The organism is Wolbachia endosymbiont (group B) of Protocalliphora azurea, assembly GCF_947251865.1.
Lineage (GTDB): Bacteria > Pseudomonadota > Alphaproteobacteria > Rickettsiales > Anaplasmataceae > Wolbachia.
The window spans coordinates 1,268,771-1,384,113 of the sequence record NZ_OX366394.1; the positions used below are offsets into that span (position 1 = coordinate 1,268,771).

109 protein-coding genes, 3 tRNA genes and 5 pseudogenes (2 of these 117 running past the window's edge) are annotated in these 115,343 nt (G+C 34.0%); 69 read left to right on the plus strand and 48 right to left on the minus strand.

Annotated features, from left to right (window positions below; all coding sequences use genetic code 11):
• From mutL to OPR35_RS06020, 6 genes are all read left to right on the plus strand, one after another.
• Positions 1–1,662, plus strand: partial view of a DNA mismatch repair endonuclease MutL gene (gene mutL, locus OPR35_RS05995; RefSeq protein ID WP_265024797.1) — the 3' portion only. Its footprint begins 168 nt before the window's first position; the window shows 1,662 of its 1,830 coding nt (coding positions 169–1,830); its start codon lies beyond the left edge, outside the window; it ends in the stop codon at positions 1,660–1,662.
• Positions 1,663–2,076: 414 nt separating this feature from the next.
• Positions 2,077–3,102: an FtsH protease activity modulator HflK gene (gene hflK, locus OPR35_RS06000; RefSeq protein ID WP_019236880.1), complete on the plus strand. Its 1,026-nt coding sequence runs from the start codon at positions 2,077–2,079 to the stop codon at positions 3,100–3,102.
• 2 nt (positions 3,103–3,104) lie between these two features.
• Entirely contained in the window at positions 3,105–3,977 is an 873-nt protein-coding gene (hflC, locus tag OPR35_RS06005) for a protease modulator HflC (RefSeq protein ID WP_007302430.1), read from the plus strand.
• A 3-nt stretch (positions 3,978–3,980) separates the two neighbouring features.
• Complete coding sequence (locus OPR35_RS06010) at positions 3,981–5,444, plus strand: DegQ family serine endoprotease (RefSeq protein WP_264684857.1); 1,464 nt, start codon at positions 3,981–3,983, stop codon at positions 5,442–5,444.
• Positions 5,445–5,816: 372 nt separating this feature from the next.
• Complete coding sequence (locus OPR35_RS06015; RefSeq protein ID WP_265024798.1) at positions 5,817–10,157, plus strand: collagen-like protein; 4,341 nt, start codon at positions 5,817–5,819, stop codon at positions 10,155–10,157.
• Positions 10,158–10,178: 21 nt separating this feature from the next.
• A complete protein-coding gene (locus OPR35_RS06020; RefSeq protein ID WP_265024688.1) occupies positions 10,179–11,411 on the plus strand; it encodes an IS256 family transposase in 1,233 nt (410 codons plus the stop codon).
• Here the strand turns inward: OPR35_RS06020 and OPR35_RS06025 are convergent.
• The gene (locus OPR35_RS06025) at positions 11,356–11,607 is read right to left on the minus strand and encodes a hypothetical protein (protein WP_265024799.1); all 252 of its coding nucleotides are present in this window, start codon (positions 11,605–11,607) and stop codon (positions 11,356–11,358) included. The genes OPR35_RS06020 and OPR35_RS06025 overlap by 56 nt on opposite strands.
• Before the next feature lie 22 nt (positions 11,608–11,629).
• On the minus strand, positions 11,630–12,862 hold the full coding sequence (locus OPR35_RS06030; RefSeq protein ID WP_265024688.1) for an IS256 family transposase: 1,233 nt from the start codon (positions 12,860–12,862) through the stop codon (positions 11,630–11,632).
• Between the two features lie 140 nt (positions 12,863–13,002).
• Between OPR35_RS06030 and OPR35_RS06035 the strand changes: the two genes are divergently transcribed.
• The 4 genes from OPR35_RS06035 (at position 13,003) to OPR35_RS06050 (ending at position 17,170) form a co-directional block, all read left to right on the plus strand.
• Positions 13,003–13,242 (plus strand): hypothetical protein, encoded by a 240-nt coding sequence (locus OPR35_RS06035; RefSeq protein WP_265024800.1) that lies wholly within the window; start codon positions 13,003–13,005, stop codon positions 13,240–13,242.
• A gap of 4 nt (positions 13,243–13,246) precedes the next feature.
• On the plus strand, positions 13,247–14,563 hold the full coding sequence (locus OPR35_RS06040; RefSeq protein WP_262986218.1) for a hypothetical protein: 1,317 nt from the start codon (positions 13,247–13,249) through the stop codon (positions 14,561–14,563).
• A gap of 239 nt (positions 14,564–14,802) precedes the next feature.
• The gene (locus OPR35_RS06045; RefSeq protein WP_264376519.1) at positions 14,803–15,795 is read left to right on the plus strand and encodes an AAA family ATPase; all 993 of its coding nucleotides are present in this window, start codon (positions 14,803–14,805) and stop codon (positions 15,793–15,795) included.
• A 372-nt stretch (positions 15,796–16,167) separates the two neighbouring features.
• A protein-coding gene (locus OPR35_RS06050; RefSeq protein WP_230608967.1) for an IS630 family transposase occupies positions 16,168–17,170 on the plus strand; the annotation gives its coding sequence in 2 pieces (ribosomal slippage) (positions 16,168–16,677 and positions 16,679–17,170; 1,002 coding nt in all).
• A gap of 416 nt (positions 17,171–17,586) precedes the next feature.
• Here the strand turns inward: OPR35_RS06050 and OPR35_RS06055 are convergent.
• Complete coding sequence (locus tag OPR35_RS06055; RefSeq protein ID WP_052264664.1) at positions 17,587–18,684, minus strand: alpha/beta hydrolase family protein; 1,098 nt, start codon at positions 18,682–18,684, stop codon at positions 17,587–17,589.
• A gap of 61 nt (positions 18,685–18,745) precedes the next feature.
• On the opposite strand from OPR35_RS06055, the pseudogene OPR35_RS06060 reads away from it, so the two are divergent.
• A pseudogene (locus tag OPR35_RS06060) lies at positions 18,746–19,336 on the plus strand (phage terminase large subunit); the annotation flags it as partial.
• A gap of 268 nt (positions 19,337–19,604) precedes the next feature.
• Positions 19,605–20,969: an IS110 family RNA-guided transposase gene (locus OPR35_RS06065; RefSeq protein WP_265024801.1), complete on the plus strand. Its 1,365-nt coding sequence runs from the start codon at positions 19,605–19,607 to the stop codon at positions 20,967–20,969.
• Here the strand turns inward: OPR35_RS06065 and OPR35_RS06070 are convergent.
• Positions 20,966–21,968 (minus strand): IS630 family transposase gene (locus tag OPR35_RS06070; RefSeq protein ID WP_230608967.1). Its coding sequence is split into 2 segments (ribosomal slippage): positions 20,966–21,457 and positions 21,459–21,968, totalling 1,002 coding nucleotides; the frame shifts between segments, so codons are not numbered across the junction. The two genes, OPR35_RS06065 and OPR35_RS06070, sit on opposite strands and share 4 nt — an antisense overlap.
• A gap of 88 nt (positions 21,969–22,056) precedes the next feature.
• On the opposite strand from OPR35_RS06070, the pseudogene terL reads away from it, so the two are divergent.
• Together terL and OPR35_RS06080 are read left to right on the plus strand one after the other, a co-directional pair.
• Positions 22,057–22,863: pseudogene (gene terL, locus OPR35_RS06075) on the plus strand (phage terminase large subunit); the annotation flags it as partial.
• A 122-nt stretch (positions 22,864–22,985) separates the two neighbouring features.
• Positions 22,986–23,507, plus strand: coding sequence for a pyrimidine dimer DNA glycosylase/endonuclease V (locus tag OPR35_RS06080; RefSeq protein ID WP_007302421.1), 522 nt, complete (start codon positions 22,986–22,988; stop codon positions 23,505–23,507).
• Positions 23,508–23,715: 208 nt separating this feature from the next.
• Here the strand turns inward: OPR35_RS06080 and trmB are convergent, their stop codons facing one another.
• Positions 23,716–24,360, minus strand: a complete 645-nt coding sequence (gene trmB, locus OPR35_RS06085; protein WP_265024803.1) for a tRNA (guanosine(46)-N7)-methyltransferase TrmB — start codon at positions 24,358–24,360, stop codon at positions 23,716–23,718.
• Between the two features lie 103 nt (positions 24,361–24,463).
• Between trmB and OPR35_RS06090 the strand changes: the two genes are divergently transcribed.
• Genes OPR35_RS06090 through OPR35_RS06100 form a run of 3 tightly spaced genes read left to right on the plus strand, consistent with a single transcriptional unit; the run spans position 24,464 to position 26,775 of the window.
• Positions 24,464–26,116, plus strand: coding sequence for a 30S ribosomal protein S1 (locus OPR35_RS06090; protein WP_265024804.1), 1,653 nt, complete (start codon positions 24,464–24,466; stop codon positions 26,114–26,116).
• Positions 26,117–26,135: 19 nt separating this feature from the next.
• Positions 26,136–26,414, plus strand: a complete 279-nt coding sequence (locus tag OPR35_RS06095) for an HU family DNA-binding protein (RefSeq protein WP_007302418.1) — start codon at positions 26,136–26,138, stop codon at positions 26,412–26,414.
• Positions 26,415–26,457: 43 nt separating this feature from the next.
• Positions 26,458–26,775, plus strand: a complete 318-nt coding sequence (locus OPR35_RS06100) for a cell division protein ZapA (RefSeq protein WP_007302417.1) — start codon at positions 26,458–26,460, stop codon at positions 26,773–26,775.
• Here the strand turns inward: OPR35_RS06100 and OPR35_RS06105 are convergent.
• On the minus strand, positions 26,753–27,019 hold the full coding sequence (locus tag OPR35_RS06105) for a succinate dehydrogenase assembly factor 2 (RefSeq protein WP_019236875.1): 267 nt from the start codon (positions 27,017–27,019) through the stop codon (positions 26,753–26,755). The genes OPR35_RS06100 and OPR35_RS06105 overlap by 23 nt on opposite strands.
• 99 nt (positions 27,020–27,118) lie before the next feature.
• On the opposite strand from OPR35_RS06105, the gene rseP reads away from it, so the two are divergent.
• The 7 genes from rseP to ffh all read left to right on the plus strand — a co-directional run bounded on the left by rseP (position 27,119) and on the right by ffh (position 37,877).
• Positions 27,119–28,234 (plus strand): RIP metalloprotease RseP, encoded by a 1,116-nt coding sequence (rseP, locus tag OPR35_RS06110; RefSeq protein WP_007302416.1) that lies wholly within the window; start codon positions 27,119–27,121, stop codon positions 28,232–28,234.
• Positions 28,235–28,241: 7 nt separating this feature from the next.
• Positions 28,242–30,575 (plus strand): outer membrane protein assembly factor BamA, encoded by a 2,334-nt coding sequence (gene bamA, locus OPR35_RS06115; protein WP_052265000.1) that lies wholly within the window; start codon positions 28,242–28,244, stop codon positions 30,573–30,575.
• Entirely contained in the window at positions 30,576–31,136 is a 561-nt protein-coding gene (locus OPR35_RS06120; RefSeq protein WP_007302414.1) for an OmpH family outer membrane protein, read from the plus strand. It begins immediately after the preceding gene.
• Positions 31,137–31,140: 4 nt separating this feature from the next.
• A complete protein-coding gene (gene fabZ / locus OPR35_RS06125) occupies positions 31,141–31,572 on the plus strand; it encodes a 3-hydroxyacyl-ACP dehydratase FabZ (RefSeq protein ID WP_006014455.1) in 432 nt (143 codons plus the stop codon).
• Between the two features lie 45 nt (positions 31,573–31,617).
• Positions 31,618–34,686, plus strand: a complete 3,069-nt coding sequence (locus tag OPR35_RS06130) for a WPE palindromic element domain-containing protein (protein WP_262986222.1) — start codon at positions 31,618–31,620, stop codon at positions 34,684–34,686.
• Positions 34,687–34,989: 303 nt separating this feature from the next.
• Positions 34,990–36,549: a proton-conducting transporter transmembrane domain-containing protein gene (locus OPR35_RS06135; RefSeq protein WP_265024805.1), complete on the plus strand. Its 1,560-nt coding sequence runs from the start codon at positions 34,990–34,992 to the stop codon at positions 36,547–36,549.
• A complete protein-coding gene (gene ffh, locus OPR35_RS06140) occupies positions 36,534–37,877 on the plus strand; it encodes a signal recognition particle protein (RefSeq protein ID WP_265024806.1) in 1,344 nt (447 codons plus the stop codon). The genes OPR35_RS06135 and ffh overlap by 16 nt, the downstream gene beginning before the upstream one ends.
• A 279-nt stretch (positions 37,878–38,156) precedes the next feature.
• Here the strand turns inward: ffh and OPR35_RS06145 are convergent, their stop codons facing one another.
• Together OPR35_RS06145 and OPR35_RS06150 are read right to left on the minus strand one after the other, a co-directional pair.
• Positions 38,157–38,858 carry an ABC transporter ATP-binding protein gene (locus tag OPR35_RS06145; RefSeq protein ID WP_012481975.1) on the minus strand — a complete coding sequence of 234 codons (702 nt, stop codon included), beginning with the start codon at positions 38,856–38,858 and terminating at the stop codon, positions 38,157–38,159.
• A complete protein-coding gene (locus tag OPR35_RS06150) occupies positions 38,851–39,633 on the minus strand; it encodes an MlaE family ABC transporter permease (protein WP_012481974.1) in 783 nt (260 codons plus the stop codon). The genes OPR35_RS06145 and OPR35_RS06150 overlap by 8 nt, the downstream gene beginning before the upstream one ends.
• A gap of 231 nt (positions 39,634–39,864) precedes the next feature.
• On the opposite strand from OPR35_RS06150, the gene rpmF reads away from it, so the two are divergent.
• From rpmF to OPR35_RS06170, 4 genes are all read left to right on the plus strand, one after another.
• A complete protein-coding gene (gene rpmF, locus OPR35_RS06155) occupies positions 39,865–40,047 on the plus strand; it encodes a 50S ribosomal protein L32 (RefSeq protein WP_006014434.1) in 183 nt (60 codons plus the stop codon).
• 8 nt (positions 40,048–40,055) lie between these two features.
• Positions 40,056–41,093, plus strand: coding sequence for a phosphate acyltransferase PlsX (gene plsX, locus OPR35_RS06160; RefSeq protein ID WP_006014431.1), 1,038 nt, complete (start codon positions 40,056–40,058; stop codon positions 41,091–41,093).
• Positions 41,086–42,042, plus strand: a complete 957-nt coding sequence (locus OPR35_RS06165; protein WP_213863884.1) for a beta-ketoacyl-ACP synthase III — start codon at positions 41,086–41,088, stop codon at positions 42,040–42,042. The genes plsX and OPR35_RS06165 overlap by 8 nt, the downstream gene beginning before the upstream one ends.
• 142 nt (positions 42,043–42,184) lie before the next feature.
• Positions 42,185–42,258 (plus strand) — tRNA-Arg (locus tag OPR35_RS06170).
• 8 nt (positions 42,259–42,266) lie between these two features.
• Here the strand turns inward: OPR35_RS06170 and OPR35_RS06175 are convergent.
• Both OPR35_RS06175 and OPR35_RS06180 read right to left on the minus strand, forming a co-directional pair.
• Positions 42,267–43,217 carry a complex I NDUFA9 subunit family protein gene (locus tag OPR35_RS06175; RefSeq protein WP_213863883.1) on the minus strand — a complete coding sequence of 317 codons (951 nt, stop codon included), beginning with the start codon at positions 43,215–43,217 and terminating at the stop codon, positions 42,267–42,269.
• 48 nt (positions 43,218–43,265) lie between these two features.
• Positions 43,266–44,642 (minus strand): UDP-N-acetylmuramoyl-tripeptide--D-alanyl-D-alanine ligase, encoded by a 1,377-nt coding sequence (locus OPR35_RS06180; RefSeq protein ID WP_019078639.1) that lies wholly within the window; start codon positions 44,640–44,642, stop codon positions 43,266–43,268.
• Between the two features lie 184 nt (positions 44,643–44,826).
• Here OPR35_RS06180 and OPR35_RS06185 point away from each other — a divergent pair, with 184 nt between their 5' ends.
• From OPR35_RS06185 to mdh, 7 genes are read left to right on the plus strand one after another with little or no spacing between them, the layout of a single operon-like run.
• Positions 44,827–45,561, plus strand: coding sequence for a hypothetical protein (locus OPR35_RS06185; RefSeq protein ID WP_264684865.1), 735 nt, complete (start codon positions 44,827–44,829; stop codon positions 45,559–45,561).
• Positions 45,562–45,564: 3 nt separating this feature from the next.
• Positions 45,565–45,849, plus strand: a complete 285-nt coding sequence (locus OPR35_RS06190) for a hypothetical protein (protein ID WP_019236871.1) — start codon at positions 45,565–45,567, stop codon at positions 45,847–45,849.
• 6 nt (positions 45,850–45,855) lie between these two features.
• The gene (locus OPR35_RS06195) at positions 45,856–46,224 is read left to right on the plus strand and encodes an HIT domain-containing protein (protein ID WP_006014413.1); all 369 of its coding nucleotides are present in this window, start codon (positions 45,856–45,858) and stop codon (positions 46,222–46,224) included.
• Positions 46,225–46,241: 17 nt separating this feature from the next.
• Entirely contained in the window at positions 46,242–46,595 is a 354-nt protein-coding gene (locus OPR35_RS06200; RefSeq protein WP_012481929.1) for an NADH-quinone oxidoreductase subunit A, read from the plus strand.
• Positions 46,586–47,089 (plus strand): NuoB/complex I 20 kDa subunit family protein, encoded by a 504-nt coding sequence (locus OPR35_RS06205; protein ID WP_007302257.1) that lies wholly within the window; start codon positions 46,586–46,588, stop codon positions 47,087–47,089. The genes OPR35_RS06200 and OPR35_RS06205 overlap by 10 nt, the downstream gene beginning before the upstream one ends.
• A gap of 1 nt (position 47,090) precedes the next feature.
• Complete coding sequence (locus OPR35_RS06210; protein WP_007302258.1) at positions 47,091–47,666, plus strand: NADH-quinone oxidoreductase subunit C; 576 nt, start codon at positions 47,091–47,093, stop codon at positions 47,664–47,666.
• Positions 47,667–47,669: 3 nt separating this feature from the next.
• Positions 47,670–48,614 (plus strand): malate dehydrogenase, encoded by a 945-nt coding sequence (mdh, locus tag OPR35_RS06215; protein WP_007302259.1) that lies wholly within the window; start codon positions 47,670–47,672, stop codon positions 48,612–48,614.
• Between the two features lie 5 nt (positions 48,615–48,619).
• Here mdh and OPR35_RS06220 read toward each other — a convergent pair whose 3' ends face one another.
• Genes OPR35_RS06220 through OPR35_RS06230 form a run of 3 tightly spaced genes read right to left on the minus strand, consistent with a single transcriptional unit; the run spans position 48,620 to position 50,478 of the window.
• Positions 48,620–49,408 (minus strand): TatD family hydrolase, encoded by a 789-nt coding sequence (locus OPR35_RS06220; protein ID WP_007302260.1) that lies wholly within the window; start codon positions 49,406–49,408, stop codon positions 48,620–48,622.
• The gene (locus tag OPR35_RS06225; RefSeq protein WP_007302261.1) at positions 49,398–49,886 is read right to left on the minus strand and encodes an RNA pyrophosphohydrolase; all 489 of its coding nucleotides are present in this window, start codon (positions 49,884–49,886) and stop codon (positions 49,398–49,400) included. The genes OPR35_RS06220 and OPR35_RS06225 overlap by 11 nt, the downstream gene beginning before the upstream one ends.
• Positions 49,879–50,478, minus strand: coding sequence for an AAA family ATPase (locus tag OPR35_RS06230; protein ID WP_052264674.1), 600 nt, complete (start codon positions 50,476–50,478; stop codon positions 49,879–49,881). The genes OPR35_RS06225 and OPR35_RS06230 overlap by 8 nt, the downstream gene beginning before the upstream one ends.
• Positions 50,479–50,606: 128 nt before the next feature.
• Here OPR35_RS06230 and rsfS point away from each other — a divergent pair, with 128 nt between their 5' ends.
• Positions 50,607–50,924 (plus strand): ribosome silencing factor, encoded by a 318-nt coding sequence (gene rsfS, locus OPR35_RS06235; protein ID WP_007302263.1) that lies wholly within the window; start codon positions 50,607–50,609, stop codon positions 50,922–50,924.
• 228 nt (positions 50,925–51,152) lie between these two features.
• On the plus strand, positions 51,153–52,415 hold the full coding sequence (gene tyrS, locus OPR35_RS06240; protein WP_052264675.1) for a tyrosine--tRNA ligase: 1,263 nt from the start codon (positions 51,153–51,155) through the stop codon (positions 52,413–52,415).
• A gap of 102 nt (positions 52,416–52,517) precedes the next feature.
• Here the strand turns inward: tyrS and OPR35_RS06245 are convergent, their stop codons facing one another.
• Positions 52,518–53,270: an ankyrin repeat domain-containing protein gene (locus OPR35_RS06245; protein ID WP_007302265.1), complete on the minus strand. Its 753-nt coding sequence runs from the start codon at positions 53,268–53,270 to the stop codon at positions 52,518–52,520.
• Positions 53,271–53,779: 509 nt separating this feature from the next.
• Here OPR35_RS06245 and OPR35_RS06250 point away from each other — a divergent pair.
• Positions 53,780–54,160: pseudogene (locus tag OPR35_RS06250) on the plus strand (IS4-like element ISWosp8 family transposase); the annotation flags it as partial.
• Positions 54,161–54,239: 79 nt separating this feature from the next.
• Here the strand turns inward: OPR35_RS06250 and OPR35_RS06255 are convergent.
• Positions 54,240–54,791, minus strand: coding sequence for a WD_0033/WD_0034 family tandem repeat-containing protein (locus tag OPR35_RS06255; RefSeq protein WP_007302267.1), 552 nt, complete (start codon positions 54,789–54,791; stop codon positions 54,240–54,242).
• Positions 54,792–55,180: 389 nt separating this feature from the next.
• Between OPR35_RS06255 and OPR35_RS06260 the strand changes: the two genes are divergently transcribed.
• Complete coding sequence (locus tag OPR35_RS06260) at positions 55,181–56,200, plus strand: Mrp/NBP35 family ATP-binding protein (protein ID WP_019236868.1); 1,020 nt, start codon at positions 55,181–55,183, stop codon at positions 56,198–56,200.
• Between the two features lie 148 nt (positions 56,201–56,348).
• Positions 56,349–56,576, plus strand: a pseudogene (locus tag OPR35_RS06265) (helix-turn-helix domain-containing protein); the annotation flags it as partial.
• A gap of 213 nt (positions 56,577–56,789) precedes the next feature.
• On the opposite strand, the gene OPR35_RS06270 reads toward OPR35_RS06265, so the two are convergent.
• Together OPR35_RS06270 and OPR35_RS06275 are read right to left on the minus strand one after the other, a co-directional pair.
• The gene (locus tag OPR35_RS06270; protein ID WP_012481934.1) at positions 56,790–57,341 is read right to left on the minus strand and encodes a DNA-3-methyladenine glycosylase; all 552 of its coding nucleotides are present in this window, start codon (positions 57,339–57,341) and stop codon (positions 56,790–56,792) included.
• Positions 57,342–57,401: 60 nt separating this feature from the next.
• Entirely contained in the window at positions 57,402–58,385 is a 984-nt protein-coding gene (locus tag OPR35_RS06275) for a hypothetical protein (RefSeq protein WP_265024807.1), read from the minus strand.
• A gap of 157 nt (positions 58,386–58,542) precedes the next feature.
• Here OPR35_RS06275 and mraY point away from each other — a divergent pair, with 157 nt between their 5' ends.
• Together mraY and OPR35_RS06285 are read left to right on the plus strand one after the other, a co-directional pair.
• Positions 58,543–59,523, plus strand: a complete 981-nt coding sequence (gene mraY / locus OPR35_RS06280) for a phospho-N-acetylmuramoyl-pentapeptide-transferase (RefSeq protein WP_264376692.1) — start codon at positions 58,543–58,545, stop codon at positions 59,521–59,523.
• Between the two features lie 5 nt (positions 59,524–59,528).
• Entirely contained in the window at positions 59,529–60,122 is a 594-nt protein-coding gene (locus OPR35_RS06285) for a ribonuclease HII (RefSeq protein WP_213863879.1), read from the plus strand.
• Positions 60,123–60,129: 7 nt separating this feature from the next.
• Here OPR35_RS06285 and virB9 read toward each other — a convergent pair whose 3' ends face one another.
• The 3 genes from virB9 to OPR35_RS06300 all read right to left on the minus strand — a co-directional run bounded on the left by virB9 (position 60,130) and on the right by OPR35_RS06300 (position 61,869).
• A complete protein-coding gene (virB9, locus tag OPR35_RS06290; protein WP_007302273.1) occupies positions 60,130–60,915 on the minus strand; it encodes a P-type conjugative transfer protein VirB9 in 786 nt (261 codons plus the stop codon).
• 328 nt (positions 60,916–61,243) lie between these two features.
• Complete coding sequence (locus OPR35_RS06295) at positions 61,244–61,609, minus strand: histidine phosphotransferase family protein (RefSeq protein WP_125855783.1); 366 nt, start codon at positions 61,607–61,609, stop codon at positions 61,244–61,246.
• Positions 61,594–61,869, minus strand: a complete 276-nt coding sequence (locus tag OPR35_RS06300; protein WP_012481935.1) for a hypothetical protein — start codon at positions 61,867–61,869, stop codon at positions 61,594–61,596. The genes OPR35_RS06295 and OPR35_RS06300 overlap by 16 nt, the downstream gene beginning before the upstream one ends.
• 137 nt (positions 61,870–62,006) lie before the next feature.
• Between OPR35_RS06300 and purM the strand changes: the two genes are divergently transcribed.
• On the plus strand, positions 62,007–63,044 hold the full coding sequence (purM, locus tag OPR35_RS06305) for a phosphoribosylformylglycinamidine cyclo-ligase (protein ID WP_007302275.1): 1,038 nt from the start codon (positions 62,007–62,009) through the stop codon (positions 63,042–63,044).
• On the opposite strand, the gene purC is transcribed toward purM, so the two are convergent.
• On the minus strand, positions 63,041–63,763 hold the full coding sequence (purC, locus tag OPR35_RS06310; protein ID WP_007302276.1) for a phosphoribosylaminoimidazolesuccinocarboxamide synthase: 723 nt from the start codon (positions 63,761–63,763) through the stop codon (positions 63,041–63,043). The two genes, purM and purC, sit on opposite strands and share 4 nt — an antisense overlap.
• A 65-nt stretch (positions 63,764–63,828) precedes the next feature.
• On the opposite strand from purC, the gene trmD reads away from it, so the two are divergent.
• The 4 genes from trmD to OPR35_RS06330 all read left to right on the plus strand — a co-directional run bounded on the left by trmD (position 63,829) and on the right by OPR35_RS06330 (position 67,201).
• A complete protein-coding gene (trmD, locus tag OPR35_RS06315) occupies positions 63,829–64,527 on the plus strand; it encodes a tRNA (guanosine(37)-N1)-methyltransferase TrmD (RefSeq protein ID WP_012481936.1) in 699 nt (232 codons plus the stop codon).
• Positions 64,524–64,901, plus strand: a complete 378-nt coding sequence (rplS, locus tag OPR35_RS06320) for a 50S ribosomal protein L19 (protein ID WP_007302278.1) — start codon at positions 64,524–64,526, stop codon at positions 64,899–64,901. The genes trmD and rplS overlap by 4 nt, the downstream gene beginning before the upstream one ends.
• A 252-nt stretch (positions 64,902–65,153) precedes the next feature.
• The gene (locus tag OPR35_RS06325; protein WP_265024808.1) at positions 65,154–66,407 is read left to right on the plus strand and encodes a PstA family ABC transporter permease; all 1,254 of its coding nucleotides are present in this window, start codon (positions 65,154–65,156) and stop codon (positions 66,405–66,407) included.
• Entirely contained in the window at positions 66,404–67,201 is a 798-nt protein-coding gene (locus OPR35_RS06330) for a phosphoribosylformylglycinamidine synthase subunit PurQ (protein WP_019236865.1), read from the plus strand. Before OPR35_RS06325 ends, OPR35_RS06330 begins: the two co-directional genes overlap by 4 nt.
• Before the next feature lie 106 nt (positions 67,202–67,307).
• Here the strand turns inward: OPR35_RS06330 and pdxH are convergent, their stop codons facing one another.
• Genes pdxH through OPR35_RS06345 form a run of 3 tightly spaced genes read right to left on the minus strand, consistent with a single transcriptional unit; the run spans position 67,308 to position 68,971 of the window.
• Entirely contained in the window at positions 67,308–67,901 is a 594-nt protein-coding gene (gene pdxH / locus OPR35_RS06335) for a pyridoxamine 5'-phosphate oxidase (protein ID WP_264376694.1), read from the minus strand.
• Between the two features lie 15 nt (positions 67,902–67,916).
• Positions 67,917–68,732 carry a bifunctional DNA-formamidopyrimidine glycosylase/DNA-(apurinic or apyrimidinic site) lyase gene (gene mutM / locus OPR35_RS06340; protein WP_019236864.1) on the minus strand — a complete coding sequence of 272 codons (816 nt, stop codon included), beginning with the start codon at positions 68,730–68,732 and terminating at the stop codon, positions 67,917–67,919.
• Positions 68,733–68,749: 17 nt separating this feature from the next.
• A complete protein-coding gene (locus OPR35_RS06345) occupies positions 68,750–68,971 on the minus strand; it encodes a hypothetical protein (RefSeq protein WP_230609012.1) in 222 nt (73 codons plus the stop codon).
• A 19-nt stretch (positions 68,972–68,990) separates the two neighbouring features.
• On the opposite strand from OPR35_RS06345, the gene OPR35_RS06350 reads away from it, so the two are divergent.
• Positions 68,991–69,063, plus strand: a tRNA-Thr gene (locus tag OPR35_RS06350).
• Between the two features lie 141 nt (positions 69,064–69,204).
• Here OPR35_RS06350 and OPR35_RS06355 read toward each other — a convergent pair.
• The 5 genes from OPR35_RS06355 to OPR35_RS06375 all read right to left on the minus strand — a co-directional run bounded on the left by OPR35_RS06355 (position 69,205) and on the right by OPR35_RS06375 (position 74,296).
• Positions 69,205–69,378: a hypothetical protein gene (locus OPR35_RS06355; protein WP_179943622.1), complete on the minus strand. Its 174-nt coding sequence runs from the start codon at positions 69,376–69,378 to the stop codon at positions 69,205–69,207.
• A 223-nt stretch (positions 69,379–69,601) separates the two neighbouring features.
• A complete protein-coding gene (locus OPR35_RS06360) occupies positions 69,602–69,856 on the minus strand; it encodes a hypothetical protein (RefSeq protein ID WP_019236861.1) in 255 nt (84 codons plus the stop codon).
• A gap of 65 nt (positions 69,857–69,921) precedes the next feature.
• Entirely contained in the window at positions 69,922–71,148 is a 1,227-nt protein-coding gene (locus OPR35_RS06365; RefSeq protein ID WP_265013668.1) for a M61 family metallopeptidase, read from the minus strand.
• A gap of 672 nt (positions 71,149–71,820) precedes the next feature.
• Positions 71,821–73,347, minus strand: coding sequence for an acyl-CoA carboxylase subunit beta (locus OPR35_RS06370; RefSeq protein WP_007302285.1), 1,527 nt, complete (start codon positions 73,345–73,347; stop codon positions 71,821–71,823).
• A 124-nt stretch (positions 73,348–73,471) separates the two neighbouring features.
• The gene (locus tag OPR35_RS06375; protein WP_019236859.1) at positions 73,472–74,296 is read right to left on the minus strand and encodes a hypothetical protein; all 825 of its coding nucleotides are present in this window, start codon (positions 74,294–74,296) and stop codon (positions 73,472–73,474) included.
• A 135-nt stretch (positions 74,297–74,431) separates the two neighbouring features.
• Here OPR35_RS06375 and der point away from each other — a divergent pair, with 135 nt between their 5' ends.
• From der to lpdA, 6 genes are all read left to right on the plus strand, one after another.
• Positions 74,432–75,757 (plus strand): ribosome biogenesis GTPase Der, encoded by a 1,326-nt coding sequence (der, locus tag OPR35_RS06380; RefSeq protein WP_007302288.1) that lies wholly within the window; start codon positions 74,432–74,434, stop codon positions 75,755–75,757.
• Positions 75,758–76,006: 249 nt separating this feature from the next.
• A complete protein-coding gene (locus OPR35_RS06385; RefSeq protein ID WP_012481941.1) occupies positions 76,007–76,315 on the plus strand; it encodes a hypothetical protein in 309 nt (102 codons plus the stop codon).
• Positions 76,316–76,356: 41 nt separating this feature from the next.
• Positions 76,357–76,914: a hypothetical protein gene (locus tag OPR35_RS06390; RefSeq protein WP_230440386.1), complete on the plus strand. Its 558-nt coding sequence runs from the start codon at positions 76,357–76,359 to the stop codon at positions 76,912–76,914.
• A 98-nt stretch (positions 76,915–77,012) separates the two neighbouring features.
• Complete coding sequence (locus OPR35_RS06395; RefSeq protein WP_012481943.1) at positions 77,013–77,504, plus strand: disulfide bond formation protein B; 492 nt, start codon at positions 77,013–77,015, stop codon at positions 77,502–77,504.
• Complete coding sequence (locus tag OPR35_RS06400) at positions 77,492–78,370, plus strand: aminoglycoside phosphotransferase family protein (RefSeq protein ID WP_019078632.1); 879 nt, start codon at positions 77,492–77,494, stop codon at positions 78,368–78,370. The genes OPR35_RS06395 and OPR35_RS06400 overlap by 13 nt, the downstream gene beginning before the upstream one ends.
• Before the next feature lie 639 nt (positions 78,371–79,009).
• Positions 79,010–80,395: a dihydrolipoyl dehydrogenase gene (lpdA, locus tag OPR35_RS06405; protein ID WP_264684870.1), complete on the plus strand. Its 1,386-nt coding sequence runs from the start codon at positions 79,010–79,012 to the stop codon at positions 80,393–80,395.
• Position 80,396: 1 nt separating this feature from the next.
• On the opposite strand, the gene OPR35_RS06410 is transcribed toward lpdA, so the two are convergent.
• A complete protein-coding gene (locus OPR35_RS06410; protein ID WP_012481944.1) occupies positions 80,397–80,756 on the minus strand; it encodes a hypothetical protein in 360 nt (119 codons plus the stop codon).
• Positions 80,757–80,829: 73 nt separating this feature from the next.
• Between OPR35_RS06410 and OPR35_RS06415 the strand changes: the two genes are divergently transcribed.
• Positions 80,830–81,852, plus strand: coding sequence for a UDP-N-acetylglucosamine--N-acetylmuramyl-(pentapeptide) pyrophosphoryl-undecaprenol N-acetylglucosamine transferase (locus OPR35_RS06415; protein ID WP_007302295.1), 1,023 nt, complete (start codon positions 80,830–80,832; stop codon positions 81,850–81,852).
• Here the strand turns inward: OPR35_RS06415 and gshB are convergent.
• Positions 81,837–82,763 carry a glutathione synthase gene (gene gshB / locus OPR35_RS06420; protein WP_007302296.1) on the minus strand — a complete coding sequence of 309 codons (927 nt, stop codon included), beginning with the start codon at positions 82,761–82,763 and terminating at the stop codon, positions 81,837–81,839. The two genes, OPR35_RS06415 and gshB, sit on opposite strands and share 16 nt — an antisense overlap.
• A 63-nt stretch (positions 82,764–82,826) precedes the next feature.
• On the opposite strand from gshB, the gene bcp reads away from it, so the two are divergent.
• Positions 82,827–83,294 (plus strand): thioredoxin-dependent thiol peroxidase, encoded by a 468-nt coding sequence (bcp, locus tag OPR35_RS06425; RefSeq protein WP_007302297.1) that lies wholly within the window; start codon positions 82,827–82,829, stop codon positions 83,292–83,294.
• A gap of 8 nt (positions 83,295–83,302) precedes the next feature.
• A complete protein-coding gene (gene recF, locus OPR35_RS06430) occupies positions 83,303–84,382 on the plus strand; it encodes a DNA replication/repair protein RecF (RefSeq protein ID WP_007302298.1) in 1,080 nt (359 codons plus the stop codon).
• 15 nt (positions 84,383–84,397) lie between these two features.
• On the opposite strand, the gene OPR35_RS06435 is transcribed toward recF, so the two are convergent.
• The 3 genes from OPR35_RS06435 to OPR35_RS06445 all read right to left on the minus strand — a co-directional run bounded on the left by OPR35_RS06435 (position 84,398) and on the right by OPR35_RS06445 (position 87,944).
• The gene (locus OPR35_RS06435) at positions 84,398–85,558 is read right to left on the minus strand and encodes an aspartate kinase (RefSeq protein ID WP_007302299.1); all 1,161 of its coding nucleotides are present in this window, start codon (positions 85,556–85,558) and stop codon (positions 84,398–84,400) included.
• Between the two features lie 89 nt (positions 85,559–85,647).
• Positions 85,648–87,366 carry a monovalent cation:proton antiporter-2 (CPA2) family protein gene (locus OPR35_RS06440; protein WP_007302300.1) on the minus strand — a complete coding sequence of 573 codons (1,719 nt, stop codon included), beginning with the start codon at positions 87,364–87,366 and terminating at the stop codon, positions 85,648–85,650.
• A gap of 5 nt (positions 87,367–87,371) precedes the next feature.
• Entirely contained in the window at positions 87,372–87,944 is a 573-nt protein-coding gene (locus OPR35_RS06445) for a thioredoxin family protein (protein ID WP_012481946.1), read from the minus strand.
• 106 nt (positions 87,945–88,050) lie between these two features.
• Between OPR35_RS06445 and tmk the strand changes: the two genes are divergently transcribed.
• On the plus strand, positions 88,051–88,668 hold the full coding sequence (gene tmk, locus OPR35_RS06450) for a dTMP kinase (RefSeq protein WP_007302302.1): 618 nt from the start codon (positions 88,051–88,053) through the stop codon (positions 88,666–88,668).
• Positions 88,669–88,799: 131 nt separating this feature from the next.
• Here the strand turns inward: tmk and OPR35_RS06455 are convergent.
• Positions 88,800–88,876, minus strand: a tRNA-Met gene (locus OPR35_RS06455).
• Between the two features lie 96 nt (positions 88,877–88,972).
• Here OPR35_RS06455 and OPR35_RS06460 point away from each other — a divergent pair.
• From OPR35_RS06460 to OPR35_RS06480, 5 genes are read left to right on the plus strand one after another with little or no spacing between them, the layout of a single operon-like run.
• On the plus strand, positions 88,973–90,997 hold the full coding sequence (locus OPR35_RS06460) for a ComEC/Rec2 family competence protein (protein WP_026097260.1): 2,025 nt from the start codon (positions 88,973–88,975) through the stop codon (positions 90,995–90,997).
• 41 nt (positions 90,998–91,038) lie between these two features.
• Complete coding sequence (locus OPR35_RS06465; protein WP_265024809.1) at positions 91,039–91,647, plus strand: hypothetical protein; 609 nt, start codon at positions 91,039–91,041, stop codon at positions 91,645–91,647.
• 47 nt (positions 91,648–91,694) lie between these two features.
• A complete protein-coding gene (locus tag OPR35_RS06470) occupies positions 91,695–93,107 on the plus strand; it encodes an IS4-like element ISWosp2 family transposase (protein WP_264686125.1) in 1,413 nt (470 codons plus the stop codon).
• The gene (locus OPR35_RS06475) at positions 93,100–94,359 is read left to right on the plus strand and encodes a coiled-coil domain-containing protein (RefSeq protein ID WP_262986257.1); all 1,260 of its coding nucleotides are present in this window, start codon (positions 93,100–93,102) and stop codon (positions 94,357–94,359) included. Before OPR35_RS06470 ends, OPR35_RS06475 begins: the two co-directional genes overlap by 8 nt.
• Positions 94,344–95,291: an RluA family pseudouridine synthase gene (locus tag OPR35_RS06480; RefSeq protein ID WP_007302305.1), complete on the plus strand. Its 948-nt coding sequence runs from the start codon at positions 94,344–94,346 to the stop codon at positions 95,289–95,291. The genes OPR35_RS06475 and OPR35_RS06480 overlap by 16 nt, the downstream gene beginning before the upstream one ends.
• A gap of 6 nt (positions 95,292–95,297) precedes the next feature.
• Here OPR35_RS06480 and OPR35_RS06485 read toward each other — a convergent pair whose 3' ends face one another.
• From OPR35_RS06485 to OPR35_RS06515, 7 genes and pseudogenes are all read right to left on the minus strand, one after another.
• Positions 95,298–95,489, minus strand: coding sequence for a diacylglycerol kinase (locus tag OPR35_RS06485; RefSeq protein ID WP_265024810.1), 192 nt, complete (start codon positions 95,487–95,489; stop codon positions 95,298–95,300).
• 2 nt (positions 95,490–95,491) lie between these two features.
• A protein-coding gene (locus tag OPR35_RS06490) for an IS630 family transposase (protein ID WP_230608967.1) occupies positions 95,492–96,494 on the minus strand; the annotation gives its coding sequence in 2 pieces (ribosomal slippage) (positions 95,492–95,983 and positions 95,985–96,494; 1,002 coding nt in all).
• Between the two features lie 44 nt (positions 96,495–96,538).
• Entirely contained in the window at positions 96,539–96,748 is a 210-nt protein-coding gene (locus OPR35_RS06495; protein ID WP_265024811.1) for a diacylglycerol kinase, read from the minus strand.
• A 197-nt stretch (positions 96,749–96,945) separates the two neighbouring features.
• A pseudogene (locus OPR35_RS06500) lies at positions 96,946–97,774 on the minus strand (IS630 family transposase).
• A 165-nt stretch (positions 97,775–97,939) separates the two neighbouring features.
• On the minus strand, positions 97,940–101,158 hold the full coding sequence (gene carB / locus OPR35_RS06505; protein ID WP_052264966.1) for a carbamoyl-phosphate synthase large subunit: 3,219 nt from the start codon (positions 101,156–101,158) through the stop codon (positions 97,940–97,942).
• 116 nt (positions 101,159–101,274) lie between these two features.
• A complete protein-coding gene (locus OPR35_RS06510; RefSeq protein ID WP_007302308.1) occupies positions 101,275–102,039 on the minus strand; it encodes an SDR family oxidoreductase in 765 nt (254 codons plus the stop codon).
• A complete protein-coding gene (locus tag OPR35_RS06515) occupies positions 102,026–102,841 on the minus strand; it encodes a YihY/virulence factor BrkB family protein (RefSeq protein WP_007302309.1) in 816 nt (271 codons plus the stop codon). The genes OPR35_RS06510 and OPR35_RS06515 overlap by 14 nt, the downstream gene beginning before the upstream one ends.
• Positions 102,842–102,969: 128 nt before the next feature.
• Here OPR35_RS06515 and OPR35_RS06520 point away from each other — a divergent pair, with 128 nt between their 5' ends.
• Positions 102,970–103,323 (plus strand): TrbC/VirB2 family protein, encoded by a 354-nt coding sequence (locus OPR35_RS06520; protein WP_214303143.1) that lies wholly within the window; start codon positions 102,970–102,972, stop codon positions 103,321–103,323.
• Between the two features lie 735 nt (positions 103,324–104,058).
• Here the strand turns inward: OPR35_RS06520 and purF are convergent.
• Positions 104,059–105,444: an amidophosphoribosyltransferase gene (purF, locus tag OPR35_RS06525; protein WP_264684880.1), complete on the minus strand. Its 1,386-nt coding sequence runs from the start codon at positions 105,442–105,444 to the stop codon at positions 104,059–104,061.
• A 249-nt stretch (positions 105,445–105,693) separates the two neighbouring features.
• Here purF and OPR35_RS06530 point away from each other — a divergent pair, with 249 nt between their 5' ends.
• A complete protein-coding gene (locus tag OPR35_RS06530) occupies positions 105,694–106,926 on the plus strand; it encodes a hypothetical protein (RefSeq protein WP_052265010.1) in 1,233 nt (410 codons plus the stop codon).
• 131 nt (positions 106,927–107,057) lie between these two features.
• Here OPR35_RS06530 and OPR35_RS06535 read toward each other — a convergent pair whose 3' ends face one another.
• The 3 genes from OPR35_RS06535 to def all read right to left on the minus strand — a co-directional run bounded on the left by OPR35_RS06535 (position 107,058) and on the right by def (position 109,398).
• Complete coding sequence (locus OPR35_RS06535; protein ID WP_179943898.1) at positions 107,058–107,597, minus strand: demethoxyubiquinone hydroxylase family protein; 540 nt, start codon at positions 107,595–107,597, stop codon at positions 107,058–107,060.
• Positions 107,598–108,095: 498 nt separating this feature from the next.
• Positions 108,096–108,869, minus strand: a complete 774-nt coding sequence (locus OPR35_RS06540) for a uracil-DNA glycosylase (protein ID WP_010403847.1) — start codon at positions 108,867–108,869, stop codon at positions 108,096–108,098.
• Complete coding sequence (def, locus tag OPR35_RS06545; protein WP_007302315.1) at positions 108,859–109,398, minus strand: peptide deformylase; 540 nt, start codon at positions 109,396–109,398, stop codon at positions 108,859–108,861. Before def ends, OPR35_RS06540 begins: the two co-directional genes overlap by 11 nt.
• A 137-nt stretch (positions 109,399–109,535) precedes the next feature.
• On the opposite strand from def, the gene ftsA reads away from it, so the two are divergent.
• Entirely contained in the window at positions 109,536–110,774 is a 1,239-nt protein-coding gene (gene ftsA, locus OPR35_RS06550; protein WP_007302316.1) for a cell division protein FtsA, read from the plus strand.
• A gap of 117 nt (positions 110,775–110,891) precedes the next feature.
• Positions 110,892–111,674, plus strand: coding sequence for a type I methionyl aminopeptidase (map, locus tag OPR35_RS06555; protein WP_007302317.1), 783 nt, complete (start codon positions 110,892–110,894; stop codon positions 111,672–111,674).
• 30 nt (positions 111,675–111,704) lie between these two features.
• On the opposite strand, the gene OPR35_RS06560 is transcribed toward map, so the two are convergent.
• Positions 111,705–112,916 (minus strand): MFS transporter, encoded by a 1,212-nt coding sequence (locus OPR35_RS06560; protein ID WP_012481950.1) that lies wholly within the window; start codon positions 112,914–112,916, stop codon positions 111,705–111,707.
• A 205-nt stretch (positions 112,917–113,121) separates the two neighbouring features.
• Between OPR35_RS06560 and rsmH the strand changes: the two genes are divergently transcribed.
• Entirely contained in the window at positions 113,122–114,006 is an 885-nt protein-coding gene (gene rsmH, locus OPR35_RS06565) for a 16S rRNA (cytosine(1402)-N(4))-methyltransferase RsmH (protein WP_265024812.1), read from the plus strand.
• Positions 114,007–114,328: 322 nt separating this feature from the next.
• Here rsmH and OPR35_RS06570 read toward each other — a convergent pair whose 3' ends face one another.
• Positions 114,329–114,628, minus strand: a complete 300-nt coding sequence (locus OPR35_RS06570) for an ETC complex I subunit (protein ID WP_064085624.1) — start codon at positions 114,626–114,628, stop codon at positions 114,329–114,331.
• 142 nt (positions 114,629–114,770) lie between these two features.
• Between OPR35_RS06570 and OPR35_RS06575 the strand changes: the two genes are divergently transcribed.
• Positions 114,771–115,343, plus strand: partial view of a 50S ribosomal protein L25/general stress protein Ctc gene (locus OPR35_RS06575; protein WP_265024813.1) — the 5' portion only. The gene runs 39 nt beyond the window's last position; 573 of the gene's 612 nt are visible here — the first part of the coding sequence; its start codon is at positions 114,771–114,773; its stop codon lies beyond the right edge, outside the window.

Genomic DNA, 115,343 nt, shown 5'->3' on the forward strand with positions numbered 1-115,343 from the left:
ATCGATGATGGTAGCGGAGTAAAAAAGGATGATTTAGAACTTGCGTTTATGCGCCATGCTACTTCAAAATTGAGTGACAGTGAATTGATAGAGATCAAGCATCTTGGCTTTAGAGGAGAAGCTTTGCCTTCAATTGCAGCAGTAAGCAGAATAAAATTATCATCTAAGGCAAGCAAAGCAGATCAAGCATGGTCTATAAGGTATGAGGGGGGAGAAAAAATAGGAGAGCTTGTTCCTTATCCTTTATCGATAGGAACATATATTGAAGTACGAGATTTATTTTTTGCCACACCAAATAGACTAAAATTTCTCAAAACCGAAAGGGCAGAAACACAAAGCATTGTTGATATTGTAAACAACTTAGCAATGATCAATTATGGAATTGAGTTTACTCTTATCTCCGATAATAAGAAGCTTCTTAAGTATGCTAAGCAGAACTCATTATTTAGCAGGCTATGCGAAGTAGAAGAAGAATTTCATGAAAACTCTTTGCAAATTAGTGAAGAAGAAGATGGCATTAGACTTACAGGATACATCTGTAAACCTACTGTCAATCGTAGCAATTCAACTCAGATCTATACATTTGTTAATGGTAGACCAATTAAAGATAATCTACTTATTGGTGCAATTCGTTATGCGTATCACGACCTTATTCCAAGCAATAGATATCCTTTTGCAGCGCTGCACTTAGAGATACCGTATGATCAAGTTGATGTAAATGTGCATCCAAATAAATCAGAGGTAAGGTTTCAGAACAAGAGGCTAATATATGAAATAGTGAGAAGAGGGCTAATAAAAGTGCTATCAAAGAGAATAGATCTTGCAGAAACTGTATTGGCTCAGAATGGAACAAAAACGAATCATCTATCATCAGATCCTTTTAGTAAGTCTAGTCTTAAAAATGAATTTTATGGAAGAAGGTCGGATCCTTTTGAAAACCAGTTAATGAGAAAATTTACTTCTCCAAATATAGAGACAAAAAGCTTATCAGAACATTCAAAATCGTTTGATTATACTGGTATGCAAAAATCTCCTCCACGAGCAGAAACTACAATTTTGGAAAGGAAACAAACCGATCTAATAAGGGACTATCCACTTGGGTTTGCACACTGTCAAATCTACAATACTTATATTATTGCCGAGGTAAGAGACAAACTAATTATAGTAGATCAGCATGCAGCCCATGAAAGACTAGTATACGAGTGCTTAAAGGAGAAATCAAGTATAAAAAGACAAAAACTTCTTTTGCCTGAAATGGTTGAAATCAAAAGTCAAGCCGGTATGGAAATGATAGAAGTTTATAAGGATAAGCTTTTCGAAATGGGCTTTGATATCGAAATTAAATCAGAAAATGCGATCATAGTAAAAGAAATACCTGCAATCTTAGGGTCAATAGATGTGAAGAAAATGCTAATTGATATAGTGGATAGATTAATAGAAATAGAAGATACTCTACCTATAGAGGATAAAATAAATAAAATACTAGCTACAATTGCTTGTCATGGATCAATTAGAGCAGGTAGAAAGATGAAATTAGAGGAGATGAATGAGTTGTTGAGGCAAATAGAAAAAACACCATATTCTGGACAATGCAATCACGGAAGACCAACCTATATAGAAATGAAATTAAGCGATATTGAAAAGTTATTTGAGCGAAGGTAAGAAATTGTCACAAATGTGTATAGATTATACAACCCTAGTTTCGTCATCTCAAAACTCAGATACACAATTGTTCGAACATTGCAATTTGCAGGTAATTTGTATAGTAGATAATGTCATTCTATTACTTGACGATGATTTATTATGCAGCTACTTGATTAAAATTAAGTTTCCTAAATCCCAGGCATTGTCTTTTATGTTAATAATTAATATACAACTAAAGATACTTATCAAAAACGACAATAAAGAATTCAAAAAAAGCCAGAAATTCTGTAGAATTGACCATATAATATAGAGAAAAAGGAAGTGTATGATCACATCCTTCACTCCGATCATTAATCTGCAAACAAAATAGTTTTGCATTTTTTGATAAGATTAAGTAATATCAGCGTATTAGTTATACAATTAATAATTTTTATGGATGAGCGTAATCCTTGGAATCTTGGAAAGAAACCGTCAGGTTCAAGTAATGAAGATATTTTAAGTAAAGCTGTGTCTGATATAAGATGCTTTTTTAATGGCTTAACCAGAAATAGAGGGAAAAAACCTTATTTCATCATTTTTATTGTTTTGTTGTTTTATTTTTGTACTGGTTTCTATATTGTCCATCCGAGTGAGGAAGGTATAGAACTTACTTTTGGCAAATATTCCAATACAGAAACATCTGGTTTGCGTTATCACTTTCCCTACCCTATTGGTAAGGTTTTTAAAGTGAATGTTAAAGAAGTAAATCGTGAAGAAATTGGGATAAGCAGCTCTTATGGGCGAGATACAGATCGTGGTGAAGGAGTGATGCTTACCGGAGATGAGAATATAGTCAACGTTAACTTTGAGGTCCAGTGGCGAGTTAGAGATGCCAAAGATTATTTATTCAAAGTGCGGGATTATAAACCTGGTTTCAGCGTTAAAAATGCTGCTGAAAGTGCTATGAGAGAAATAATAGGTAAAAATACGATCTCTTTTGCACTCGAAGGTCAAGGTAGGGCTGAAATCTCCAGAGATACTAGAATTTTATTGCAACAGATTCTTGATGGATATCAAATGGGTATAGAAATTTTATCTGTTCAAATGAAAAAAATTGACCCACCAGAAAAAGTGATTAGCTCATTTAGGGATGTACAAAGTGCTCGTGCAGATAAGGAGCGTACTATAAACGAAGCATATGCTTACAGTAATGATATTATACCTCGTGCAAAAGGTGAAGCAATAAAGATAAAATTAGATGCAGAAGCATATGAGAACGAAATAATAAATGAAGCGAAAGGTAATGCAAATCGCTTTTTATCTCTTTATGAAGAATATAGACAAAATCCTTCTCTTGTTAAGAATCGTATTTATCTTGAAACTATGGAAAATATTTTTAGCAAGGTAGATAAATTTGTTATAACAGACGATCTGAAAGGTATGTTCTCTTATTTACCTCTTACAAATCTAGGAAAATAGTCATGAGTAGTAATATTAAAATTGTTTTTGCTTTTGTATTTGTTGCATTATTGATTGCATTATCTAATTCAATCTTTGTTGTTCAAGAAACAAAACAAGCAATAGTTATACAACTCGGTAAAGTCGTAAAAGATGTTAGGGACAGTGGTTTATATTTTAAATTGCCATTTATAAATAACGTAGAATTTCTTGATAAGAGAATTTTAGATCTAAGTCCTGATAAAACTCCAAGGGAAGTGATAACTGCAGATCAAAAGCGTATTATAGTAGATGCTTATGCAAAATATAAAATAATAGATCCTATCACTTTTTATCAGACTGTGAAAAATGAATCAGGGCTAGTTAGAAGATTATATCCTGTCATAGAAGCTCACATAAGGGAGAATATAGGAAGATTTTCATTAATTAGTTTATTGAATGAAAAGAGATCAGAAGTTATGCAATTAATTCAACGTGGAGTTTATTCTGAAGCTGGAAAATTTGGCATAGAGATAATAGATGTAAGAATTAAGAGAGCAGATCTACCAGAAGAAAATAGTTCTGCAATATTCCGCCGCATGCAAACTGAAAGAGAAAAGGAAGCAAAAGAAATTAGAGCAGAAGGAGAACAAGCTGGACAAGAAATTAGATCAAAAGCTGATAAATTAAAAAGGGGAATTGTCTCTAGTGCAGTAAAAGAATCACATGAAATAAGAGGCCGTGGTTATGCTGAAGCAACTAGAATCTATAATGAGGCATTCAAGGTTGATGAAGAGTTTTTTAACTTTTATCGCTCTATGAAAGCTTACAGTAAATCATTTGCTGAGGGTAATACTAAATTTGTGCTTTCACCAAATAATAATTTCTTAGATATTTTGAACAAGGGATGGAAATAGTTTATGAAAAGTAAAGCATTTATTTTATCTATATTTGCATATTTTTTAATTTCATTTTCTTCATATGCTAATCTGTTTGCAAAAACAGTTGCAGATCCTGTATGTAGTTGTAATAAAGGGCTTGCTGATATAGTGGAAGAACTTATTCCTGCAGTTGTAAATATTTCAAGTGAACAAATAATTAAACAAGAAAATAACAATAGAACTAAAATCCCTTTTACGCCAAGAAATAATTTCTTTGATGACTTTAGAGAATTTTTCGAGCATTTTGATCAATTTTTCGATAGAGCTCCTAGCATTAATAGAGAAGTGACGTTACTTGGGTCTGGATTTATTATAGATAAAAGTGGAACCATAGTAACCAACTATCACGTTATTAAAAATGCCCAAGATATTACAGTTACTATGAACGATAATACTTATTTCAAAGCAGAAGTTTTAGGCTATGATGCAAAAACTGATCTTGCTGTGCTTAAGATTAATTCTGATAAAGATCTTCCTTTTGTTGAATTTGGTAATTCTGATAAAGCAAGAGTTGGTGATACAGTTATTGCAATAGGCAACCCTTTTGGTTTAGGTGGCTCTGTAAGTACAGGAATTGTGTCTGCAAGATCTAGAGACATTAGTATTGGTACTATGAATGAATTTATTCAAACTGATGCTGCAATTAATAGAGGTAACTCAGGGGGACCACTATTTCATCTAAATGGAAAAGTTATAGGCATTAATACTGCTATTTATTCCCCATCTGAATCTGGCGGTAACGTGGGTATAGGCTTTGCTATACCATCTAATCTAGCTATTTCAATTATTGACACATTAAAAAGTGGTAAAAAAATAAAACATGGTTGGCTTGGCGTGCAAGTTCAGCCTATAACAAAAGAATTTGCTGAATCCTTGAGTTTAAAAGATATCAAAGGTGCATTAGTTGCAAGCATAGTAAAGGGCAGTCCTGCAGAGAAAGGAGGAATCAAAGTAGGTGATATACTATTAGAGTTTGACGGCAAAAAAATTGATAGAATGACGCAATTACCTCATATGGTTTCACGAACTGAGCCCGGAAAGAAAGTACAGGTTAAGTTACTTAGAAAAGGTAAAGAAGTCAATATCAAGGTTGCAATCGAGGAATCTACAAATGATGATTCAGGTAATAATCAAGAAGAAAATAAATCAACATCTAGTTATATAAGTGGTTTAACCGTTTCAAATTTGCCAAAAGAACTAAAAAACAATGCACCCACAAAGGGTGTAGTAGTTACTAGTGTAGATAGTAGTAGTAATTCTACACTACGTGTTATTAAGAAAGGTGATATAATTATTCAACTAGATGGAATCGATATTGAAAATACTAATGATTTTCAAAAACAAATTGATTCAGCAGTAAAAAAAGACGGCAAAGATTCAGTAATGCTGCTTATTTACCGCAACGGCAATCAATTTTTCACCTCAATCAAATTGAAGAAGTAGCTATTTATCTAGCTGGTCATGAAAAAATTGCTTGACAAATTTAACTAGCTTCTTTATCCTGAGGGTAAGGGTGTTTCTGTAGATTAATAAAATTTGTCCCTATACTGAAAACCTTTCCAACGAGGTTATGGAAGAACTAGATTTCAGTATCAAGCACTGGAACGATATCATCCATAAGATGAAAGAGCTGGAGTGGTAAGAAGTTCGATAATACAAAGCATTTTTATGCTCAGTTGTAAAAAAACAACTTTCTTTCACAAGTTAATTTATAACTAAATTAGTGTAAAATATAATTATATTTACTGATCATCAGTATTAATCAATAATTAATACCCATAAATTAATTATATCTAATCGCAAAGGGAGGTGGAGATGCGTTTTAAACTAGAAAAGGAAGATATTCCACAAAAAGATTGTAATAATAGAACTGGTCGTAGGATACCTGCACAAATAAGATTAAATAACAAAACAACATTTAGCCTGCCTAGTGTATCTTACATTATCATCGACAACAATATTGGCCTGAGTTTTCAAATTTGGGATTTGAAGCATGACGTGGCAAGTATACTAAACAACTTATCTGAATGGCCACAATTAAAGCTAGAAAGGGTAGGAAATGATTACAAATTCGCTTTAGTTACTACCTCTGATCAACCTTATTATTATTACTATGATGGCAAAAATACTATCATAGCTACTATTGATCGTATACCTCATGGTTACACAAATGGTTTACATGTTAAGGCATATAATCGTGAAAGCTGTAGTACTTATTATGAACTGCTAGAAAATAGGAAGGTTTTAATAGATCCAAAAGACATAATTAGTAGCGAAAATGTCAGTCTTATTTTGGAAGATCTTAAAAGTTCACCTGATAAAAGACTCAAAATAAAAATAGGAGACTATTTGTTTAAAGAATCAAGAAATATATACAAATTATATAGGAGCGCTCAGGTATATGATTCAATTGGTAGAAAAGTTGGCATATTGAATGATATCAATTCAGCATTTACTCGTATAAGCAATACATTCGAGTTATTCCCTTTTCATGAAATGGAGAGCTTGAACGCACAAGATACCTATTTTGCAGTAAAAAAGTTAGGCAATAGTTATGTTGGTTGCATATCGTATGAAAATAGCACATGCAAAAATTTTTATAATTTTAACCCTAATTCTTTTGGGTATGAGCACGACAATAGACCAGGTCCATATCCTTATTATTATAACTTAGAAAATTTTGATAACTTTTTGGAGGTTGATGTGAATATTCAAGAACATATAAATTTAGAAACAGAAATTGAACTTTTAAAACGCAGAATAGACAGATTAGAACGTACTGGTGTACAAGGTCCTAAAGGTGAGCCAGGTGAAAGGGGACAAAAAGGTGATAGAGGCTTCGATGGAGCGCCTGGTCCTCAAGGTAACAAGGGGGATACTGGATCGTCAGGTGCGCATGGATCAAAAGGTGATCAAGGACCTAAAGGAGAAAAAGGGAATCAAGGCACTAATGGAATAACTCCAAGTATTAGTCAAGTTGTTACCGAATTTTCTTCTAACAGAGCCCATCTATATCCTTTAGCAGCAGCTATAATGGAAGAAGATCAGAGTAATTCCATGGGATTTTCAGAAAGAATAGCACATCTTTTTGGTGAGCGTGTAAAGCGAGAAGATTCTTTAAAAGCGTTAGTTAAAGGCGTACAAGGTCCTCCAGGCCAAAAGGGCGAACCAGGTCGTAACGGTCAACGGGGGTTAAAGGGCGAACAAGGTCCCAAAGGTAATAAGGGTGACCGAGGTTTTCCTGGTCCAGAAGGTTCTAAAGGAAATACTGGCTCAAAAGGTGAGAAGGGAGATGCCTCAAGTGCTATAGAAATTGCAACTGAATTAGTTACCAGTAAAAAAGCTGAGCTAGGAGAAGCAGTTCTTAACGCAAATGGTATCAAAGGTGAAAATCTTGCAACTCAGATTGCCGGTAAAATTAATCTTAATTCGCAGGAACTTGTGAATAAAATTGATGTAGCAAAACTTACTGAAGGAGTAGTAAGTAAACTTTCTTTAGAGGAAGCAAAAAACATTATAAAAGATACTGTGAGTAAGATAACAAGCGATGCCACAAAGAAAAATAATCCCGATCCTATAGCCTTCCAAAAATATGAAAAATTTGCAGAAAAGCTTGCTAAACTACTTGTTGATAGAAGCAGTATGAGCGAGATAGAAGCTCACAATCTTATAAAAGGTAAGGTGAGCGATTGGGCACTTGCTAAGTATCTTCTGCTTCATAGTGATTTAAATAATCAGCCAAAGGCTCTAGAAATCGTGAAGCAAGAAATAGACAAGGAAAAATTAGTTGAGTATTTGCTTGAGTATGCCAAATTAAAAGGCGATGTGAATGCAGCAAAAACAATAGTTGAAAATATTGTTCATCAGTTCTTTGACACTCAAAAAGTAGGTGAATTAGGAAGAGCAGTACTAGAAGCAAAAGATGATCAAGATAAAAAAGTGCTGGTAAATGATCCAGTCTTACGTGAAGGAATAGCAGAAGAATTGAGACAAAATCCAGGAAAGATAAAAGGTCCCAAAGGAGATACTGGTTCTAAAGGTGATAAAGGAGATACCGGAACAGATGGATTGCCAGGTGCACAAGGTCCTAAGGGAGAGCCAGGCATAAAAGGTGAGCCAGGCATAAAAGGTGAGCCAGGTATAAATGGAACAAAGGGAGATATTGGTCCTAAAGGATTAGACGGAGCCATGGGAATAAAAGGTGATATGGGTGAGAAAGGAAAGATAGGTTCTAAAGGTGACAAAGGAGATACTGGGTCTAAAGGTGATAAAGGTAGAGATGCAAGTCCTGAAGAAGTTGCACAAAAATTAATTAATAATGGCACTATTGCTAATCAGGTGCTTGAATATCGTGACCAAGGCGGAGATTTAGTATTAGAGAAGCAAGTTGCAGGAAGAATTATTAGTAATCAAGATATTCAAACAGGAATAGCCATTGCATTAGCTGATAACAGAATGGAAGAGCTAGCAGATGTGTTACTAAGTGATTCTAATCATACATTAGTAGAAAACCTTGCAAATAATACCGAGCTAACACAAAGCATTGCAGAAGAACTAAGGAAAAATCCAGGAGAAGTCCAAGGTCCAAAGGGAGAAAAAGGAGATATAGGTCCTAAAGGATTAGACGGAGCCATGGGAATAAAAGGTGATATGGGTGAGAAAGGAGAGATAGGTTCCAAAGGTGACAAAGGAAAACCAGGCACGAATGGGCTGCAAGGTCCAGAAGGTCCTAAGGGAGAGCCAGGTATGAGGGGCTTCAATGGTACGCAAGGTCTTACAGGTAACAAGGGTGAGCCGGGTATAGAAGGATTAAAAGGAGATATAGGACCTCAAGGTATAAAAGGTGAGCCAGGTATAAATGGAACAAAGGGAGATATAGGTCCTAAAGGATTAGACGGAGCCATGGGAATAAAAGGTGATATGGGTGAGAAAGGAGAACCAGGTGCAAATGGATTGCAAGGTCCAGAAGGTCCTAAGGGAGAGCCAGGTCTGAGGGGCTTCAATGGTACGCAAGGTCTTACAGGTAACAAGGGTGAGCCGGGTATAGAAGGATTAAAAGGAGATATAGGACCTCAAGGTATAAAAGGTGAGTCAGGTATAAATGGAACAAAGGGAGATATAGGTCCTAAAGGATTAGACGGAGCCATGGGAATAAAAGGTGATATGGGTGAGAAAGGAGAACCAGGTGCAAATGGATTGCAAGGTCCAGAAGGTCCTAAGGGAGAGCCAGGTCTGAGGGGCTTCAATGGTACGCAAGGTCTTACAGGTAACAAGGGTGAGCCGGGTATAGAAGGATTAAAAGGAGATATAGGACCTCAAGGTATAAAAGGTGAGCCAGGTATAAATGGAACAAAGGGAGATATTGGTCCTAAAGGATTAGACGGAGCCATGGGAATAAAAGGTGATATGGGTGAGAAAGGAGAGATAGGTTCTAAAGGTGACAAAGGAGAACCAGGTGCGAATGGGTTGCAAGGACCTAAGGGAGAGATAGGTTTGCAAGGACCTAAAGGTCAAGTTGGTAGATCTGGTCTTAAGGGTATGCCAGGTCCACAAGGTCCAAAAGGAGATACCGGAGCTCCAGGTGCGAATGGATTGCCAGGTTCCAAGGGAGAAGATGGAATAGGTGCTACATTAGCTGATCAGTTTTTACGTGAGATAAGAAAAGCAAAAAATGAAACTCTGGATGCTAAAAAAGCAGCAGAGGCAGCTAAAAATGCTTCAGAAGGTTTTGCCAAACAAGCTAAAGATACGGAAGATAAGGTTAAAATACTACACAATCAAACAGTGAATCTTACAGGAGAAGCTGAAGATTCTGCTGATCAAGCACTTCAATCCGCAGAAAATGCGGAAGCATTGCATAGTAGCGTAAGAGATATGTTTTGTACAACAAATCCTGCAGATCAAGTTTGTAGTGCACGCAGAAGAAGGAGGGAAACTAAAAAATCATCAGTGACAAGCGGAGCAAGCAGACCAACTTCATTTATATCTCAAGTAATAAATTTCTTTTACCCTGCGGTAGGACAGGACAAATATAAAGTAAAAAATGAAATAGAGGAGCTTAATCGAGTGACAAAAATAATAGATGCAGTAGATATTGTAAAAAAATTGGGAATGTTCAAAAAAGTGTGTCAAACCGAAAAAAAAGTAATAAATTGATATAAAAAATGGAGGTTTGATATGAGTCAAGCAAATAGAACTACTGGTTTGGTAGATTATAAAGAATTAGAAACAAATATCCTGTCATCTATACGAGAAGGAAGACCATTGACAGGAAGAGATGGAGCATTAACACCGTTTATAAAAAGGCTGCTAGAGGCAAGTCTGGAAGGTGAAATAGAAAGCCACATGTCAGCTAAAAGTGAAGAAAATAACCGAAGAAATGGAAGGAATGCAAAAACTTTACGTACAAGTTCAGGCTCATTTGAACTATTAACACCAAGAGACAGAGAAGGAAGCTTTGAACCGCAAATAGTCAAAAAAAGGCAAACAAGCCTACATCCAGAACTTGAAGCAAAGGTCTTAAGTACATACGCCAGTGGCATGGGATACAGAGACATAGCTTCACACGTTGAGGAAATATATGACCATAAAATATCAGCAGCAGAGATATCCAATATTACTGATAAACTGCTACCAATAATCAATGAATGGCGCAGCCGTCCATTGCAATCAGTGTATCCAATAGTGTTCATGGATGGCATGTTTTTTAAGGTCAAGGAGGACGGACATTGCGTAAGTAAATGCATGTATAATATATTGGGTATAAATCAAAATGGCAGAAAAGAAGTATTAGGTTTTTATCTGGCTGAAAGTGAGGGAGCTAACTTCTGGTTGGGAGTTTTAAATGACCTCAAAGAAAGAGGAGTAGAAGATATTCTGATTGCATGTGTAGATGGGCTAAAAAGCTTTCCTGCAGCCATCAACAGTGTATTTCCCAGTGCAGAAGTGCAGCTATGTATAGTACACCAAATAAGAAATTCTCTGAAATATGTATCCAGTAAAGATGTAAAAGTTTTCATGAATGATCTGAAAAAAATATATCGTGCTTCAAGTAAAGAAATTGCTGAGAATTATCTGCTTGAGCTGGAAGAAAAATGGGGAGAAAAGTATCCTTTAGTTATAAAATCCTGGCAGAACAATTGGGAAAACTTATCCAGTTATTTTAAGTATTCTGGGCCAGTTAGGAAGCTGATTTACACCACTAATCCAATTGAGGGGTTGCATAGACAAATCAGGAAATTTACTAAAACTAAGGGTTCATTTACTAGTACAAATGCCTTGTACAAACAGGTATATTGTGCTATAAAAAAGGTAGAGCAAAGGTGGATTATGGCTCTCCCTAATTGGGCTTTAACTATGTCTCAACTTGATATTTTCTTTCCAGATAGATTGAAAATTGAGTTGAACTAAAAATGCGGCTTGACACACTTTTTTGAACGTTCCCTGCAATTAAAGAAAAGGGCTTCATAATTATATTAAGCAAATTATCGAAAAAAGAGCTCGGTTGCTCTTCATTTGTCGATACTCTATTTTGTGTAGGTTCTGCATAAGGAAGATGTCCATTATCAGCAGCTTCAATTTTTACATCACTTTCGGGAACGTTCAAAAAAGTGTGTCAAGCCGCATTTTTAGTTCAACTCAATTTTCAATCTATCTGGAAAGAAAATATCAAGTTGAGACATAGTTAAAGCCCAATTAGGGAGAGCCATAATCCACCTTTGCTCTACCTTTTTTATAGCACAATATACCTGTTTGTACAAGGCATTTGTACTAGTAAATGAACCCTTAGTTTTAGTAAATTTCCTGATTTGTCTATGCAACCCCTCAATTGGATTAGTGGTGTAAATCAGCTTCCTAACTGGCCCAGAATACTTAAAATAACTGGATAAGTTTTCCCAATTGTTCTGCCAGGATTTTATAACTAAAGGATACTTTTCTCCCCATTTTTCTTCCAGCTCAAGCAGATAATTCTCAGCAATTTCTTTACTTGAAGCACGATATATTTTTTTCAGATCATTCATGAAAACTTTTACATCTTTACTGGATACATATTTCAGAGAATTTCTTATTTGGTGTACTATACATAGCTGCACTTCTGCACTGGGAAATACACTGTTGATGGCTGCAGGAAAGCTTTTTAGCCCATCTACACATGCAATCAGAATATCTTCTACTCCTCTTTCTTTGAGGTCATTTAAAACTCCCAACCAGAAGTTAGCTCCCTCACTTTCAGCCAGATAAAAACCTAATACTTCTTTTCTGCCATTTTGATTTATACCCAATATATTATACATGCATTTACTTACGCAATGTCCGTCCTCCTTGACCTTAAAAAACATGCCATCCATGAACACTATTGGATACACTGATTGCAATGGACGGCTGCGCCATTCATTGATTATTGGTAGCAGTTTATCAGTAATATTGGATATCTCTGCTGCTGATATTTTATGGTCATATATTTCCTCAACGTGTGAAGCTATGTCTCTGTATCCCATGCCACTGGCGTATGTACTTAAGACCTTTGCTTCAAGTTCTGGATGTAGGCTTGTTTGCCTTTTTTTGACTATTTGCGGTTCAAAGCTTCCTTCTCTGTCTCTTGGTGTTAATAGTTCAAATGAGCCTGAACTTGTACGTAAAGTTTTTGCATTCCTTCCATTTCTTCGGTTATTTTCTTCACTTTTAGCTGACATGTGGCTTTCTATTTCACCTTCCAGACTTGCCTCTAGCAGCCTTTTTATAAACGGTGTTAATGCTCCATCTCTTCCTGTCAATGGTCTTCCTTCTCGTATAGATGACAGGATATTTGTTTCTAATTCTTTATAATCTACCAAACCAGTAGTTCTATTTGCTTGACTCATATCAAACCTCCATTTTTTATATCAATTTATTACTTTTTTTTCGGTTTGACACACTTTTTTGAACATTCCCTTTTAATCCAGTAGAACTGCAGTCAACCATTATCAATAAGTCATTACTTAATGATGAAAATCATAATGAGTTGTTGAAGTTCTTGTGTGTAGCTGCGAAAAAATCATTACCTGATTACAAACAAACTAGTAAATGTTTGGCTACTTTCAAAGATCATATGGAAAAAAGATTAAATGAGCAGCAAAGAGCTTTCGTTAATACTGAAAAAATAGTGGCAGATAATGAGCAGCCAAGGAGTTTTATGAGTTATGTCTCTCCTCCTAGTAGCCTAAGTGCCATTAATCAGCAAGTTGTTGGTTATTTAAGGTAATATCATGGAAAAACATATATTTAAAATAGAGGATAAAAATCCGCTCTATAAAAAATTGATTAAACTTCCTGCTGAATATTATATATTAAACAAAAATAGTAAGGTTATCAATTCACATATTGGTACAATTAAAGTAGAGGATATTAATGGTTTGAAGTTAAAGAAGCAGGGAGATAAAATATCTTTATATGAAGGAAACTTACCCCTGCAGGCAGAAAGATCTGATGAAAGTGGAAACTCTATTAAAGAGGATCTTATTGTAGAACAAGAAGCTATAATAAGTACAAATAGAAACAATATTATAGAAAAGCTTGAATCAAAACCTATCTTGATTTCGCTTTACAACATAAAAGATAGTCCTAACTTTGGCCTCAAATTGTCTGGTAGAGATATAACTGGAGTACTCAATTTTATCAATTTTAACGATGAAAATGACCCAGTACTACAAAAAATTCAAGAAGAAAAAGGTGGACTTTATTTTACAATAGAAGGTGATTATATCTATATATCAGATGAAGAAGGAAAATGTCTTCCAGTATGTGAAGATGGTAGTTGCTATAAGTATCAATACACAAAAAATGAGCATGATATATTAGAAATTAGTGAGATATCAACAATAATAAAAAACTTAACTAAAACTGAGCAATGCAGTGCACCAGCTAAGGCAGGGCAGAATTTTACTTTGCAAAAGGGAAAAGAATTATCGGATAATATCTATCAAGCAGATATCATGTTAAACGGTAAGCTTGTAGCTACTTTACCAAAAATAGGTTACTGCATGCTTGATGACCAATTGGTCATACATAATCACGTTACAGAAGAAGAGATAAAAATTCCTAGAAACTTTCATTATCTTAAAGTCGTTAAGTCTAGTAATAATGATGATTATAAATTAACATTTTGTAATTTCTTAGGTAATGAGTTTTTTGAACATAAAAAGTATGATTCTCAATACTCAAATGTTCCAGATGAATACCAGTATACAAGTTTAAACTATATGAAAAAGGGATATAAGCCAAATTTCTGCAAGTTGCTTAACGATAAACCATCTTTTTTTATTGCAAAAGGAACTACTAATCAAGATTCTTCAGGCCACTGCCCAGCTGATGTATTTGAATTAACAAAAAGTGAGAAAATGGCTACATTAATTGATCAATTTGGCTTTTTCAATAAAGAGGGTAAGTTTCAATATTGTGATTACCATACAAAAGCAGATTACGATGTTTATGATTCTTATAAAATTAATAAAGAGTACAAAACAACAGATGAATTTCTCTTCAATGATGACATAGTTCTTTATACTATTCCAGAGCTATCTTAACCACGCACAAAGTATATTATAATTGCTTTTTAAAAGTGAATTTAGTAGAATTCAAAGAAGTGTAAGGGTATATTTTTTTAGTATTTAATCTAAATAAAATTGTTCTCAGTTTAAAATCGATATAAGACAGTAAGATGAAAAAAATTGAAATCTCAGAATTACTCAAAAGAATTGCTATCTGTTTACTATGCATAGCAATTATGGTCTCTATTGCTCTTTTGTTTGCCTATATGCATACAATGTTTCTCAGTAAAGGATATGAGCTGGCTGCACATTATATTAGCGAAGCTATGCCTTCTGTGTTACTCACTGTTTTCTTTTTTATCGCTTGGTTTATATATGATCAAATATTTAGTAAAATGAAGGAAGTAGAGCTGCCTATAGAAATAGAATTAGCTAATTCAGATAATAAAACAACATTTGCTAATGTTATAATTGACGATTCCTTAAAACAACGATTGCAGATTATTTGCTGTAACCAAATGACAGAAGAAATGCGTGAGATGTTTGGAAGTGAAAGTATTAACTCACTAAAAGGTTATATACTGCACGGCCCTCCTGGAAATGGTAAAACACTTATCGCCCGCGCAATTGCAGGTGAATCAAATATGAATTTTATAAGTATCTCAGGTCCAGAACTTATTGGAGTATATATTGGTCATGGTGCACATGCTGTACGCGAGCTTTTTAAAGTAGCGAGAAAATATTCTCCTTGTATAGTATTCATAGATGAAATAGATGCAGTTGCCCAAAAAAGAAGTACCGCTAATAACTCAGCTTACCACTGTCGAGAGAGCTTAACACAGTTACTAACTGAAATAGATGGATTTAAGAGCAGAAAAGATATAATAGTAATTGGTGCAACTAACCTGGTCAATGAGATAGATCCAGCACTTATTAGGCCTGGACGCTTAGGTCAAAGGGTTCATATACCTAATCCAAATGTGGAAACGAGACAAAAGATATTGGAGCTTTATACCAAAAATACAAAAACTGATGGAAGGCTAAATATTCAAGATATTGCAGAAAAAACAGAAGGCTATTCTGGAGCTGAGTTAGAACAACTAGTTAATGAAGCAAAAATATACGCTGCTCTTGAAAGAAAGTCCAAGGTAGTGAGTAAGGAAGATTTCAACCACGCGTTTCAAAAGCTAAATCCAGTACAAGAAAGAGGGAGAATAACATTAGCTTCATGTCAGACACAGACGACAGAAGCCCATTTTGTACAATAAAAACTGGAAGTGTAGCAAGATGTGCCAAATTTCGTTATTGAAAATAAAATTTAAAACTTGCTATCATTTTGCCACTCGTTAGTACCACGGTGGTTTTGTAATAGAACGCAAGCTGCAAAAACTTAAGGAAAAAATGGTCAGTGCTTGACACTGGCATCTAGTTCTTTCTATCAAAAATGCTGTAAAGTGTTCACCAATTTAGTTGGATCCCAGTACTGGAATGATATTATGAAGACCTAGCAGTTTATGACGGTGTCATTCCAGCGCGTGGCGCTGGAATCTAGTTCTTATACCAATTCCCACTATGCAAAGAACAGATAGACAATAATGGGAAAGAAGTGATAATAAAGTAGATAAAATAGAGAGGTATAAATGGCATTAAGGTCAAAACTATTAGACGAAAAAGTTGTAAATTTGGCGAAAGAAATGTTAAAAAAGGTCAGAAATAACGCATATGTTTCAAAAAAGTTACAAGCGGTGATAGCAGGAAAAGAAAGTAGTATAAGCGCTGTGGCAAGAATATGTAAAATTTCAAGGACTGCTTTGACTGAATGGATAAAGCATCTAAAATTTGGTAGAGTAGAAAGATTATTTGCCCCGTCTCAGCGGCGAAGAAAAAGCAAATTAAAGAAAAATCAACGTGAGCAAATTGAAATATGGGTAGAAAGAAATCCAAATATTACTATTAAGGAAGTGCAGATAAAAATCTCAGAGGAATTTGGCCTAAACATTAGCAAATCAACAGTGCACCGTGAGATACAAAGGATGAAATTTTCTTATATAACACCGAGGCCAATGCACCATAAACAAGATAAAAACAAGCAAGAAGAGTTTAAAAAATACTTCAATAAAATAGTCAATTCCCACCCTGAAAAAGAGGTGTTTTTTTGATGAATCACGATTTGGAACTCATTCAAAAATCGGACACGGATGGTTTAAAAAAGGGGTCAGAACGCAGGTTAAAATGAAAATTGGTAGACAAAATTTCTATATCTACAGTGCGGTAAATCCAAGAAGTGGTAAGAAAATCAGCCTACTTGCTCCATATGTAAACACTGATTGTATGAATATATTTCTGGAGCAGATGTCGAAAGATTTAGGCACGAAAAAAGCCTTTCTTGTAATGGATTGTGCAAGTTGGCATAGATCAAAAAGTTTGAAATTTCAGGAAAACATTACCATTATATACTTGCCTCCTTATTCACCGGAACTGAATCCTGTTGAGAGGTTGTGGCAATATATCAAATACAATACTTTACGTAACAGAGTCTACGATACCATAGGCTTACTTGCAGATGTTCTGTGTAATTTTATTGTCAGTATTTCCAGCACTACTATTAAACGAGTTTGTAATGTTTCTTATTTGTTCGATTAGTAATGGAATTTGGTATTATTACCTGAGTCTTCTGGGTCCCAGTACTCGTATGACAAGAAAAGGGAGTATTGGTTTCAGCATTAGCCATGCATCTGGATCCCAGTATCAAGTACTGGGATGATAAGAGAAAGAGGACACTGGGATGAAATTATGAAGGCCGGGATAAACACTATGAGGACTGGAATGACATTATGAAGGCCTAGCAGTTTATGACGGTGTCATTCCAGTGTGGAATCCAGCTTTTTTGTAACTTCATTGAAAATATCGTATAGCTATTTGTTCACAATTAATTCTTCTGGATCCCAGTACTCGGATGACAAGAAAAGAAACACTGGTTTCAATATTTGCATGCATCTGAACAGATACAGATGGCTAAAATGTTGAAAAAAGCATATGCGTCAAAAGTTTAAAGCTCGCTACCCTAGACTTCTTTGACTTGTTAAGAAAGGTCTTTTTTCCCCAGATTCTATTGTCACATGCTGAAATGACATCTCTTGCTTCTTCATGTAATTATGCAAAAAGTCCTTTGAATTTTTACAGCTTGAAAAATCTTTATAAAATTTACTTTCTTTAAATGCTTTAACTTTCTCTTCATTATTTAGTGAGCCATGTTTAGAAAAATATTCATCTGTCGCTTGAATATATAAATTAATCAGCTCAGGAAAAGTGTAATCAGTTTTGTTGGAAGATTTTAAGCACGTAATTGGCAATTTATGTATATCTTTCTCAGCTTTTTTAGGATCAATATATTCATCATTTTTTCTTAATATTGTATACTGCTTGAAAAATTCTTCATATTCCTCAAAATCTTCAAATACTTCTTTTTTTTGGTAATCTTTTCTTCTACCGCTTTGATCTATTTTTTCTATTTCTGTTGCAAGTTGCGCTGGCTGTTTTATCGTTTTATCTCCCTCTCGATTAAAGTACATTGTATAAGGAGTAATTGAATTTACGATTTTATATGTCTTCCAGTGGCAGCCAAAAATCTTTAGTACCAATTTGATTATCGGAGCAAGAAAAATTTTTAATTTTGCTATGAATCCAAAATAATAAAGAGAAGCTTGTTTAAGTGAACTTGCAGCATTGCTAACGATGCATCTTAAATGTATATCCTTATACTTAAAATTTTTATGAACCTCTGCAGCCACATGTCCACCTAGGCAGTCTCCAAACAATATGATATCATCTGGCTTTATACCTTTTTCCAATAAGTTAGTTACAACTGCTATACCAGATTTAACTCTATTGCTACGTATCAATGAACTGTTTTTACTTAAACCAAGTCCAGGATAATTAAAAAGATGTACAGTTATCCCTTGCTCTGTGGCCCAATTCCAATTTTGGGAATAATCTTTACCAGGGCTTAACGCTCTATTTCCACCAATAAAGTATATCAGATGTTTTTCACCTCGATTATTGTTTTGATTTTTACCAAGAAGCGTAATTGTCTCTATTTTTATCCCGTTTTGAGTTTTTATAAATTCTCTCTCAGTTTGCTCTCTTGTTTCTTTCATATTTTAACTCTCACTATAATTATACAAAAAAATCTTAAAAAATCAACAAAATCTCAATTTTATGAACAATATAAACTTTTTAAAATTCATTGAATTATGCTTTCAAACGGTAGTGCCGGGGTGTGAGTATAATGATTATCAATATATAAAAGTCATAGCAGACAGGCTTGAAGCAGCAAGCGCTGGTGAAGCAAGAAGAATAATATTCAATATGCCGCCGCGTTCAATGAAGTCCATTTGTGTAAGTGTTGCATGGCCCGCATGGATACTCGGAAATCAGCCAACTGCAAGAATAATAGTTGCAAGTTATTCTCGGCTCCTCAGCGAAAAGCACTCACTCGATACAAGGTGCATAATGCAATCTGATTGGTATAGAGAGCTATTTCCGAAAGTAGAATTATGCAAAGATCAAAACACTAAATATAAATTTCAAACAGTGCAAAGAGGATGTAGGATTGCAACCTCAGTTGGGGGAACATTAACCGGTGAAGGTGGAGATTTCATTATCGTGGATGATCCACTAAGTCCCGCACAAGCTTTGAGCGAAACATTTAGAAAGCGTGCTGCAAACTGGTTTGATCAGGCTTTAGTAACCAGGCTCAACGACAGAAAAAAAGGAGTTATCGTTCTTGTGATGCACAGACTCCATTTAGCATCGAACAAAATGAATCTGTCAAACCAGGAAGAAACTCATCAATTTAAGTTTCTAGTAGTTTTAAGTATAGTTGTGAAGGAAGCGCCTCATGCAGTTATAACCGGAATCTTCACTGGTGCCATAAGTGCCCGTCGTTTAGCATGGTTTTGGAGGAACGGTCAAATCATTGATGGAGTCCTTAGACTACCTCGGTTAGGAGATTGTATTATATCAACCGTCCCAAGCTGAAGTGTTTCCCTGCTATAAATTATATGAAGGAGTTACCATGAAAAAAACAAAAAGTAAATTAGAAATAATGAACCCTAACGCAGCAGGAATAGATGTTGGTTCAGCTATACATTATGTGTGTGTGCCAGAAGGAAGTGATGAACAGCATATACAAAAATTTAGCTGTTTTACAGAGGATCTTCATAACATAGCAAAATGGCTAAAAAAGTGTGAAGTTACTACAGTAGCCATGGAGTCAACCGGAGTGTACTGGATTCCTTTGTTTCAAGTACTTGAATCATATGGACTTGAAGTAAAACTTGCAAATGCAAGACATGTAAAAAATGTACCTGGAAGAAAGTCAGATGTCCAGGACTGCCAATGGCTTCAACAACTACACAGTTATGGGTTAATCGAAGGATCATTTAGGCCAGATAATCAAATGTGTGTATTGCGTAGTTATGTGCGGCAACGTAAAAACTTAATTGAAAATGCTGCTACACATATTAATCGTATGCAAAAGGTGTTGGTACAAATGAATATTCATTTACATAAAGTAATAAGCGATATCACTGGCGTCACAGGAATGCAAATTATTAAAGCAATAGTAGAAGGTGAAAAGAATCCCGAGAAGCTAGCTGAATTCAGAAGTGTGAATATGAAGAACGATAAAGCTACTATAGCAAAAGCATTAACAGGCGATTATAGAGAAGAACATTTATTTGTACTGAAACAAGAATATACAGCATATACTTTTTTTCAAGAGCAAATAACTGAATGTGATAAAAGCATAGAAAATTACTATAAAACATTTGAAACAAAGTCCGATGAGAGTAAAGAGTTAGGTAAGGAAAAAAACAAGTCTAGAAAAGGCAGACCAAACTTCACCTTGCGTGAGAAATTGTATAGGATAACCGGAATAGATTTTACTAAAATTCCTGGATTTGATATACTAACTGTACAAACTATTATTTCAGAAGTTGGCATTAACCATAATAAGTGGCAATCAGAAAAGCACTTTACTTCATGGTTAGGACTTAGCCCTGCTAACAAGATCACAGGAGAAAAAGTATTTGGGACAAAAACTCGTAAAGTCATTAATCGCGCTACAAATGCCCTGCGAATGGCTGCTTATGCTGTGGGAAATAGCAAAAGTGCATTAGGTGCATATTGTAGGAGATTAAAAAGACGGCTAGGAGCAATAAAAGCAATTACTGCCACAGCAAGAAAATTAGCATGTATTTTTTACCAAATGTTGAAATATGGACAAGAGTATGTGGAAAAAGGAATGAGTTATTATGAAACACGCTACAAAGAGAAAATTGTGAAAAATTTGATCAAAAAAGCGCAGGAGTTTGGCTACACACTAGTTCAACAAGAAGAGTTGATTAATGGAGTTTCTTATACCAAATTCCATTACTAATCGAACAAATAAGAAACATTACAAACTCGTTTAATAGTAGTGCTGGAAATACTGACAATAAAATTACACAGAACATCTGCAAGTAAGCCTATGGTATCGTAGACTCTGTTACGTAAAGTATTGTATTTGATATATTGCCACAACCTCTCAACAGGATTCAGTTCCGGTGAATAAGGAGGCAAGTATATAATGGTAATGTTTTCCTGAAATTTCAAACTTTTTGATCTATGCCAACTTGCACAATCCATTACAAGAAAGGCTTTTTTCGTGCCTAAATCTTTCGACATCTGCTCCAGAAATATATTCATACAATCAGTGTTTACATATGGAGCAAGTAGGCTGATTTTCTTACCACTTCTTGGATTTACCGCACTGTAGATATAGAAATTTTGTCTACCAATTTTCATTTTAACCTGCGTTCTGACCCCTTTTTTAAACCATCCGTGTCCGATTTTTGAATGAGTTCCAAATCGTGATTCATCAAAAAAACACCTCTTTTTCAGGGTGGGAATTGACTATTTTATTGAAGTATTTTTTAAACTCTTCTTGCTTGTTTTTATCTTGTTTATGGTGCATTGGCCTCGGTGTTATATAAGAAAATTTCATCCTTTGTATCTCACGGTGCACTGTTGATTTGCTAATGTTTAGGCCAAATTCCTCTGAGATTTTTATCTGCACTTCCTTAATAGTAATATTTGGATTTCTTTCTACCCATATTTCAATTTGCTCACGTTGATTTTTCTTTAATTTGCTTTTTCTTCGCCGCTGAGACGGGGCAAATAATCTTTCTACTCTACCAAATTTTAGATGCTTTATCCATTCAGTCAAAGCAGTCCTTGAAATTTTACATATTCTTGCCACAGCGCTTATACTACTTTCTTTTCCTGCTATCACCGCTTGTAACTTTTTTGAAACATATGCGTTATTTCTGACCTTTTTTAACATTTCTTTCGCCAAATTTACAACTTTTTCGTCTAATAGTTTTGACCTTAATGCCATTTATACCTCTCTATTTTATCTACTTTATTATCACTTCTTTCCCATTATTGTCTATCTGTTCTTTGCATAGTGGGAATTGGTATTAGGAGAAGATTTAACTGGTCACCTCCTCTGTAAACCAAGAAACATATGGCATCATGTCTGTTTACCAATAATAGCTGAAGATAAGGAGATTATTTATTCAGTTAATAATCATATTCCAGAGCATGAACAGGAAATATACTCAAGAAAAGAAGGTCAATTGTTGTATTCCCTAACTGAAGGAAAAGAAGAAATTGAGATGATAAAAGCTGAACTTGGGAGTTATGGTTTTGCTGCTCAATACCAACAAAACCCTCTACCACTTTCAAGTGCTATAATTAAACGAGAGTGGTTGAAGCGCTATAAAAATTTTCCTGATAGCCTCTTGCATGTAACACAAAGTTGGGATACTGCAATTTCAACAAACAATACAAGTGACTTTAGTGTCTGCACTACCTGGACAAAAGTAGATAATACATTCTATTTACTCGATGTATATCGCGCAAAACTTGAATATCCAAAACTTAAAGAGAAAGTTCTGTCGCTGGCTGCAAGGTGGAAGCCACACGCAATTTTAATCGAAGCAAAAGCAAGCGGTCAGCAATTGGTTCAGGAGCTCAGGAAAAACAGTGATTTACCTATTATTCAAATAGTACCACATGATGACAAATTAACTCGATTTCACCGAATTGTCCCAATTATAGAATCTGAGCGGGTTTTTCTCCCTAACCAAGCAGTATGGCTTAGCGACTTTGAGTATGAGATTTTAATGTTTCCAGAAATCCGTCACGACGATCAAGTAGACAGTACCGTGCAATATCTTCAGTGGGTGAGAAATAATATTGCTAGAGTGGTAGCTATACGTTCATTGTAGCTTGAAAAGGTTCCTCGGAATTGTGTATAATTTTTTTAACTGAGTTTTATCCATTTTCTGAATGATATTTTAGGGTTTATTGAAATAAATACTACGCAAAAATTCTATCTCTGGGTGCTTAGATGAATATCTTTATATTAGACGAAAATCCTGTAACTGCAGCACAAATGTTATGCGATAAGCACATAGTAAAAATGCCGCTAGAAACTGCTCAATTGCTTAGCAGTGTTTTTTCAATAGCATTAAAAGAGCCAAATCCTTTAGTCAGCATTACAAACCAGAATATAGAAGTTCCATATAAACTTACTCACAAAAACCATCCTTGTTCTTTATGGGCTAGACAATCAAAAGGAAACTTTGATTGGTTAATAAAACATGGAAAAGAATTGTGTATAGAATATAGCTTGCGATACAAAAGAACGCATAAATCCGAAGAAGTTATAGATTGGTGCGATAATAACAAGGATTTGCTAATATTTCGATCAGCTGATATACAAGCTTTTACACAAGCGTTACCTGATCGATATAAATGTAATAACCCAATAGAAGCATATAGAGAATATTACCTAAAAGAAAAGATGAGATTTGCTAAGTGGGAAAAAGGTAGAGAAGCACCAGATTGGTTGCTAGACAAAATGCTATAGGTTATAAAATTATCCAAACCGATCATAAAAAAGGTAGAATTGAAGTTGCAAAAGCAATGCTGGCTGATAATGTTGATGTTTATCAAGTTTATTGATCTTTCTATTTGTGAGATTAAAGAATTCAGTAAACTGTTATTCCCAGTATATGGTAGGCTACTTGCACTATAGAGTGTCATGTACACATCTGTACTAACAAGCAGAGGTAAATCTAAGTCAGTTTAGATATAACATTTACTTTAAAAAACTTTATTTTACGCTGATATTCTAGCGCTTTTCTGTGGTATTTTGTTGGGGTATAATTTGCAAAACTATCTTCCTTATAGGTTAAAAAATTACACTGCTTTATATGTAACTCTATCCACTCTGCATAATCCTGATGATCAGTTGCAATAAATATTTCACCTGTGACAAGTATTTTTTTTGCTAATAAATTTAAAAATTCCGTATTAATTAACCGTCTTTTGTTGTGACTTCTTTTTGGCCATGGATCTGGAAAGAGAATAAAGAATTTTTCAACACTGTTGTCAGGAAAATTGGCAATTAATTCTCTTGCATCTTCTGTCCATATTAAAATATTTTTTATGCTGTGTGCTTCTATGCTTTTTAGCAAGGAAGAGACCCCCTTTAAATAAGGCTCACATCCTATAAATAATAGATCAGATTCATTGAATGCCTGATAGAGCATATTTTCACCATTACCGAAACCTATTTCTACTCGTATTCTTTTTTGTAAGTCTACGATCTTTTTTATAGATTCCTTGCTGTTTTTAATAGAATACTTCTCCAAAACATTCAACTTCAACCTAGATCTTCTGGAAAATGACCTAATCCAATTATTATTCCTAGATAACATATCTTACATAACTTAATCTTTTATAGCTTAAACAATTCTCGAAATGAATTAATGAGAATTTACTTGTCACTAATTATTAATATTATATAATATATGAGTTCTAATGAAGTTAAAATTAAAAGGTATGGAAAGTACAGTTGCTATCAAGAGGCTATCATCAAATAGGTTCATAGAAGAGATATTTCAAGATCAATTTGATAATCAAGACAATGACTTTTGTGAAGATTCTTTTGCTAACAAAATCAAAGAAGGAGATGTGGTAGAAGGTATAATCACAAGAAGAAATTCTAATGATATTGTGGTTGATGTTGGTTTAAAGTCAGACGGAAGAATTCTGATTAAGGAGCTCAGTTGTAATGATGATATCACTGTTGGCTCGAAAATTAGAGTTTATGTTGAAAGAATTGAAGATTACCATGGTAATGTTGTTCTTAGTCGTGAGAAAGCAATCAGAGACGAAAAATGGAATAAATTGGAAGAAAGCGCAATTACAAAAGATGAAGTAACAGGAATCATTAAACGCTCAATTAAATGCGGTTTTATTGTTGATCTTGGTGATGGAATAAGTGCGTTTTTACCTCTGAGTCATGTGGATTTGAAGCAAATAAAAGATGCTAATCACCTTATTGAAACTGAACAAAAATTCATCGTTCTTAAAATGGATAAGAAGCAGGGGAATATTGTAGTATCAAGAAAGCTGGTATTAGAGAAGTTGCATGCTGGTGAAAAAATTAAGTTTTTAGAATCTTTAAATGAAGGTGATGTAGTAGAAGGCAAAATAAAAAGCATCACTCACTACGGTGCATTTGTTGGCATTCATGAATCAGATACAGTGGGAGTTATAGATGGACTGCTACATATTACAGATATCTCTTGGAGTAATGTAAGTCATCCATCTGCAATTTTTTCTTGTGGTCAGCATATAAAAACTAAAATTATAAAAATAGATAGAGAAAATGGAAAAATCTCCCTGGGTGTAAAACAATTAGGAGACAATCCTTGGCAAGATCTAGAGTCAAAATGCCCAATTAACAGCGTACACAAAGGATGCGTAACGGGTATAAAAGATTGTGGATTCATTGTTGAGATTAAACCTGGGATTGCGGGTTTGGTACACTCATCAGAAATAACTTGGAGCAAGAGTAATTTACCAATTAGTAGTTTTGTAACAATAGGACAAAAAGTGGATGTAAAAATTCTCGGTATTGACATTATTAAAAATAAGATGAGTTTAAGCACAAAAAGGTGCGTAGAGAATCCTTGGCAAGTATTTATTGATAAATATCCTCTTGGTTCTATTGTTTCTGGTAAAGTTAAAAGCAACAATGGTTCACAAATATCTGTGACTTTTGATAATTCTGAGATATCTGAGGACGTAGAAGGAACAATTTATATGCAAAATCTAAGTTGGTCGAAAAACAATTCAGATGAGATAAAAAAGTATAATGTAGGTGATGAAATAGAAGCAAAAGTGATAAGGGCTAACGTAGATCGGACAAGAATTTATCTTGGAGTAAAACAAATAGAGTATGATCCTCTTGAAGAACTGATAGAGAAAGTTAAAGTAGGGGATAAAATTCAGGTTACTGTAAGTAAGAGAGAGGAAAATGGTCTAATCGTTGAAATTGAGAACAATGTAACCCTTTTAGTAGATCAAGAGCATTTACCAGAAAATAAAAAGTTTTCTATATCAGAAAAAATACAAGTTGAAGTAGTAGGTGTTGAAAAATATAATATAATATTATCTGCCAAATAACTTCTTGTGCTTCATATAAATGGCAACGAAATCTGATATAATAGCAAAAGTGGCAAAAAAAAACCTTTTGTTAGATAAGGTTATTATAGCAGCCATAGTTGATAGTTTTTTTCGAGTGTTTTCAAACACGTTAAAATATCATAATAGAGTTGAAATCAGGGGGTTTGGTTCTTTTTCAATTAGAAGCTATAACTTGAAAGAAGCAAGTAATTTGACGTCACAGAAGGTTGCAAAACATCAATACTTTAAAACTTATTTTCGTAGCAGTAAAAAGTTATCCCTCTTGATAAATGAATGAAAATCTATATTGTAAATTTGAAAGTTGTACAATATAGCATCATATGCAAGTAGTAGAAATAGTTATACATAATAACACATATAAAATATCTTGCGAAAGTAAAAAGAAGGACCATTTATTACAACTTGCTAATAGCTTCAACAAGCTAGTTAGCTCCATATCTCAAAGAACTGGAGGTAAGGGCTCAGATGCATTAAATTTCTTACTTGCAGCATTGACTCTCGAAGACAAAATTTTAGAATTAACAAAGCGATTAGACGAAATAAATCAAGAATGCAAAAAGTATAAGGAGGAAAAAAGAGTAGAATATGCTGAAGTATTAGATAGGGTAAACAAGATTATTGGGTGCATAAGTGATTAAAGGAAGCAATCAAATCGACTACCTCACTACTCAAATCAGGGGGGAGAAGTCTCTTACGAGTTATGTAACAATATAATTCGCAATCATCAAGATCAACTATTTTTTCGTATTCAATTAGTTCACTTAAGGAAAATTTATCAAGATATTTCAATGCAAAATGCCCTAAAAGTATATCAGTTTCTTTACAACCCCTATGCCAACTCCTATACATCAGTTTTCTTCTTAATAAGGAGATATCTATCATTGTCATTAAACTTTTTTTTAATTTAAAGACTAAACTAAATACTTGTCAAGCAAGGCGCATTTTAATATACTCAACGTTTGATTAAGATTTAAAACATAGGTGGAATTAATTTCTCATCAACTTAGCGCTGGAATATATTATTTTTTATCGTTTTCTTTAATAATTTCTATCATAGTATTCGTGCATGAATGTGGGCATTATATTGTCGCTAAAGCATGCAAGGTTAAAGTTGAATCTTTTTCTATAGGCTTTGGTCCTGAAATTTTTGGTTTTAACGACAAGTCTGGAACTAGATGGAAATTAAGTGCCTTTCCATTGGGTGGTTACGTTAAAATGTTAGGGGATACTAATGCAGCAAGCGTTCCTGTTGATCAACAAAAATTAACTGAAGAAGAAAAATTATACTCATTCCATACAAAACCTCGATATCAAAAAGCAGCAATAGTTTTTGCAGGGCCTTTTGCAAACATGATATTTACCGTTATAGCCTTCACAATATTTTTCAGCGTGGCAGGTTATTATCGTACTCCACCAGTAATTGGTAATGTAATTGAAGAAAGTGCAGCAAAGCAAGCTGGCCTATTACCAGGTGACACTATTACACAGATCAATGAGTACAAAATAAAATACTTTGAAGATATTTCACGCGTGATAATGTCCAACCCTGAAACAAGAATAGAAATTAAGTATAGCAGAAATAACGAAGAGTACAGAACTATTCTAACTCCGTTTACAGTTGAGGATAGAGATGTCTTTGGTAACATAATAGAAAGAAAAACTATAGGAATTACCTCAATTAATATGATAGGGTTAAAACAGTCATCTTTTCTTGGAGCTGCTAGCCTATCAGTGAATGAAACCTACCACACTATGTGTTTAACAATCAAAGCACTCTTTCAAATTGTTGTTGGTAAAAGGAGTATAAATGAAATAGGTGGGCCAATAAAAATTGCAAAATATTCAGGGCAATCAGCTAAAAAGGGACTTATTATGGTTCTATATTTTATGGCAATTATTTCAGCGAATTTAGCTGCAATTAACTTGCTGCCAATACCACTACTAGATGGTGGGCATTTATTTCATTATATTATAGAAGCAGTTATACGTAGAGATTTGAGTTTGAAATATCAAAAATATGCAGCCACTTTTGGTGCTACCATACTGTTTTTGTTGATGGCAGTTGCAATCACAAATGATATTAGGCATCTTTTTTAAGATACATATGAAAAAGTTATTTCACATACTAATAATAATATTTATTTCTTTTCCCACTCTACTTGTTGCTCTAGAAAATAAGGAAAAAGTACAGATAAAAAATATTAAGTATATTGGCAATGAGCGAGTAAGTGATCAAACAATAAGGTTTTATACAAAATTAGAACCAGGTAATCATATAAATGATGATGATGTAGATTCAGTTATAAAAGATTTATATAAAACAAAGTTATTTGCTAGTATTAACGCCTATATCGATGATGAAAAAAACTTAGTAGTAAAAATTCATGAGAATCCATTGATTAACAAAGTAATATTGAAAGGCAATAAGTTATTTAACAGTAAAGAGTTGCTAAATAACGTTATCCAGTCAAAATCACTAACTATTTTCACTGAAACAAAATTACAAAACGATTTAATAAATCTAGCTACTCTTTATAGGAACAGTGGTAAAATTGGTGTTAAAATTGCATATGAGCTAGATAAGCTTGGTAGCAATAGGATAAACCTAATTTTTAAGATAAAAGAAGGAAGAACTTCTAAAATTAAGGGTTTACGATTTATAGGTAATAAAAACTTTTCAGCAAATGAGTTAGAGCAAGTTATCAAAAGGCATAGCAATGATATATTTAGTAAGTTATTTAGAGCCATTTTTAAAAGCGGAACTCATTATTCACCTCAATATCTACTGATTAACACAGAACTGCTTGATCGCTTCTATTCATCTAAGGGATATATTCAAAATAATATCCAACCAATTGTTGAGGTTGATAATAATAACCAAATAGAGTTAACTTTTTTGATTGATGAAAAGCAGCAATACTTATTTGGAAATAATGAAGTTGATATTGAAACTGAGATTCAGGATTTAAGTTTAAGGGAAGAAATATTAGAATTTATCAAAGAGGAAAATAATCAAATATTTAATAGAGTTAAAATTAACAATACAGCAGAAAAAATAAGTAAACATTTAAGCGAAAAAGGATATATATTTGCAAAAGTTAATCCAGAATATACACAACATAACAATATTGTGGATGTAACTTACAAAGTGCTACCAGGTAAAAAGATTTATATAAACCAAATTACTATTGATGGCAATGACCGCACTTTAGATAAAGTAATTAGAAGAAAACTTAGCATGGCAGAAGGTGACGCATATAACACATCTGAGATCCAAAAATCACGTAGAAAATTGATATATAGTGATTTCTTTGAAACAGTAAAAATAAATAGTTATACAGTGGATGACAATGCAGTGAATCTTGATTTAAATGTTAAAGAAAAAAGAACTGCCTCGTTATCTTTAACAGGTGGTATGTCTCTTCCTGGTGGAGTATTTGTTAAAACCGATTTCACAGATCGTAATTTATTTGGTAGTGGTAAAGAAGTATCTTTTGCTCTTGAAAAAAGTCAATATGTTCTTTCTACTAGTATAGACGCTGTTGAAAATAATTTTAACGACTCTGATACTTCACTAGGCATGGGTGTTTTTTATGAAAAACAAGACAAACCAAACACTACTTTCGATACCTGCAACTGGGGAGGAATAGCAAAAGTATCATATAAAATCTCAGAAAATCTAACCAATTCCTTTCAATATTCTTATAAGTATAATCACATACACATGGACAATAAGGGTGGAAAAGATGAGGATATCTCTGAGATAATAAGAGATCAAGAAGGTGAGTATCAGGTTTCATCAGTGGGATATACGTTATCATACAATAAACTGGATAACCTCTATACTCCTAAAGAGGGATATTTATTGCGCTTAAATCAGGATATTTCAGGATTGGGAGGAAATGTAAATTTCCTAAAATCTGAATTCTTATCTTTTTATACACATCCTATATTAAGCAAAATTGATGATGATATAACACTGCGCTTTAAAGTAGCAGCAGGTCATATTTTTTCTTATACCGATGAAGATCTAAACATTGGCCAGCACTTTTTTAAAGGGGGTAATGAGATTAGAGGATTTGACCTTTCCGGCATTGGACCAAGAGCAGAAGACAAAAATCAAAGCTCATTGGGAGGCAAAACTTATTTTAATTTAACACAGCAAGTAGATTTTCCACTATCTAAATTATACGACTATGCTGGTATCAAAGGCTCACTATTTGTTGACTATGCAACACTTTTTGGTTTAGATGAAAAGAAGAGATATAGTGGGAAATATTACGATAGTAAGCTTATAAGAGTATCACCAGGTTTTGGCTTTTCAATGCCTTCTCCTTTTGGTAGAATTAGATTAGATTTTGGGTTTCCTTTAGTAAAGGAAGCTTATGACATAATACCATCGACAAACGTTAAAATTTCTATTGAAGCGGGGATTTAAATGAAATATATACAGTTATTTACATCAGTTATTGCCTTAATTATTTCCTTATTTGTGGGGTATAAGTTTGTAGGGTATCAACCTCAGAGCACGCTTAATACAAAGGCTGCCATTATTGATAGTGATAAGGTTATCAATGAATCTCTGGCTCTGCAAAATATACAACAACAAATAAAGGAGCAGAATTCTAGATTACAGAAGGAATTTGAAAATGAGTTAGAAAAATTTAAGCCATCGAAAGAAGAATTTGACCTTTTGTCAGAAGAAGCAAAAAAAGAAAAGACAGAACAATTTAGTAAGCATACTGTAAGTGTTAGGGATAATTACGCTAAGAAAATGTCACATTTAGAAGAAAATTATAGAGAAGCAGTAGAAAGTGTCTTTAACAAGATAAAAGAAGTTGCTAAAAGAACAGCAGAAAAAAACAACATAGATTTGGTACTATTTATTTCAAAAAAGAATCAAGTTTTATACTCTATGGATGAAGTAGATTTATCGGATGTAGTATTAAAAAATGTAAACAAGGAAATACCCGAATTTGCTTTGCAAAACATTGAATAGACTTATGCAATGTAATATCAATGATATTATAAAAATACTACCACATTCTTATCCTTTTCTCTTAGTAGATAGGGTCATAGAATGCGATCCTGGTATGAGTATAAAAGCAATTAAAAACGTGACTTTCAACGAGCAATTTTTTATTGGTCATTTTCCTGGCCATCCGATAATGCCAGGAGTTTTGATAATTGAGTCTTTAGCTCAAGCATCTGCTATATGTGTTCTCGGTAAAAAAACAGTAGAAAATAAAGTTGTATACTTTATGTCCATTGAAAACGCAAAATTCAGAAAGCCAGTCACTCCAGGAGATACCTTAATTCTTCAATCTAACTTTGAAGGTTTGCGTTTAGGTGTATACAAATTTAAGTGTGTTGCATCTGTTGGAAAAGAAGAGGTTGCAGGAGCAACAATCTTAGCAAAACTGCAAGATAAATAAAATCTTCATCTATAAGAAACAGTATGTACACTGTATAGTATAAAGATGCAACTGAATTTCAAAGTCTCATTTTCAAACTTATACACTCGTAATGAATTAATAAAGTTAGATAAGGCGTTTTTGGATTACATAAAATCGTGCGATGAAAGCTTGTTTTATTCATTAGTTGAAGCAAGAGAAAAAGCAGCTTCTTCTTCGATGTCATCCCAGTGTTCATCCCAGTGCTTGACACTGGGATCCAGAAAACAAGAAGGATGGATTCCAGCTTGGATGAAAGATGGTTGTAATAGCCAGTTAATAATGGATCTCTCACATTTACTTGATGAATTTATTGCAAAATTTTTCAATATTGAAAAAGAAGTAGAAGAGTTAAAGGAAAAACACAATGACTTTGCTGTAATATACAGATGCAAAAGATTATTTGTTCAGCGTTATGCATTGAAGAAATACACTGATGTAGCAAATATTGATTATGTCACTAACAAATTAAATAGTTTCATTACTTTACCGACAACAGAAAAAAACTTTTCTGAGCAGGTAATGAGTTGGCTTGAAAATAAAGAGGATCACAAAGAAGAAATAGAACTTGCGGCTCAATATGCAGTTTGGAGAGTAAAAAATAAACAGAGTATACTATTTAGCATACATAAGAAAATTGATTACGAAAATCTCGTATCATTCTTGAAAAAAGAAGTAGACGAGGTTGAGGTTCTGTATTCAAATGAGGTGAAAAGAAGATATGGTTTTGATCTAACAAGCAAAAAGGTGAGTTTGAATAAAGCACTAGATAATGCTCACTACTGCATATTTTGTCATAAGCAAAGTAAGGACAGCTGCTCAAAGGGGCTAATCAATGATGACAACACTTTCAAAAAGTCTCCACTTAGAGTTGAGCTGCACGGCTGCCCACTAGAGCAGAAAATATCAGAAATGAATTTGGTAAAAAGCGAAGGATATAGCATAGCAAGTCTTGCAATTGTGATGATAGATAACCCATTATGTGCAGCTACTGGGAATAGAATATGCAATGATTGCATAAACTCATGCATATATCAGAAACAAGAGCCTGTAAATGTGCCAGTGGTTGAAACAAGGATTTTGGACGACGTACTCAATTTGCCGTACGGATTTGAAATATATTCTCTGCTTAGCCGTTGGAATCCTTTAAATTTTCAGCGTCCATTGCCAAAAGAAAATACTGGAAAAAACGTTCTAGTTGTAGGACTTGGTCCTGCGGGTTTTAATTTAGCTCATCATTTATTAAACGATGGGCATAACGTTATCGCCATTGATGGACTAAAGATTGAACCTTTGATCGATAATTTTCAGCTAATTAAAGATTTCAAACACGAAAAATTGAGTGAACGCATGGCAGATGGGTTTGGTGGGGTGGCAGAATATGGCATTACTTCCCGATGGGATAAAAATTACTTAAAGATTATTAGATTACTACTGGAAAGGCGTGAGAATTTCGCACTTTATGGAGGCATTCGTTTTGATGGCACGATTAATGTTGATGATGCCTTCAACTTGGGTTTTGATCACATCGCACTAGCACTTGGCTCTGGCAAGCCACGAATGATCAAAATAAAGAATATGCTGGCTCGCGGAGTGCGCATGGCATCTGATTTTCTGATGTCATTACAACTTACCGGTGCTCTTAAGTTCGACTCCATAGCAAATCTGCAAGTTCGCATGCCGATAGTTGTCATAGGTGCAGGACTCACTGCAATTGATACTGCCACTGAAGCTTTAGCATATTATCCAATTCAAGTAGAAAAATTTCTTCTTCGTTATGAGATATTAGTTGATAAGTATGGAAAGAAATATGTTGAAAAAGATTGGACGGAAGAAGAATATGAAATTGCAAATGAGCTTATATCGCACGCAAAATTGATCCAAGCAGAGCAAGAGTTAGCAAAAAAAGAGAATAGAGAAGCAAAAATATTGGAACTAACTAAGAGCTTCGGGGGAGTGAAAATTATATACAGAAAAGAGCTAAAAGATTCACCGAGCTATCGATTAAATAGCGAAGAGGTGCAAAATGCATTGTCAGAAGGAATCTACTTCATTGAAAACTTAGAGCCTATTGAAATTGTTACAGACAAATATAATCATGCTGAGTTGATAAAACTGATTGATACAAAATCCCACGAAATTAAATGTATCAAAGCACGCTCTATTCTCATAGCAGCAGGCACTGAACCAAACACGGCTATTGCAACAGAAGATAAAAAGCATTTTCAACTAAGTAATGGATATTTTATTCATTTAAACTCATTAGGAAAAGAAATAGATCCAGTATTTTCTCCTAAGATGCAGGATAAAGACAGGATATTGGTATATAAGCAAGACAATAAAACAATTAGCTTTTTTGGTGATCTTCACCCTTCGTATAGCGGCAGCGTCGTGAAAGCTATGGCAAGTGCTAAGAACGGCTACCCTATCATTTCTCAGCTTTTGAATAGAGTTAGCTTCATTTCTCCCACTCCAGCTAGAATCTCGGAGTCATATGCACACTTGTATGAATGTTGTAATGTAAGAGTAACTTTCACCAAAAAAGATGTCATTCCAGTGCCCAGACACTGGGATCCAGAAAACTTAATTTTGAATGAGTACATCAGATGGTTGTATAGTCAGAACTGGATTCCAGTGTCAGCTACTTGCATAACACCACCTACTATGCGAATTACCTACAAATTGCAGCATTTGTACACTAAAGCGTCACGCGCTGGAATAATATCAGAACACCTGGCTAACGAAAAATTTTTTAATAGAATCAAAGAGCAATTCACCGCAAAGATTATAAAAATTCAATATTTAACTGACAAAGTTGTGGAAATAGTGATCAAAGCACCACTTGCGGCAAAAAATTTTAAACCCGGACAATTCTTTAGGTTGCAAAATTTTGCAATCAATAGCAGAAAAGTCAATAATACAACCCTTGCTATGGAAGGTATAGCTGTAACCGGCACTGAAGTAGACAAAAAAAAAGGAATTATTTCCACTATTGTGCTTGAAACTGGCGGTTCCACTAATTTATGTAAATGTTTTAAAGAAGGTGAACAAGTAATTCTTATGGGTCCAACTGGCAGCCCTACTGAGGTTTACTAAGTCTGGATATTAAAGTGATGCCAAATTTTATTTCAAAAAGTAAATAATTTACTAACGCTCGTGCACAAATTAAAAATAAATTATGCACGAGTGTAGCACTGTGAATTAGGAGTGCTATATTAAAGCTTACCTCACTATTAAAGCTATCGGTCAGATTAGATTAAAAACCTAATCTGACCGGTTTCTCTATAACCTTCTAAACCCTGATATAATTATATGGTAATTAGCTTAACTAGTGGTTAATATGCAAATTGATTTTATTTGTATGTTGAGGTAGCATAAACCATACTGTTTTACATCATTGTGCAACTTTATAAATTTTTATTGCTATTTCTGTTGACTACATTAATAGTGATAGTCCTAATATTACCTGAAAATTTAGGTACTACACTGAATTGCTCTCATCCAGTTCTAAATTTTGATTTATCTTTTCGTATCGTACTAATATCTTTTTTATCAGTTGCATTTTTAGCTGTTCTACCAACACAAAATTTGACTTTTTCAGAGATGCTATCTTTTTTTGCTTATACTACCTGCTCACTCTGTGCAATTTTATCCAAGCAGATAATGTTGGTTATAATATTCTTTGAATTAATGACCATCAGTGCATTTTTTATTATCGCAGCTAGCTGTAGAGATAGTGGATCTGCAATAAGGTACGCTTGTGTACACTTTTTGGTTGGAGTTATATTGACAGCAGGATTGGCACTTCAAAGCACTAACCTGATAATTTTGGGTTTATTGATAAACTGCGCTTGTTTTCCTTTTTCGTTTTGGGTTGTTGATGCATATCCTGCTGCATCACTACATGGCACTACATATCTCTCTTTATTTACCACTAAAGTCTCTTTTTTAGTGATGCTTTTACACACTTACACCCTATGGCAAGATTGTACTGAAATATTAGCACTTGTAGGCGCCATCACTGTAATTTACAGCATTATATTTGCTTTTCTTGAGCAAAATATTCGTAGATTTCTATGCTATAATGTTGTAGGACAAATGGGCTTGCTGATTATTGCAGGAGGTTTACTCAGCCCTTCGGAAAAGGCAATACCAATTTTGATGCTACACATAATTTTCTCTCTTGTTTATCAATCATTATTGTTTGTGGTTAGCAATGCGATTATTTCGCGGACAAAAACAATTAGTTTTAATGGAGTGGGTAAATTGATGTCAGTCGAAGGCATGTGTGCTATAATTGCGATATTCACAGTGGCTGCATTTCCTGGAACCGTTGGATTTATTAGCAAATCATACATTACAGCCGAGATTGAAGCAAGTGGTGCTAATTTAGAAGTGTATAAAAATTTATACAAGATTCTAAATTTACTGCTTTATTTAAGCGTGGGGCTCAAGTTTTTCTATTACATATTTATCGCTAAAAGCAAGTCCAAACCTTCAGAAGGGAAAGAAGGTAGAATAACAATGATTATTTTAGCATTCATATGTATAATTGCTGGCAACCCTTACTTGCCTATTTACAATAACCCTTCGATTTTCGATTTTGTGTACAACACAAAAAATATTTTGTCGCAATTTAATTTGTTATTATGTACCACTTTATTGTTTATTCCTTTACGCAAGTTATTTTACCCAAGAATAAATTTTAAAATGGATATTGATTGGATTTTTAGAGCTTTCGTACCCTATATTGTCTTGCTGTTCAATCAATTGGTCTTTAAAGTGAGAGAAATGTCTGCCAACGTACTGCAAAACTTGACTAATTCACTTACTAATTTATACTTTAATAATATTACTAAACTTAAAGAAGTGCTAAGTTATAACTCAGTGAGTTTTGTTTCAGCTTCTTCTCTCTTTTTAATGAGTATTCTACTAATGCTATTATGTTTAAATCGTTAACTGAAAGTTTAAATTCTGTATTTAGTAAACTGAGAGGAAAGTCGATCATTTCTGAAGATGATTTTAATCTTGCCATGCGTGAAATACGTATAGCTTTAATTGAAGCTGACGTTTCACTTGAAGTTGCAAAAAAATTCATCAACGACATTAAAGATAAAGTGATTGGGGAAAAAGTCATAAAAAGTGTTTCTCCAGCACAAATGATAATTAAAATTGTGCAGGATAATTTAGTTGCAGTTCTCGGATCAGAGAAAAGTGACTTAAATCTAGCAGTTAAACCCCCTGCTGTGATTATGATGGTGGGCTTACAAGGTGCAGGTAAAACAACTACCTCAGGAAAGCTTGCTTTCAAGCTAAAAAAGCAAAAGAAAAAAGTGATGCTTGCCTCTTTAGACATTTATAGGCCGGCTGCCCAGAAACAACTTGAGGTGCTAGGTAAACAGATAGACGTACAAACTTTATCTATAGTAATAAATGAGGAGCCTATTGCAATTACAAAAAGGGCACTGGCAGCAGCAAAGAACGATAATTATGATGTATTAATACTAGACACCGCAGGCAGGCTTCATATTGACAATAATATGATGAATGAGTTGAAAGCCGTAAAGGAAATAGCTTCACCTGCAGAAGTTATTTTAGTAGCCGACGCAATGATAGGCCAGGATGCGGTCAACATTGCCAAATCATTCAATGAGGTAATAGGTGTAACCGGCATTATTCTCACCCGTGTTGATGGTGATGCACGTGGTGGTGCTGCTCTTTCTATGAAAATGATCACCGATTGTCCAATTAAATTTATTGCTTGTGGTGAAAAATTAAGTGATCTCGATGATTTTTATCCCGATAGAATTGCAAAAAGGATACTTAGCATGGGTGATGTTGTATCATTGGTTGAAAAAGCTGCTGAGATTGTTGGTCAGGAAGAAATTGATAAGTTACAAAAGAAAGTAAAAAAGGGTAAATTCGACCTAAACGACCTAGTGGGAATGTTAAAGACTCTGAGTAAAATGGATGGCATTAGCAACATAATGAAATTCATTCCTAGTTCATTCACAAAAAAGCTAAGTAGCAGTGTGCCCGATGACAATAAAGTGAAAAAATATATAGCCATCATAAACTCAATGACCGAAAAAGAAAGGCAAAATCCAGATATTTTAAATGGCAAAAGAAGACTTAGAATTTCTAAGGGGTCCGGAACAAGTGTAACTGACGTTAATCTTCTAATTAAGCAGTATAATCAAATGAGCTCTATGGTGAATAAGTTCAGTAAAATTGACCATAGTAAACTCAAAGAATCTGATTTGATGGATATGCTAAGCAGAAAGTAAGTCAGCAGGTAGTGGAATGAAATAAAATCATCAGTTGTAATTGCTGTTGAATAGTAAAGTATATTATTTTAGCGTGAAGTAATAAATTCAATAAATTTCTTCAGTTGGAATTGGCATGATAATCAAAATTGATACAAGTTACTTTATCTATATTTAATGCGCTGTTTTATAGCTAACACACTATACCACCGTAGCACTACACTAGTAACAGACCGAAGGTTATCGATATCTCAAGTTAGGCTAGTTACAGCATCCATAATATCGTTTGTAAACCTGTAGCTATATACAATAAATGAACTTTTTTATATATTCGTTGTTAGTATTTTGTATTTCCTGAACAGTTCCGTGAGAAATGATCTCCCCTTCATATAATACTGCTATTTTGTCAGCTATTTTAAATGCACTATGAATATCATGTGTAATCGTGATAATTGTAGGACGAAGATCTTGAGATAATTTTATTATTATCTCGTTTACTACATCTGACATGATTGGGTCTAATCCTGAAGTTGGCTCATCCAATACAATAATTTCTGGGTTGTGTGCAATTGCTCTTGCAAGTGCCACTCTTTTCTTCATTCCACCTGATAGTTCTACTGGAAACATTTCTGCTATGTTTTCTTCCAGCCCAACATCATTTAACTTCTCAATTGCTAGGCGTTTTGCCTCCTTTATGCTGATATTAAAGCGTTTTTTATAATTAAAAGATATATTTTCCCACACTGTAACGTAGTCAAACAAAGCGGAATTTTGAAATAAGACTCCAAATTTATTTTTGCTTTTACTATTTATTTTAATAGACCCTGAGTCTGGTGTCAGTAATCCAATAATTATTTTTGTTAATACAGATTTACCACTTCCTGAGCCGCCAAGTATGACTAATGATTCTCCTTTCGATATATTGAAAGTTATGTTGTTTAATATCGTTCTATCATCAAAGGATAAGCTTATATTCAATATTGATATTATGGGGCTATGCATGTATTAAAGTAATTAAGTAATTTGCTAAAATTATCAATATAGAGGATATAACAACAGTTGATGTTGTTGCAATACCTACTCCTCGTGCACCTTCCCTACAATGGTAACCGTAATAACAACTTGAAACAGAAATTATGGCTCCAAAAGCAGTCGCTTTCATTAGCCCAACAATAAAATCGTACATATTAAAGAATTGAGCTGTATATTTTATGTATATATTTAAATTGTGGTTAAATTCAAAGACTGCGGTGACATACCCTCCAAATATTCCTATTAGATCTGCACATACTGTAAGTATTGGAAATACTATAACTGACGCTAGAATTCTTGGTACAATTAAATATTTGAAAGGATTGATGTCCAAAGTTGTAAGTGCATCTATTTGTTCAGTGATGCGCATCGTGCCAATTTCTGCTGCAATTGAGGACCCAACCTTTCCTACCATTATTAAGCTGATCAAAACTGGCCCTAACTCTTTAATGATAGTGATCGTAACAAGTTTAGGTACTACTTGTTCTTGATTAATCAATATACCACTTAAGCTACTCTGTAAAACTATCACTGCTCCTATAAAAACTCCAGTGAGCCCAACAATTGGCAAAGAGAAAAAGCCTATCTCTATAATTTGTCTTGCCACATTGCTAAAATAATATGGAGGAATAAAGCAGTGGTATAGAGATTGAATAAAAAATACAAATGCGTTACCAATCCTCAACAGAAAGTTCATAAAGCATCTACCGATTATTCTAACGCTGTCTATATTAAAGGAACTCACTTTACATTTATCTTAGCTAAAATTAGTTTTACTGATTTTATTAAAATTTTTATTAACTTCGCCAGAGTATAGTCAAGATATGTCTTAAGTTCAATATACTTTGATCAAAATGCTTGAGTTTAAGTTTATAAGACTGAATTGTATAAGAAAACCTTATTTATTTTGCTATTTACTCCTTGTAAAAAACATGCTACTAATAAATTGTGTTATATAATTGAATTGGAGTAAGTTTTGGCAGTTCCGAAGAGAAAAAAGTCAAAGTCAAGGCGTAATATGCATCGTTCTCATCATGCTATTAAGCCTAAGAATATTGTAGTATGTGCAACAACTGGAGAATTCATGTTGCCTCACAACATAGCAGTTGACAATAGTTACAAAGGAAAACGTGTTTTCATTAAACAAAAGGCGGAGTAACTCATGATATGTTACCCACGGTCAACAACAACATAGTTATCGCACTTGATGCTATGGGAGGGGATTTTGCACCTCTTTCCGTAATTCAAGGTGCTAGTTTTTTCTTGGATAATCTTGTTGACCCAGGTGTTGAAGTTTTTTTTCATATTTATGGAGATCAGAAAGAAATATCTCCTTTGCTCTCAAAATACAAAAAAGTAAGCGATAACTCCGAATTTACCCATTGCTCTGATAATGTTCTTCCAAATGATAAACCCTCTTTTGCACTTAGACATCGCAAAGATTCAAGTATGAAGGCAGCTGTTGAAGCAGTGAAAAAAGGTAAAGCTTTTGGGATGGTGTCTTCAGGCAACACTGGAGCATTGATGGCTATCTCCAGATTTATTTTAGGAACATTACCCAATATCTATCGTCCTGCTATTGCATCTGTCTGTCCAACTAAGACAAAAAGCTTTGCATTGCTTGATCTTGGTGCAAATGTTGACTGTAATACTGACTCATTATTTCAATTTGCATTAATGGGGAGTATATTTGCAAAAATAGCATTAAAAGTTGAAAATCCTGAAGTCGCTTTGCTAAACATTGGTACAGAGGAAGTGAAAGGTACTGACTCAGTAAGAGGAGCTTTTGAGTTACTCAAAAATGCTCCAAGTATTAACTTCAAAGGATATATAGAGGCAAGTGAATTTTTAGATGGTAATATAGACGTAATTGTTGCTGATGGTTTTGTTGGTAATGTAATGCTCAAGACAGCTGAGGCAACTGCTGGTACTTTTATCAGTCTAATAAAACAGGAAGTATTTAATTCATGGATGACAAAAATGCTTGTCGGCATATTGTTAAAACCCAAGCTAAATAAAGCATTAGAGCGTTTTAATCCTAAAATTAGAAGTGGAGCTATGTTTTTAGGGCTAAATGGTATCATTATAAAGAGCCACGGAAATTCTGATGCTATTTCTTTTGCTCACGCTATAAAATTTGCAGTAAATGCAATCAGTGAAAATTTGAACCAGAAGATAATTAACGGGGTAAGTCATATTGAATAAAAGTTTCATATTGAGCACTGGTTCTTACCTACCAAAAAAAATTTTGAGTAATAACGAAATTGCATTGATAGTTGAAACAAACGATGAATGGATACGGCAAAGAACAGGAATAGTTCAAAGACATATAGCAGATGAAGGAGAACTAACGTCAGATTTAGCTGTTAATGCAGCAAAAAATGCTATAGAAAAAGCGAAAATTTCAATAGATGAAATTGGTTTGATCATAGTTGCAACAACAACACCTGACAAAACTTTGCCTAGCTGTGCAACGATTGTACAAAGTAAGTTAAAATGTAAAAATGCATTTTCTTTTGATGTACAAGCAGCATGCTCTGGTTTTATATATGCAGTTACAGTTGCTGATTCGCTCATAAAATCTCACAATAGAATAAAATATGCGCTCGTTATTGGTGCTGAAATAATGTCTAGGATTGTTGACTGGGAAGATAGGTCAACTTGTGTACTCTTTGGTGATAGTGCTGGTGCAGTGATAATAAAATCAGAAATGGGTAGCAGCGGCATCATATCAACAAACTTACACTCTGATGGCAATGTGGACATACTATGTACGAACGGAGGGGTATCCTCTACTCGTGATTCTGGAAAGATACTTATGAATGGAAGAGAAGTGTTTAAACATGCAGTGGATAAGTTAACAGCCTCAGTAGAGGAAACTCTGAAATGCAATAATTTGAAAATCATTGATATTGACTGGTTAATTCCCCATCAAGCAAACATTCGTATTATTGAAGCAGTAGTAAAGAAATTAGATTTTCCTATAGAGAAAGTGATTAATACCGTTGATAAGCATGCAAACACCTCAGCAGCATCAATTCCACTGGCCTTAGACTATGCAATACAAGAATCAAAAATAAAATCAGGAAATCTGGTACTGCTGATTTCAATAGGTGCAGGCCTGACCTGGGGTTCTGTGTTACTGCGCTATTAGACTTCCTATTACCCACGCTTCTTTTCTCTCAGTTTTATCGTTACATGCTGTACTGACAAAGTTTTGAGATATTATCACAAACATTATATTCACAAGAAATACTTGACTTCACGTGTACTAAGAAGCATTTTATATATGATGTGTGCCCGTAGCTCAGTTGGATAGAGCAACAGCCTTCTAAGCTGTGGGTCGTAGGTTCGAATCCTACCGGGCACATTCTTCTATCAATGCTTTCTATAAATTTTCAAGTATTCTGGTACCACATTTTCAATTGCTAGTGGTCTAATTTTCATTGTTCCGAGATCATCTGACTTTTCGATTGAACTACTCATCATAACTTTCACCTGATCTCGAGTAAGTATAGGGCTTGCATCTCCGGTTATAGGTTTTAACAGTACAGAAACAACTTTACTTTCTAAGAAAAAGGCTATCAATCTTGCCATTGGAAAAGGTACATTGATCAGTAGACACTTTCTGTTAGTCACATTCAGAATAAACTTTAATAAGCTTTTAAAAGAGTAAACTTTTGGTCCACCTATATTATAAATTTTTTTATCTTGCTTATTAAAGCTGATAATACGGTATACCACTTCAGCTAAGTTTGTTACACATATCGGCTGAAACTTCGTTATTCCACTACCGATTAACGGCAAAAAAGGAAGAATTGTTGCTAATCTTGCAAATTTATTGAAGAAACTATCTTCTTTACCGAATACAAGACTTGGCTTAATTATTATTGCTCCCTGAAATGCTGAAGTTACAGCTTTTTCACCTTCTAATTTACTGTGGGCGTATCTTGACAGCTTACTATTTTCTATTCCCATGGCAGAAAAATGTATCATCATGTATACACTTTTTATTTGCGCAGCTTTTGCTATTCTTTCAGCTACTCTAACATGAACGTCATAGAAATCGTATTTTCTTTTTTCATATAATATTCCTACTAAATTTATAACAACATCACACCCCTCCATACTTTCTAAAATTGATCTTTCATTAAAAAAATCTCCTTCAATTATTGATATTTGTCCTAAATTTCCACATAACTTCAGACAAGCAGCTTTTTCCTGATCACGAGTAAATATTCTTATTAAATACCCCGCCGCTGCCAAGCGTCTTACGATGTGTTTTCCTATAAATCCCGTTCCACCAAAAATAATTATACGTTTTATCACAGTTAAAACTTCCAATAACTTAACTTTAAATTAATACAATAGTTTTATTTAATATTCTATTGTGAATTCCTGCACTATAAGGTCCATTCTCATTCCATGAGAACCTTTAACTAAAATTACATCATTACCTTGAACAATATTAGCTAAATTACTTTTCAATTGGTTAGAATCATCGAAATGCATGCCTTTTATATTCTCCGGTAAAAGTTTATTCAATTCTAACATAAATTTACCAACTGTATGAACTTTATTCACATTTTGTTCTACTATAGAGTCAAGCAATTCTGTATGAAATACTATGCTTTCATTACCAAGTCCTAACATATCGCCAAGTAGTGCCACTTTTCTTAAATTAGAATATGTACCTAAAGTTCTTATTGCAGCCTTCATTGAAGTAGGGTTAGCATTATAGGAGTCGTTAATCAAATGTACTAATTTTCCATTGTATTTAGCTTGATGAACATTACCTCTACCTTCTGTTACAGTAAAATTCTCAAGTGCTAGTGGTAATTTAGATAAATCAAGTTCGAGACTTTGCAAAACTGCTGTAACAACTAATGCAGAGTATGCAAAATGTTCGCCTTTTACAGGTAAATTACAGTTCATAATTTGACCACTGTTCAGTTTGATTTTTAAATTTAGACCGTTATCGTCTCTTATTAGTTCTAACAAACAAACAGTAGCACTTTCATTCTTACCAAAGCTTACTACATTTCTGTTAGCATTTGATAAGAGATAATCATAATGTTCATTATCCTTATTCAAAACCAAAGTACCATTATTTTTCATACCATGTAGAATTTCTAATTTCGCTTGCGCAATATCAAGTAGAGATGAAAAGTTTTCAACATGCGCAGGTTCAATGTTGGTAATAACTGCAATATCCGGATTGCTAATCTTCGATAACTCTTTTATTTCACCAGCTCTACTCATTCCTATTTCAAGGATTAAATACTGGCAGTCTTCTGGCGCTTTTAGAATCGTAAAAGGCAATCCTATATTATTATTCAAGTTACCTTCATTTACATGAGATACTCCATAATGCAACAAAACAGTGTTAAGCATATCTTTTGTAGTGGTTTTCCCAACACTACCTGTAATTGTGATAACTTTAGCATTAACAAGAATATTTCTAATGTAATATGATGCCATATTATGCAAAGCTTTTAGAGTATCTTGCACAATAATTAGAGGAAAATTTCTATATTTATCTTCGCTTACTACCGCAGCAACAGCTCCTTTTAAAAATGCTTCATGTAGAAAATCATGCCCATCAAATTTCTTTCCCTTGAGAGCAATAAATAAATCACCTTTTTTTATGCTTCTTGTATCCGTTGAAATATTTGAGCTATACACCGAATTACAAACACCCTCCCCTCTTCCGCCAGTAGCATCTATAATATTATTTGCGTTCCATTTTAACATAATTTATCTTTAAAGGTAATTTGAACAAGAAAAGCAGCAAAAATACTACATACTTTGGTAATGTACAAATAATGATTGCTATTTCTATAATTTCATCTTATAATAGATATACAAGCTTAAATATTTTCGTCTATAATTGAGTGTGTTTTACTATCTGATTGTAGAAAGTGACTTGGAGGTATGTATGGCAAAAGGTGAGTCAAATAAAAAGTCTATTTTGGCTAAGATAAAAGGCGTGTTTTTTCTTGTGCCTAAAGCACTTATTTATCCTATGAAGAAACCGTTTGCTTCAATTGATGAAATGAAGCATGATGCTAAAGTTTCATTAAAAAACGCTGTGAGTGATTTGCCTAAAGAAGAAGAGAAATATGACCCACCTATAAAAACCACAGAAGCTAGTAAGTACCTCGGCATACAAATAACAAAACAAGAAAAAGGTAAGGTAAGTTTTTTAGCGTCAAGAACTTTAACGGGGGATATACCTTACTTGAGTCCAGAGAAATTAGATGAAATAAGGGAAGATCTGCCCAATATAACTATTTTTAGAGAAGAAAACAAAATTGTAATTGAAGTTGATGTTGAAAAAATTATCCAAGAAATAAAAGATAAAAATCTAGGTATGGATGAAAAAGTAATGAAAAAGTACGCTCTTGAAGGAATTTATAATAAGATTGATTGTGATCTTAAAAATTTGGCAAAAATTACTGGTGGAGAGTTTAAAGTTCACACAGATCGGAAATTGCTGTATGGTATTGCAGAAAAGTTGTATAGTGGATATGATAGTAAAAAGCAGAAGTCACAGGAAGTTGTAAGGCCTATGGATAAAGAAAAGTCATCAGAGAAAATTTTAAATAATTGGCAAAAAGCTATTAAACAAGATTTTGAAAGTTGCGAAAGCATAAGAGGTAGGGGGAAATAAATTATGGAGAGTGTTATGAAAGAAGTTCAAATAGAGGAAAGGTATCATAGCCTAACTGTTCCTGGAGATATGTATCATTTACAACCAGAAGTTATTGCTGCAAGAAGGGCAAATAGAATAGAAACTTTTTCAAAAAGACACCAAATGGACTATGGGTCAATTTTGCGTGGACAAGATATACAGCTAAAAGACGACGTTTCAAGTCTTGAAGATGCTTCTAGCGAAGCAGCAATAAGCCCACCTTCTACACCAAATCATAAGCAAAATAGAAGAGGACCAGGAATTTAATAAAGTATGGGTAGTACAGCTTATGATGACACTAATATCTTTGCTAAGATATTAAGAGGTGAGTTGTCTTATGAGGAAATACATAAAAATGAAAATGTGCTGGCTTTTCGTGATAAGTATCCTGATGCACCAGTTCATATTCTAGTTATACCAAAAGCTCAATACGTTTCATACGATGATTTTGTTCTGAAAGCTTCCGAAGAGGAAATAGTAAGTTTTTTTAAAACTGTTAGAGAAATAGCACATAAATATAACTTAGAAAAAACAGGATATAGATTAGTTACTAATCACGGTAAAGATGGAGAGCAAGTTATACCGCACTTTCACATACATATTTTAGGTGGTAAAAGATTAGGAAAGCATGTAAATTCATAGTGTTATATGTTTTTTAAATGAGTGAATATTTAACCATATTAATTTTTATCTGTGTATCAATTGTAGTATCCTTTACTTTAGGTGTATTACCTATGTTTCTTGCAGTCAGTAACCCAGATGGTGAAAAGCTTTCTACATATGAGTGTGGCTTTAATCCTTTATCAAGAGCCAGAAAAAGTTTCGACATAAAATTTTACTTAGTTGCAATATTGTTCATAATATTCGATTTAGAAATTGCTTTTCTTTTCCCTTGGGCCGTTTCTTTATCTAAAATAAGCTATTGCGGATTTTGGTCTATGATGATATTCCTTGCAATACTTACTATAGGCTTTCTTTATGAGTGGTGTAAAGGTGCGTTGGAATGGGAATAAATTTATCTAATGGCGACTGGAATCGTTACAAAAAAGAAGGTTTTCTTATCACTAAATTTGGCGATTTAATAGATTATATAATGAACTGGGCAAGGTCTGGTTCATTGTGGCCAATGACATTTGGTCTTGCATGTTGCGCAGTAGAGATGATGCACACTGCATCCAGTCGTTATGATCTTGATAGATATGGCATAATCTTTCGTGCAAGCCCAAGGCAAGCAGATGTTATGATTGTTGCTGGCACGTTAACTAATAAAATGGCAGCAGCATTGCGTAAAGTTTATGATCAAATGGCAGATCCCAAATACGTCGTCTCTATGGGAAGTTGTGCAAATGGCGGTGGCTATTATCATTATTCTTACTCAGTAGTCCGTGGTTGCGATAGAATTGTGCCAGTTGATGTGTATGTTCCTGGATGCCCTCCAACTGCTGAGGCGTTGCTATATGGAATGCTATGTCTACAAAATAAAATAAAACGAACTAAAAATATATAGCATGGATAAAACTGCAAAATACATACAAAAAAAGACTAAATGTGAATGTATTCAGAAAAATGATGGCACTATTGTAATATATTCAGCTTTGAATGACATTGAAAATCACTTACTCTTTCTACGTGATGATGAAAAGTGTAGGCTTGAATTATTAGTTGACGTTTTTGGGGTTGATTACCCAGATAGAGAAAAACGTTTCGAGCTAATATACAATTTGCTCAGCGTTGTACACAATATCAGAGTGCACATAAAGCTTCAGTTATGTGAAGGTGATATACCTCTAAGTGTAGCAAAGATATTTAACGCAGCTTCGTGGTTTGAGCGTGAAGTATTTGATATGTATGGAATAGAGTTTTCTGATCACCCAGATTTACGTAGGATTTTAACGGATTATGGATTCAAAGGTCATCCAATGTTAAAAGATTTTCCTCTCACTGGCTACGAGGAAGTAAGATACGATATAGAGGCAAAAAAGGTTGTATATAATCCTATAGACTTACCACAAGATTTTCGTATGTTTGACAGCTTATCCCCTTGGGAAGTTAGTAAAGCCACAAAAGTAAATATAAAGGAGTAGAAAATGACAGCACAAAGAAAAAAAATATCTTTGATTGGTGCAGGAAATATCGGTGGGACTCTTGCCCATATGATTGCACTAAGAGAGCTAGGAGATGTTATTTTGCTTGATGTAAGCGATGGAATACCACAAGGTAAAGCACTTGACATTACAGAATCATCTCCTATTGATCGATCTAATGTCAATATTACTGGTACAAATAGGTATGAAGATATAAAAAACTCTGACGCAATTATAATAACTGCTGGCATTGCCAGAAAACCTGGAATGAGCAGAGATGACCTTCTGCAAACTAATGCTGCAGTAATGAAAGAGGTTGGGGAAAATATTAAAAAACATTCTCCAAACGCATTTGTAATAGTGGTTACCAATCCTTTAGATGCTATGGTTTCAGTAGTATACAAATCTTCAAGCCTGCCAACTAATATGATTGTTGGTATGGCAGGAGTGCTTGACTCTGCTCGTTTTCGTTATTTTCTTGCAAGTGAGTTAAATATTTCTGTCGAAGATGTATCTGCTTTTGTGCTTGGAGGACATGGTGACACTATGGTACCACTAATCAATTATGCTTCAATTGCTGGCATTCCACTTACCCAAATCATTGAGATGGGTGTGATTACGCGAGGAAAAGTTGATGAAATAGTTGAGCGCACTCGTAATGGTGGAAAAGAAATAGTTGATCTACTTAAATCTGGATCTGCATACTATGCTCCTGCATCTTCAGCCATAAGCATGCTAGAATCATACTTAAAAGATAAAAGGCGTATATTACCATGCGCTGCTTATCTTAATGGTGAATATGGTGTGAAAGACTTATTCATTGGTGTTCCTACTATTATTGGCAAAAATGGAGTTGAGAAAGTTCTAGAAGTTAAAATGAACGATAGTGAACAAGAGATGTTTTATAAATCTGTAAGTGCAGTAAAAGAGCTCTGTCAGCTAAATTAATTGCCCTATAGAATTTCTTTGAGCTCAAGCTTCGAAAACAGTCTAAAAAAATTATTTGTAGTTATTTTTGCTACTTCTTCTGGCGATTCATTCCATAATTTCGCTAAACAATTCACAACGTATTTCACCATTGCTGGTTCATTTTTTTTTCCTCTGTAAGGCTCAGGTGACAGGTAAGGTGCATCAGTTTCAACTAAAACACGCTCACGTGGCACATTTTGTGCAATTTCTCTTAGTAAGTTCGCATTTTTAAAAGTAATAATTCCAGAAAATGAAATGTATAATCCCAAGTCCATAGCCTTATAAGCAAGCTCTTTAGAAGAAGCAAAGCAATGCATTACTCCACTAAAAGCGTCCTTCTTCATTTCTGAATTTAACATATCAATCATCTCACTATCAGCACTTCTAGTGTGAATAACTAAAGGTAATCCTGTTACTTTTGCCGCTTCTATGTGTGATGCAAAACTTTTTTTTTGATTGCTTTTGTTATCAGATTTATAAAAATCTAATCCGGTTTCACCGATACTAATTACCTTTTTGCCCTTAGTAAATTCAATCAATTCATCAGCATTTATACACTCACCTTTTTCCACAGTAGTATCAAGCGGATGTATACCAACGGAGCAGTAGACTTGATCATAGGATGAAGAGATTTTTAATAATTTAGGGATATCATTAATGCTTATACATATGTTATGCAAAATTCTCACACCATTTTGCTCTGCTCTTGAAATTACCTTTGGTATTTCATCATCAGAAAAATAAATTAGATGACAATGAGAATCAACTATCATAAATAGATCCTTTTATGATAGAAGAAAACTCTTCTATCACTTTTTTATAAACTTCTTTTTTGAACGGTATAGCACTGGCTACCAAATCATCCACATTTTGCCAACGCCACTCTTTGAACTCTGGATGATCAGTATAGTTAATATTAATATCCTTATCCTTCCCACAAAATTTCATTAAGAACCACCTTTGCTTTTGGCCAGAATATCTCCCATTCCAGCATATCGGTATAACTTCCTCGGGTAAGTTGTAATATATCCACTCTTTATTTTGAGCCACAACTTCTGCTTCATCAGTACCAACTTCCTCCAATAGCTCACGTAGCGCTGCCTGCTCTAGCTCTTCACCTTCATCAACTCCTCCTTGTGGCATCTGCCAATAAGAGTCACTATCAAAACGTTTTCCAATAAAAATATTTCCCTGTTTGTTAAATAACATTATGCCAACACAAGGGCGATACTCTTTCTCCTCACTAATCACAAATACTCTCTGTTGCTAAATTATCTATCATAGAAGTTCCAACTACTTTTTTACTATTCATTTTTTCAACAATTTTTTTTGCAACTTCTTTTGCGCTTAAGTTTGAGCTATCAATTTCAAGTGAACCTTGAGGGACAAATAGTTTCTTTCCTTTAATTCTTCTCATAGCAAAATCTGAATCAGTAATTTTTCTCTCCTGCTCTCTTTCCTTTAATTGAACGCGCTTTACTAGTTCTCCACTATTACAATATAACACCACAGGGAGAATCTCCACGTTCATTTTTTTACTTAAATTCACCACTGAGTTGTATACTTTTTGATCATAGGAATCACCTTTTATCAATTCGTTTGTAAATATATAATGCTTTGATTCTATATGGTATTTTTCCAATATTGCTAACATATTCTCTCTAATCACAAAAATTTTTTCCCATATTTCACTTGTAACCTCAGCATTTCTGAAGTCAATCATATCAAATATAATATTATTAAACAGGTTATTGTCTACTATCACCCCATCAATAATATTACACAGCTCTTTTGCAATCGTAAGTTTGCCACTACCCGGAAATCCGATTAAGTAAATGATCATACCATCAGAAAACTATCATATATTACAAATATATGTATTATAAACGTTACACTAGAAACATATCAAAAATAGTTCATATTCAGAAATTTTGAGTGTATCATTACAGATAAATTATATAATTTAGAATAATGAATGGTGATACAGAATCAATAAAAAATACAATTGTAGATGTAATAGATCAAAACAAAGGTCAAGATATAGTTACTTTTGATGTACAGAATAAAACTGTCATTGCAAAATATATGATCATTGCATCCGGTGATTCGAGCCGCCATGTAAAAGCATTAGCTGAGCACGTGATGAAAAATCTCAAGCAATATGATAAAATAGATGTAGAAGGTATGGATGAAGGTAACTGGGTGATTGTGAATTTTCAAGGTATAATGGTTCACCTATTCAGGCCAGAAGTAAGAGAATATTATAAGATAGAAGAGTTATGGAATTGATTATCCAGGTAGCTGGTATACACTTTCAAATGTTGTAATTTTGAAGGCAACCCTTATGAAGTTGGTGGTGTCATTCCAGTGCTTGACGCTGGAATCTAGAAAACTTAATCATAAACGAGCACACTATACAACATTTTTGATGAAATTTCATAATAAACTGGATTCCAGCGTCAAGCACTGGAATGACACCATCGTTAACAACACCGTTTACACACAAAATAACATATTATGAAACATAAATCCGAGTTTTTAAACTTCATTCAAGAAAGAGGATACCTATATCAATGTACAAACATTGATAGGTTAGACCAGCTATTATCACAAGATAATTATATAATTGCATACATTGGGTTTGATTGTACGGCACCAAGTTTGCATATTGGCAGTCTCATTCAAATCATGATGCTCCGTCACCTACAAAAATTCGGTTATAAGCCAATAGTTCTACTTGGAGGTGGCACAACAAAAATTGGTGACCCATCTGGTAAAGACAAAGCAAGAAGCGTCTTGCCGATAGAAGATATCAATCAAAATATACTTGGTATAAAGAAAACCCTCGAGAAGATGATATCTTTCGATTATGGAAAAACTGGTGCAATCATAGTAAACAACGCAGATTGGTTAGATAACATAAAATATATAGACTTTTTGCGTGATATAGGGACACATTTTTCTGTAAATCGCATGTTAGGCTTTGATAGTGTGAAAATTAGGCTAGATAGGGAGCAAAATCTAAGCTTTCTCGAGTTTAATTACATGTTGTTACAAGCCTATGATTTTGTCGAGTTGAATAAAAAGTATGGCTGTCGTTTCCAGATTGGAGGGTCAGACCAATGGGGAAATATAGTAAACGGAATTGAACTTAGCAAAAAGTTAAATTTACCTGAGCTGTTTGGTCTTACCACACCTCTTTTATTAAACGCACAAGGAAAAAAGATGGGCAAAACTGAAAGTGGGGCAGTATGGCTTGATGGCAGCATGCTAAATTCTTATGATTACTGGCAATATTTTCGCAATGTTGATGATCAAGATGTTGGTCGTTTCTTGAGACTTTTCACTGATTTACCAACTGATGAAATTAAAAAACTAGAGTCCTTGAAGGATCAAGAAACAAACGAAGCAAAAAAGGTTTTGGCAACAGAAGTGACGAAAATATGTCACGGTTGCAAAGAAGCCGAACTTGCACGATCTGCTGCAATCTCTGCTTTTGAAAATGAAGACAGTTCATTGCTTTCTGGTTACACTATTACAAAAGAACAAATTGCAAATGGTATACCCTTGATAGACCTGCTGTATGACACCGGTTTTGAACCTTCAAAAGGTGCGGCAAAGCGTTTAATACAAGGCAATGGATGCAAAGTTAATGATAATACTATAAACGATGTTAACTATACAATAAACTCTGAAAGCTTTAAAGGTCAGCCATTTATAAAATTATCTGCAGGAAAGAAACGACATATTAAAATTTTAGTGAGTGAAGTAAGAAAGTAAATTTGTCTCTGTTCAGCAGAATAGCAAAATAAGGTAGCCAAGAAAAGACAATTATAGGAACAAATGGATATCATTAAAGCAGCTGACACTGCGGCAGAATCGCTAGGCAACCCTACTATCGCTAGCAGTTTCTTGCTGTCGATTTGCTGAGATTGGTTTATCAACTTGAGTGTCAGGCTTTGACAATTTATATATAGCATTGCCAACTATTAATGCTGTTGCTGTAATTGCAACTACTGCTATAACTATAGGTATTAACTCAGCTGTAATTGCTCCGGCTGTAAAAAGTGCTATAGATATAGCAGTACCTAATAATGCAGTTACTCCACCGGCAATCCACCCTTTCTTAATTGCTGGACAATTAAGATAGTATAAAGGAGTCTCTCCCCACATATCTACTGCATTAACATTGACACCTCTTTCTACAAGAGCATCTATTATGGCCATACTGCGAAATAAAGCAGCATAGTGTAAAGGAGTCCTTCTCCATATATTTATTGCATTAACATCTGCACCTTTTTCTATGAGAGCGTTTGCTATGTTTATACTATCAAGATAAGTAGTATTATGTAAAGGAGTATCTCCTTTTACATCTTTTTCATTAACATTTGCCCTTTTTTCCATGAGAGCCTTCGCTATATTTTCTAGGTTAAAGGAAGCCACCAAGTGCAAAAGAGTCGCTTTTTCACCATCTTTAAACACATAATTTATATCAAAGCCAGACTTTTCCCACTCTTCATATTCCTTTGAATATCTTTTCAGCTCATTTTGTATTTTTTCAATTACGTTATCTTTGCTTAAATCTTTGTCAACATTAACTAAACTCAATAATTCGTGCCAATTTGAAATTTCCATTGCTATAACCTTACCTTTAATTTTCAATAATGTATTTAATTATATGATAAGAAGTCAATTTAAATAAATTACACATACATGGAACTTATCAGATAAATATATAATATGAACTAGATTCCAGCGGGCTTTGTTGCATCACTATCTATGAAAGGCTAACTATACAAGCAGCTTATTGAAAATCTTATTTTTTGCAATCTATCTGATTAAATTTAAGAATAGTAATTTATTGTTTGTACTAGTAAATTTAATTCTACTTAAAATAGCTAAAGCATTGAAATTCTTGAATTCTAGCTAGATTAGTGAATGATAGTAAAACTTCTTTTACTTAAATTTAGATATTTACTGATTGTCCTTACTATAAATGCTAGAATAATAAGCTACTGATATTCTACATTTTATCTTTTATTCATCGTAGATAGCGATGCAACAAAGCCCAATAGCGTCAACTTAAGAAAAGATGTTAAGGAATAAAATACTGTAAAAAATAGGACCTTTGGTTTCTATTTTATTTCAATAAAGAAGATATCAGTAAAGCTTATCTATTAAGTGTCACATAGAGGAGTGCTATAAACGACTCAAAGTAGAAGCAGAATTAGAGAATTTTTCTGGGATAAATTTAGAAACAAGAATTTTGTGCAAACTTGGTCATGTGCAATACTTCATATGTGTAATGCACATGAGCCTTGGAACCCAGATCAAATTGCTGAGTATCGTTTAAATTTTTCAGTTTTATTTGGTGTAATGAGACAGAAACTTTATCAGGTGCTTATTAGCACCAAAAAACTTTCAAGCCCTTTTTAAAATACGCACTAAAGTTAACGTGAAGATTGTATAGCCGCAATAAAGTAGATAAGCCTAAACGCCATAATGTCTTTAGGAGAGCTTGCTAATTCATTCTCTTAAGTTAACGCCATTGCCTGAACAGATACATAAAAAAGTAGTACTTGCAAGAAAGAGTTACTTAAGAAATTAATTAACTTTGCTATTTTCTCTAACATACCTAGAAGAAATAGATACATTATCTAATGCAGTCCTAATACTAGCATTGTTCTCATTAACAACTACAGCTAGCTCACAAGCATTCAAAGTATATCTACCATATGGAAACAGTACAGTACTTACTTCAGTAAATGCATCTTGTAGCATGCTACTATTTTTAGCTCGTATTAAAGTAGAATTGACACATTCATTATTACCTTTATATATAGCAAAGGCAAATGGTTTAATGACATACGTCACGCCTGGAAACTGCACAATATCTTTAGAAGTAAGGATATTTCGTAGTGTATCACTATTTTGAACTCGTATTAAAATAGAATTGATACATTCGTTATTGCCTTTATATATAGCAAAGTTAAGTGGCGTTAAAGTACACGCTATAATACTTAAATACTGTACAATATTTCTAGAAGAAAGAATATCTTGTAATATACCATTTTCTTGGGCTGTTGTTAAAATAACATTAATATACCTTCCCTTATTATGATGTATGGCAAAGCCAAGCGATGTTAAGGTGTACATCAAACCATTTTGATAGTTTATAATATTTGGAGCAGTAAGAATATCTTGTAGTATACCATTGTTTTGAGCTTGTTCTAAATAGAATTAACACATTCATTATTGTCTCTATGTATAGCTAGGCTAAGTAGTGTTAAAGTGCGTTCCCCACCTCTTGGAAATTGTGTAGTATATCAAGTGATAAGAACTTTAGTAAATCATTTCCTGAAACTGCTTCCAAGATATCGCTGATGCTCCTTCCATTCCATATAGATCTTTTTAGCTAAAAATACAAATCTTTTTGTTTTCGTGTTAAATTTTGATGATTTAGCATATTCTTGTAACCTCGTTTTAAAGTCAGTGCAGTTTAATTATTCTATGTTAGTATACACCAATAGAAAAAATTTCATCATATGTTCTGGAAAAATTTTACACAGGTTAATGAGGAAATCGTAAGAGAGAGCCTAAAAAAGGTTATAGAGAAGAAAAGTGGTAAGAATGTTGGTGTAGTATCCTCAATTGTTATTAAGGGTAAAGATGTTGCTTTTGCTCTTGAAGTTACTGAGCCAAATGAAGAATTAAGAAAAAATTGTGAGCAAGCTGTTAAGGCGATACCGGGAGTAGGAAAGGTTACTGTAGTTGCTACTGGTCAAAAACAAGCTAGGCAACAAAAAGCTAAACTTCATATCGAAGGAGTGAAAAATATAATTGTCGTTGCTTCTGGTAAAGGAGGTGTGGGTAAGTCGACAGTTGCACTAAATCTAGCTCTTTCGTTAGCAGAATTAAAACATAAAGTTGCGCTAGTTGATGCAGATATATATGGTCCTTCGATTCCTAAAATGTTGGGCACTGAGAAATTAAAACCAGAAATACAGAGTGGTAAAGCAATGCCTATAGAGAAACATGGTCTCTATACTATTTCAATTGGCTATTTTATTGATAAGGACCGCGCAGTAATATGGCGTGGACCTATGATCACAAAAGCACTTTACAATTTGCTAATGGGAACAAGGTGGTCTGATATAGAATATTTAATCATTGATACACCGCCTGGCACTGGCGATGTACATTTAAGTCTGATGGAGAATTTTAGTTTAACTGGAGCAATAATAGTTTCAACTCCACAGGAGCTTGCTTTAATCGATGCACAAAAAATTTATGATATGTTCACAAAGCTCAGCGTGCCAATTATCGGCATTGTGGAAAATATGAGCTATTTTGTTCAAGATAATTCAAAAATACACATATTTGGAAAAGGTGGTGCAAAAAAAATGTCTGAAGAGCTGGGAGTCAAACTCTTGAGCAGAGTTCCTCTAGATCCGCAAATATGTAGTGCTTCTGATTGTGGAAATCCTTCAATACTAAGTGAGGATTTAGTAAGGATTTATGAAGGCATTGCTAAAGATGTTAGGTCTTTTGTATGCAGTCTATAAAGTTTTTTTAAACTACTTTAAAATAGGTAGAATGTAATTTTAGGTGAATAAAATATTTCAAATGGCAGCAGCTACCTCGTATCTGAACAGACAATAGACTTCTTGGATAACTTAAGAAACAAGTAGTAGAAGCAATATTAGGGAAGGTATAAATTTTGAGCAGATAAGTAAACTTGATGAAGAGAAGCTTCGAAGACTAAGAGGAGTAAAAAGAAAAACATTGGAAAAATAATAGAAATTTTAATAGAGGAAGAGGCCAAGAAAAAGGCAAGAGGAGGAAAACCAAATATATTTATTAATAGCACTCGAATATTTGTGTAAATACCGTACATATTTCCATATAGTGCAAAGCTATGGAATAAGTGAAAGTTCTTGCTAACGGCTGAATAGAAGATGCATTGATAAAACATCCAGATTTCAGGAAGATAAAGAGCTATTAAAGTTAAATAGGAGTATGCAAAAGTTTTATAAAAAGGGAATGTTCAACTCCCCCATAGAAGATCAAAAAATATCCTTAGGTTATCCAAGAAGTCTATTGTTGGTAAACATAAAAGGCTATTTGCCTTTTTATCTAGTTTATGCAGGAGGTCTAATATTTATTGTTGAGTGTGATTTTAGGCATGTCTGCTAAAACGCAACTTTTAAATCGCCAAAATTTCTCCTTGCCTTTACTAATTCCGATTCTTGGAGTGCACACATAATCTGGTTTGAGGTGATATTCATAGAGACAAAATTCATGACTTATAGTAAGGTCTTGTTTATTATGTTCTTTTGTAATGTTTAATTTTTTGCACAGTATGCCTGGCCCGCCTAAATTTGCTTCAAGCGGTTCAGTGAGCTTTAATCCTCGTATTAACACTGCTGCTGGGAATCCTTCTGCTTCTGTTACAATATTTAGACAATAGTACATTCCATATATAAAATATACGTACGAAAACCCTGGCGTACCAAACATTACTGAGGTTCGATTAGTATAGCCTCTTGCTGCATGACAAGCTGGGTCATCCATTCCTATATACGCTTCAACTTCAGTTATTATTCCACTAAAATTAGAAAATTTCAGCATCTTGCCTAGCAGCTCCCCAGCTACGGTTAAAGTTGGCCGTTCATAGAAATTTCTTGGTAATATTGTGTTATTCATCATAGAAGTACAAGTTACTTACATTTGCAAGCAACTCATACTATTTTCGCTTTTCCTTATTTAGATAAGAGGATACCTACATCTCTGAGAAGTAGAAGTTGTTGTTACATCTTCCATATCTGTTGTAGGCTGTTGTAAAACTTTGACTGATTCAGAGCTTCTTTGTTGCAGCTGCGGTGCTAACGCTTCATATAAAGATTTTGGTTCACGTCTCTTACCTATTTTGACTTCTTTATTTGCACGCAACTGCTCTGCAGTAACACCGTTGCCTTCAAGGAGAGTTACACCATTATTACCATCAATGTTAACTTTAATTTTGCATTCTCTTCCATCAACATACCACTTTAAAGTCATTTCATATAACCCACTAATTATTTCATAAACTCTTTCCTCATTATCACTATCATTATTAATATAGCAACATGCCCCTCTCTTTTTTTCTTGATTAGGATGACAAAATGTAATTGTTCTTACACCATACTCTTTACATATACTACCGCCTAGAAGTTTAGCTATATCTACTCCTTCTTTATTGGCATGTAGCACAACTCTCACAGTAGGATAAACAATATTCTCTTCCCTTTTGCCTTCTTTTATCATTATGGACTCTATGGTATATACCTTCGATATCTCTGCCTTAATTTGGTCAGCAATCTTGCCTACAATCTCTTTACCATGATAGTGAGATTCTCCTTTCTTCGAAGAAAAAGGTTCTTTGTTTGTAGTATTAGTGTCTGGATCATTCTGTAACTCAAAGAATTTATCCCATTCTTCATCACTGTCTAATTTGATATATTCACGCTTGTTCTTGCCTGATACTGCATTCTGAATACTAGACGATCCTTCTGTTACAGTTGTACCAGAGCTATTGCCTTTACCTTTTAGAAGAACAAGATGCTCTTCTGACCTTTCTTCCTTACTCAACTTTGAAGCTGCATCACCAAAAGAAGGTTTCTCTACTATATGCGTGTAAGAACTTTTAACTCTACTCTCATTATCAGGTACTGTAGTAGCCCACAAAAGCTTTTTAATATAATCTAACATATGCCACCTCTTACCATTAACTAAATATCAGTATGCAAACTTTGCTATAACTAATCAATAACTAAATTTACTCCAAATAAAATGAGCTGATAAAAAGGTATAAATTGAGATTAGGTAAAGCTTTTGGTATAATATCTAGTTAATTTTGAATAGGCAGGTGATCTTAGCTACAAAGACGTTTTTTATCTCATTTATTTTTGGGTTTATTCTCTTTCCCTATTTTATAAAACTTCTAAAAAAGATAAGTAAAGATGGACAACCAATCAGATCATATGGACCAGAAAGTCATTTAATAACAAAAAAGAATATACCACCTATGGGTGGAATAATAATACTAACTTCTGCTTTATTACCAATCCTGCTTTGGACTCAATTCACACCAGAAATTTCATTGCTGGTATTTATAACTCTATTTTTTGCTCTACTTGGATTTATTGATGACTATTTAAAATTGAAGACAAATCACCACCGAGGTTTAAGTGCAAAAACCAAAATACTTATTCAGTTTGTCGTTACTCTGGTCTGTATGTTTATACTTAAGCTACAATCTGCTGAAGGTTTTACAAAAATTTCTCTATTTAGAGAAGTAGCAATCGACCTTGGCTATCTATATCTTCCGTTTGCTGCATTTGTAATTGTCGGCTCTTCTAATGCTGTGAATCTTACAGATGGCCTAGATGGCCTTGCTGCAACTCAAGCCATTACTTCCTTTGCTTTTTTGGGGCTAATTGCATACATCACTCAGACAGATGTAAACATTACTTTATTCTGCATTGCATTTATAGGAGCTATTTTAAGTTTCTTGTGGTTTAACACACATCCAGCAAAAATATTTATGGGTGATGTTGGAAGCCTATCAATCGGTGCAGCTTTAGGACTCACTAGTGTTCTAATTAAAAAAGAAATGCTTTTTGCCGTTATTGGAATAATCTTTGTAATAGAGACTTTATCTGTGATTATTCAGGTATCATATTTTAAATATACAAAATTTAGATATGGAGCAGGAAGAAGAGTTTTCCTTATGACACCAATACATCATCACTTTGAAAAGAAAGGGTGGTCAGAAAATACAATAGTTATAAAATTTTGGATAATTTCTATTGCTTGTTCGATTTTTGCTTTAACTTTCTTATTATAGGAACTATGAAATATCCAGATTTCACATTAGAAGATACATTATCAGGAATTATAGCAGGAGTAGATGAAGTTGGAAGAGGTCCGCTTGCCGGTCCAGTGATATCTGCAGCTGTAATATTTACTGATAGAGATACGGTTATTGATGGAATAAACGACTCAAAAAAGCTAACCCCTAAGTGTAGGCAAGTTCTATACGAAAAAATAACGTCTGTTGCAAAATTTGGTATAGGAATGGCAAGCGTAGAAGAAATAAACTCATACAATATTTTGCAAGCAACAAAGCTTTCAATGAAACGTGCGTTGGCAAACTTGAATCTAGAACTAGATTATGTGCTAGTTGATGGTAATCAACCACCTGAAGTAAAATGGCAAGTAAAATCTATAGTGAATGGTGATAGCTTAAGTATATCAATCGCAGCTGCTTCAATCGTTGCAAAAGTTACAAGAGATCGGCTTATGGAAGAATTGCATAATAAACATCCTCAATATAATTGGTATAAAAATAAGGGATATGGAACAAAAGAACACCTCAGCGCTATTGGCCTTCATGGAATTACGAAGCACCATAGAAAGAATTTTGCACCTATAAGAATACTATAGCCTTTAATCACTTACCTTTTTTGAAAGGTATGTTTTCATTAAACAGGCAGACTGTGCTTGATCCGTTTCTTAAGGTAAATACCGAGCTTACTCTTTCAATTATCAGGTAGTCATCAACTGTACGAAAATTTATCAAGGATTCATATCCTGCAGAATCAACCATAAAAACTGCCGGGAAATCAGAGTTTATTTTATTAAATTGTAGATATGTAAATTTTCCGTCATCAAAAACCTTAATTGGTATTATTGATTGACTGCCTTTAACGTGCGAGATGGAATAGTTAAAATTCAAGCCTTTCTTTATAACCTCAATATCACTTATATCAGGGATAGTGGTATGACTAGCTTGCTCTAGAATATCACCGTTACTCGTTGAATAAATTTCATCACTGTTGAACAGTGGATAAAGAAACCTTACTTCATATGCTAACCTTGGATCATCTAGCCCGTTTGCTTCTTCAGCATGAAACTCGAAATAATAAACTCTTTTGTTGGTAATTATAGTTGCATTAGTATCGGCAATATCATCTATAGGCTTAATAAATAATCTATTACCTTGAGGAAGGAGTTGCCAACCGGTTGCATCACCCATTGAAAGACTCTCTATTACCTCCCCTGGCTCAAACAATATGCTGGATTGATAACCATAAAAGCCCGTGTACTTATGTATAGCCTGTGGATTATAATTCATTACCTTTATGTGGTTATCACCAGCTATTGGTCTTGGTTCCTGTTTTGCAAGTGCATAACCACCACAAAAAAATAATAGTGCAACAAAGAGTACCCTAATCATAGTATCAAAATAAACTGATCTTCATTTTATCATTGATAGACATGTACTGCAACTGTTAAGCTATCCCAGTAGTAAGCGACAGAAAATGCAAGCTTCATAATAATTCATTACTGCAGGAAAAAGGGGAGTGTTAAATAAACTGTGTCAAACCTCCATTTTTTGTTTCTATTTTATTTTTACTTCTCGGTTTGACACAGTTTATTTAACACTCCCTGCAAAGAAATTAACTACAGATTTTATGTCTAAGTTACTCCACAAAATTTTTCCTTTCCTTATCCAAGATTCAAATTTATAGTATCGATTCCCTTTTATGAAATATGAAGCCATCTCAAGTTATAGTTAAGCCTATATTCAGTGAATTACTTTCACAAGTGCAATTGATTTTAGTGTTATACTGTTCTAACAGTAAAGAAGTCATATAGATAATAATGTCTTTTGTATCCAAACGAATATCATTTTTTTTTGTTAATTTGCTCACTAATAATGTACTTATTGATTTATGTTCATTTACTACTTTTATAGTGAGTAGTGTTTTATCTTCTGTTTTAGTCAGTAAAATAGACACTAATTCAATTTGTGCCACTGCACTGATTATAGTTATCACCATATTGGAAATTATCTTATTTATTTTTTCAATTAAGTTTTCTGTAGGACATTCACTTACTCTCCACTGAAGCTTTACTTTTTTTTTAATAAATAATTTTCTATATTGGATTTAGTCTTAACAAAGCTGCAATTATCTGATGAATGAGAATACGCTTGCTTCATAACTTTATATTTATATATTAAATCATCGGAGCTTTCTTTAAGCAATGACAATGCTTCGTTTTGCATATTAGGGTTGTTTTCTTCAAGCTCTTCCAATCCACCCACTATTCCTTGCATAGAACTAGCAAAATCATGAAGAATTCGTCCTGATAGGCACTCTGTTATTAACATTATGTTTTTATTCATCGGATAAAAGTATAAATGATTTAAGTTAACCCTATATTGGTAGGCATGTAGTAGTCAATTTAAGAGAAAGTTTCGTTGCGCTTTTTGTGTCAAAGCATTAATGTAGTATTAATAATTATAAGATTTGTGAAGGCGTTATGAATACTTATGCTAAATCTGGAATAGACCTTAAACTATATAATGAACTAATAAAAAAAGTTAAACCTATTATTGAAAAGACTAAAGGAGAAGAAGTAATTAGTGAAGTAGGATCATTTTCTGCATTGTTTGACTTTTCTTCGCTGAGTAAGAAATACGACCATCCAGTACTTGTTTCCTCAACTGATGGAGTGGGCACAAAACTATTAATAGCTCAAGAGGTGAATAAGCATGATACTATAGGTATAGACTTAGTTGCAATGTGTGTAAATGATCTACTTGCACAAGGAGCAACACCTTTATTTTTCCTTGATTACTTTGCAACAGGCGTTTTAAACAAAAACGTTTTATTGTCTGTAATCCAGGGCATTGCAGAAGGGTGCAAGGAATCTAAAATAGCATTAGTTGGTGGAGAAACTGCAGAAATGCCTGGAATGTATGGTAACAATCACTATGACCTTGCAGGGTTTGTGGTTGGTGTTGTTGATCGAAAGCAAATTCTTCCAAATTGTAGTATAATGAAAGCAGGTGACTGTGTAGTTGGTTTAGAATCAAATGGAATTCACTCAAATGGATTTTCTTTGGTGCGCCATATTTTTAAAAGCTTAGATATAAATTATAATGATATATCTCCATGGAATAATAAATCTTGGGGTGAAATATTACTTAAGCCAACAAAGATATATGTTGATTCTTTGTTGCCTATTATGCCAAAGGTAAAAGGCATTGCGCATATAACAGGTGGCGGGTTAATAGACAATATTCCAAGAATTCTCTCAGGAAATTTATTTGTAGACATAAATATTAATTCTTGGAAATGGCCAGATATATTTTTATGGCTGAAAGAAGAAGGCAAAATAGAAAAGAGAGAAATGTTAAAAACATTTAATTGCGGCATAGGTATAGTACTGATTGTAGATCCCGATAATATGAAGGATGTGGAAAGCCATTTCCAAAAGCGTGGAGAAAAAATTGAGATTATTGGAAAACTTGATGAAGCATGTCAGCCTCCACTTGATAGAGTAGTATTTAGTTAGTCTAACTTTACCGACAGTCTTTTTGCAACTTCTGAGTATGCTTCCTTTAAGTTTCCTAGATTTAAACGGAAAACATCTTTGTCTAGCTTTTTATGAGTATTTTTATCCCATAGCCTACAATTATCAGGGCTGATTTCATCGGCTAAAATGATTTTAGTGCTGTTGTTTATCAATTTGCCAAATTCTAACTTGAGATCAACTAAATATATATTTGCATTTGAAAATAGGTCGACTAAGATTTTGTTGATCTTTAAAGTTGTAGTTTTAACTTCTTCCATTTCTTTATGGGATAACCAACCAAAATATAATATGTGATTTTCATTCACCATTGGGTCGGCTAGGTCATCATTTTTGTAAAAAAACTCGATTATAGGAGATGTAAGTGCCTCACCTTCTTTGATATTAAAACGTTTGCAAAAGCTGCCAGCTGCAATGTTTCTAACCACTACCTCAAGAGGTATTATCTTGAGCTTTTTGACTAGCTGTTCTCTTTCGTTTAGAGTGTTTATAAAGTGCGTGCTAATTCCTGCTTCTTCAAGCTTTTCCATGATAAAAGCACTAACATGATTATTAATTATTCCTTTGCCCTCAATAATTTCATATTTTTCCTTGTTGAACGCTGTAACATCATCTTTAAAGTACTGTATAACAGTTGATGAGTCTTCAGTTTCAATAATGACTTTGGCTTTACCTTCGTATATCGTTTTATTCAGTGACATGATTAATTTAGCTGTATACTATAAGATAATATCAAATTGCTGCTTAGTTTACTACAAATTTGCTAATGACGTTTAGTGTTACAATATTAACCATATTTCCAGAAATGTTCCCCGGGTTTTTGAACTATTCTCTTGCCGGAAAAGCGTTGGAAAAAAAAATATGGAATCTTGAAATAGTAAATATTCGTTCTTTTGCTAAAGATAAACATTCAACTGTGGATGATGTTCCATATGGAGGTGGAGCAGGGATGGTTATGCGCCCAGATGTGATTGGTAATGCAGTTGATAATGTGCTTTCTGCTCATAAAAATACTAGATTTATTTATATGACTCCATCTGGTACAAAATTTAATCAGAGAATTGCGAAGGAGTTAACAGAAATTCCTCATGTAACAATATTGTGTGGTCGATTTGAAGGTGTTGACCAAAGAGTAATTGATGTGTATACTCCTTATGAGTTAAGTATTGGAGATTATATACTTTCGGGAGGTGAGCCAGCTGCGATGGTGGTTCTTGATGCATGTATTAGGCTTCTTCCAGGTGTAGTAAATAATTTCGATAGCGTTGCTGAAGAAAGTTTTAGTTATAGTGGTGGTATACTTGAATATCCTCAATATACTAGACCTGAGCAGTGGAGTAGGTACAAAGTTCCTGAGGTTCTGTTGTCTGGCAATCACAGAAAAATAAGTGATTGGAGAAGGGAACAGTCATATGTTAGAACAAAGGAACGTCGACCTGAATTGTTGAATGGAGATGATAAATGACGAACTTACTTGAAAAATTTAACGAACAACAAATACAAAGGTTAGCCAAAGAGATGCCAGCTTTTTGTCCTGGCGATGATTTGAAGGTCACTTTTAAGGTAGTTGATAGTACGGGTGAGCGTATACAGATATTTGAGGGCGTATGTATATCAAAAAGAAATCGTGGATTACACTCTTCTTTTTCAGTTAGAAAGGTAAGTCATGGAGAAAGTATAGTATCACAATTTTTTGTTTACTCTCCTGCATTAATTTCAGTACAAGTGATGAGAAAGGGAAAGGTCCGTAGAGCAAAATTATATTATCTGTGCAAGCTATTTGGGAAAGCTGCAAGGATCAAAGAACGTACTACTTATGTTAAAAAAAAATCTAAGTAGATACAATAGGGAGTGATGTCAATTGTATCATCTCAAAACTCTCTCTTATTATCCCAGTGTGTGGCGCACAACTGTACTTTCCCTCCTGCTGTGGTGTCATCCCAATGTTTGACACTGGGATCCAGATTCTCCTTTTGGTTTGTGCTTTCATGGAAAATATAAAAATTATTTGCAGGCAAAGCCTGTTAGATCTCAGTTCAAGCACTGGAAAAAGGGGAAAGTCTTTTCAAATCCTCATGTAAAGAAAAGTAAATGGGTATAATAAAGAAAAACTTTCTTAAGTTACTTCAATCTAAGCGCGTACATGCTCGTGTAAAAAGAAAAAATAAAAAGAACAACATTTTATGCTTTTGCTCTTTTACAGCACTGATTGTCTCAATTGGGTGTCCTATATGTATATTACTAAGTATATTAGTTAACTCTTACAGTGCTTTAACAGTAACGAAAATTTTATTACCAGTTGAAATAAATGCTGATCTTATTTTAACTAATAATCCTGGTGATTTACGATATAAGTCCATTGGCTTACTCAACAATTCTTTACGTAAGGTGTTTGAAGGAACTAATTTTAAAGACGGTGACGAAATTTTAAGTCGTAATTCTTACAAAGAACTAGAGAAATTTTTTCATAAGAAAGTAAAAGATAGTGGTGAATATGAGATCTGGTTTACCGCGTCAAGTATAATTAATTCAATAAATAAATATAAACATTTGAATGATCATTATGCTAAATTACTTGATTGGTTAAAAGAGAAGGGAAGAGTAAGAAAATTTTTTAATAAGTCTCTGTTTCTTAAGTCTGATTCTTGTGAGCCTGAGAATGCAGGGATTTTAGGGGCATTTATCGGTTCATTAATGACAATTATAGTATGCTTAGCGTTGGCATTGCCAATAGGAATTATGTCAGGTATCTGTCTTTATGAATTTATGCCTAGAAATAGGCTAATAACCAGTATTGTAGAAATTAGCATGAATAACCTTGCTGCAGTGCCTTCGATAATATTTGGTGTGGTAGGACTGACTCTCTACTTGGGCATATTTGGTTTACCCCGTTCTTCACCGCTTGTTGGCGGGATGACTCTTTCATTTATGATGCTGCCTAATATTATTATTGCAACAAAAAATGCCTTTACAAACGTTCCTATTGCAATAAAAGATGCAGCGTTTGCGCTAGGTGCACCTCACATCAAGGTGATATTGGATCACTCTTTACCGATTGCGTTGCCACGGATAATACATGGTGCAGTGCTTGCAATTGCAAGGATTTTAGGCGAATCTTCCCCTTTACTTATGATAGGCATGGTAGCATTTATTGCTGATACACCTACATCCTTCTTCGATCCGGCAACTGTTTTACCTGTACAAATATACATATGGTCAAGTAGTCCTGAAATTGCATTTATTGAGCTTGCTGCCATTGCAATTATAGCTTTATTGTTAATGCTATTTGCTTTGAATTTAATAGCAAATTTTGTAAAAAGAAAGTTCGAGTTTTTTGATTCATGAAAATTACAATCCTATCTGGTTATGGCTTAAATTGCGAAAAAGAAACTGCATTTGCATTTATGGAATGTAGCAGAAAGCTTGGTATTAATAATATTGAAGTAAAAATCGTTCACATTAATGATATTATAGATAATCCAAGTGAACTGAAATTAAGCAATATACTTGCAATTCCAGGAGGTTTTTCCTATGGTGATGACACTGGTGCTGGTAATGCGTTTGCTTTGCGTATAAAAAACAACTTGTTAGACGAATTTCAAAATTTCTTATCTCAGGATAAGCTTATTATAGGGATATGTAATGGTTGCCAGATATTAGTAAAGTTAGTTCCAGAATTCTCTAATCTAGCTTTAACCTCTAATGATATAGGTAATTACCAATGTCGTTGGATTAGAGTGAGAGTTAATCCGCAGAGTAATTCTGTTTGGCTACGGGGCCTGAGTGAACTATATCTCCCTATTGCTCATGGGGAAGGCAAATTTTTTATGGATCAAGATACTTTGAATCAATTGATTGAAAATAATTCCGTTGCACTGCGTTACGTTGATGAAAATGGTGACTATGCAAATTTACAATTTCCTTACAATCCAAACGGATCTATATACGACCTGGCAGCTTTGTCAGACAAAAGTGGTAGAGTTTTAGCTTTAATGCCTCACCCAGAGAGAGGAATATTTTTTACTCAGCAGGACAACTGGCCTCTTGAAAAAGAAAAATGTAAACGTTCAGGAGTGGCTATGCCAAAATATGGTGATGGAATGCTCATATTTGAGAATGCACTAAAATATTTTGCGTAAGTATTACAATACATTACATACAACAAGTTTTTAAACCATAAAAAGTTACTTGATCAGGATGACAATAAATCTTTATTTTTGATCTGCAGAGTAGCTTTCTCTAACGTTAGGGATATAATTGTTCCACTTTCCAATTGCTTTTCTCAACAAGAGTATATCTAAATCTAGTGTGTCTCCTATATTCACCTTCTTGCCAAAATTCAATTACCTTTGGGATTACGCAAAATCCCACCCAAAAGTCAGGACGAGAAACTTGTGTATTGTGAAATTCTTTCTCTTTCAATTCTATAGCCTGCTCAAAATCTTGCCAATTTTTCAGAACTCTTGATTGTTTTGAGCACCACGCGCTAATTTGACTATCGCGTGCTCGAGAGGAGAAATATTCGTCAGCCTTTTTGCCGCTTAGAAGCCTAACTTCTCCTTCAATTCGTACTTGTCTAGAAAATTCTGTCCAATGAAATACGAGTGCAGCTTTGGGGTTCTCAGTCAATTCTTTTCCTTTTCTACTGTTTGCGTTAGTGAAGAACACAAAACCTTCTTTACTATACTCCTTTAGTAATACCACTCTTGCAGATGGAATGCAGTCTTTGCTACACGTTGCTAGCGTCATTGCAGTTGGCTCCTTACACGGAGAATTAAGTACTTCTTGATACCACTTTGAAAACAAATCAAAAGGATCTTTTTCAGGTAAGAGTGTCATATGCAAAAATAAAATTTAATTCTGACATGCATTGCAAAAATAAGTGCTACGACCATTTTGTCGTATAAGTGTTATGATATTGTTGCAGATTCTGCAAGGTTTTTGCACTTTACCATATACGTAAAAGTTATTTTGAAAGTATCCAGCAGATCCAGATGGCTGTGCATAATCTTTCAGTGTTGAACCACCAGCAGCAATTGCATCACTCAGAGTATTTTTTATTTCGATAGCAAGTTTTTCGCACTCTATATATGTTAAATCTTGTGCTAGCCTAAGTGGTGATATGCGAGCTCTAAATAAGCTCTCAGAAGCATATATGTTACCTACGCCAACTATTAGCTTATTATTCATTAATACTGATTTGATATTTGCTTTTCTGCTCTGTAGCAACTTCTGTAAATAATTTCCATTAAATTCATCTGTGAGGGGTTCTATTCCTAGGTTATTAAAAAAATTTAGTTCTTGCTCTCTGTTTAAAACAATCACTAATCCAAACCTTCTTGGGTCATTAAAGATTAGTGAAGTGTTGTCAGAAAATAAGAATATCACATGATCATGTTTGTTCTGTGCTTGATTGTCTTCAGCATATATAAGCTTTCCGCTCATGCCGAGGTGTATGATTACAGCCATACTAGCATCTATATTCGAGATTATATATTTACCTCTACGCTTGATATCATTTATAACTTTGCCCTTTAGCAAATCATCAATATTCTTCGTTATTGGTACACGCAAATTCCAATTATTGACTGTAACATTGCTTATTTTCTTATTTTTGATTTTATCAAATAAGAAGTTAGAGATGACTTCCACTTCTGGGAGTTCTGGCATGATACCTCCTTCAAAACTTAAGTTTCTGATGGTAATTTTGTTGTTAAAGCTTCCTCAAATACGTTTGGGTATTCTGCAGCGCTTTCTCCTAAAAATTCCTCACCACAAACAAATTTTGGAAGGGGTCTGCTTTGTCTACTCTGTTGCTGTTTTTTTCTTTTTAGAATATTTTGCTTTAAAGCTTTTGCCAATCTTTTTCTCTCTTCTTCTTTTTCCTTATTTTTTTTCATGTTATTCATTATCATAATACGTGAACTTGCCGTTGTAGCTCAGGTGGTAGAGTACGTCATTGGTAATGACGAGGTCCCAAGTTCGAATCTTGGTAACGGCAGTTTAGAGGACGATATTCATAAAGTCAATCCTCTAGATGCTAATTAGATTATAGAAAAACGTCTAGTAAATACCTTTTATACACTACCATTAAGCTGCTTTTTCAGTATTACTATTCAATAATACCTGCCGTAATTTTTCTTTAGAAAATCCATGCATTAAAAGAAATTGTATAATCCTTTGCCAAAAATCCCTCACAATATACTGAAGGATTATTAAAACTTACGTTGGCAGGGTTAAACCTGTTACCATAACTTCCCCCACCACAAATATTTTCATAACAACACTGCTTACAATCGTCAGGCCTGTTTTCCATATCACTCAAAAAGTTATTAAAAAATTTATCTGATAAGAACTTAGCCCAACTAGTATTGCTGATGTTATATTCAACAAACTTATGAGGGACACATGTTCTCAAATCATCTAGTGGGCCGAGATTACCATTATTGGAAACACATATTAACGGTAATACAAAAGGACTTCTTTTGCCAAATCCTTCAACTCTTGAATAATTACCGTAAAATAGCTCTAATGAAAAGTTATATAGAAATTTCTCTATCCTTTTTATGATAGTTCTCAGTCAGGTCTTCTTTTATCTTATCTGCCCAGCATATATTACCATGCCCTCCACCATCTCTATCAAACTGACAATGGCTATTGTGATTATTTCTACCATGAAAATTATCTGAAAGCTTTTCTATTCTTTTAAGTATGACACTACTACTAACTTGACCGATATTAGCGCTAAGAAGCTCTAATAATAAATCCACTTGTTTTTCTTTATTGTTTACCATAATTATTTTGCCTTAAAATAGCAAAGTCTAGGTTTACTATAGCTTTTGTCAAGCATTTATCTGAGCTATTTATATATTGGAATGCTACTCGTCATTTTATTTGCTTTCAAATGTATAACTTTCGGTATCTTGTTTTCAAGGACTTTTAACTTAATATTACCACTATTAAAGTCAATACTATAACACTTTAGTTCTTGACCATCCTTGAGTCCCATATTATGGCAATCACTACCTAATTTAACCCCACGTATCTTTTGTAGCTCTAGACTTCTGGTTAAGTTAAAGCATATATCACTATACTTATCAGTATCTTGGAAAGTTAAATTTTTATTTAGTAATCTACTGGGTAATAGACTGAGAAGTATGCTAGAATCTCTTATAGAGGCTATGATGTCTTTTATAAGGGACTCTGGTAAGTAATGTTTTAAATGACTTGCAAATAAGTCAACATTAAAATTAACTTTCTTTGAAGTTATTTCACTTATTATATTATTTATAGTAGTCAATAAGTTATACCTTCCATTACTAACCTCATTTAATTTCTCATCTATTATCATTGCAAGAATAAAACCTTTGTTATAACTCAACATGCTTATGTTTTGATCAAGTAAATGCTTTTGATTTGTTTTTTCGAAATCAATATTAGGTATTAAAGAATTAAAATACTCTTTTAAAGTAATATTAATTATTTTTAAGTACTCATCTTTATCAATAAGTTTCGTGTCAAGTAAGGTTTTCACTCCATAAAATTCCGTAAATCCTTCAAAAAACCACTTATATTTTATTTCATTTTTCTTATCGTTGTCTTGCTCTATTATATGTCCTATATATCTGTGAATTAATTCATGTGATATCACTCTAGTATAATCTTTGATATTTTTTTTTAAGCTTCCCTCAATAATTACATAGTCCTTTCCTGCAGCACCTGTAGTTCTACTAAGATTGGGATTATCAACAAGTACTATATTATACGGCTTACTTTCTAGTATGAATAAGTTATCTTGAGCTAAGATAATTTTATTAATAATATTTACAAGACTGATACTATTATGAGCATTGGTATAAAGCTTATTTCTTTTATCAAGATCAAAACTTCTAAAATTGTCAGTTCTAATAATTTTTTCTATATTATCAAAAGGTTTTCTAAAAGGTAAAAAATCAGGTGAGTTTTTTAAATGTGATGAAGAGTTATCTAAAGCAATAGCAGAATGCATATACTGAATGTATATAAGGAAAAAACAAATAATATAATTTAATAGACTGTGTACATTTTTAAGCTTAATGTTTGCCATAAATAAAACAGGACATTGAAGAAGTGTAAGTAATTACGATTAAGCAAATATAATTTATTGCTAAGTAGGTGATAAGGATAATTTTAATTATCTCTTTAAAACTTTACTCTTCCCATATTATTGAACACCTTATAATAAAGACTGAGAAGAAAGTTACAAAGGATTGTATATTCTTATCATCATAGCGCTGTTACTACAGTAATAACACTAAGAATAACTATAAGTTTCTTTGAATGATAGTTGAATTTTGATTGAAATTTTGAGGCTATAAAAACCGCAGGTACCAGTTGGTTTTTATTAGCTAAAGTAAACGTCAAATATCTGGAATTCTGGACATAAAATCCTCCTTTGAAAAAAAAGATTAGAAAAAAATGCAATGCACATACGACAGAAATTAAGTATGTGTGTATGCACCCACATACGCTGAAGAGGATACGCTACATTTTTTTATGAGTTTGATTGTTTAATAAAAAAAAGTCTGCAGACAAAGATAAATTTTTGAGCTCTAAAAGTATCTCTAATTGTCATTATAATCAGATTTAGAATATGCGGAAGTAATTTTTTAGCTATAAGAATATATTATAGAAAAAAGGAACCCAAAAGTTAGCGTTATTGGTAATCCAACTTGGTGTAACGGCACTGTAGACCTTACAATAAAGACTGAGAGTAAAGTTACAAAGGAAGATTATCATGCTTCTTCCATATTCTTTCTACTTTCTTGTTTTTAAGTAGCTCTAATGCTTTGTGAAAGTGATGCCTTGTTTTACTTGGCACTATAATGTCATCAATGTATCCATGTGATGCAGCAAAAAATGGATTAGCAAATTTCTCTTTATATTCTTTGATTAACGTTTGCTGGTCTTTTTCATGCCTAAATATAATTTCAACTGCACTTTCAGGTCCCATTACAGCTATTTCAGCGGTTGGCCAAGCATAATTTATATCACCTTTTAGATGTTTCGAATTCATGACAATGTATGCACCACCGTATGCCTTCCTGGTGATCAAGCTAATTTTCGGCACGGTCGCTTCAGCATAAGCGTAAAGCAGTTTCGCTCCGTGTTGTATTATATTATTGTATTCTTGATTTGTACCTGGCAGGAAACCTGGAACATCAATAAGTGTGATGATGGGAATGTTAAATGCGTCACAAAATCTTACAAACCTCGCAGCTTTTCTTGAAGAGTCAATATCCAAGCATCCTGCAAGGTGCATAGGTTGATTTGCAACAACACCAATAGTATTTCCTCCAATTCTGCCAAAGCCAATTATGATGTTACGGGCAAAATCGGGTTTTAGTGCAAAAAATTTCCTTTCATCACACACCTTTTCAATAAGTTCATACATATCATAAGGAGTATTAGGATTACTAGGAACTAGAGTGTTCAAAGATTCATCAACATCATCAATTAAGTTGCAGATTGGTACAGATTTCGTTGACTCTTGATTATTTACTGGTAAAAAGGTAAGGAATTCACGGATTCTCAGCAGCATTTCAACATCGTTATTGAACGCAAAATCTGCTACTCCTGTTTTGCTTGTATGAATTTTTGCTCCACCAAGATCTTCGTGGCTTACATCTTCATAGGTAACTTTTTTCACTACATCTGGTCCGGTTATAAACATGTATGAGCTATTTTTTACCATGAAAATAAAATCGGTTAGCGCTGGAGAGTAAACTGCACCGCCAGCACATGGGCCCATGATTAGAGAGATTTGTGGTATAACGCCTGATGCATTTACATTCCTTTGAAAAATTTCTCCGTAACCAGCAAGGGAATTTACTCCCTCTTGAATTCTAGCTCCACCAGAGTCGTTTAGTCCGATAATTGGAATCCTGGCATTAATTGCCATATCCATAATTTTGCATATTTTTTTTGCATGTGATGCACCAAGTGATCCACCAAAGACAGTGAAATCCTGAGAATAAACAAAAACTTTTCTGCCATGAATAGTACCATGGCCAATTACAACTCCATCACCTAAAAAATCAGCATTTTGCATGCCAAAATCAGTTGCGTGATGCTTCACAAACTTATCATACTCTTGAAATGAATTTTCATCGAGCAATATACTCAGCCTTTCTCTAGCGGTTAGCTTTCCTTTTTCATGTTGCTTGTTAACTCTATCAGGACCTCCTCCTTTTTCGGCTTCTAATGTTTTGATCTTTAGAGTTTCTAGTATTTCAGAGTCTTGCATGTAGTAAAATAACTTTCAAATTGGTTGTAAACTTTATTGAGCTTACAAATCCTATTGATTATACACATACACCGTTACTGCATGCAACGGTGTATGTGTACGATAATTAATGCGCTAGCAATTTCTATTTAATATTTTGAGAATGCTGAGACTCACTAACATTCTGTGCACTTGCACTTGTTACACCTGTTGATGGATTAATTGTTATAACTTCTCTTTCAATTCCTTGTAAGTTTGAAGCCAATGAGACCAATTTTGCTAGAGTCATGTCATTATATTTATCCATCTTCTTATTCTCATAATAGCCAATTTTTATTTTTACAGCTTTGTTTTCCTCGAAGTCCTCAGGACTTATATTATCACTTAAATCAGTACAAAATACGTTACCATTTCCACTAATATTTAAAGCAATACTGCAATCTCTATCACCCACTTTCCAGTTAAATTTAATTATACAAGACTCATTTAGTGTTTGATAAAGCCTTACACCATCATCACTTTGTGAAACACGCACCAACCTTTTATCTTCTGGAGATACCAATGTAAAAGCTCCAATTTTTGGATTACTATCCTTTAAGGCTTTACCAGGAAATGAGTTATCAAATTTTAACTCACCTCTGCCTTCTTTTAACGATACCCATGCAGTAAATGATTTATCTTCTTTTCCTCTCAACCTCACATCTATAGAATCATTACCTGTATATTCAGCAATTCCTTTTCGAATTACACTCAGAAATTTCTTAGTTTCTTCATCATTGTCACTCAAAAAAAGCTCCTTATTTTCATGTGACCGGGATGGATCATTGAGATTCTCCAATGCTTTAGCTAAAGTTATATAGTTATATATACGTGTCCTTTTGTTATAAGGTGTCCCTAATTTATAAATTTGAGGAGTTAATTGAGCAACTTGACCGCAATTCATTATTAAAGTTTCATTTGCATTATGCATAGCGCCTCCAATTCTACATAATAAACTTAAGATAAAATATCCTAATTTTAGGATAGGTATATAATCTATCAAGTCAATAGTTAAATTAAAAAATTTTGATTATAATTTACTATTTATAAAATACGCTCTTAAACTATGCTGAAAATAGTCATAATAGGCCTTCCAAATGCAGGCAAGTCAACTCTATTTAATAGGCTGGTGGGAAGAAAAGCAGCGGTAGTTAGTGACATTCCAGGAGTAACGAGAGATAGGCGTGAAGGAATTGGAAGAATTAGTGATTTAGAGTTTAAAGTTATAGATACAGGAGGATGGAATGACCAAACCAGTTTTTCACTACAAGTTATTGAACAAATAGAGTTTTCTTTGTCGAGTGCAGATGTAGTTTTCTTTCTTGTTGATGCAAAAGTGCAAAACGAGCAGAACAAAGAGTTTGCAAAGTGGCTGAAGAGAAAAACAAATAAACCTGTAATACTAATAGCAAACAAATGTGAAAGTCATAAATCGGAAAATGTTGATTATTTGCAGTTTTTCAATTTCATAGGTCCGGTATACATCTCAGCCGAACATAATCTTGGCATGGTTGATCTTTATGATGCATTAGCTGGTGTGATTGAAGGTCTTAGCGAAGGCACTGAGCTGCCTGAAAGTGAGTCCATTAGACTGAGGATTGCAATCATCGGTCGCCCAAACGTTGGAAAATCAACTTTTTTAAACAGTTTACTTGCAGAAAATAGACTAATAGTAAGCTCAGAACCCGGTACCACGCGTGACTCTGTGGATATTTCATACGACCATAATGGGAAATTAATCACTCTCATCGACACTGCGGGAATCCGCAGAAAGGCAAATGTTGTTGATAACTTAGAATCAAGATTTGTTGAAAAAAGTATAGAGTCAATAAAGCGCTCTCATGTAGTGATTTTAATGTTAGATTCCTTGCTTGGCATTGAGCAGCAGGATTTATCAATTGCTGAAGCTGCAATTAAAGGGGGGAAGGGAATTATCATTGTTTTAAATAAGTGGGATTTAATAGGTAAGGATGACAGAAGTAAGTTAATAAAATTTGTCAAACAACAGGAAGTGACTCGGTTATTTTTGGAAGTGCCAACTGTAACAATTTCTGCATTGAAAGGTATGCGCTGTGGTGATGTGATAGATAAGTGTCTTGAAGTGAGTGAATCCTTAAACAAGAAGATCAGCACTGCAAAACTGAATAATTGGCTAATAGATGCTGTGGAAAAACATTCTCACCCACTTATAAAAGGTAGAGAGATTAAAATGAAGTATATTGCTCAAATTGGCACCAAACCTCCAGCTTTTTCTTTGGTATGCAACGTCCCGGAAAGTGTTGATGAGAGTTATAAACGTTATTTGACTAATGGTCTTAGAAAAAACTTCTTTGTTGAAGGTGTACCAGTTAGATTGCTTTTGAAAAAGAATAAAAACCCCTATGTAAAGTAGATAATCTTGTTTTACTAATAATATACTTTTTTATCTTAGTAATATTATTAATAAGTAAATAATATTACTTAAATAAGTAGTTGATAAATTAATATTATATAGTAAAGTATTAACTTGTTTAGTACTTTTGCTATGAATTATAAAGGACAAGATTTAAGGCCTGGATCTCCACATACTTTCACGGTTGATACACCTTTAGTATTTCAGTAGCTTCCAAAAAGATATGGATACCCGATTCCAGAAAAATATTTGGAAAGATTGAGCAATTGGGCAAAAAGGGAAGATACGCGTGTAGTGAAATTAGTAATAAATGGATCTGGTTTTACTCCTACGCAACGTAAAGAGTTGGAGAATAAAATATCAAACAGAGAGTTTAACCCAAACAAAAACATAGAGCTTATAGACTTTAATGAGCTGGATTTAGGAGAGTATGAATTTAGCTTTCACTTACAAACAGATAAGAAAACAGAACTATCTAAATGTCCTTTATACACTGTATCTCAATATTTCAAAGATCTATACTCTATTCCAGAAAGTAAAATTTTGGTGTTGAGATAGACAGTATGCGTATATTTATGTTGTTGGTATTGAAATCTCCTATGATCTATTTTGATTTTGATATCTTACCTAAAGAAGATAAGAAAGTTGGTGAGATTCAGGCTGTGCATGGCTTTTTGGTTGCTGAAAATGACAGAAAAGGTTATGACTATGATGGTATAGCAAGTATTGAAAATGCTATCATTGCTCTAAGCTATGATGGTAGAGTAAAAATTATGGAAATTTACAATGAAGTAAAGAATAAGTTTCAAAAAGATTATCCTTTGTTTAAGTTATCAGAACATGAGATTTACAAAATTATGGAAGAGATAGTATATTTCACTCTTTCTAATGACGTTCTTCTTCTTATATCTAGCTATCAAGATTCTAACAAACGTTACAACAGACGTTTGGAAGAAGCAAGATTGCTTATGCAAGAAACATTTGGGTTTAAAACCAATGGAGGAGAAGTTGATACTCAATATGACAATAGCTGGACGAAAAACAAGGATGAATTGTATACCAAAGAAGAAATTGCAAAAATAGATAGTGATACTAGGGTTGTAACTAGTATGCAAACTAAATCAGTATCTAGCTGTGAATACATACATAGAGGCTAGATAAAAAAGTTATAGAGTGATATGTGTCGCTTTATAATTATATAGAACATTATTAAACAAAAGTTGACTTTTTCGGTTGTTGTGGTAATTCGTTAATTATGTCAGATATAAATAACAGTTCTACAATCTTTTTGCTGTCAAGTGCCGCTGCTCTGATTTTTGCATATGTGCTAGAGTATTTCTTCAATATGCTACCATGCAAGTTATGCATATACGAGCGAGTAGTTTACTATGTTACAGGGCTACTTGCAGTTGCGTACATGTTCAAAGACAACAAAATCCTAATCTATGCGATGTTTTGCAGCTATCTCATTGGTGCAATAATATCTTTTTATCATGTAGGTCTTGAACTCCACTTATTTCATGATGTTTTAGGCTGTACAGAGCAAGCAAGTGGTAACGTTAGCATAGAAGAGTTGAGAAATAATCTATTAAACCCCAATTACTCTCCGTCTTGTGACAGGCCTCATTATATTTTTGGTGTTTCATTAGCAACATGGAATCTTATTTATCTTATAGTAGCCCTGTTTGTATCAGGTAGGATATATTGTAAAGAAAGAAATTTAAGGCACAATTGGTGCAAAAAGTAGCAAGAGTAGATGCTGCATTTGTACACCGCTTAGTTGTCACCCAGTTTCCGCAATTTAAAGATCTGTCTATCTGCCAAATCGTGCCCGGTGGATGGGACAATAGAACATTTCGTCTGGGTGATCACATGCTTGTGCGTATGCCAAGCGCTGCAAAGTATGCAATGCAGGTGGAAAAGGAACAAAAGTGGTTACCCAGGTTGGCACCTTTACTGCCACTTTCAATTCCAAAGCCTTTGGCAATGGGAGAGTCGTGTGAGGGTTACCCATGGCAATGGTCTATTTACCAATGGATTGATGGCAACACCGCTGCATCTGTGCACATAGCAGATCTGAATAACTTTGCAACCAGCCTTGCTCAATTTCTCGCTGCTTTACAACGCATAGATACTACAGATGGGCCTCTTCCCGGACCACATAATTTCTATCGTGGAGGGGTACTAACAACCTATAATGCTGAGACAAAGCAAGCAATTGCCGTTCTAAAAGATAGAATAGATGCCAATGCTGCAATCGAGCTCTGGGAAGCAGCGCTAGCAAGCGCTTGGAAAGGTTTGCCAGTGTGGGTCCATGGTGACGTTAGCGCTGGCAACCTATTGGTGCAAGAAGGAAAATTGAGTGCCGTCATTGATTTTGGAGGATTGGGGATCGGCGATCCCGCTTGCGATCTAATGATTGCTTGGACGCTGCTTAGAGGAGAAAGCCGAAAAATCTTCCGTGCAATGCTTCCGTTGGATGCTAGCACTTGGACTCGTGGCCGTGCCTGGGCTTTATGGAAGGCTCTTGCTGATATTACCACAAACACGAACGCTGTCGAAGCTTGGCACACTATTAATGAAGTGTTTAGAGATTATAAACGCAATTCATAAAGTATATTTGTATGAACATTGTGATTTGAGAGCAATCTCCACTAGAAAGGATGTAATCTCAGTATTGAAATCCAGTTTTTTTATCAAAAAATTTTTTGTATAAGGAAGGTGTCATACTAGTCACAGCTGTACGAACATTGTGATTTGGGCTAAAAAGATGCGAGTAGCCCCTTCGGTGTCATCTTATGTTTTTGTCATCCCAGTGCCCAGATACTGGGATCCAGAACAGGTAATAAGAAGTGCTGGAATGACATCCTGAAATTTTAGCTACAAATATTAAGAAATTTACCAAATAGAAAAAAGGCAAAAGAATCCCCCAGTAGTGAGTTTTGACCCTATAATAATGTAAATTGGCGTTGTAATAATGTGCTAACGCTTATTTAAAGCGCGTTTTGGCTGAATGTAGAAAAAATAAAAAAAGACATGCAGCCGCTATAATTTTTTGTAATTTGCCAATAAATATCTGAGTTTTTTACTGAATTTTGTTGTTAAATCTGCAGAGATTAAAAACAAGGATAAATACTCTTATTGATATGATAAGGAACGTGGGAAGGTTTGTCAAGTCGCTTCTATACACCTGAGCATTGATCATACGGGTTCCATCTGTTATATATAGTCTTTTGCACACGAAAAAAACTGATGAATGAGTATGATATTACAGTTATAGGCAGCGGTCCTGGTGGTTATATAGCAGCAATTAGGGCGGCGCAGCTTGGGTTTAAAACTGCAATTGTTGAAAAGGAGGAAAATTTGGGTGGTATATGCTTAAATTGGGGATGTATACCAACAAAATCGCTACTTAGAGCGTCTGAAGTTTATAGATTAATAAGAAGATCAGAAGAATTTGGCATAAAAGTAAAGGATACAAGTTTTGATATACAATCAATAGTGAAATATTCAAGGAACGTTGTTGATAAGCTATCAAGTGGTGTTGAGTATTTGATGAAAAAAAATAACATCAAAGTCCATCAAGGCTTCGGTAAACTTGCAGGTAATCGTACTATAAAAATTCTTAATGACAAAAAGGAGGAGGAAATTTCTTCCAAGCATATCATTTTAGCAACAGGTGTAAGGGCAAGAAATCTTCCTGGAATCGAAGTAGATGGAGATTTAATATGGAATGCGCAGCACGCTATGACTCCAAAGAAGTTACCAAAATCTCTACTAATCATAGGTTCTGGTGCGATAGGAATAGAGTTTGCAAGTTTTTATAGTACTTTGGGAGTTGATGTAACAATTATAGAAGTAAAAGACACTATTTTGCCGCTGGAAGATAAAGATATTTCAAATTTAGCACAAGAAATATTCACAAAACAAAGGATAAAAATATATACAAACAGTAGCGTAAAAGCTTTGACTAAAAATAAAGACTTTGCTCAAGTGTTACTAAGTAGTGGTGAGAGCAAAGAATTTGATAGGGTGATTGTTGCAGTTGGCGTTCAAGCAAACACTGAAAATATAGGTTTAGAAAATACAAAAATTAAGTTGAGTTCTTCTGGTTTCATTGAAACGAATGAGTGGTATGAAACAAGTGAATCAAGTGTGTATGCAATAGGTGATGTAGCTGGTCCCCCATGTTTAGCGCATAAAGCAAGTCATGAAGCTGTAATCTGTGTTGAGAAAATTGCCGGTAAAAATGCTCATAAGTTAAAAAAAGAGTGCATACCAAATTGCACTTACTCTCATCCGCAAGTAGCAAGCGTTGGCCTTACTGAGGAACAGGCAATAAAAAGTGGATACGATATAAAAGTAGGAAAATTTCACTCCAACTTTAATGGTAAATCTATTGCACTAAGTGAAACTGAAGGTTTAGTGAAAACAATTATAGACAAAAAAACAGGCGAACTTCTGGGTAGCCACATGATAGGTGCGGAAGTAACAGAGTTAATTAGCAATTTTGCTCTTGCAAAGCAACTAGAAGGAACAGACTTCGACATAAAATCTACGATTTTTCCTCATCCAACCATTTCAGAGATGATACATGAGTCAGTACTTGCTGCAGATGGTGAATCGCTGAATAGTTGAACTAACGTTCTATCGTTTTGGAGCTACAAGTATCCTGATTAGGCGATTCAATTCTAATAGATTGATTACCAATATCAGATTTTTCTAACTTTTCTTTTAACCCTTCAGCTGCTTCTTTCACTTCAAGCTTTTTTTCCCGATTAAGATCCTCTGGGCTTTTTCTTTTACTATCTAAACCTTGTTGTCTATCAATATTTTTATTGAGTTGTTCTTGTTGAGGTAGATCAACAACCGAATTGAAGAGAGCTTTTATTATGTTTTTTAATAAACCTCCGCTTCTGCTTTGCTCTTGAGGCTTATTTTTTACGTTAGATTCTTTTTTACTGTCACTACTTTTAGGCATTTTTAACTCAACTATCATAAAGCTTGATAAAATTTTACATGCAAAGTATTAAAAAATAATTAACAATCTATTATCAAATTACTACTTACAGATGACTATTATTCTAGCAACAGGCGGTACAGGTGGGCATGTTTTTCCAGCTATAACCTTAGCAAAAGCACTAAAGGTACAAGGGCACAATTGTATATTATTCACTGATCAAAAAACCATCAATATAGAAAGTTATATTTTACCATTGTGCAAGCCAAGTGGCAACAAATTGAAGTTTCTCTTTTTGTTAATGTATAGTTGTGTATTAGCACTGTATCAAACGAGAAAATTAAAACCAAAGCTAATCATTGGTTTTGGTAGCTACGCTTCTTTTCCAACTCTTCTTGCAGCAAAGATTCTTTCTATACCTATAGTTTTACATGAACAAAACACAGTTTTAGGGAGAGTAAATAGATTCTTTTTCAAGAGTGCAAAATTAATTGCAACTAGCTTTCCAGAGACTAAGTATGCAGAAGGTAGTAAATGCGTTTTTACAGGAAATTTTGTCGATATAGAAGCACAAGGCTATTCTAGAGCTGAAACAGTTTTAAACGTGTTAATAATAGCAGGCAGTCAGGGTGCAAATTTTTTTGATGATGTAGTGAGCAGCGTAATTTGTGATCTACCTGTTGAAGTAAAAGAGAGGATTAGAGTAACGCAGCAATGTACGAAGAAAAATATAAACAAGGTCAAGAGTCTATACAAAAGTGAAGGAATTGATTGTGAGTTAAGTGAGTTTTTCGATGATATGGAAAATAAACTGGCCAATGCTCATTTGGTAATTAGCAGAGCGGGGGCAACTTCAATAGCAGAGATTACTCTTGCTGAGCGTCCTGCTGTATATATTCCTTATCCTCACTCAAAAGATAACCATCAATTTTATAATGCAAAACATATTGAAGATTCGGGAGCAGCTGTAATGGTTGAGCAAAATAGTAACGCGAAAAAGAATCTAGGAGAGTTGCTAGTTGATTTATTGCAAAATTGTCAAAAATTGCGTGATATGGCTAATAATACTAAGAAAACAAGAATAAGGAATGGAGTTACTGAATTTATTAAGGCAATAGCTCAAGAACTTAGTTGACGAATTGCTTTTTCTTCAAATGCATCCCATAGTTCTTTTTCTAGTGATTTACTATACAACTTATTGATATAAACTACTCCCGTAGGCGAAGTTGTGTTAATTTCAAGAAGGAAGTCATCTATAATATCAATACCAACAAATATTAGCCCTCTTTTCTTTAGCTCAGGACCGATTTTATTACATATTTCAGTGTCTCTATCATTCATTTCAATAGATTCAAAACTTGCTCCAAGCCTCATATTTGTTCTGATTTCTCCGCTAGACTTTGGAACTCGCTTCATTACTCCTATTGGCTTTCCATCCAGTAGCAGTATTCTTTTATCTGTATTTATCTTTTTACAAAATGCTTGTGCAATTACAGGACATTCATATTTTGCAATCATGAGATCGACTACCACTTGAATGCTATTTTGGTCTTGTATTCTTATTACGTCATTTCCTCCATAGCTATATAGTGGTTTCAAGATGATATCTTGATAGTCGTGACAAAAATTTCTAATCATCGATATATTTTCAGTGATCAAAGTTGGAGGAATTAGCTCTAGAAATAGTGAAGTAATTAATTTTTCAGGACAGTTTCTTATTTCTGTTGGATTATTTATTACTAACGCAGTAGTCTTTTCTAAGATATAGGTTGTTGTAATGTACCGCATATCAAAAGGTGGGTCCTGCCTGATAAGTATGATATCCATTTCATTCAAATCTATAGTTACATCTTCTTTAGAAGTAAAACCAAAATCATCAACGCTGACTTTCTGAGCAAGAGCAATTGACTGATTTAACTTGAGTGCTAGATTATTAGGAACATAGACAAAAATTTCGTGCTTTCTCCTCTGCGCTTCTTTTATTAATGCAAATGTAGTATCAGTTTCAAAATTTATATTTTCATCCATTTGAAAAGCTACTTTCATTTATCCTCCCTTCCTATTACAATATACTATAGTACCATAAAAGTGTTAATAATGGAGCAAAGTATGGAATTAACAGTAGGAAATAATGCACCTGATTTTAGTTTGCCAACAGATTCTGGCGAAATTTTATCGCTGAGTGAATTTTTTGATAAAAAAAATGTAGTCCTTTATTTTTATCCTAAAGACGATACTCCGGGCTGCACAATGGAGGCAAAAGGCTTTAGAGACAATATAGAAAATTTCTCTTCTTTTGACACAGTGATAATTGGTGTATCAAAAGATAGCGTTAAGTGCCACGCTAACTTCAAAGCAAAATATTCTCTGCCATTTTCTTTAGTTTCTGATGAAAATGCTGAAATGTTGGAAAAGTATGGTGTTTGGGTAGAGAAAAGTATGTTTGGCAAAAAGTATATGGGAATAGAGCGCACTACTTTTTTAATAGATAAAAAAGGTAAAGTAGTGAAGATCTGGAAAAACGTAAAAGTTAGTGGACATGTTGATGAGGTTCTAGAAGAAGTAAGGAGAATATAAATTAAAGAATGACTACCCATTGCTATATAAAAAAACTGAAATTATATAACTTTCGTAGTCATTCAAACTTTGAACTGGATTTAGATGATAGACCAGTTGTAGTAACTGGCAAAAATGGTATTGGAAAAACTAATATACTTGAAGCAATCTCATTGCTTGCTAAAAGCAACGGAATGAAAAAAGCAAAAATCAATGAGATGCAAAATAGGCGCAGTAATGAAAGTTGGGTAGTGTATTATGATTTTTTCAATGGAGCAGAGCTTAACTCAATTGGTATAGGAAAGAATCTTAATAAGAAATTAATACAAATTGATGGGAAAACGCAGTCAAGCTACTCATCTTTGTATAGAATATCTAATGTAATATGGCTAATTCCACAAATGGACTATATTCTTCTTAATTCTCCAAGTGACAGGTTAAAATTTTTAGACCGTATAGTTTCACTATTTGAAGAAAATTACACCTATTGCTACATGAAATATAGAAAAGCTAAGCATGAGCGAAGTAAATTGCTTAGAGAGAATATTTTGGACGAAAGTTGGCTCTCTAGTCTTGAAAACGTCATGGCTACCAATGCAATTGATATTTTACGTATGCGATCATCTGTTTTAAAGATATTACAAGACACAATTGATAACCATTCTTGTGAGTTTTTTCCAAAGGCAAGTTTGAAATTTAGCAGTCAGCTAACTTTGAACGATACTGCAGAATATTTTCAGAATCGTCTAAAGGAAAACAGAGAAAAAGACTCATTAACTGGTAGAGTAACCTTTTCTGTACATAATGATAATTTTTGGGTTTTTTGCCAAAAAGGGGACATGCCAATAAATCTTTGTTCTACTGGAGAGCAAAAGCTATTACTGCTTTCTATCATCTTATCTAGTGTAAAAGCAAGGTGTATTCATTACAATAAAGCACCTCTTCTTCTGCTTGACGATATAATGTCGCATCTGGATAAAGATTACAGAAAGGTGTTAATGGAGGAGGTGTTAAGCATTCAATGTCAAACTTGGATAACCGATGTAAATCAAGATAATTTCAATAACTATCTTTGCTCTTTCAAGTTTTTTGAATTATCAAGTAAATAAATTTCAAGCGTGCTGTCATACATCAAGCTCATATTCGGTATGTAAATCTCTAATTAAAGCCTCAGCGTGTTTTTTTTGAACAACTATACTGATCTTGATTTCGGACATTGTGACAGCAAGTATTTCTATCTTTTTTTCGCTTAAAACCTTGAGTGTGCGATACATCACTTCAGTGTTAGACATAACACCAATACCAATTATTGAAATTTTAGCTATATTATTGTTTACGACATAATTTTCATTTTTGTTCAATAACTTTGTCATTAAATCAACATCAAATTTAGAAATCAAAAAGCTTGACCCATGTATCATGTCAACTTTAACGTTTGCTCCTGCTATATCTCTTAAAGTATCCAGAGTATTTGCAAAGTTAGTAAAAGTTACAAGAGCTTCGTGAGTGCTATAAGTTATTCCAGTAATTAAGTATCTTTCCAGTACATCTTTTTCGTGTAGTACTGTAGTGCCTTCTACTTCCTCAAAAGTGGATAACACTTGCACCTTAATATTATGCTTCATTGCAAGTTGTACTGAACGATTATGCAATATTTTAGCACCAGATGACGACATCTCCAATATTTCATTGTAAGAGATAGATTTAAGCTTGCGTGCCCTTGGAACAATTTTTGGGTCTGCTGTATATATTCCGTCAATATCAGTAAAAATTTCACAAGTCCTAATACCAAAGACTACAGCAAAGGCAATTGCTGAGATATCAGATCCTCCTCTACCAAAAGTAGTGATTCTATCATCGTGTATACCCTGAAAACCAGCAATGATTGCAGCAGTATAACCCTCAGCAAAAGATCTTTTTACATGGTCAATTTTTATCTTTTTTATTTTAGACTCAGAATAAAAATTATCCGTTACAATTGGTAACTGCCAGGCGAGCCATGATTTAGCATTAACTCCAACAGACAGAAGAGTGATAGCTAATAACCCGCAAGAGATTTGTTCTCCTGCTGAAAGCAGGACATCATACTCTGATAACTCTTGTCTACAATTTAAATTTGAAATTTGCCTGGCTTGAAAAGCCATTTGGTCAGTGAATCCTGCAGCAGCAGATACAACAGCAATTACATTATAACCTTTTTCAATATCGTTTTTTATTAGATTTGCAACTCGATTTAAGTCAGTTAGCGAAGTACCACCAAATTTTTTTATTATTATTTTGTTCATAGTTACAATAAGGTCAATTTCACCTTTCTAGAGAGTATAGTTGCTTAATTAAATGTGTTTTTCTGATCACTAATTAAAGTGATAGAGGATTATTCATCTTTATCACTACCAAGGTCTTTTAACATACTGTAGTTGCCTTTTCTAAATTTACCTTTTAAAGATGTAACTCCGCTTTCGCTAATTCCACTTAAGCTTAATGCTGCTCCACCTAGCTGCAATCCAATCTCAGACGTCTCGGGAATAATTTTACTAGCCCCTAGATCTTTATAAACCTCCACATTATTCAAATCTGGTAAACGTATTATAATATTTACATGTGGGAAGTTTGTTGCAACTAGAGAAACTATTTTCTTTATAGTGACTTCGTTCTTTATTGAAACCACAAGAGCTTGAGCTCTTTCTATTCCTACTGATTTTAAAATTTCATATCTTGTAGCATCTCCAAGATATATAGGGAAACTGTCATTTTTTCCTTCTTTCACTATTTTTGATTGAATATCTACAACAACATAACTTAAATGCTCTGCAGTAAGCATTTTCGTTACCATATATCCCACTCTACCAAACCCGGCAACTATTACGTGGTTATAAAGATCTTGTGTGTCTGTTTCGATTGCTTCATCGTCTAGTATTATTTTTTCAGTGCTAAATGAATTTGCTATCCAGTCTCCAATTCCCGATAAAAGAGGAGTAAAAGCCATAGTTACTGTAGTTACCATCATAAGCACTTGAGCGATTTCACTTGATAGTACATCTAATTCATCTGCTAAACGGAATAAAATAAATGCAAATTCACCGCCTTGTGCAAGCAGTAATCCAGCTTGTATTGCAGGTGCACTTCTAAATCCAAAAAATCTACACAATGTATATATAATGGACGTCTTTAAAACGATAAGGATAATTGATAATAAAGTAACGAGTGGTAACTTATTGAGTAAAAGGTCAATATCAATAGACATGCCAACAGTCATAAAGAATAAACCAAGAAATAAGTCTTTAAATGGCAATACTGCATGTTCTACCGAATTCCTGTGTTCTGTTTCTGCAACTAGTAACCCAGCAACAAATGCGCCTAATGCCATTGATAAATGAAATTGTTCAGTAATAAATGCTGATCCTAATATTATCAGAAGTGTTGTTGATATAAAGATTTCATTACTCTCCATTTTGGCAATAACCGAAAACAATGGCCTCAGTAATAACCTACCAGTTACAAATATCAACACCAATGCAATAGCTGCTTGCACTAATGAGCCTGCCAACGAGCTTATTAAGCTGTGTTCAGAATTGCCAGTAAGCAGGGGCACTAGTACTATTAGAGGTACCACTGCAAAGTCCTGCATTAGTAGCACTGCTATTGACAATCTACCAACTTGGCTTGCTTGAGAACCCTTTTCTTGCAGAACCTGCAACACTATTGCTGTTGAGGATAGTGCAAGTCCACCACCAATAACTGCTGCCATGTTTGTATTTACTCCAAAGGCAAGAGCAATGCACCATATTGCTATCATGGTAACTATAACTTGAAGGGAACCAAACCCAAACACATGCCTACGCATAGCGATAAGGCGTTCAAATGTCAATTCAAGACCTATAATGAACAATAGGAAAACTACGCCAAACTCTGCAAAGTTATCCATTACTTCAACTGAATGTATCAGATTAAATCCATGAGAACCAATCAATGCACCTGCAACAAAGTAACCAAGCACTGGACTAATATTCATTTTCCAAAACGCTATGACTATAAACACAGCAGCGGAAAGTAAGATTATAATATCAAACAAATGCTGAGAGCCGCTGTGCATAATATTTAACCTGTAGAATTAGACCATTTTATTGAACAACCAATACTTGATTTTTGGTCAATTGGAAGATTGCTAGTTTTTGCAATAAATTTCATCGCTTGAAATAAATCACTACTTCCTATTTCATAATTTTGAACTTTCTCTTTTTTTGCATTGTTAAAACGTCCACGATAACGAAGTTTTAAATCAGCGTTAAACCCAAAGAAATCAGGGGTACAAACAGCACCATACTCTTTAGCTACTTCTTGGTTACTGTCAATTAAATATGGAAATGTAAACTTATTTTTCTCTGCAAAATTAATCATGTTTTCAAAGGAGTCTTCTGGGTACTTATTCACATCATTTGGCATGATTGCAACGGTGTTTACCTGATAATCTTTTTTCAACAAATTAACATCGCTTACTAGATTGCTAATAATTGATTGAACGTAAGGACAGTGATTGCATATAAACATTACAATAAGACCATTTTCCCCATAGCAGTCACTTAATGTATAATATTTGTTATCCACTCCCAAGAGATTGAAATTCTTTGCAGTAAAGTCTAAATCTATCTTAGGAGTGTCTAGCGTAACCATAGCTCATAGAGAATTGTATACCGTATATAATTTATGATCTTATTGCTTAAATGTCAAATGGTTTCTATGTACACTATTTGCATTTAGCATTGTAATTATAAAATTTATGTTCATAACCTTCGAAGGAATAGATGGTTCTGGTAAAACAACACAGTCTGAGTTACTTGCAAATTATTTCAAGCAAATTCACGGTGAAAATAATGTCGTATTGACTAGAGAACCAGGTGGTACTGATTTTGCAGAAAAAATAAGAGGATCACTACTTAAGGATAATATTGATCCCATCTCTGAACTTTTATTATTTACCTCAATGAGATATGAACATATGAAAGAATTAATACTACCAGCTCTTAAAGAGGGAAAGACAGTTATTTGTGATCGATTTATCGATTCAACTATTGCGTATCAAGGGTATGGACTAGGTGTTGACTTGAGTCTAATAAGAGACTTACACAAATTAGTGGAAATTAAATATCCAGATATCACATTTATTTTAGATATTGATGTTCAAGTTGGACTCAGCAGAGCAAAGGATAAAAATAAGTATGAAGAAATGAGCATTGATTTCTATCATAAAATTCGAAAAGGATTTCAAGAAATAGCTATAAAAGAATCTAATAGATGTAATGTTATTACTGGAATTGCAGATAAAGACAACAATAAAGTGTATAGTGAAATTATTGATGTAATAAGAAAAAAGAAAAAAGGCATGCAGCCGCTATAATTTTGTCAATAAATACCCTGAGTTTTTTACTGAATGTTACGATTGAGCCTACAGGTCAAAAACAAGCTTTGAGTTAGAAATAACATTGCTATTATAATAAAAGAAATCGCAATATTTGTACAATTGAAAGATGGTTGCGGGAGTAGGATTTGAACCTACGACCTTCAGGTTATGAGCCTGACGAGCTACCGAGCTGCTCCATCCCGCGTCGTTGCTTATTTATTATTATATGCGTAATAATAATAAATAAAAGAATAAAATCACACTATTACATATATTTATATATCTATTAACCTTTCTTAACATGATAGTAAATTATATACATAACAATCTGTGCAATGAAAAATATAACTTGATATTGTGGTTCCCTATTTTTCAGTGTGCAGGAATTTTAACCTATTTCTCATTAAATTTTGAACCAAGCTGTGCTTTCACTATATCTATTTTTCTCTTGCTTTCACCTATACTAATTCTGATTGCAATATTATACAGGAAATACGCAATATTATGCATTTCTTTAATTGCAGTGCTCATAGGATTTACAGCCAGCAAATTCAGAACAGATTCAGTTAATACTCATATTCTTGATAAGGAAAGGTATGTGAAAGATATTGTTGCTACAGTGAAGGATATTAACGATAGGGGCTCATATAAACAATTTTTGCTTTATGAAATAAAAAACACGAAGTTCAAGCTGGATAACATCAGAATATCAGTTAAAACAAAAGCGGAAGAAGGCATTAAAATAGGGGATCAAGTAAAATTATCAGCAAAACTCTTTCCTCCAAAAATTGCGCCTTCGGAATATGCATATGATTTTGCAAGAATAGCATATTATCAGAAAATAAGTGCAACAGGCTTTGCAACAAGCAAAATAGTCCTGTACAAAAAGGCTGAAGCAAGAAAATTTCAAGAGTATATAGAATCTTTCCGTCAATATATCTATGAAAACCTACAGCAAAATACCAAAAAGCCACACGCGGACATAATCTCTGCATTATTAATTGGCAAAAAAGACGGGATAGATCAAAAAACTATGAATGCGATACGAGATTCAGGTATAGCACATTTATTCGCTATATCTGGTTTACATTTATCGTTTGTTGCTGGTCTATTTTTTATAGTATTCCGTAATTTATTTGCAATATCTGAAACTTTGACTCTTAAATATAACACTAAAAAAATATCTGCATTCTTTACTATCTTGCCAACTACCTTTTATTTGTTGATTACCGGTATGCAAATTTCTGCTCAGCGTGCCTACATCATGGTGATCTTGGTACTTGTTGCAATAATCATAGAAAGGAAATATCGAGGATTAATAGCAATTGCGTTTGCTGCTTCGGTGATACTCATAGTGGAGCCAGAAGCAATCTTAAAGCCAGGTTTTCAAATGTCATTTTCTGCTGTTTTGGCACTAGTTGCCAGCTATCAGATCAATGCTAATAAGTTATTCAAAATAAAAATAATAAAATATTTTGTGTCGATAATGATCAGCTCAGTCATAGCAAGTTTAGCAACTGTTCCGTACACAATATACAATTTTAACTATTTTTCAATCAGTGGCATTATCACAAATTTGATTGCTATACCAATAGTTACACTCATTATTATTCCACTTGGAATAATTTATGTTTTATTGATTCCTTTAGGTATTGAATGGATTATAGCGCCATTTATAGAGCGCCCAATTGACAGTATCTTGTGTATAACAAATGCAATCGCTAGTCTTCAGTATTTGGTTATTCCCACTCGCACTTTTCCTGGCTCATCAATTATTATAATAACACTTGGGTTATTGTGGCTATGCTTGTGGGAAAGGAATTGGCGTTTTTTTGGAATTTTCTTTATTGTGCTGGGTATTTTCTCTAGCGCTATGTATAGAACCCCTGACATCCTGGTCAGTATTGATAATCTTGCTGTAAAAGAAGATGACAGTTTACTATATTCTCTTACTAGGAAAAATAGGAACTTTGTTGTCAAAACATGGGCTAAACAAAACGGGCAGAATCAAATTTTGAATCACACTAAATTCAGTAATTCAAACAAAAGGCTAAAATGTAATGATTATGACTGTACATATAATAAAGGAAATAATAAGTCAGTGTTGCTAGCTCATAAAAGAGAAGATATTTTAGAAAATTGTAACAATGTCGATCTAGTAATTCAGTTAAGCAAGTTTAACTATCCAGCTTGCAATACTAAAATCATCAAATACTCTGACTTAGAGGCATATGGCACACACTCTGTTTGGCTAGCAAATAGTGGCATAAAGGTTAGCAAAGTCCGTTCTAATCGTCCTTGGCATAAGCCAAAAAACTTGTTTTAAAAGTGTTATTAGTATATAATTAATTAGGTGCTAGGAAGTTTATGCCTTTAGATATAATAAATCCTTTAAGTGTTAAAGTAGATCATCATTTTGCCAAAATAGATGATGCTATTGGTTTTTTCCCTAGATTATGGCATGCAGCAAAGAAATATTCCGTAAGTAACACTCTACCTATAGCAGCTGTAAATACTTGGCTTCAATTTTCTTTGGCTTATGTAGCTGCAATAATAATAACTAGTAATAATTTAAGCTTTATTACAGATATTTTTAACCCAACATTCATGCCAATTTACACTTTGGTTTCTATTATTCTTTTAACAACTTTTGCAGCCTCTTCTGCTATGAGATATATGCATAAGCAGAAGATAAAAGAAGGAAAAAAGCCGATAGAGGAATTAATAAATGATAAAATTAGAGGTGGCAAAGACAACGAGATAAGTGAACTTGCTGAAAATGCTCTAAAAATAGAGATAAAACCAAATTTAAGTTTTACAAGTCACAAAAAAGCAAGCTTTTCAATAATTTTGCCAATCTCTGAAAATCAAAAAAAAATATTAGATGATCAAAGACAAGAGAATAAGAATAAGGCAATTTTTCTTACCATACCATATGTAATTCTTACTATTACCCACAAATATAAATGGACATAAAAATAAAGTATTACAACATTAAAGTTTGCAAACATTGAGGGTAAAAAATGGCAAACAGGAATAATGAATGGGCTGAAAATGAATTTGGAGATGCTGTACTTGGAGATAAAAGGTTAACTGACCGATTAGTAAATATTGCTGATAGTTTTACAAGTTTACCTGAAAGCTCAATCAATCAGGCGTGTGGAAGTTGGTCAGAAGCAAAAGCAGCATATCGTTTTTTTCAAAATGAGAACGTGAAAGAAGGCGATATTCTAGCTTCACACGTTGCTAAAACAGTTGAAAGAACAAAAGCCCATAAAAAAATTTTTGTGATCCAAGATACAAGTTATATTTCATACACAGACCATGAAAAAACAAGTGGATTGGGAGTTATTACAAGAAAACATAGTCAAGGTATTATAATGCATACAGCTCTAGCTGTTAGTATAGAAGGTTTGGTACTAGGGATACTAGATCAAAAAATTTATTCAAGACCTGAAGAATCTGAAAACATAAAAAAAAAGAACAATGACAGTATCCGCATTGAAGATAAAGAGAGTATAAAATGGTTAGAAACTTTAAGCAACACAAACAACATTATTGATTCAACTCAAACTGAGACTATAACTATATGCGATAGAGAAGCAGATATATATGAGTTTTTTGAGCTTGCACATAATCTTAATTCGGCAGTGTTAGTTAGAGCTTCCAAAGATAGGGCAGTAAATAGAAAATCTCGATATCCTGAAAAAGGTGAGCAGAAGTTATGGGAATTTATTAAATCCTCTCATTGTGCAGGTACGGTAAAAGTTGAAGTTCCTGCAAAAGATAATAAGCCAAAAAGAACAGCACATTTGGAAGTTAGATTCGGAAAGTTTATTATGCATCCATCTAAGAATAGTATTAGGCATAAGAAAGAAGAATTACTTAAATTACCACACTATGCAGTTTACGTTGTTGAAAAAGACTTTCCTTCTGAAACAAGTCCGCTAGAGTGGATGCTTTTAACAAATCTTCCAGTCAATACCTTTGATGAAGCTGTTGAAAAAGTTAGGTGGTATTGTCTTAGATGGAAAATAGAAATATTACATAAAATTTTAAAATCTGGTCTCAAAGTTGAAGAATGTAGGCTTGGAACAGCAGAAAGGTTGATGCGATATTTAACAGTAATGAGTATTATTGCTTGGAGAATTTTCTTTATTACAACAATTGCAAGAACTGATCCAACATTACCGTGTACTACCTTATTAGCCGAAGAAGAATGGAAAGTTCTATATGTAAAAATACATAGAAAACCATGTTCAAATGCAACTCCTACTATAAAAGAAGCTGTTTCATGGGTTGCTCAACTTGGAGGACATTTGGCTAGAAAAAATGATCTAGAACCAGGACCCATTACTATTTGGAAAGGATGGAGACGTCTCTTTGATCTAGCAGAAGGATGGCGACTTGCTCACGAACTTTATATTTGTGGGTAATAGTAAGTATGTAATTAGTGCTGTAATTATAGTTGGTGCGTTAATACAAAATAGACTGAGCTTTGCCAATATTCAGGATTTGGAATGGGCCATAGTTGCACTGGCTAGTATCATTGCTATTGTTGGGATATGTATAACATTCAGCAAGCTAAAAAACAATGAGATAAACAATAATCATAATATTGTTAAAAAGTTTAACAATTTGGATATTCTCTTTCCATTCAGAAGAGGTGGGGTTGTATCAGTAATGGAAAAAAAGACAAAAGATGAAGAAGAAAATGATTCTACATCTCGATTGATAAAATTACTTGATAAGCACTTGACTGATTTTACAGATAAAATTGTTGACTCACTTGATAAGCAGTTAGATGAAGTTAAAGGTCTACTCGATAATAAGCTTCTAAAGCCTGCAAATGATGAAATTAAAGAAACACTTGTTCATCTACGAAGAGTCAGAGAAGACATCAAAGAAGATTTGGATGAGTTGCACAAGGAAATCTCGCCCATTTTAAGTGAAGCTAAAGGGCTGGTAAAAAGAGCAAGTTCACTAAACATTGAAAGTATTTTTTCTAGTTTAGATAATGCTATTAAAATCGCTGAAGATAAGGTTGAGCGATTTGAACCAAGCAGATTTGTTGGCTTTTTTAAATCTGGGGAAAGCACAGTTAGTGATGATCCTTTGTTTATAGATATGTTGGAAAAGCAAAAAAAAGAGGCGGAAAAGATAAGGAAGAAATTAGAGGAAGAGCTAAAAAAAGTAAAAGATGAACTAGAAGAATTAAAGAATAAACAAACTCAATCAACCGAACCTAATAGCAGTGAAGGCAGTATTACTGCTACTTCTCTTGAAAAACAGCGAGATGAAGAGAAAAAAGCAATAGAAAAAAATAGATTATTAAAATCAAAAAAAAGGATGAAAGAGCTGGAGCAAGAAAATGCAAAATTGGAAAAAGAATTATCTGAACAAGAAAAAATGGATGAATGGAGAAAAAAAGTTAACGGTAAAGCAAGTGGCTTTCTATATTATTTATTAGAGTCTATTAAGCTAGAAGAAAAAGATAAAAAAGAAGAAAAGAGGGAGTTAACGCTACGGAATTTTGATAATAAAATAATAATTTACTGGAAAGATGGCTCTCAAACAATTTGCCACATTAAAAAACAAGACGGCCTTCAAATTCAACCTAGTACAAAAGTTGATTTTGTGAATCCAGATGTTCATGCAGCATTTGAAGTAGCATGTTCAGGACTTTAAATATTAGTAGTGAAGAGAAAAAATTAAGATTAGATACTTATGTAGCTAAAAAATGCAACATATCTCGCAGTAAAGCGCAAAGATTGATACAGAATGAGCAGGTGAAATTACTTGGTATACCGATAATTAATAATGATCACATAGTAAAACCAGGTGAAGAGTATGTGGTGCATCTCATTCAACCTGACATATCCACATCAATTGAGCCTAATTATGACATAAAACTTGATATCGTCTATGAAGATGATGACATTATAGTTCTGAGTAAACAAAGTAGATTAACAGTACACCCAGGTGCTGGAACAAACAATGATACACTCCTGAATGCAGTGATCGCTCACCTTGGCAAAATTCCATATACAAATACAAGACCAGGAATTGTTCACAGGCTTGATAAAGATACTAGTGGACTCATGGTAATTGCAAAAAATGAACAATCCCACAGCTTCTTGTCTGAACTGCTATCAAATCGTAAAATAAAACGGGAATACTTAGCAGTAATTTGGGGAGCATTACCTAATCTGCAAGGAACAGTAAAAACCCATATTGCTCCAAAACGCAGTAATAAAGAAATGATGTGTGTCACAAAAACAGCAGGTAAATTAGCAATCACTCATTATTCAGTGAAGAAAATTATAGGGCAAGCAAGCCTGGTTAAATGTACTTTAGAGACAGGCAGAACACACCAAATTCGAGTACACATGAGCCACATAGGACATTCTGTAGTTGGTGATCAAGTTTACGGAAAAAATAGTAGTAAAAGTGAAAAACATGCTAAAAACTCTGACTTTATCCGTAATTTCAATAGACAGGCACTACATGCTCACACGCTAGGCTTATATCATCCAAAAAGTAAAGAATATATAGAATTTGTTTCTGATTTACCACAAGACATGCAAGTCTTAATCGGTGAATTTGAAAATATATCTTAACAACATTCATATCAATATTATCATCCATGTTATCAAGAAATTAATTAATGAGAGAAAAACTGCTGCACTACCTAGATCTTTCACTTTTTTTGAAAGTATATGTTGTTCACTGGAAATACGCTCAATTGTTGTTTCAAAAGCAGTGTTAATAATTTCTACAATTAACACCAAAAATAGGCTACTTATACCAAATTCCATTACTAATCGAACAAATAAGAAACATTACAAACTCGTTTAATAGTAGTGCTGGAAATACTGACAATAAAATTACACAGAACATCTGCAAGTAAGCCTATGGTATCGTAGACTCTGTTACGTAAAGTATTGTATTTGATATATTGCCACAACCTCTCAACAGGATTCAGTTCCGGTGAATAAGGAGGCAAGTATATAATGGTAATGTTTTCCTGAAATTTCAAACTTTTTGATCTATGCCAACTTGCACAATCCATTACAAGAAAGGCTTTTTTCGTGCCTAAATCTTTCGACATCTGCTCCAGAAATATATTCATACAATCAGTGTTTACATATGGAGCAAGTAGGCTGATTTTCTTACCACTTCTTGGATTTACCGCACTGTAGATATAGAAATTTTGTCTACCAATTTTCATTTTAACCTGCGTTCTGACCCCTTTTTTAAACCATCCGTGTCCGATTTTTGAATGAGTTCCAAATCGTGATTCATCAAAAAAACACCTCTTTTTCAGGGTGGGAATTGACTATTTTATTGAAGTATTTTTTAAACTCTTCTTGCTTGTTTTTATCTTGTTTATGGTGCATTGGCCTCGGTGTTATATAAGAAAATTTCATCCTTTGTATCTCACGGTGCACTGTTGATTTGCTAATGTTTAGGCCAAATTCCTCTGAGATTTTTATCTGCACTTCCTTAATAGTAATATTTGGATTTCTTTCTACCCATATTTCAATTTGCTCACGTTGATTTTTCTTTAATTTGCTTTTTCTTCGCCGCTGAGACGGGGCAAATAATCTTTCTACTCTACCAAATTTTAGATGCTTTATCCATTCAGTCAAAGCAGTCCTTGAAATTTTACATATTCTTGCCACAGCGCTTATACTACTTTCTTTTCCTGCTATCACCGCTTGTAACTTTTTTGAAACATATGCGTTATTTCTGACCTTTTTTAACATTTCTTTCGCCAAATTTACAACTTTTTCGTCTAATAGTTTTGACCTTAATGCCATTTATACCTCTCTATTTTATCTACTTTATTATCACTTCTTTCCCATTATTGTCTATCTGTTCTTTGCATAGTGGGAATTGGTATTACCATTACTGCACGTTCTAAATTACTTACATCTAAAACAAACAAAGTTGAAACACATATTATAAAAAGCAGTAACTCCTGTCTAAACGCAACTTCTGATACAAAAGCTGATTTTATTCCTTCACAGGAGTATTGAATTGCTTTTATTAGACGAGTAATGCTTTTCTTCATTATCAATTTTGGAAACTCAATGAATTACACTTATTGCACTCAGGTAAAAAATGCATGAAAATACCTTTCAGTCGTGATCACTTACAAAGATTTTTAAGTTAAAGTCTAGCATATTGTTTGAATCAAGAAAATTAGTACAAAGCCTTTCAACAAACGCTCAAGGCAGTTATAGCATTTCTCATAATAGTCCGAACAGGTCATAGGAAGGCAGAATCAACAGCACGACGAAAGGATTCGAATAGAGGAATGTTTTTCCTGGCTCTGTTTTTTATAGCAAACCAATAATGCTCAATTTTGTTGAAATCTGGAGAATATGGAGGAAGATATAAAATTTCTGCACCAACTCCTTTAGCAAATCTTATTAGACTTATGAAAAGTAGCATTATCAAGGATAACAGTTTGTCCAGGTTCCAAAATCGGTGTCAGAAACTGCTCAAACCATTTATTAAAGATATCCATATTGCAGTGGCCTTTAAAGGTTAACGGAGCAATTATTTTTCTTCCACTTAAGGCTGCAACCATGCTAATTCGTTGAGTTTTCTTTCCAGATTTTAGGGCATAAAACCGCTGTCCTTTCTGGCAATACCCATAGGTTCAGTGTTATCAATGCCAGACTCATCTATATACACTAATTCTTTAGGTTCTTTTGTTGCTATAACCTTTGAAAATTGAGCTCGCTTTTCTTCATTTCTTTCTTTATATCCGTAGGTCTTTTTTTTCTTGTGAATCCTATATTTTTAAGTGCTCGATGAATTGTTTGTCTACTAATATTGCCCCAGCATCTCTGACTGAGTTTTGCCACCTTGCTCATTTGCAAATTCGGCAAATGCATTCCAGTCGGTAATTTTATGCCACGCTTCCAAGCTTTTTTGATTGAAAATCTCCCGTTTTCTCACGTCTTTTCTTCCACTCATATAAAGTTGTTTCTCCAATCTTAAATCTCTTGGCAACAGTTTCTCCACTCTCTCCTTCATCCAATGCTTCCATTACCTTTTTTCTTAAGTCATAACTATATGCTGCTGGCATGCTTACCATCACTACTATAAATCCATATCTTACCTTTTTTGGACTATTATGAGAAGTGCTATATATATTGATACTGACACAAAAATCCTTTAATTAAATTTCTCTCGCCTTAGCTTACACGATCCTCATTTTGAAATAAGTAATAATTTATTATAGTCTTGATATTTAAACATTTTGTATCTGCTGTAATGATTTCACTTCCAATTTGCTATTCTTTACATATTGAATTGCAAGCGCTAACGCTTTACTCCCAGAAGCTGTGGTGCTATAAGCTATATTTTGCAAAATAGCAGTTCTCCTGATATCTTTGCTATCTGAAACTGATTTCACACCTTTTGAGGTATTGATCACTAGATTTATTTTTCCATCTTTGAGCATATCAACTATGTGGGGTCTGCCTTCTCTCACTTTATTTACAGCTTTTGCAGCAATGCCGTTATTGTTCAGATACGAAGCTGTGCCTTTGGTGGCATATATTTCAAAACTCAGTTCTTTCAACATTCGTGCAACAGGCAATATACACTCTTTATCATCATCTTTTACTGAAACCAGAGCTGCTCCTTCTGTTGGTAACTTGTATCCTGCAGCCATGTGCACTTTTGCAAGTGCAGCTTCGAAAGATAAGTCAATTCCCATCACTTCTCCTGTTGATTTCATTTCAGGACCAAGTAAAGTATCAACTCCTGCAAAGCGGGTAAATGGAAAAACAGCAGCTTTAACTGCAAAATGATTGAAAGGCTTGTTTTCCTGATTCAAATTTTTACCCAAAATAACCTGAGTGGCAAGCTTTGCAACAGGAATGTTGATTACCTTGGAAATGAAAGGAACTGTACGGCTAGCCCTTAAATTCACTTCAAGTATGTATACATCACTCTCTTGAACAGCAAACTGAATGTTTATCAGACCTTTCACTTTTAATGCTAATGCTATTCTTTCAGTTTGGAGCTCGATCTCTTTTATTACTTCGTCACTCAATGTATTTGTCGGTATTGAGCATGTTGAATCGCCAGAGTGGATACCAGCTTCTTCAATGTGCTCCATGACCGCTGCAATGAAAACTTTTTTCCCATCACATACAGCATCAACGTCAACCTCAACTGCATTGACTAAAAATTTATCAAGAAGCAGCGATCCGTGTTCAAAAATTTTGGTTTGATTCAAGACATACTCTTTAAAGCTCTGAGTATCGTGTCTAATCGACATAGACTGACCGCCGAGGACATATGATGGCCTGACTACTAGTGGAAACCCCACCTTTTCTGCGTTGGTTAACGCTTCTTCTACTGAATGGCAGATAGAATTTTCAGGTTGTTTTAAATTAAGTTGCAAAGCAAGATTTTTAAATCTCATGCGATCTTCTGCAAGGTCAATAGAATCAAACGAAGTTCCCAGAATTTTGAAACCTCTCTCGTTAAGCACTTTGGCTAACTTTAAAGGCGTTTGCCCGCCGATTTGAACTATTACACCAACCAGTGTGCCATTTTCTTGCTCTTTGCTTAGTATTTCAAGCACATCCTCTGCAATCAGTGGGGCGAAATATAAACGATCAGCGGTATCGTAGTCAGTTGAGACGGTTTCTGGATTACAGTTAATCATTATTGTTTCATATCCCATTTCTTTGGCGGCAGAAGCTGCATGTACGCATGCATAATCAAACTCAATACCCTGACCAATGCGGTTTGGACCACTTCCTAAAATGACAACTTTTTTTCGATCCGAAATATTCGCCTCACATTCCGTTTTATTTTCAACATCACCCTCATAGCAGCCATACATATAAGCAGTGCTCGATTCAAATTCAGCTGCACAGGTGTCTACACGTTTATAAACTTGTTTAGTACCAAACCTTTTCCTTATTGCTTCAATTTGCTCTACTTTCTTATTGCTTAACTTTGCCAACCTTGCATCTGAAAATCCCATTTTTTTCAGCTCTAACATTTCATATGCAGTTCCAGGAAGGCCGTTTTCCTTGATTTTTTGTTCAGCCAAGATGATTTGCTGTATATTTTGCAGAAACCATAAGTCATATCCTGTAATCGAATTTATTTCTTCTATGCTAATTCCGTGACGCATTGCGTCAGCAGCAATCAGTAATCTGTTTGGCAGCAATTTTGCTAATTGAGATTTAACATCTGTGTCTTCAGAAAACACTTCATCAAGTCCCGTGAGCCCTGTTTCAAGTGAGCGAAAAGCTTTCTGTAGTGACTCATTAAAAGTGCGGCCTATAGACATTACTTCTCCCACTGATTTCATGGAGGTTGATAGTTCACAATTCGTCCCCTTAAATTTCTCAAACTCAAATCGAGGAATTTTAGTGACGATATAATCAATCACTGGTTCGAATGCAGCAGGTATAACTGGAGCACAGTCGTTACATATTTCATCGAGCGAATAGCCAATAGCAAGTTTAGTTACAACTTTTGCAATAGGATAGCCTGTTGCTTTCGAAGCAAGTGCAGAGGAGCGAGAAACCCTTGGATTCATTTCAATTACAACGAGGCTTCCATCTTCTTTAGGATTCACTGCAAACTGAACATTTGCACCACCGGCGCTAACATCAATTTCTCTCAACACTGCTATAGATGCATTTCTCATTTGTTGATATTCAGCATCACGCAGAGTCAAAGCAGGAGCAACTGTGATACTATCTCCGGTGTGCACTCCCATTGGATCAATATTTTCTATTGAACACACTATTATACAGTTATCCTTGCAGTCACGGATAACTTCCATTTCATATTCCTTCCAGCCCATAATTGATTCATCTATCTGAACTTCATTTATTGGTGAAATTTTTAGAGCACTTTCTGCAATATTGAAAAACTCCTCTTTATTGTATGCTATGCCGCTACCTGCGCCACCAAGAGTGAATGATGAACGGATGATTGCTGGTAATCCAATGTAATCCAAAGCCTTTTTTATTTGTTCTTGATTTTTTATAATGATACTTTTGGGGTATTTTAGACCTATTTTATCCATGGATTGGCGAAATAATTCTCTATCTTCCGCTTTTTTTATTGCTTCTCTATTTACTCCTATTAATTCTACGTTGTATTTGTCTAACACTCCATCATCTGCAAGTTTTATTGCGCAATTGAGTGCTGTTTGCCCGCCCATTGTTGGCAATATTGCATCTGGCATCTCCTTAATTATAATTTTCTCTATGATTTCAGGTAGCACCGGCTCAATATAAGTTGCATCAGAGAATTCAGGATCTGTCATTATAGTTGCGGGGTTGGAGTTAACTAAAATGACTTTATAACCTTCACTTTTTAATACTTTACAGCTTTGCGTTCCAGAATAATCAAACTCGCATGCCTGACCTATAACTATTGGGCCTGCTCCTATTACTAATATAGATTCTATATCTGTGCGTTTTGGCATAATTACAATAATAGTCTCGACTCAAATAATGTTACCAATCTTTCCTGTGTATGTGAATTTTTATTAAACCTAACTACCTTTAGGCTTAACAGTATCTTTGCAGATACTATGGTAATTTACTCGGGAGATTTGCTAAGTGGTAAGATTTGTCCTGATATGCTACAATCTTCAGAAGCAAGTTCTACAAATTTGTCTGTCAGTTTATCAGGTGGCACCAATTCAGATATATCTTTTCCCGGAAATGCTTGCTTATACATTTCACTATCGATAGGCTCTTCCGAATACACGGCATTTATGCACAAATTCGTATGTTTTGTCTCAGATGCATATATCTTCACCATTGCTTCTAGTGCAACTTTACTTGCAGCATATGGCATCCAATATGGATAAGAGGAAGGAGAAAGTGTTATCTTTGAGGTCATGAATATCGCTCTTCCAGCATTAGACTTTTTTAGTATCGGACCCAAATTTTTTAGCAAGTACCAACTGGCAGTAAAATTTGTATTCATTACCTTCTGTAGATCTTCAAGCTCACAATCGTGAACAGGGCTCAACTTACATAAAATTTCAGTGCATGTAATCAGTATATCAAGTGTGCCAGATTCTGATAATTTTGGGCTTTCTATCATATTTGCCAGTTTTTCTACGTTTTCAAAGTCTAAAAGATCAAGCTGAATTAGTTTTACATAGCCTTCTTTAAGCTCTTCAATTTCATTATACAGTGGCTTGAGGTGATCGATAAACCTTGAAATCAGAATCACACATGCACCTTCTCTTACAAACCTTTTTGCAACAGCAGAGCCTATTCCACCTGAAGCCCCGGTAATTAAAGCTACTTTACCTTCTAACTTACCCATTTCTTTCTCCTTAGCAAGATCCATTGAAATATTTTAGCTGAAAATTAAATTTTGCTCCATATATAAAAATCAAACTTAGCACATAAAAAAATAGTAACGATACTACCACACCACCTAAACTTCCATATATCAAATTCAGTTGATCAAAGGAAGCTTTTAAATATTGCTTGAAAGCTGAAGCAGAGATCGTCCAAAGAATAACAGCCACACAAGATCCGGGAAATACGTCTGATAAGTTTTGCTTTATGTTTGGCAATGTAAAATATAGCCAAGATACTATAGTAAAAAGCACAAACTCAATAAGTAAATATCTAGTATAACTTAGCCCTTGGTAAGAAAAATCAATTAACATTGGCACTAATGTAAAAAATACTATAGTCAGAGTTGTAACAAGCGTAATTACTAAAAATTGTAATATACTGAGCACCCTTCTCCATATATAAGGCGATGAAACCGGAACTTTATAGGCCTTATTCAATATCGTTCTAAATCCTTCAATTGTCGATGAGGCAGTCCAAACAGCGCCTACAATTGCCAAGGTTAATAAGCTTTGCGGAGGGCCTGATATTATCTCCCTAATACGTGGCATCAAAGATGATAAAATATCCTGTGGCATGTTATCAATAATAAATGCCCAGCCGACATTGTATTGATCTAAGAAATTTGCGAACGTTGATGCCATGGCTATTAAAACAATAAGAAAAGGAAATATTGATAACAGGATTAAAAATGATAGATACCCTGCATGCTCCACTCCATCATTATAAATTGTGTCAATTAAAGCACGATAAAGGCAATAAACGATACTATAAAATTTCTGTAGCACTTGTAATATAAATAAACTAAGAAAAGTATTCTAAATGAAATAAAGCATACTTTTAAGCAAAAAATCCTCACCGTTTACTTAAATTTAATCAAAATGATAGATAATCCAGCGTTAAATACGGAGGCATAATGAAAAATTTTCTTCTACTTGTAGCTTTAATTCTTTCCTTTGCATTTGATAATGCTTTTGCTGCTGCTGTTACTGATGATGCAACAACCAATACAATATGCAAAATAGTAGGCTATACTCACGGTATAGGCGGGCCTATGATTACAATAGTGATAATAGGTGCAGCATTGCTGGCAATATTTGGCAGAATGCCATGGCCAGCGCTTTTTGCACTTGGTGCATTTACTGCTGTGTTTTTTGGTGCACCTGTAGTTGTTTCAAAAATAGTACCAGGTGGTGTGATTTGTAAAGATGGTGCAACTGCTTGCCCTGATGGTAAAAGATGGGATGCAACAAAAAATACATGCGTATAATAAGCATTAAAGCTTCAAAACATTAGCAAATGGTGCTTCTTAAAGAAGCACCATCATTGCACGAACTTGTGATTTAAGAGCAATTTTTGCCAGTTCATCCAAGTACTGGTTTACTTTATGACGGTGTCATCCCAGTGCTTGACACTGGGATCCAGGAAATTTGATTGGATATTAAGTTTATGAGCATAAAAGCAGTTAATTTTATGTTAAAACACAACATTTTTGATGAGGCTGTATTAAGAGATGGATCCCAGTGTCAGCTACTCGGATGACACCATTTGCTACGCAATTTACTTTCAAAAATGAATGCTCGTACAGCTGTGTGTCAGCTACTTACATAACACCTCTCGAAAATTACTTTAGTTGCAAATATTAAGAAATTTACCAAATGAAGAAAAAAGGCAAAAGAATCCCCGTGTGACAAGTTTTATAATGTAAATTGATAATGTGCTAACAAGCGCGTTTTGGCTGAATGTAGAAAAAATAAAAAAAGCCGCTATAATTTTTGTGTAATTTGCCAATAAATATTTGAGTTTTTTACTGATTTTGTAATTGAGCCTGCAGGTCAAAAATAAGGATAAATATTCTTGGTATCATAGTAAAGGGAATGACGAAATTTGTAAAGTAGTTTTCACTCAAATGACGCCCAGGCAAAAACTATATGGTTATGCAAAAAATCTATTTTTAAAACTGTTAATATAACATAGAAAAAACCTCACCTTTATTAATAATAGATTACTTACCAATTGGGTAGTCACCAGTGAAACAAGCATCACAATATTGCGGTGTAGCGTTGTTACGTTTTTCTTCTTTAACAGCCCTGTATAGGCCATCAATACTCAAGAAGGCTAGGCTATCTATTCCTATAACTTCCTTAATTTCCTCTACAGATTTATTTGCAGCAATTAAATCTTTGCACTCTGGCGTATCTATTCCATAAAAACAAGAGTGCTTAATTGGTGGACATGAAATCTTTAGGTGAATTTCTTTTACTCCTGCATCTTTTAACATAACTATTATACTTCTGAGCGTGCTACCACGCACTATACTATCGTCTATTAAAATTATGTTTTTACCCTTTAAAATATGCTTATTAGCATTGAATTTTAATTTTATTCTAACCTTACGTATTTCAGGGGTTGGCTGTATAAATGTTCTTCCTATATAATGATTACGAATTATCCCCAGTTCCATAGGTAATCCTGAATGCTTTGCATATCCAATAGCTGCAGGTATTCCAGAATCAGGTATTGGTACAACCATATCTACATTGTTTTTTGGTGGGCTCTCTTCTGCAAGTATTCTTCCTATTTCTTTTCTTATATCATATATGGACCTATTCTCCATTATGCTGTCTGGTCTCGAGAAGTAAACGTATTCAAAAATACAAAAACTTGATTTTTGCTTTGGGAAAGGAAACATTGAGGCTAGCTTACTATCCGAACTGATGGTAACTAATTCGCCTGGTTCTATTTCTCTAATAAACTCTGCATTTATTATATCAAGAGCACAAGTTTCAGATGCAAGAACGTAAGAACCGTTTAACTTTCCTAAAACAAGAGGCCTGATTCCAGATGGATCACGTACTCCAATAACTACTTCTTGATTGATTGCCACAAAAGAATAAGCACCTTGTATTTGCTTTAATGCATATATAAAACTCTCTAAAAAGCTATCTTTTTCACCGCTTGCTGTCAGATGCACTACTACTTCTGTATCAATATCTGACTGAAAAACACACTCTTGTTTAATTAATTGTTCGCGTATCGGAGAAATATTAATTAAATTACCATTATGTGCTATGGCGAAATCTCCAAATTTGCCACTTTTGCCAAACATGGGCTGCACTCCAAATTTACTACCACTGGTTGAGTATCGAACATGACCTATTGCACAATCTCCAGGTAAGGATTTCTTTATTTCATCTATATCATCAAATACGCTGCTCACTTGACCTTGAAAGTGATAAGAGAGCAGCTTATCGTTGTTACTGGTTACTACACCAAAAGACTCTTGACCTCTATGCTGCAAAGCGTGGAGAGCAAGTATAGAGTTAAAAGCAGCACTTTGGTTGCAACTTATGCCAAATACCCCACACTCCTCATGTACTTCATCAAGCATGAAAAATATTAAATAAAGCCTGATTGTACTTTAGTAGAGGTAAAGTACAAGAATTTTATTTGTTAATCCCTTTCAAAGTTGAAGCTTTCTACGGTAGTTTTGATGTATACCAGAAAGTAGATTATATGCAATTAACCAATTTTGAGATTTTTGACAATTTTTTAGCACTGAAGAGAAAAAGATATTTTTATTGACTTATCTATGTATTGAAGTAATCACTAAAAAGTTTTATTGGTTATGGTATATAATATGTCTAAGCAAGTAGGTAAACAAGGTGAAAGTAATCTTATTTTAGAGCCTGAACAGTTCTCTAACAGCTTCTTCAATAGTCAACAGAGTAGTTCATCAAATCCAAAATTACCGACTATAAGTCGTAAAGATAGGCATATGGATTTAATCAAGAAAAGGTACGCAAAAAACAAAGATGTTGCAGAATATCTAAGAAGTTATGACTTTATTAAAAGAGCAGAAGAATTGTCAATAATTTATCTTTTTGAGCGAGACTCATCTTCTACGAAATTGCAAATACCATTGACTACAGATGAACAAATTCTAGTTAAAAAATTTTGTGATGAGATGATAAAAGGTATAACAGAACACGATGAGCAAGAAAGCGTTTTAAAGTACATGGAACGCATAATAGAGGGTTATTTAAATCAAGGAATAAGATTAAACTCATATTACGGTAAGGATAATAAGACTGTAACAAATTTTATATTTGAAAAAATGGAAGAATTAATTAATCGCTTTCATGCAAATCCACACAATTCAACTACAAAAAATATCATACAAAAGATCACTCGTAATTTAGTGTTAAAAGGTGGGGTAGAAAAAGGATTATCTTTTTATAGCGATATTGAAGGCGGATATTACGGCTCTAATTATTTAAATGATCTTAACGAACAATGTAAGAGTAAGAAAAAAATGCTAGAGGGTCTAGCATATGAAGGTATTGTGAAAGAAAATAACAAGCAAATTGATAAATATGATCTTGAAGTAGAAGTAGATAATAAATATTTTTATATTAAGTATCCACAAGGTAGTATTGTTGAAATTGCGAGAACTTTAAATAATGAAAAAGCTAAGGATTTAGAAGTTGGCATATTTCAGATTGAGGAAAGTATAGTAAAAGTTGAAATTACAGAAGATGGAAAAAGAAATTACACAGATATCTTAAAAGGTGGTATTGAAATATTTTTTACTACTAAAATAGGAGAGATTAGTATTTATCTACGGAAAGATGGTAACAAAATGGTAGTAGAAATTGATGAGAAAAGCAAAATAAGGTTTAGCAAGTTAGAAAACAAATCAAGCTTTGGAGGGAATTGTCTTATACAGGGAAAAAGTGTTTTAGAAGTTATGGGCAAGAGTTTTGAAAATATTCCTGAGGAGTTAACTCAGACTATTAAAAACGTTCCATCTACTAGTCTTATGCAAACATGTTTACAACAACAAGAAAACTCTAATAGGGAATTAAATTAATGTATTTTTAGGATAATAATTAAGAAATTAATTATAAACATTCATACGCATTCGATTGTAGTAGAGGATATGAGGCAGCAATTAGCACAAGAACTAAAGGCAAATGTGGTTGGTTGTCAAATAGTGATTGATTAAATCAATTTAGAGAGGTAAATAGCAGCTTTGCAGCTTGTTTTTATGAACAAAGATAAAACGTTGTAGCCAAGTGCGCTTTCGGCATTGTGCTGAATTGCAATATCTCTGTGCTCTAATTCCTCATCGCGAAATTTACTTATAGTTTCTCTTAATTCCCCATCTTCTAAATGTAAGACTTGCTCCTTGTAGTGCTCTCCGATCACTTCTTCAACTGCAGCAGTGCAAGCCATAGCGGCTTTTTTACCCATCATGGCAGTTACAACACCAAGTGATACCCCTAAAGCACCCCAAACTGGCAACAAAACAGTAGGACGAACTCTTTGCTCCTTGATTTTCTCATTAAAATAGTGGAAATGTTTTTTTTCCTGCTCCTCCATTTCAATTATTTTGTCAATTATGGAAGATTTTTTAAGAATAAATTTTTGACCAGAATAAATGCAAATGGCTCCATATTCGCCAGCATGATTTACTCTAATTGCTTGTTCTAAAAAATTTCCTTTCAATTTTTTTATATTGCTTTCCAATGTTTCCTCCATTTATTTCTGCATTAGTACTACTATAAACCAACATATTATAGAGTAAATAAAATTCCATGCATACATTGCACCAACATTGTGATTACAGGAACTCAAGTAGCAATAGCAAAAGTTACTTGACAGACTCTCCCACTTTCCCTTATCATATCAATAAGAGTATTTATCCTTGTTTTTAATCTCTGCAGATTTAACAACAAAATTCAGTAAAAAACTCAGGTATATATTGGCAGATTACATAAAATTATAGCGGCTGCATGTCTTTTTTATTTTTTCTACATTCAGCCAAAACACGCTTTAAATAAGCGTTAGCACATTATTACAATGCCAATTTACATTATTATAGGGTCAAAACTCACTACTGGGGGATTCTTTTGCCTTTTTTTTGTTTAGTAAATTTCTTAATATCTATAACTAACATGAACTAGGCAGTGTGTCAATAGGGTGTCATTCTAGTCTGGAATGATAGGAGAAGGTACTGCGATGACAACAAGTAGTAAGCTAAACGTCCGTGTGGTTATTGGTATTATCAAGATATTCTCTAATCTTCTTTAAATCTTCCCAAGCTAAGCGTTTTTGTGCTGGTTGACGAAGTAGATAGGCTGGATGAAATATAGCGGCTGTGGTAATTGCATGAGATAAATATTGGTTAGTATAAGTATGAAATTTGCCACGCAAGTTCGATATAGTCTTTGTGTTATCAAGAAGGCTATAACATGCGATTCCTCCAACAAAAATCAGAATCTGCGGTAAAACAAGAGCAATATGCTTCTCAACAAATGGTCTGCACATATCAAGCTCTAGATCAGTTGGTTTTCTATTACCTGGTGGACGCCAAAACACGGTGTTGCTTATATATACCTTAGTGCGGTCCAGATTAATTGCACCGAGCATCTTATCGAGCAGCATTCCGCTTGCACCACAAAATGGTATGCCTTTCAGGTCTTCATTTGCTCCTGGTGCTTCACCAACAAGCATGATTTTTGCATTTGGATTACCATCGGAAAAAACAGTATTAGTTGCAGTTTTTTTTATTTCACAACCCTCAAATGACTTAACTGCACTTCTTAGTTCATCTACACTACCACATTCACTTGCAAGCTTCCTTGCTTCAATGATCCAATCACTTGGGAACATGGCTTTTTTCTGCTCGATGACAGAAGACTGTGCAGCTCTCTCATTTTCCACTTTTTTTTCCTCTTCACCTTCAGTTAGCGTGCAGTCAACACCCACTTCATGATAGAACTTCAACAATTCTAGATCTTCATTGTTCATAGTGCCTCTTAACCTTTTGAGCTTTTTTCATAGCCATATCGTACTTCAATTTAGACAAATGTCTAACGTATAATATACCATTTAAATGATCTAACTCATGCTGAATACACCTTGCAAGCCAACCACTAGCTTTTAGCGTCTGTTCTTCGTTATTTAAATTTTTATATTTCACAGTTAAATATTTTGGACGCTTAATTTCATGGCTTTGCTCTGGAATTGAAAGGCACCCTTCTTTGAGAATTACTTGTTCACCCGATAATTCTGTAATTTCAGGGTTAATCATGCAAAATTTGCCAGTTGATTCATATCCTGCTGGCCCATCTTCAGCCTTCTCTGGCTGAACGTCCATGATAAAAATTCTCTTCAGCACTCCAACTTGTACTGCAGCAAGACCAAGACCTTCTGCATAGTACATAGTTTCGAACATGTCGTTTACTAATTCTTTAATTTTATCGGTTATATCTATTACTTCACTGGCACGTGTAGTTAACCTTTCATCAGGGGCAATTACAATTGGCAATTTAGACATAAAATTAAAATTTTATGTTTTATTTTTTCCTTTGTACAGTATTTTGGGTATATTAAAATGTTGCTGTATTTTTAATAGAAATATAAATTATTAAAGGAAGCTACAATTTGAATGGAATTGTGTCATAAGGTCAACTAATGTACTCTGCAGTAATAATAAAACCAAAGCGAAATGTTTTTGCCGTTTTAGACGTAGGTACAACAAAAATTATCTGTCTCATTGTTAAGATCAATAGCAACTTCAGCTATAAAATAATAGGAACGGGTTATAAAAGTGCAGAAGGTATAAGCGGTGGATCAATAACTGATGCAAAGCATGCAAGTTACTCTATTTCATCAACTATAGGTTTAGCTGAGCAAGTATCAGAAGAGACTATAGACCAGATATATGTGAATGTAGCCGGATGTGGAGTCTCATCTTTTAACGTATATAACGAAATTATTGCAGCTAATCACGAAATTTCAGACCGAGACATAAAACGTGTAGTCTTTCAGACATTTGAGAAATATATCGAAGAAAATGTCATCATTCACAATATACCACTGAAATATCACTTAGATGATATGACTGACATAAAGGAAGTCAGTGGATTATATGGAAAAAGATTATCTGCTGATGTTAATGTTGTCACTGCTTCGCGTCCAGCGCTTACCAATATCGAAAATTGTATAACTAATAATAGTGGGATAAGTATGTCTGGTTGTGTTGCTTCTGCATATTCTGCAGGCCTTGCCTGTCTAAGTAAAGATGAAAAAGAGCTAGGAACTGCCGTTGTTGACATAGGAGGTGGATGCACTGCAATTGGAATTTTTAAGAGAGGAAAACTTGTGTACACAAGCAGCATTCCAATTGGTGGCATTCACATTACCCGAGATATAGCTTATGGACTATGCACAAGTATAGAGCATGCTGAACGCATAAAAATACTATACGGTAGCACTATTGTAACTTCAATAGATGAGAATGAATGTATTGCAGTGCAAAGTAATGAAAGCGATGAACCAACTCAAGTGTTTAAGTCTGAACTTGTTAACATCATAAGACCAAGGGTTGAGGAAATACTTGAGCTGATAAGAGAACAATTTCAAGAACAGAAAGATCCAATTAATAAAGTAGTGATCACAGGTGGAACCAGTCAACTCACAAGCATGAAAGAAATTGCAAGCTATATATTCAATAAACAAGTCCGTATCGGATGCCCTGAATCTTGTAGCGGTCTTGATGGCGAATACGACAAAAATCCTGTATTTTCTGCTGCTTTAGGCTCTATAAAGCTAATAGTTGACACCTTTTATAGAAATAATTCTGGAATGCTTGGTCACGATGGCAAAATAAGTAAGTTATACCATTGGGTTAAATCAAAAGTCACAGTCTAGATTTTTGTCTTTATCTCTTAATATACAAATGGCTTGATCTAAGAGCTTATTTTTATAGTATTATTACACTGATGTATCCGTAAGAGAAGCAGAAAATTACAATAAAACGTAAGAAACATGAACATAACTATACATTCACAAGAAGATTTTGACTTTATGCGTAAAGCTGGCAGGCTTGCAGCTGAAACCCTTGATTTTATTGCACCACACGTCAAAGTAGGCGTAACAACTAATGAATTAAATGATCTATGTCATGATTTTATAATCAATGCAGGTGCAATTCCAGCACCACTGAATTATAAGGGATATCCGAAATCAATTTGTACTTCGAAAAATGCTGTTGTATGTCATGGTATTCCTGATGATAAACCTCTTAAAGATGGAGATATTTTAAATATTGACGTTACAGTGATTTTAAATGGCTGGTATGGTGACACAAGTCGCATGTTTTGGGCTGGTAAACCCTCAATAAAAGCAAAGCGTTTGTGTAATGCTACTTATAATGCGCTAATGGAAGCAATAAAACAAGTCAGGCCAGGCAATAAGTTAAATAAAATAGGACTTACTATAGAAAAATATATTGAAGATTTTGGATATTCTATCGTACGCAATTATTGTGGACATGGCATAGGAAAGGTTTTTCATGCTCCACCAAATGTTGTACATTTTTATGATGAAGGTGAGGATCTTATCTTAAAAGAAGGCATGTTTTTTACGGTAGAACCAATGATCAATGCTGGAAAACATGAAACTCTGCTCAGCAAGCTAGATGGCTGGACAGTGACAACACGTGATCTTTCACTTTCTGCACAGTTTGAGCATACGCTTGGAGTCACAAAAGATGGAGTTGAAATATTTACACTATCACCTAAAAATTGGCATTTTCCACCTTATGATTAGATTTTTTAAACACTTGGTTTTTGAAAAAATCTAACTCTTAACTTGTGATATAGCAACTAACCCAATTAATGCACAGAAAATCATGTAAAAACTTGCTAAAGTTCCTTGTCCTGTAACTTTGATAATAGTTGTGCATATAAATGGTGCAAGACCACCAAAAAATCCCGAAGCTATATTTCTTGATAAACCAAATCCACTGTATCGTACCTTTATTGGGAATAATTCACACATAAACGCGCTAACAGGACCAAGAGAAGCAGCTATTGGGATTATAAAAAGAACGTGCGCCATTATGGTGAGCAAATTATTACCACTTAGTATCATTGAAAAAACTGGATAACTTACTACTATAAAAGTCACAAATGCAAATTTCATGACTCTTTCTCTCCCTACCTTATCAGAAAGTATTGCAAATAGTATAGTCAATCCTCCAAGTGCAACCTGATTCAATATTTCTACTGCGTGATTAAAGTGAGTGTTTATTGTTGATGCAAGTAGATTAAAAAACACTAAATATATGTAAAGAGATGCATTCTCAACTATGTCAACTCCAATTGATATTAGAAAAGGTTTTTTATAGCCATTTAACAGTTCTTTTAACGGTAATTCATGTGGCTTTTCCTGCTTTTTATATTCTGGGCTTTCATCGAGTATATATCTCATATATATACTGATTAATCCTATTACAAAACTGAAAATAAAAGGCAATCTCCATCCCCAAGATTCAAAATCGGATACTTTTTTGCATATAAGCACCACTATAAGACTTAATATTGAGCCAAGAATTGCGCTCAATACTTCAATACTGCCAAAGAATCCTCTTTTATTTTTAGGAGCATGCTCTATTAAAAATGGGGCATTTCCTGCCTCTCCTCCAAGAGATATACCCTGCAATAATCTTAAACATACCACCAGTACTGATGCGAGTACCCCAATGTTCTGATAGCCTGGAACAAATGCAATAAGTACGGTTGATAGAGTCATCAATATGATAGAGAGAAATAGAGCAATCCTTCTTCCATATTTATCGCCAATGTGGCCAAATATAGCAGCACCAATTGGTCTTATTAAGAAACCCACTGCAAACACTCCAAAAGCTTTAAGTATGCTGACTAATTTGTCGTCTGATGGAAAAAACACATCTCCGATTATGCTTATTAGATGGCTGAAAAGCATGTGATCATACCACAACAAAGTGTTACAAATTAAACTTGATAGTATTACTTTTGTTATTTGTTGCACGAAATCTTCCGTAATTTGTTTGATATTATAGTAATATTACTTACTTTTTCAAACGTGAATTATGTAAATGTTATATTAATAATATTATCTTATTAAATTTTTATATCGTTGATTATATTTAAATATTCTTATACTATACCTATATATTTCCATATATTTTTTGGCGAGAAAGTTATTTTAATTTAAGTGCACAAAGTCTCTTGATATGACACATATTCCAGTTTTGTTGAAAGAGATGCTACTGCAATTGTCACCACACAGTGGTGGTATATATGTGGATGCCACGTTTGGAGCTGGAGGATATAGCAAAGCAATATTGGAATCCGCTGATTGCAAAGTGTATGCAGTTGATAGAGATGAAACAGTTACTAAATTTTATGATGATCTAAATGTTAAATACCCTAATAGAATAAAGTTATTTATTGAAAAGTTTAGTAATATCAAAAATTTATTAGATAGTAATAATATTAAAGGTATCAATGGAATAGTTTTCGACGTTGGAGTTTCATCTATGCAGCTTGATAATGGAGATAGAGGATTCTCATTTCTACGTGATGGCCCACTTAACATGAGCATGGATAACTATTCTCATATGAATGCTTCGACGTTTGTTAACGCTTTACGTGAAGAAGAGATTGCGAACACTATATATAATTATGGGGGTGAGCGTCATTCCCGCAGAATCGCAAGAGCGATAGTAAATGCGCGGAAGAAGAAAATTATCAAAACTACATTTGAACTTGCGGATATTGTACGTTCTGTAGTGTTTCGTGGAAAAAGCAAGATTGACCCTGCAACTAGAACATTTCAGGCAATCAGAATATGGGTAAATGATGAGCTAGGAGAGCTTGAAAAGGGTATTAAAGCTGCATCTGAGATTTTAAGTGAAAACGGCAAATTAATTGTAGTTACCTTTCATTCTCTAGAAGATCGTATAGTTAAAACCCTTTTTAAAGATTTGTGTGAACCAGGACCTACCAAGACATTCTCCCTTTTAAACAAAAAAGTGATTAAAGCAAGTGCGGAAGAAATAAATGCAAATCCGCGTGCGCGTTCAGCAAAATTAAGAGCTATACAGAGGTTGTCATGAGAACCTTCTCTATTATTTCAATAACTATGTTTTTATTATAGGGTTATTTAAGGTAAAATTACATGTCCACTCACTAAATAAATAGCTAACACAAATAAAACGTGAAATTAATTTAGTGCAAAGCAACATAAAAGTTCTTCAAGCAGAATGAAGTTATTTGAGTAATCCAAAAGGGGCTTGTAAAGCTTATGGAGAAATATATAAAAAAATAACTCTTTGATACTAGCTAGCCAGGTTCGACTATCTAAATGACCTTAGTGTGTTAGCAAAATCATAGTAACGATTAGGTTTAGGTTTTTAGATAAACACACTACGATAAAACTTACTTTGATACGAAATTATTTGCATAAGATTTTGGCAGTCTTTTAACATCTTTTGGCATTTCAATTGTGTACTTTGTGTTGTGTTTCTTTGCGTAAGATATTGCTTTTTCAAGAGAATCAAACTTTAATACAATCTGTTTTTGGGGATCTTTTGAGCCAACCCATCCCATCAAAGGTTCAATATAGTAAGAACAAGGCTCAATTTTTAGGTACCAGAATTTTGTATTACCTAAGCCAGATTGTGTTGCAGTTTTTGTTGGCTTATAAATCTTAAAAACTACTTGATCGTTAATACTCATAGCTCTTACTACGTAATCTTAAGTATATATCTAAATAAATTTTTCCACAAAGAATTAGTGTGAAAGAATGAAGTTTGAAATAAATATTTTTATGTTATATTATTAAATTATATAAAAAGGATTAGCTGAATAGGAGTAATCGATGGCACAGCAAGAAATGGTAACAATTAATGCAGAGTTACGTGATGTAAAAAAAAAGAAAGCGATTCAGGCTCTGAGGGAGAAGGGAAGTATACCTGCAGTTATATATGGTAAAGGGCATGATAACGTAAATTTGACATTGTCTGCAAAGGAATTTACTAAACAATATAAATCAGGTTCTCTTTCTGCACATTTAATAGAACTAGATATTTCAGGGAAAAAAGAATATGCTCTTGTTCGTGATATTCAATGGCATGTAGTAAAGGATACTGTGCAACATGTTGATTTTCAGTTTGTTGATAAAGGTAGTGAAATTAAAATAGATATACCTTTATCATTCATCAATGAAAGTAAATCACCAGGAATCAAATTAGGTGGAGTGCTTAATGTTCTGTGTCGTTCTATTACTGTCAAATGCTCTCCTGAGAAAATACCTCAAGTCATAGAAATTGATTTGTCTGGCAAAATGATTGGTCAGTCTATACATATCAATGATGTAAAATTGCCAGAAGGTGTTAAATTTGTAGCTCATGAGGAAGAAAATTTCACCATTGTAACAATCTCTGCTGCCGAT

What these genes read in the sequence shown, in the direction of transcription:
- ffh (WP_265024806.1), top strand. Translation starts at nt 36,534, where the DNA reads ATGTTTAAATCGTTAACTGAAAGTTTAAATTCTGTATTTAGTAAACTG.
- OPR35_RS06270 (WP_012481934.1), bottom strand. Translation starts at nt 57,341, where the DNA reads ATGAATAACACAATATTACCAAGAAATTTCTATGAACGGCCAACTTTA.
- ftsA (WP_007302316.1), top strand. Translation starts at nt 109,536, where the DNA reads ATGTACTCTGCAGTAATAATAAAACCAAAGCGAAATGTTTTTGCCGTT.
- OPR35_RS06185 (WP_264684865.1), top strand. Translation starts at nt 44,827, where the DNA reads ATGGCAAAAGGTGAGTCAAATAAAAAGTCTATTTTGGCTAAGATAAAA.
- tyrS (WP_052264675.1), top strand. Translation starts at nt 51,153, where the DNA reads ATGAAACATAAATCCGAGTTTTTAAACTTCATTCAAGAAAGAGGATAC.
- OPR35_RS06540 (WP_010403847.1), bottom strand. Translation starts at nt 108,869, where the DNA reads ATGAACAATGAAGATCTAGAATTGTTGAAGTTCTATCATGAAGTGGGT.
- recF (WP_007302298.1), top strand. Translation starts at nt 83,303, where the DNA reads ATGACTACCCATTGCTATATAAAAAAACTGAAATTATATAACTTTCGT.
- OPR35_RS06360 (WP_019236861.1), bottom strand. Translation starts at nt 69,856, where the DNA reads ATGGTAAACAATAAAGAAAAACAAGTGGATTTATTATTAGAGCTTCTT.
- OPR35_RS06365 (WP_265013668.1), bottom strand. Translation starts at nt 71,148, where the DNA reads ATGGCAAACATTAAGCTTAAAAATGTACACAGTCTATTAAATTATATT.
- OPR35_RS06275 (WP_265024807.1), bottom strand. Translation starts at nt 58,385, where the DNA reads ATGTTAGATTATATTAAAAAGCTTTTGTGGGCTACTACAGTACCTGAT.
- OPR35_RS06510 (WP_007302308.1), bottom strand. Translation starts at nt 102,039, where the DNA reads ATGGATCTTGCTAAGGAGAAAGAAATGGGTAAGTTAGAAGGTAAAGTA.
- OPR35_RS06040 (WP_262986218.1), top strand. Translation starts at nt 13,247, where the DNA reads ATGGAAAAACATATATTTAAAATAGAGGATAAAAATCCGCTCTATAAA.
- trmB (WP_265024803.1), bottom strand. Translation starts at nt 24,360, where the DNA reads ATGTTATCTAGGAATAATAATTGGATTAGGTCATTTTCCAGAAGATCT.
- OPR35_RS06285 (WP_213863879.1), top strand. Translation starts at nt 59,529, where the DNA reads ATGAAATATCCAGATTTCACATTAGAAGATACATTATCAGGAATTATA.
- OPR35_RS06260 (WP_019236868.1), top strand. Translation starts at nt 55,181, where the DNA reads ATGTTCTGGAAAAATTTTACACAGGTTAATGAGGAAATCGTAAGAGAG.
- OPR35_RS06255 (WP_007302267.1), bottom strand. Translation starts at nt 54,791, where the DNA reads ATGTACACCTTAACATCGCTTGGCTTTGCCATACATCATAATAAGGGA.
- OPR35_RS06415 (WP_007302295.1), top strand. Translation starts at nt 80,830, where the DNA reads ATGACTATTATTCTAGCAACAGGCGGTACAGGTGGGCATGTTTTTCCA.
- OPR35_RS06370 (WP_007302285.1), bottom strand. Translation starts at nt 73,347, where the DNA reads ATGCAAGACTCTGAAATACTAGAAACTCTAAAGATCAAAACATTAGAA.
- fabZ (WP_006014455.1), top strand. Translation starts at nt 31,141, where the DNA reads ATGCAATGTAATATCAATGATATTATAAAAATACTACCACATTCTTAT.
- OPR35_RS06095 (WP_007302418.1), top strand. Translation starts at nt 26,136, where the DNA reads ATGGCAACGAAATCTGATATAATAGCAAAAGTGGCAAAAAAAAACCTT.
- OPR35_RS06330 (WP_019236865.1), top strand. Translation starts at nt 66,404, where the DNA reads ATGAAAATTACAATCCTATCTGGTTATGGCTTAAATTGCGAAAAAGAA.
- OPR35_RS06465 (WP_265024809.1), top strand. Translation starts at nt 91,039, where the DNA reads ATGCCTTTAGATATAATAAATCCTTTAAGTGTTAAAGTAGATCATCAT.
- trmD (WP_012481936.1), top strand. Translation starts at nt 63,829, where the DNA reads ATGACGTTTAGTGTTACAATATTAACCATATTTCCAGAAATGTTCCCC.
- OPR35_RS06065 (WP_265024801.1), top strand. Translation starts at nt 19,605, where the DNA reads ATGAAAAAAACAAAAAGTAAATTAGAAATAATGAACCCTAACGCAGCA.
- OPR35_RS06480 (WP_007302305.1), top strand. Translation starts at nt 94,344, where the DNA reads ATGTTCAGGACTTTAAATATTAGTAGTGAAGAGAAAAAATTAAGATTA.
- OPR35_RS06460 (WP_026097260.1), top strand. Translation starts at nt 88,973, where the DNA reads ATGATAGTAAATTATATACATAACAATCTGTGCAATGAAAAATATAAC.
- gshB (WP_007302296.1), bottom strand. Translation starts at nt 82,763, where the DNA reads ATGAAAGTAGCTTTTCAAATGGATGAAAATATAAATTTTGAAACTGAT.
- OPR35_RS06390 (WP_230440386.1), top strand. Translation starts at nt 76,357, where the DNA reads ATGATCTATTTTGATTTTGATATCTTACCTAAAGAAGATAAGAAAGTT.
- OPR35_RS06180 (WP_019078639.1), bottom strand. Translation starts at nt 44,642, where the DNA reads ATGTTAAAATGGAACGCAAATAATATTATAGATGCTACTGGCGGAAGA.
- OPR35_RS06045 (WP_264376519.1), top strand. Translation starts at nt 14,803, where the DNA reads ATGTTTCTCAGTAAAGGATATGAGCTGGCTGCACATTATATTAGCGAA.
- OPR35_RS06210 (WP_007302258.1), top strand. Translation starts at nt 47,091, where the DNA reads ATGGATAAAACTGCAAAATACATACAAAAAAAGACTAAATGTGAATGT.
- virB9 (WP_007302273.1), bottom strand. Translation starts at nt 60,915, where the DNA reads ATGATTAGGGTACTCTTTGTTGCACTATTATTTTTTTGTGGTGGTTAT.
- OPR35_RS06355 (WP_179943622.1), bottom strand. Translation starts at nt 69,378, where the DNA reads ATGGAAAACAGGCCTGACGATTGTAAGCAGTGTTGTTATGAAAATATT.
- OPR35_RS06495 (WP_265024811.1), bottom strand. Translation starts at nt 96,748, where the DNA reads ATGAAGAAAAGCATTACTCGTCTAATAAAAGCAATTCAATACTCCTGT.
- OPR35_RS06395 (WP_012481943.1), top strand. Translation starts at nt 77,013, where the DNA reads ATGTCAGATATAAATAACAGTTCTACAATCTTTTTGCTGTCAAGTGCC.
- OPR35_RS06120 (WP_007302414.1), top strand. Translation starts at nt 30,576, where the DNA reads ATGAAATATATACAGTTATTTACATCAGTTATTGCCTTAATTATTTCC.
- OPR35_RS06195 (WP_006014413.1), top strand. Translation starts at nt 45,856, where the DNA reads ATGGGTAGTACAGCTTATGATGACACTAATATCTTTGCTAAGATATTA.
- mutM (WP_019236864.1), bottom strand. Translation starts at nt 68,732, where the DNA reads ATGCCAGAACTCCCAGAAGTGGAAGTCATCTCTAACTTCTTATTTGAT.
- def (WP_007302315.1), bottom strand. Translation starts at nt 109,398, where the DNA reads ATGTCTAAATTGCCAATTGTAATTGCCCCTGATGAAAGGTTAACTACA.
- OPR35_RS06100 (WP_007302417.1), top strand. Translation starts at nt 26,458, where the DNA reads ATGCAAGTAGTAGAAATAGTTATACATAATAACACATATAAAATATCT.
- OPR35_RS06020 (WP_265024688.1), top strand. Translation starts at nt 10,179, where the DNA reads ATGAGTCAAGCAAATAGAACTACTGGTTTGGTAGATTATAAAGAATTA.
- der (WP_007302288.1), top strand. Translation starts at nt 74,432, where the DNA reads ATGCTGAAAATAGTCATAATAGGCCTTCCAAATGCAGGCAAGTCAACT.
- OPR35_RS06435 (WP_007302299.1), bottom strand. Translation starts at nt 85,558, where the DNA reads ATGAACAAAATAATAATAAAAAAATTTGGTGGTACTTCGCTAACTGAC.
- OPR35_RS06130 (WP_262986222.1), top strand. Translation starts at nt 31,618, where the DNA reads ATGCAACTGAATTTCAAAGTCTCATTTTCAAACTTATACACTCGTAAT.
- OPR35_RS06105 (WP_019236875.1), bottom strand. Translation starts at nt 27,019, where the DNA reads ATGATAGATATCTCCTTATTAAGAAGAAAACTGATGTATAGGAGTTGG.
- hflK (WP_019236880.1), top strand. Translation starts at nt 2,077, where the DNA reads ATGGATGAGCGTAATCCTTGGAATCTTGGAAAGAAACCGTCAGGTTCA.
- rsmH (WP_265024812.1), top strand. Translation starts at nt 113,122, where the DNA reads ATGACACATATTCCAGTTTTGTTGAAAGAGATGCTACTGCAATTGTCA.
- OPR35_RS06375 (WP_019236859.1), bottom strand. Translation starts at nt 74,296, where the DNA reads ATGCATAATGCAAATGAAACTTTAATAATGAATTGCGGTCAAGTTGCT.
- tmk (WP_007302302.1), top strand. Translation starts at nt 88,051, where the DNA reads ATGTTCATAACCTTCGAAGGAATAGATGGTTCTGGTAAAACAACACAG.
- rsfS (WP_007302263.1), top strand. Translation starts at nt 50,607, where the DNA reads ATGAATGGTGATACAGAATCAATAAAAAATACAATTGTAGATGTAATA.
- OPR35_RS06345 (WP_230609012.1), bottom strand. Translation starts at nt 68,971, where the DNA reads ATGAATAACATGAAAAAAAATAAGGAAAAAGAAGAAGAGAGAAAAAGA.
- OPR35_RS06190 (WP_019236871.1), top strand. Translation starts at nt 45,565, where the DNA reads ATGGAGAGTGTTATGAAAGAAGTTCAAATAGAGGAAAGGTATCATAGC.
- OPR35_RS06220 (WP_007302260.1), bottom strand. Translation starts at nt 49,408, where the DNA reads ATGATAGTTGATTCTCATTGTCATCTAATTTATTTTTCTGATGATGAA.
- OPR35_RS06200 (WP_012481929.1), top strand. Translation starts at nt 46,242, where the DNA reads ATGAGTGAATATTTAACCATATTAATTTTTATCTGTGTATCAATTGTA.
- bcp (WP_007302297.1), top strand. Translation starts at nt 82,827, where the DNA reads ATGGAATTAACAGTAGGAAATAATGCACCTGATTTTAGTTTGCCAACA.
- map (WP_007302317.1), top strand. Translation starts at nt 110,892, where the DNA reads ATGAACATAACTATACATTCACAAGAAGATTTTGACTTTATGCGTAAA.
- plsX (WP_006014431.1), top strand. Translation starts at nt 40,056, where the DNA reads ATGTTACCCACGGTCAACAACAACATAGTTATCGCACTTGATGCTATG.
- OPR35_RS06535 (WP_179943898.1), bottom strand. Translation starts at nt 107,597, where the DNA reads ATGGAGGAAACATTGGAAAGCAATATAAAAAAATTGAAAGGAAATTTT.
- OPR35_RS06230 (WP_052264674.1), bottom strand. Translation starts at nt 50,478, where the DNA reads ATGATCATTTACTTAATCGGATTTCCGGGTAGTGGCAAACTTACGATT.
- OPR35_RS06410 (WP_012481944.1), bottom strand. Translation starts at nt 80,756, where the DNA reads ATGATAGTTGAGTTAAAAATGCCTAAAAGTAGTGACAGTAAAAAAGAA.
- hflC (WP_007302430.1), top strand. Translation starts at nt 3,105, where the DNA reads ATGAGTAGTAATATTAAAATTGTTTTTGCTTTTGTATTTGTTGCATTA.
- OPR35_RS06300 (WP_012481935.1), bottom strand. Translation starts at nt 61,869, where the DNA reads ATGAATAAAAACATAATGTTAATAACAGAGTGCCTATCAGGACGAATT.
- purM (WP_007302275.1), top strand. Translation starts at nt 62,007, where the DNA reads ATGAATACTTATGCTAAATCTGGAATAGACCTTAAACTATATAATGAA.
- OPR35_RS06145 (WP_012481975.1), bottom strand. Translation starts at nt 38,858, where the DNA reads ATGCATAGCCCCATAATATCAATATTGAATATAAGCTTATCCTTTGAT.
- OPR35_RS06030 (WP_265024688.1), bottom strand. Translation starts at nt 12,862, where the DNA reads ATGAGTCAAGCAAATAGAACTACTGGTTTGGTAGATTATAAAGAATTA.
- OPR35_RS06520 (WP_214303143.1), top strand. Translation starts at nt 102,970, where the DNA reads ATGAAAAATTTTCTTCTACTTGTAGCTTTAATTCTTTCCTTTGCATTT.
- OPR35_RS06090 (WP_265024804.1), top strand. Translation starts at nt 24,464, where the DNA reads ATGAAGTTAAAATTAAAAGGTATGGAAAGTACAGTTGCTATCAAGAGG.
- OPR35_RS06325 (WP_265024808.1), top strand. Translation starts at nt 65,154, where the DNA reads ATGGGTATAATAAAGAAAAACTTTCTTAAGTTACTTCAATCTAAGCGC.
- carB (WP_052264966.1), bottom strand. Translation starts at nt 101,158, where the DNA reads ATGCCAAAACGCACAGATATAGAATCTATATTAGTAATAGGAGCAGGC.
- OPR35_RS06245 (WP_007302265.1), bottom strand. Translation starts at nt 53,270, where the DNA reads ATGGAAATTTCAAATTGGCACGAATTATTGAGTTTAGTTAATGTTGAC.
- rplS (WP_007302278.1), top strand. Translation starts at nt 64,524, where the DNA reads ATGACGAACTTACTTGAAAAATTTAACGAACAACAAATACAAAGGTTA.
- OPR35_RS06445 (WP_012481946.1), bottom strand. Translation starts at nt 87,944, where the DNA reads ATGGTTACGCTAGACACTCCTAAGATAGATTTAGACTTTACTGCAAAG.
- bamA (WP_052265000.1), top strand. Translation starts at nt 28,242, where the DNA reads ATGAAAAAGTTATTTCACATACTAATAATAATATTTATTTCTTTTCCC.
- OPR35_RS06470 (WP_264686125.1), top strand. Translation starts at nt 91,695, where the DNA reads ATGGCAAACAGGAATAATGAATGGGCTGAAAATGAATTTGGAGATGCT.
- OPR35_RS06530 (WP_052265010.1), top strand. Translation starts at nt 105,694, where the DNA reads ATGTCTAAGCAAGTAGGTAAACAAGGTGAAAGTAATCTTATTTTAGAG.
- OPR35_RS06485 (WP_265024810.1), bottom strand. Translation starts at nt 95,489, where the DNA reads ATGGAATTTGGTATAAGTAGCCTATTTTTGGTGTTAATTGTAGAAATT.
- OPR35_RS06440 (WP_007302300.1), bottom strand. Translation starts at nt 87,366, where the DNA reads ATGCACAGCGGCTCTCAGCATTTGTTTGATATTATAATCTTACTTTCC.
- mdh (WP_007302259.1), top strand. Translation starts at nt 47,670, where the DNA reads ATGACAGCACAAAGAAAAAAAATATCTTTGATTGGTGCAGGAAATATC.
- OPR35_RS06080 (WP_007302421.1), top strand. Translation starts at nt 22,986, where the DNA reads ATGAATATCTTTATATTAGACGAAAATCCTGTAACTGCAGCACAAATG.
- purC (WP_007302276.1), bottom strand. Translation starts at nt 63,763, where the DNA reads ATGTCACTGAATAAAACGATATACGAAGGTAAAGCCAAAGTCATTATT.
- OPR35_RS06055 (WP_052264664.1), bottom strand. Translation starts at nt 18,684, where the DNA reads ATGAAAGAAACAAGAGAGCAAACTGAGAGAGAATTTATAAAAACTCAA.
- OPR35_RS06015 (WP_265024798.1), top strand. Translation starts at nt 5,817, where the DNA reads ATGCGTTTTAAACTAGAAAAGGAAGATATTCCACAAAAAGATTGTAAT.
- purF (WP_264684880.1), bottom strand. Translation starts at nt 105,444, where the DNA reads ATGCTTGATGAAGTACATGAGGAGTGTGGGGTATTTGGCATAAGTTGC.
- OPR35_RS06205 (WP_007302257.1), top strand. Translation starts at nt 46,586, where the DNA reads ATGGGAATAAATTTATCTAATGGCGACTGGAATCGTTACAAAAAAGAA.
- OPR35_RS06010 (WP_264684857.1), top strand. Translation starts at nt 3,981, where the DNA reads ATGAAAAGTAAAGCATTTATTTTATCTATATTTGCATATTTTTTAATT.
- lpdA (WP_264684870.1), top strand. Translation starts at nt 79,010, where the DNA reads ATGAATGAGTATGATATTACAGTTATAGGCAGCGGTCCTGGTGGTTAT.
- OPR35_RS06570 (WP_064085624.1), bottom strand. Translation starts at nt 114,628, where the DNA reads ATGAGTATTAACGATCAAGTAGTTTTTAAGATTTATAAGCCAACAAAA.
- pdxH (WP_264376694.1), bottom strand. Translation starts at nt 67,901, where the DNA reads ATGACACTCTTACCTGAAAAAGATCCTTTTGATTTGTTTTCAAAGTGG.